The 110,721-nt window shown below is 57.0% G+C and carries 117 protein-coding genes and 2 tRNA genes (1 of these 119 only partly in view); 66 read left to right on the top strand and 53 right to left on the bottom strand.

Annotation, left to right across the window (positions count from 1 at the left end):
• The 11 genes from AC2FH9_RS18265 to AC2FH9_RS18215 all read right to left on the bottom strand — a co-directional run.
• Positions 1-16 carry the start of a tetratricopeptide repeat protein gene (locus AC2FH9_RS18265; RefSeq protein WP_496697991.1) on the bottom strand. Its footprint begins 836 nt before the window's first position, so only the first 16 of its 852 coding nucleotides appear in the window; it begins with the start codon at positions 14-16; its stop codon lies beyond the left edge, outside the window.
• A 29-nt stretch (positions 17-45) separates the two neighbouring features.
• The gene (locus tag AC2FH9_RS18260) at positions 46-627 is read right to left on the bottom strand and encodes a tetratricopeptide repeat protein (protein WP_496872493.1); all 582 of its coding nucleotides are present in this window, start codon (positions 625-627) and stop codon (positions 46-48) included.
• Between the two features lie 6 nt (positions 628-633).
• The gene (locus AC2FH9_RS18255; RefSeq protein ID WP_282022131.1) at positions 634-1,611 is read right to left on the bottom strand and encodes a type II secretion system F family protein; all 978 of its coding nucleotides are present in this window, start codon (positions 1,609-1,611) and stop codon (positions 634-636) included.
• A gap of 10 nt (positions 1,612-1,621) precedes the next feature.
• Positions 1,622-2,590: a type II secretion system F family protein gene (locus AC2FH9_RS18250; RefSeq protein WP_142637962.1), complete on the bottom strand. Its 969-nt coding sequence runs from the start codon at positions 2,588-2,590 to the stop codon at positions 1,622-1,624.
• An 11-nt stretch (positions 2,591-2,601) separates the two neighbouring features.
• A complete protein-coding gene (locus AC2FH9_RS18245; protein WP_142637964.1) occupies positions 2,602-4,044 on the bottom strand; it encodes a TadA family conjugal transfer-associated ATPase in 1,443 nt (480 codons plus the stop codon).
• Positions 4,045-4,068: 24 nt separating this feature from the next.
• On the bottom strand, positions 4,069-5,304 hold the full coding sequence (locus AC2FH9_RS18240; protein WP_281973278.1) for a CpaE/TadZ family protein: 1,236 nt from the start codon (positions 5,302-5,304) through the stop codon (positions 4,069-4,071).
• 194 nt (positions 5,305-5,498) lie between these two features.
• Positions 5,499-6,128 (bottom strand): OmpA family protein, encoded by a 630-nt coding sequence (locus tag AC2FH9_RS18235; RefSeq protein WP_496697995.1) that lies wholly within the window; start codon positions 6,126-6,128, stop codon positions 5,499-5,501.
• 17 nt (positions 6,129-6,145) lie between these two features.
• Entirely contained in the window at positions 6,146-7,552 is a 1,407-nt protein-coding gene (locus tag AC2FH9_RS18230) for a type II and III secretion system protein family protein (protein WP_496697997.1), read from the bottom strand.
• Positions 7,553-7,746: 194 nt separating this feature from the next.
• The gene (gene cpaB / locus AC2FH9_RS18225; RefSeq protein WP_496787749.1) at positions 7,747-8,628 is read right to left on the bottom strand and encodes a Flp pilus assembly protein CpaB; all 882 of its coding nucleotides are present in this window, start codon (positions 8,626-8,628) and stop codon (positions 7,747-7,749) included.
• A 143-nt stretch (positions 8,629-8,771) separates the two neighbouring features.
• Positions 8,772-8,981, bottom strand: a complete 210-nt coding sequence (locus AC2FH9_RS18220; RefSeq protein ID WP_496750772.1) for a hypothetical protein — start codon at positions 8,979-8,981, stop codon at positions 8,772-8,774.
• 80 nt (positions 8,982-9,061) lie between these two features.
• Positions 9,062-9,265, bottom strand: coding sequence for a hypothetical protein (locus tag AC2FH9_RS18215; RefSeq protein ID WP_496697999.1), 204 nt, complete (start codon positions 9,263-9,265; stop codon positions 9,062-9,064).
• A 352-nt stretch (positions 9,266-9,617) separates the two neighbouring features.
• Here AC2FH9_RS18215 and AC2FH9_RS18210 point away from each other — a divergent pair, with 352 nt between their 5' ends.
• Positions 9,618-10,484, top strand: coding sequence for a lytic transglycosylase domain-containing protein (locus tag AC2FH9_RS18210; RefSeq protein WP_496872490.1), 867 nt, complete (start codon positions 9,618-9,620; stop codon positions 10,482-10,484).
• A 43-nt stretch (positions 10,485-10,527) separates the two neighbouring features.
• Here the strand turns inward: AC2FH9_RS18210 and AC2FH9_RS18205 are convergent, their stop codons facing one another.
• The 5 genes from AC2FH9_RS18205 to tldD form a co-directional block, all read right to left on the bottom strand.
• On the bottom strand, positions 10,528-11,154 hold the full coding sequence (locus tag AC2FH9_RS18205; protein WP_142637980.1) for a 3-oxoacid CoA-transferase subunit B: 627 nt from the start codon (positions 11,152-11,154) through the stop codon (positions 10,528-10,530).
• Positions 11,154-11,858 (bottom strand): CoA transferase subunit A, encoded by a 705-nt coding sequence (locus AC2FH9_RS18200; protein WP_496794040.1) that lies wholly within the window; start codon positions 11,856-11,858, stop codon positions 11,154-11,156. Before AC2FH9_RS18200 ends, AC2FH9_RS18205 begins: the two co-directional genes overlap by 1 nt.
• A 91-nt stretch (positions 11,859-11,949) precedes the next feature.
• Positions 11,950-14,583, bottom strand: a complete 2,634-nt coding sequence (topA, locus tag AC2FH9_RS18195; RefSeq protein ID WP_496872489.1) for a type I DNA topoisomerase — start codon at positions 14,581-14,583, stop codon at positions 11,950-11,952.
• A 150-nt stretch (positions 14,584-14,733) separates the two neighbouring features.
• Positions 14,734-15,864 (bottom strand): DNA-processing protein DprA, encoded by a 1,131-nt coding sequence (dprA, locus tag AC2FH9_RS18190; protein ID WP_496872486.1) that lies wholly within the window; start codon positions 15,862-15,864, stop codon positions 14,734-14,736.
• Positions 15,865-16,103: 239 nt separating this feature from the next.
• Positions 16,104-17,525: a metalloprotease TldD gene (gene tldD / locus AC2FH9_RS18185; protein WP_496872485.1), complete on the bottom strand. Its 1,422-nt coding sequence runs from the start codon at positions 17,523-17,525 to the stop codon at positions 16,104-16,106.
• Between the two features lie 176 nt (positions 17,526-17,701).
• Here tldD and coxB point away from each other — a divergent pair, with 176 nt between their 5' ends.
• The 11 genes from coxB to AC2FH9_RS18130 all read left to right on the top strand — a co-directional run bounded on the left by coxB (position 17,702) and on the right by AC2FH9_RS18130 (position 27,666).
• Positions 17,702-18,613, top strand: a complete 912-nt coding sequence (gene coxB, locus AC2FH9_RS18180) for a cytochrome c oxidase subunit II (RefSeq protein ID WP_142637990.1) — start codon at positions 17,702-17,704, stop codon at positions 18,611-18,613.
• An 87-nt stretch (positions 18,614-18,700) separates the two neighbouring features.
• Positions 18,701-19,657, top strand: coding sequence for a heme o synthase (gene cyoE, locus AC2FH9_RS18175; protein WP_496872484.1), 957 nt, complete (start codon positions 18,701-18,703; stop codon positions 19,655-19,657).
• A complete protein-coding gene (locus tag AC2FH9_RS18170) occupies positions 19,654-19,815 on the top strand; it encodes a cytochrome c oxidase system small membrane protein (protein ID WP_185956706.1) in 162 nt (53 codons plus the stop codon). The genes cyoE and AC2FH9_RS18170 overlap by 4 nt, the downstream gene beginning before the upstream one ends.
• On the top strand, positions 19,815-20,390 hold the full coding sequence (locus AC2FH9_RS18165; RefSeq protein WP_496703997.1) for a cytochrome c oxidase assembly protein: 576 nt from the start codon (positions 19,815-19,817) through the stop codon (positions 20,388-20,390). The genes AC2FH9_RS18170 and AC2FH9_RS18165 overlap by 1 nt, the downstream gene beginning before the upstream one ends.
• 22 nt (positions 20,391-20,412) lie before the next feature.
• Positions 20,413-21,228, top strand: a complete 816-nt coding sequence (locus AC2FH9_RS18160; protein ID WP_142637996.1) for a cytochrome c oxidase subunit 3 — start codon at positions 20,413-20,415, stop codon at positions 21,226-21,228.
• 155 nt (positions 21,229-21,383) lie between these two features.
• Positions 21,384-22,061, top strand: a complete 678-nt coding sequence (locus AC2FH9_RS18155) for an SURF1 family protein (protein WP_496872483.1) — start codon at positions 21,384-21,386, stop codon at positions 22,059-22,061.
• A complete protein-coding gene (gene thrC, locus AC2FH9_RS18150; protein WP_496872482.1) occupies positions 22,058-23,446 on the top strand; it encodes a threonine synthase in 1,389 nt (462 codons plus the stop codon). The genes AC2FH9_RS18155 and thrC overlap by 4 nt, the downstream gene beginning before the upstream one ends.
• Positions 23,443-24,705: a M16 family metallopeptidase gene (locus AC2FH9_RS18145; RefSeq protein WP_142638002.1), complete on the top strand. Its 1,263-nt coding sequence runs from the start codon at positions 23,443-23,445 to the stop codon at positions 24,703-24,705. Before thrC ends, AC2FH9_RS18145 begins: the two co-directional genes overlap by 4 nt.
• Positions 24,705-25,289 (top strand): GNAT family N-acetyltransferase, encoded by a 585-nt coding sequence (locus AC2FH9_RS18140; RefSeq protein WP_271950493.1) that lies wholly within the window; start codon positions 24,705-24,707, stop codon positions 25,287-25,289. Before AC2FH9_RS18145 ends, AC2FH9_RS18140 begins: the two co-directional genes overlap by 1 nt.
• A 104-nt stretch (positions 25,290-25,393) precedes the next feature.
• Positions 25,394-26,212 (top strand): MBL fold metallo-hydrolase, encoded by an 819-nt coding sequence (locus AC2FH9_RS18135; protein WP_496708223.1) that lies wholly within the window; start codon positions 25,394-25,396, stop codon positions 26,210-26,212.
• A gap of 38 nt (positions 26,213-26,250) precedes the next feature.
• Positions 26,251-27,666, top strand: coding sequence for an FAD-binding oxidoreductase (locus tag AC2FH9_RS18130; protein ID WP_496750763.1), 1,416 nt, complete (start codon positions 26,251-26,253; stop codon positions 27,664-27,666).
• Between the two features lie 12 nt (positions 27,667-27,678).
• Here the strand turns inward: AC2FH9_RS18130 and AC2FH9_RS18125 are convergent, their stop codons facing one another.
• Positions 27,679-28,218, bottom strand: a complete 540-nt coding sequence (locus AC2FH9_RS18125) for an adenine phosphoribosyltransferase (protein WP_142638010.1) — start codon at positions 28,216-28,218, stop codon at positions 27,679-27,681.
• 313 nt (positions 28,219-28,531) lie between these two features.
• Between AC2FH9_RS18125 and AC2FH9_RS18120 the strand changes: the two genes are divergently transcribed.
• Entirely contained in the window at positions 28,532-28,705 is a 174-nt protein-coding gene (locus tag AC2FH9_RS18120; RefSeq protein WP_281995766.1) for a hypothetical protein, read from the top strand.
• A gap of 4 nt (positions 28,706-28,709) precedes the next feature.
• Here AC2FH9_RS18120 and AC2FH9_RS18115 read toward each other — a convergent pair whose 3' ends face one another.
• The 3 genes from AC2FH9_RS18115 to AC2FH9_RS18105 form a co-directional block, all read right to left on the bottom strand.
• A complete protein-coding gene (locus tag AC2FH9_RS18115; protein ID WP_496750762.1) occupies positions 28,710-29,339 on the bottom strand; it encodes a LysE family translocator in 630 nt (209 codons plus the stop codon).
• A gap of 51 nt (positions 29,340-29,390) precedes the next feature.
• Positions 29,391-30,407 (bottom strand): DUF418 domain-containing protein, encoded by a 1,017-nt coding sequence (locus tag AC2FH9_RS18110; protein ID WP_496872478.1) that lies wholly within the window; start codon positions 30,405-30,407, stop codon positions 29,391-29,393.
• Between the two features lie 100 nt (positions 30,408-30,507).
• Positions 30,508-31,380 (bottom strand): S-methyl-5'-thioadenosine phosphorylase, encoded by an 873-nt coding sequence (locus AC2FH9_RS18105; protein WP_496872477.1) that lies wholly within the window; start codon positions 31,378-31,380, stop codon positions 30,508-30,510.
• A gap of 302 nt (positions 31,381-31,682) precedes the next feature.
• Between AC2FH9_RS18105 and AC2FH9_RS18100 the strand changes: the two genes are divergently transcribed.
• Positions 31,683-33,317 (top strand): SulP family inorganic anion transporter, encoded by a 1,635-nt coding sequence (locus tag AC2FH9_RS18100; protein WP_142638018.1) that lies wholly within the window; start codon positions 31,683-31,685, stop codon positions 33,315-33,317.
• Between the two features lie 32 nt (positions 33,318-33,349).
• Here AC2FH9_RS18100 and AC2FH9_RS18095 read toward each other — a convergent pair whose 3' ends face one another.
• Both AC2FH9_RS18095 and AC2FH9_RS18090 read right to left on the bottom strand, forming a co-directional pair.
• Positions 33,350-33,988: a CatB-related O-acetyltransferase gene (locus AC2FH9_RS18095; protein WP_496794056.1), complete on the bottom strand. Its 639-nt coding sequence runs from the start codon at positions 33,986-33,988 to the stop codon at positions 33,350-33,352.
• The gene (locus AC2FH9_RS18090) at positions 33,988-34,593 is read right to left on the bottom strand and encodes a flavin reductase family protein (protein ID WP_142638022.1); all 606 of its coding nucleotides are present in this window, start codon (positions 34,591-34,593) and stop codon (positions 33,988-33,990) included. Before AC2FH9_RS18090 ends, AC2FH9_RS18095 begins: the two co-directional genes overlap by 1 nt.
• 71 nt (positions 34,594-34,664) lie before the next feature.
• Here AC2FH9_RS18090 and AC2FH9_RS18085 point away from each other — a divergent pair, with 71 nt between their 5' ends.
• The 5 genes from AC2FH9_RS18085 to AC2FH9_RS18065 all read left to right on the top strand — a co-directional run bounded on the left by AC2FH9_RS18085 (position 34,665) and on the right by AC2FH9_RS18065 (position 37,695).
• Positions 34,665-35,159 carry a GNAT family N-acetyltransferase gene (locus AC2FH9_RS18085; RefSeq protein ID WP_496698023.1) on the top strand — a complete coding sequence of 165 codons (495 nt, stop codon included), beginning with the start codon at positions 34,665-34,667 and terminating at the stop codon, positions 35,157-35,159.
• A 53-nt stretch (positions 35,160-35,212) separates the two neighbouring features.
• Complete coding sequence (locus AC2FH9_RS18080) at positions 35,213-35,971, top strand: EcsC family protein (protein ID WP_496872473.1); 759 nt, start codon at positions 35,213-35,215, stop codon at positions 35,969-35,971.
• Between the two features lie 96 nt (positions 35,972-36,067).
• Positions 36,068-36,526: an NUDIX hydrolase gene (locus tag AC2FH9_RS18075; RefSeq protein ID WP_496750756.1), complete on the top strand. Its 459-nt coding sequence runs from the start codon at positions 36,068-36,070 to the stop codon at positions 36,524-36,526.
• 71 nt (positions 36,527-36,597) lie between these two features.
• Positions 36,598-37,053, top strand: coding sequence for a DUF1178 family protein (locus AC2FH9_RS18070; protein ID WP_496872471.1), 456 nt, complete (start codon positions 36,598-36,600; stop codon positions 37,051-37,053).
• Between the two features lie 3 nt (positions 37,054-37,056).
• Positions 37,057-37,695: an SDR family NAD(P)-dependent oxidoreductase gene (locus tag AC2FH9_RS18065; protein ID WP_496750753.1), complete on the top strand. Its 639-nt coding sequence runs from the start codon at positions 37,057-37,059 to the stop codon at positions 37,693-37,695.
• Here AC2FH9_RS18065 and AC2FH9_RS18060 read toward each other — a convergent pair.
• A complete protein-coding gene (locus AC2FH9_RS18060) occupies positions 37,689-38,045 on the bottom strand; it encodes a hypothetical protein (RefSeq protein ID WP_142638033.1) in 357 nt (118 codons plus the stop codon). The genes AC2FH9_RS18065 and AC2FH9_RS18060 overlap by 7 nt on opposite strands.
• A 164-nt stretch (positions 38,046-38,209) precedes the next feature.
• On the opposite strand from AC2FH9_RS18060, the gene AC2FH9_RS18055 reads away from it, so the two are divergent.
• The 6 genes from AC2FH9_RS18055 (at position 38,210) to AC2FH9_RS18030 (ending at position 47,009) form a co-directional block, all read left to right on the top strand.
• Positions 38,210-39,448 carry an aspartate kinase gene (locus tag AC2FH9_RS18055; protein ID WP_496872469.1) on the top strand — a complete coding sequence of 413 codons (1,239 nt, stop codon included), beginning with the start codon at positions 38,210-38,212 and terminating at the stop codon, positions 39,446-39,448.
• 46 nt (positions 39,449-39,494) lie between these two features.
• Positions 39,495-41,738 (top strand): phosphoenolpyruvate--protein phosphotransferase, encoded by a 2,244-nt coding sequence (gene ptsP / locus AC2FH9_RS18050; protein ID WP_142638037.1) that lies wholly within the window; start codon positions 39,495-39,497, stop codon positions 41,736-41,738.
• A gap of 138 nt (positions 41,739-41,876) precedes the next feature.
• Positions 41,877-43,322, top strand: a complete 1,446-nt coding sequence (gene zwf, locus AC2FH9_RS18045; RefSeq protein ID WP_142638040.1) for a glucose-6-phosphate dehydrogenase — start codon at positions 41,877-41,879, stop codon at positions 43,320-43,322.
• A 2-nt stretch (positions 43,323-43,324) separates the two neighbouring features.
• Complete coding sequence (gene edd, locus AC2FH9_RS18040) at positions 43,325-45,130, top strand: phosphogluconate dehydratase (protein ID WP_496872468.1); 1,806 nt, start codon at positions 43,325-43,327, stop codon at positions 45,128-45,130.
• A 5-nt stretch (positions 45,131-45,135) separates the two neighbouring features.
• Positions 45,136-45,768, top strand: coding sequence for a bifunctional 4-hydroxy-2-oxoglutarate aldolase/2-dehydro-3-deoxy-phosphogluconate aldolase (locus AC2FH9_RS18035; RefSeq protein ID WP_142638043.1), 633 nt, complete (start codon positions 45,136-45,138; stop codon positions 45,766-45,768).
• A gap of 50 nt (positions 45,769-45,818) precedes the next feature.
• Positions 45,819-47,009 (top strand): pyridoxal-phosphate-dependent aminotransferase family protein, encoded by a 1,191-nt coding sequence (locus tag AC2FH9_RS18030; RefSeq protein WP_496692873.1) that lies wholly within the window; start codon positions 45,819-45,821, stop codon positions 47,007-47,009.
• 126 nt (positions 47,010-47,135) lie between these two features.
• On the opposite strand, the gene AC2FH9_RS18025 is transcribed toward AC2FH9_RS18030, so the two are convergent.
• A complete protein-coding gene (locus AC2FH9_RS18025; RefSeq protein ID WP_496692872.1) occupies positions 47,136-48,251 on the bottom strand; it encodes a pyridoxal phosphate-dependent aminotransferase in 1,116 nt (371 codons plus the stop codon).
• 93 nt (positions 48,252-48,344) lie between these two features.
• Between AC2FH9_RS18025 and AC2FH9_RS18020 the strand changes: the two genes are divergently transcribed.
• Entirely contained in the window at positions 48,345-49,415 is a 1,071-nt protein-coding gene (locus AC2FH9_RS18020) for an SMP-30/gluconolactonase/LRE family protein (RefSeq protein ID WP_496872466.1), read from the top strand.
• A 66-nt stretch (positions 49,416-49,481) separates the two neighbouring features.
• On the top strand, positions 49,482-50,264 hold the full coding sequence (locus AC2FH9_RS18015) for a crotonase/enoyl-CoA hydratase family protein (protein ID WP_496698039.1): 783 nt from the start codon (positions 49,482-49,484) through the stop codon (positions 50,262-50,264).
• A 205-nt stretch (positions 50,265-50,469) separates the two neighbouring features.
• Here the strand turns inward: AC2FH9_RS18015 and AC2FH9_RS18010 are convergent, their stop codons facing one another.
• On the bottom strand, positions 50,470-51,633 hold the full coding sequence (locus tag AC2FH9_RS18010) for a benzoate/H(+) symporter BenE family transporter (protein WP_496750747.1): 1,164 nt from the start codon (positions 51,631-51,633) through the stop codon (positions 50,470-50,472).
• A gap of 143 nt (positions 51,634-51,776) precedes the next feature.
• Complete coding sequence (locus tag AC2FH9_RS18005) at positions 51,777-54,929, bottom strand: valine--tRNA ligase (RefSeq protein WP_496750746.1); 3,153 nt, start codon at positions 54,927-54,929, stop codon at positions 51,777-51,779.
• A gap of 142 nt (positions 54,930-55,071) precedes the next feature.
• On the opposite strand from AC2FH9_RS18005, the gene AC2FH9_RS18000 reads away from it, so the two are divergent.
• From AC2FH9_RS18000 to AC2FH9_RS17990, 3 genes are all read left to right on the top strand, one after another.
• Positions 55,072-57,363, top strand: a complete 2,292-nt coding sequence (locus tag AC2FH9_RS18000; RefSeq protein ID WP_496872463.1) for a xanthine dehydrogenase family protein molybdopterin-binding subunit — start codon at positions 55,072-55,074, stop codon at positions 57,361-57,363.
• Positions 57,341-58,417 (top strand): T6SS phospholipase effector Tle1-like catalytic domain-containing protein, encoded by a 1,077-nt coding sequence (locus AC2FH9_RS17995; protein ID WP_142638056.1) that lies wholly within the window; start codon positions 57,341-57,343, stop codon positions 58,415-58,417. The genes AC2FH9_RS18000 and AC2FH9_RS17995 overlap by 23 nt, the downstream gene beginning before the upstream one ends.
• A gap of 124 nt (positions 58,418-58,541) precedes the next feature.
• Positions 58,542-59,630, top strand: a complete 1,089-nt coding sequence (locus AC2FH9_RS17990) for a Hint domain-containing protein (RefSeq protein ID WP_496750742.1) — start codon at positions 58,542-58,544, stop codon at positions 59,628-59,630.
• A gap of 101 nt (positions 59,631-59,731) precedes the next feature.
• Here AC2FH9_RS17990 and AC2FH9_RS17985 read toward each other — a convergent pair whose 3' ends face one another.
• Positions 59,732-60,307: a GcrA family cell cycle regulator gene (locus AC2FH9_RS17985; RefSeq protein WP_142638060.1), complete on the bottom strand. Its 576-nt coding sequence runs from the start codon at positions 60,305-60,307 to the stop codon at positions 59,732-59,734.
• A gap of 126 nt (positions 60,308-60,433) precedes the next feature.
• On the opposite strand from AC2FH9_RS17985, the gene AC2FH9_RS17980 reads away from it, so the two are divergent.
• A complete protein-coding gene (locus AC2FH9_RS17980; protein ID WP_142638062.1) occupies positions 60,434-61,237 on the top strand; it encodes an ABC transporter permease in 804 nt (267 codons plus the stop codon).
• Here AC2FH9_RS17980 and AC2FH9_RS17975 read toward each other — a convergent pair.
• A complete protein-coding gene (locus AC2FH9_RS17975; RefSeq protein ID WP_496690153.1) occupies positions 61,219-62,112 on the bottom strand; it encodes a DMT family transporter in 894 nt (297 codons plus the stop codon). The two genes, AC2FH9_RS17980 and AC2FH9_RS17975, sit on opposite strands and share 19 nt — an antisense overlap.
• Before the next feature lie 47 nt (positions 62,113-62,159).
• Positions 62,160-62,537 (bottom strand): MerR family transcriptional regulator, encoded by a 378-nt coding sequence (locus AC2FH9_RS17970; RefSeq protein WP_496703360.1) that lies wholly within the window; start codon positions 62,535-62,537, stop codon positions 62,160-62,162.
• A gap of 58 nt (positions 62,538-62,595) precedes the next feature.
• Here AC2FH9_RS17970 and AC2FH9_RS17965 point away from each other — a divergent pair, with 58 nt between their 5' ends.
• The 6 genes from AC2FH9_RS17965 (at position 62,596) to AC2FH9_RS17940 (ending at position 67,942) form a co-directional block, all read left to right on the top strand.
• Positions 62,596-62,856, top strand: coding sequence for a zinc ribbon domain-containing protein (locus AC2FH9_RS17965; RefSeq protein WP_496872460.1), 261 nt, complete (start codon positions 62,596-62,598; stop codon positions 62,854-62,856).
• Positions 62,857-63,095: 239 nt separating this feature from the next.
• Positions 63,096-64,283: an aspartate aminotransferase family protein gene (locus tag AC2FH9_RS17960; RefSeq protein ID WP_496872458.1), complete on the top strand. Its 1,188-nt coding sequence runs from the start codon at positions 63,096-63,098 to the stop codon at positions 64,281-64,283.
• Between the two features lie 28 nt (positions 64,284-64,311).
• On the top strand, positions 64,312-65,238 hold the full coding sequence (gene argF / locus AC2FH9_RS17955) for an ornithine carbamoyltransferase (RefSeq protein WP_271950442.1): 927 nt from the start codon (positions 64,312-64,314) through the stop codon (positions 65,236-65,238).
• 57 nt (positions 65,239-65,295) lie between these two features.
• Positions 65,296-65,637 (top strand): 5-carboxymethyl-2-hydroxymuconate Delta-isomerase, encoded by a 342-nt coding sequence (locus AC2FH9_RS17950; RefSeq protein WP_496698054.1) that lies wholly within the window; start codon positions 65,296-65,298, stop codon positions 65,635-65,637.
• A gap of 309 nt (positions 65,638-65,946) precedes the next feature.
• On the top strand, positions 65,947-66,909 hold the full coding sequence (locus AC2FH9_RS17945) for a pirin family protein (RefSeq protein ID WP_282027759.1): 963 nt from the start codon (positions 65,947-65,949) through the stop codon (positions 66,907-66,909).
• A 67-nt stretch (positions 66,910-66,976) separates the two neighbouring features.
• Positions 66,977-67,942: a 2-dehydropantoate 2-reductase gene (locus tag AC2FH9_RS17940; protein WP_496872455.1), complete on the top strand. Its 966-nt coding sequence runs from the start codon at positions 66,977-66,979 to the stop codon at positions 67,940-67,942.
• A 4-nt stretch (positions 67,943-67,946) separates the two neighbouring features.
• On the opposite strand, the gene AC2FH9_RS17935 is transcribed toward AC2FH9_RS17940, so the two are convergent.
• From AC2FH9_RS17935 to hrpB, 3 genes are all read right to left on the bottom strand, one after another.
• The gene (locus AC2FH9_RS17935; protein ID WP_496872453.1) at positions 67,947-69,425 is read right to left on the bottom strand and encodes an inorganic phosphate transporter; all 1,479 of its coding nucleotides are present in this window, start codon (positions 69,423-69,425) and stop codon (positions 67,947-67,949) included.
• A gap of 93 nt (positions 69,426-69,518) precedes the next feature.
• The gene (locus AC2FH9_RS17930; protein ID WP_496872450.1) at positions 69,519-69,977 is read right to left on the bottom strand and encodes an NUDIX hydrolase; all 459 of its coding nucleotides are present in this window, start codon (positions 69,975-69,977) and stop codon (positions 69,519-69,521) included.
• Positions 69,978-70,116: 139 nt separating this feature from the next.
• Entirely contained in the window at positions 70,117-72,549 is a 2,433-nt protein-coding gene (gene hrpB / locus AC2FH9_RS17925) for an ATP-dependent helicase HrpB (protein WP_496872447.1), read from the bottom strand.
• Positions 72,550-72,702: 153 nt separating this feature from the next.
• Here hrpB and meaB point away from each other — a divergent pair, with 153 nt between their 5' ends.
• The 5 genes from meaB to AC2FH9_RS17900 all read left to right on the top strand — a co-directional run bounded on the left by meaB (position 72,703) and on the right by AC2FH9_RS17900 (position 76,691).
• Positions 72,703-73,680, top strand: coding sequence for a methylmalonyl Co-A mutase-associated GTPase MeaB (gene meaB, locus AC2FH9_RS17920; protein ID WP_142638208.1), 978 nt, complete (start codon positions 72,703-72,705; stop codon positions 73,678-73,680).
• Between the two features lie 149 nt (positions 73,681-73,829).
• Entirely contained in the window at positions 73,830-74,969 is a 1,140-nt protein-coding gene (locus AC2FH9_RS17915) for a Hint domain-containing protein (protein ID WP_496872446.1), read from the top strand.
• A gap of 169 nt (positions 74,970-75,138) precedes the next feature.
• Positions 75,139-75,426 carry a 50S ribosomal protein L28 gene (gene rpmB, locus AC2FH9_RS17910; RefSeq protein ID WP_142638086.1) on the top strand — a complete coding sequence of 96 codons (288 nt, stop codon included), beginning with the start codon at positions 75,139-75,141 and terminating at the stop codon, positions 75,424-75,426.
• A gap of 407 nt (positions 75,427-75,833) precedes the next feature.
• Positions 75,834-76,184 carry a hypothetical protein gene (locus AC2FH9_RS17905; RefSeq protein ID WP_496750736.1) on the top strand — a complete coding sequence of 117 codons (351 nt, stop codon included), beginning with the start codon at positions 75,834-75,836 and terminating at the stop codon, positions 76,182-76,184.
• A 42-nt stretch (positions 76,185-76,226) separates the two neighbouring features.
• Positions 76,227-76,691, top strand: coding sequence for a copper chaperone PCu(A)C (locus AC2FH9_RS17900; RefSeq protein WP_496872445.1), 465 nt, complete (start codon positions 76,227-76,229; stop codon positions 76,689-76,691).
• An 81-nt stretch (positions 76,692-76,772) separates the two neighbouring features.
• Here AC2FH9_RS17900 and AC2FH9_RS17895 read toward each other — a convergent pair whose 3' ends face one another.
• Both AC2FH9_RS17895 and AC2FH9_RS17890 read right to left on the bottom strand, forming a co-directional pair.
• Positions 76,773-77,381: an HdeD family acid-resistance protein gene (locus tag AC2FH9_RS17895; protein WP_281973240.1), complete on the bottom strand. Its 609-nt coding sequence runs from the start codon at positions 77,379-77,381 to the stop codon at positions 76,773-76,775.
• A gap of 54 nt (positions 77,382-77,435) precedes the next feature.
• Positions 77,436-78,131, bottom strand: coding sequence for an NAD-dependent deacylase (locus AC2FH9_RS17890; RefSeq protein WP_496750734.1), 696 nt, complete (start codon positions 78,129-78,131; stop codon positions 77,436-77,438).
• Positions 78,132-78,159: 28 nt separating this feature from the next.
• Between AC2FH9_RS17890 and AC2FH9_RS17885 the strand changes: the two genes are divergently transcribed.
• Positions 78,160-78,603 (top strand): low molecular weight protein-tyrosine-phosphatase, encoded by a 444-nt coding sequence (locus AC2FH9_RS17885; RefSeq protein WP_496750733.1) that lies wholly within the window; start codon positions 78,160-78,162, stop codon positions 78,601-78,603.
• Positions 78,604-78,670: 67 nt separating this feature from the next.
• Here AC2FH9_RS17885 and AC2FH9_RS17880 read toward each other — a convergent pair whose 3' ends face one another.
• The 3 genes from AC2FH9_RS17880 to AC2FH9_RS17870 form a co-directional block, all read right to left on the bottom strand.
• Complete coding sequence (locus AC2FH9_RS17880) at positions 78,671-79,597, bottom strand: DMT family transporter (protein ID WP_496750731.1); 927 nt, start codon at positions 79,595-79,597, stop codon at positions 78,671-78,673.
• 159 nt (positions 79,598-79,756) lie between these two features.
• On the bottom strand, positions 79,757-80,698 hold the full coding sequence (locus AC2FH9_RS17875; RefSeq protein ID WP_496872500.1) for a LysR family transcriptional regulator: 942 nt from the start codon (positions 80,696-80,698) through the stop codon (positions 79,757-79,759).
• Between the two features lie 66 nt (positions 80,699-80,764).
• Positions 80,765-81,076 carry a hypothetical protein gene (locus AC2FH9_RS17870; protein WP_142638101.1) on the bottom strand — a complete coding sequence of 104 codons (312 nt, stop codon included), beginning with the start codon at positions 81,074-81,076 and terminating at the stop codon, positions 80,765-80,767.
• Between the two features lie 175 nt (positions 81,077-81,251).
• Between AC2FH9_RS17870 and AC2FH9_RS17865 the strand changes: the two genes are divergently transcribed.
• The 5 genes from AC2FH9_RS17865 (at position 81,252) to AC2FH9_RS17845 (ending at position 85,531) form a co-directional block, all read left to right on the top strand.
• Positions 81,252-81,875, top strand: coding sequence for an RNA ligase family protein (locus AC2FH9_RS17865; protein ID WP_496872443.1), 624 nt, complete (start codon positions 81,252-81,254; stop codon positions 81,873-81,875).
• Positions 81,876-81,961: 86 nt separating this feature from the next.
• Positions 81,962-83,761: a translation elongation factor 4 gene (gene lepA, locus AC2FH9_RS17860; protein ID WP_496872442.1), complete on the top strand. Its 1,800-nt coding sequence runs from the start codon at positions 81,962-81,964 to the stop codon at positions 83,759-83,761.
• Positions 83,754-84,653: a DUF2971 domain-containing protein gene (locus tag AC2FH9_RS17855; RefSeq protein WP_496872440.1), complete on the top strand. Its 900-nt coding sequence runs from the start codon at positions 83,754-83,756 to the stop codon at positions 84,651-84,653. The genes lepA and AC2FH9_RS17855 overlap by 8 nt, the downstream gene beginning before the upstream one ends.
• A gap of 287 nt (positions 84,654-84,940) precedes the next feature.
• Positions 84,941-85,120 (top strand): CTP synthetase, encoded by a 180-nt coding sequence (locus AC2FH9_RS17850; protein WP_142638109.1) that lies wholly within the window; start codon positions 84,941-84,943, stop codon positions 85,118-85,120.
• 90 nt (positions 85,121-85,210) lie between these two features.
• Positions 85,211-85,531, top strand: coding sequence for a hypothetical protein (locus tag AC2FH9_RS17845; protein WP_142638110.1), 321 nt, complete (start codon positions 85,211-85,213; stop codon positions 85,529-85,531).
• A 1,294-nt stretch (positions 85,532-86,825) separates the two neighbouring features.
• Here AC2FH9_RS17845 and AC2FH9_RS17840 read toward each other — a convergent pair.
• From AC2FH9_RS17840 to AC2FH9_RS17825, 4 genes are all read right to left on the bottom strand, one after another.
• The gene (locus AC2FH9_RS17840; protein WP_142638111.1) at positions 86,826-86,963 is read right to left on the bottom strand and encodes an entericidin A/B family lipoprotein; all 138 of its coding nucleotides are present in this window, start codon (positions 86,961-86,963) and stop codon (positions 86,826-86,828) included.
• A gap of 76 nt (positions 86,964-87,039) precedes the next feature.
• Positions 87,040-87,834 carry a metal ABC transporter permease gene (locus AC2FH9_RS17835; RefSeq protein ID WP_496704027.1) on the bottom strand — a complete coding sequence of 265 codons (795 nt, stop codon included), beginning with the start codon at positions 87,832-87,834 and terminating at the stop codon, positions 87,040-87,042.
• Positions 87,828-88,583, bottom strand: a complete 756-nt coding sequence (locus AC2FH9_RS17830) for a metal ABC transporter ATP-binding protein (protein ID WP_496704028.1) — start codon at positions 88,581-88,583, stop codon at positions 87,828-87,830. The genes AC2FH9_RS17835 and AC2FH9_RS17830 overlap by 7 nt, the downstream gene beginning before the upstream one ends.
• Positions 88,580-89,059, bottom strand: coding sequence for a Fur family transcriptional regulator (locus tag AC2FH9_RS17825; protein ID WP_142638114.1), 480 nt, complete (start codon positions 89,057-89,059; stop codon positions 88,580-88,582). The genes AC2FH9_RS17830 and AC2FH9_RS17825 overlap by 4 nt, the downstream gene beginning before the upstream one ends.
• A gap of 93 nt (positions 89,060-89,152) precedes the next feature.
• Here AC2FH9_RS17825 and AC2FH9_RS17820 point away from each other — a divergent pair, with 93 nt between their 5' ends.
• The gene (locus AC2FH9_RS17820) at positions 89,153-90,172 is read left to right on the top strand and encodes a zinc ABC transporter substrate-binding protein (RefSeq protein ID WP_496872437.1); all 1,020 of its coding nucleotides are present in this window, start codon (positions 89,153-89,155) and stop codon (positions 90,170-90,172) included.
• 23 nt (positions 90,173-90,195) lie between these two features.
• On the opposite strand, the gene AC2FH9_RS17815 is transcribed toward AC2FH9_RS17820, so the two are convergent.
• Positions 90,196-90,531: an ArsR/SmtB family transcription factor gene (locus AC2FH9_RS17815; RefSeq protein WP_142638116.1), complete on the bottom strand. Its 336-nt coding sequence runs from the start codon at positions 90,529-90,531 to the stop codon at positions 90,196-90,198.
• A gap of 320 nt (positions 90,532-90,851) precedes the next feature.
• Between AC2FH9_RS17815 and AC2FH9_RS17810 the strand changes: the two genes are divergently transcribed.
• The 6 genes from AC2FH9_RS17810 to AC2FH9_RS17785 all read left to right on the top strand — a co-directional run bounded on the left by AC2FH9_RS17810 (position 90,852) and on the right by AC2FH9_RS17785 (position 94,617).
• Entirely contained in the window at positions 90,852-91,484 is a 633-nt protein-coding gene (locus AC2FH9_RS17810; RefSeq protein WP_496698089.1) for an ATP-dependent Clp protease proteolytic subunit, read from the top strand.
• Between the two features lie 132 nt (positions 91,485-91,616).
• Positions 91,617-92,882: an ATP-dependent Clp protease ATP-binding subunit ClpX gene (gene clpX, locus AC2FH9_RS17805; protein WP_142638118.1), complete on the top strand. Its 1,266-nt coding sequence runs from the start codon at positions 91,617-91,619 to the stop codon at positions 92,880-92,882.
• Positions 92,883-92,948: 66 nt separating this feature from the next.
• Entirely contained in the window at positions 92,949-93,323 is a 375-nt protein-coding gene (locus tag AC2FH9_RS17800; protein ID WP_496750724.1) for a Rid family hydrolase, read from the top strand.
• A 79-nt stretch (positions 93,324-93,402) separates the two neighbouring features.
• The gene (locus AC2FH9_RS17795) at positions 93,403-93,786 is read left to right on the top strand and encodes an NADH:ubiquinone oxidoreductase subunit NDUFA12 (RefSeq protein WP_142638122.1); all 384 of its coding nucleotides are present in this window, start codon (positions 93,403-93,405) and stop codon (positions 93,784-93,786) included.
• A gap of 13 nt (positions 93,787-93,799) precedes the next feature.
• Positions 93,800-94,252, top strand: coding sequence for an outer membrane lipid asymmetry maintenance protein MlaD (gene mlaD, locus AC2FH9_RS17790; protein ID WP_496703388.1), 453 nt, complete (start codon positions 93,800-93,802; stop codon positions 94,250-94,252).
• The gene (locus AC2FH9_RS17785; RefSeq protein WP_496750722.1) at positions 94,249-94,617 is read left to right on the top strand and encodes a DUF2155 domain-containing protein; all 369 of its coding nucleotides are present in this window, start codon (positions 94,249-94,251) and stop codon (positions 94,615-94,617) included. Before mlaD ends, AC2FH9_RS17785 begins: the two co-directional genes overlap by 4 nt.
• Here AC2FH9_RS17785 and aat read toward each other — a convergent pair.
• The 4 genes from aat to AC2FH9_RS17765 all read right to left on the bottom strand — a co-directional run bounded on the left by aat (position 94,572) and on the right by AC2FH9_RS17765 (position 97,792).
• Positions 94,572-95,204 (bottom strand): leucyl/phenylalanyl-tRNA--protein transferase, encoded by a 633-nt coding sequence (gene aat, locus AC2FH9_RS17780; protein WP_496703390.1) that lies wholly within the window; start codon positions 95,202-95,204, stop codon positions 94,572-94,574. The genes AC2FH9_RS17785 and aat overlap by 46 nt on opposite strands.
• A gap of 48 nt (positions 95,205-95,252) precedes the next feature.
• A complete protein-coding gene (gene accC / locus AC2FH9_RS17775; protein WP_271950374.1) occupies positions 95,253-96,602 on the bottom strand; it encodes an acetyl-CoA carboxylase biotin carboxylase subunit in 1,350 nt (449 codons plus the stop codon).
• A gap of 9 nt (positions 96,603-96,611) precedes the next feature.
• Complete coding sequence (accB, locus tag AC2FH9_RS17770; RefSeq protein ID WP_281995796.1) at positions 96,612-97,103, bottom strand: acetyl-CoA carboxylase biotin carboxyl carrier protein; 492 nt, start codon at positions 97,101-97,103, stop codon at positions 96,612-96,614.
• 152 nt (positions 97,104-97,255) lie between these two features.
• On the bottom strand, positions 97,256-97,792 hold the full coding sequence (locus AC2FH9_RS17765) for a helix-turn-helix domain-containing protein (RefSeq protein ID WP_142638135.1): 537 nt from the start codon (positions 97,790-97,792) through the stop codon (positions 97,256-97,258).
• Positions 97,793-98,014: 222 nt separating this feature from the next.
• Here AC2FH9_RS17765 and AC2FH9_RS17760 point away from each other — a divergent pair, with 222 nt between their 5' ends.
• From AC2FH9_RS17760 to AC2FH9_RS17740, 5 genes are all read left to right on the top strand, one after another.
• Complete coding sequence (locus AC2FH9_RS17760; protein ID WP_496872498.1) at positions 98,015-99,313, top strand: helix-turn-helix domain-containing protein; 1,299 nt, start codon at positions 98,015-98,017, stop codon at positions 99,311-99,313.
• 78 nt (positions 99,314-99,391) lie between these two features.
• Entirely contained in the window at positions 99,392-99,772 is a 381-nt protein-coding gene (locus AC2FH9_RS17755) for a response regulator transcription factor (RefSeq protein ID WP_496703392.1), read from the top strand.
• Complete coding sequence (locus AC2FH9_RS17750; RefSeq protein ID WP_496690133.1) at positions 99,769-100,071, top strand: hypothetical protein; 303 nt, start codon at positions 99,769-99,771, stop codon at positions 100,069-100,071. The genes AC2FH9_RS17755 and AC2FH9_RS17750 overlap by 4 nt, the downstream gene beginning before the upstream one ends.
• Positions 100,071-102,749: an ATP-binding protein gene (locus AC2FH9_RS17745; RefSeq protein ID WP_496750720.1), complete on the top strand. Its 2,679-nt coding sequence runs from the start codon at positions 100,071-100,073 to the stop codon at positions 102,747-102,749. The genes AC2FH9_RS17750 and AC2FH9_RS17745 overlap by 1 nt, the downstream gene beginning before the upstream one ends.
• 50 nt (positions 102,750-102,799) lie before the next feature.
• The gene (locus AC2FH9_RS17740) at positions 102,800-103,918 is read left to right on the top strand and encodes a FliM/FliN family flagellar motor C-terminal domain-containing protein (RefSeq protein ID WP_496872436.1); all 1,119 of its coding nucleotides are present in this window, start codon (positions 102,800-102,802) and stop codon (positions 103,916-103,918) included.
• Between the two features lie 8 nt (positions 103,919-103,926).
• On the opposite strand, the gene AC2FH9_RS17735 is transcribed toward AC2FH9_RS17740, so the two are convergent.
• The 4 genes from AC2FH9_RS17735 to AC2FH9_RS17720 are packed head-to-tail and all read right to left on the bottom strand — an operon-like array spanning position 103,927 to position 106,120.
• A complete protein-coding gene (locus tag AC2FH9_RS17735) occupies positions 103,927-104,358 on the bottom strand; it encodes a protein tyrosine phosphatase family protein (protein WP_281973226.1) in 432 nt (143 codons plus the stop codon).
• A 9-nt stretch (positions 104,359-104,367) separates the two neighbouring features.
• Positions 104,368-104,799: a DUF6691 family protein gene (locus tag AC2FH9_RS17730; RefSeq protein WP_496692839.1), complete on the bottom strand. Its 432-nt coding sequence runs from the start codon at positions 104,797-104,799 to the stop codon at positions 104,368-104,370.
• Entirely contained in the window at positions 104,799-105,221 is a 423-nt protein-coding gene (locus AC2FH9_RS17725) for a YeeE/YedE family protein (protein WP_496750718.1), read from the bottom strand. Before AC2FH9_RS17725 ends, AC2FH9_RS17730 begins: the two co-directional genes overlap by 1 nt.
• Before the next feature lie 35 nt (positions 105,222-105,256).
• Complete coding sequence (locus tag AC2FH9_RS17720) at positions 105,257-106,120, bottom strand: MBL fold metallo-hydrolase (protein WP_282022110.1); 864 nt, start codon at positions 106,118-106,120, stop codon at positions 105,257-105,259.
• A 246-nt stretch (positions 106,121-106,366) separates the two neighbouring features.
• Here AC2FH9_RS17720 and AC2FH9_RS17715 point away from each other — a divergent pair, with 246 nt between their 5' ends.
• On the top strand, positions 106,367-106,582 hold the full coding sequence (locus tag AC2FH9_RS17715; protein WP_142638155.1) for a hypothetical protein: 216 nt from the start codon (positions 106,367-106,369) through the stop codon (positions 106,580-106,582).
• Between the two features lie 9 nt (positions 106,583-106,591).
• Here AC2FH9_RS17715 and AC2FH9_RS17710 read toward each other — a convergent pair whose 3' ends face one another.
• On the bottom strand, positions 106,592-106,810 hold the full coding sequence (locus AC2FH9_RS17710) for a carboxymuconolactone decarboxylase family protein (protein ID WP_142638212.1): 219 nt from the start codon (positions 106,808-106,810) through the stop codon (positions 106,592-106,594).
• A gap of 162 nt (positions 106,811-106,972) precedes the next feature.
• Here AC2FH9_RS17710 and AC2FH9_RS17705 point away from each other — a divergent pair, with 162 nt between their 5' ends.
• The gene (locus AC2FH9_RS17705) at positions 106,973-107,239 is read left to right on the top strand and encodes a DUF2312 domain-containing protein (protein ID WP_142638157.1); all 267 of its coding nucleotides are present in this window, start codon (positions 106,973-106,975) and stop codon (positions 107,237-107,239) included.
• A gap of 22 nt (positions 107,240-107,261) precedes the next feature.
• Here AC2FH9_RS17705 and AC2FH9_RS17700 read toward each other — a convergent pair whose 3' ends face one another.
• Complete coding sequence (locus AC2FH9_RS17700; protein WP_246097250.1) at positions 107,262-107,819, bottom strand: hypothetical protein; 558 nt, start codon at positions 107,817-107,819, stop codon at positions 107,262-107,264.
• 499 nt (positions 107,820-108,318) lie between these two features.
• Here AC2FH9_RS17700 and AC2FH9_RS17695 point away from each other — a divergent pair.
• From AC2FH9_RS17695 to AC2FH9_RS17685, 3 genes are all read left to right on the top strand, one after another.
• Positions 108,319-108,394 (top strand) — tRNA-Thr (locus AC2FH9_RS17695).
• 239 nt (positions 108,395-108,633) lie between these two features.
• Positions 108,634-108,719, top strand: a tRNA-Leu gene (locus AC2FH9_RS17690).
• 225 nt (positions 108,720-108,944) lie between these two features.
• Positions 108,945-109,316 (top strand): rhodanese-like domain-containing protein, encoded by a 372-nt coding sequence (locus tag AC2FH9_RS17685; RefSeq protein ID WP_496750707.1) that lies wholly within the window; start codon positions 108,945-108,947, stop codon positions 109,314-109,316.
• 48 nt (positions 109,317-109,364) lie between these two features.
• Here the strand turns inward: AC2FH9_RS17685 and AC2FH9_RS17680 are convergent, their stop codons facing one another.
• Positions 109,365-110,165 (bottom strand): alpha/beta fold hydrolase, encoded by an 801-nt coding sequence (locus AC2FH9_RS17680; RefSeq protein WP_496872496.1) that lies wholly within the window; start codon positions 110,163-110,165, stop codon positions 109,365-109,367.
• A gap of 49 nt (positions 110,166-110,214) precedes the next feature.
• Here AC2FH9_RS17680 and AC2FH9_RS17675 point away from each other — a divergent pair, with 49 nt between their 5' ends.
• The gene (locus AC2FH9_RS17675) at positions 110,215-110,589 is read left to right on the top strand and encodes a hypothetical protein (protein ID WP_142638198.1); all 375 of its coding nucleotides are present in this window, start codon (positions 110,215-110,217) and stop codon (positions 110,587-110,589) included.
• The last annotated feature ends 132 nt before the right edge of the window (positions 110,590-110,721 follow it).

The following is a 110,721-nucleotide window of genomic DNA, read 5'->3' as shown; positions in this document are numbered from 1 at the left end:
AGAATTGTTGGCGCATTTTTGCGTCCCTTACTGCACTTGCCTATGTTACGGGAGCTTGCGCAGCATGAATTGCCCGTCGCCTTGCTGCTCCAGTGTGTATTCTTGTTCTTGAGGGGTATTATTATCAGTATTTTCCATTTTTGCGAGAGCTAACCGCAGATTGTCCCGGATTGCGTCACTTTCGCCATTATCGAGAGCATAGGACCGGCGAAAGACCTGAGCGGCCTCGGGGTATTCACCGATTTCCATCAGCAACACACCCAGATTGTTCCAGGCGACAGACCATTCGGGGTCATCTTCAACCGCTCGGCGCAGCAGCGTTTCCGCCTGCCCAAGCCTCCGAAGGCCCAGATTTGCCGTCCCCATCGAGGTCAGGATCTGCGTTGTCATTCCCTGATTGAGCGCTGCGCGGATAAAGGCATCCAACGCAAGCTCGTATTCACCCGAAGCCATCAGCCGGTTGCCGACTGCAATCTGATCCTCGGCCGGGGCTTTACGATCAATGCCAGGTGCATCCAGATCCCCGGAGGACCCCGTTTCCGTGCAAGAAGCCACCGTGGCAAGAACCACGGTGGCCTGTAACACGCGGCGTATCCCCGTTTGGATGCACCTGGGTTTCAATTTCATAGGCTATTAGCCTCCGCCGAATTCAGCGATGCCTTTGGCCGAGGGTCCAACCAGAATGACCAGCAACGGTGGCACCGTCAGCATCATAGTGGCGAGTGTCATTTTGGTTGGCAACTTGTTAGCGGCCTCTTCGGCGCGCATCACGCGCTTATCTCGCATCTCGCCAGCGTAAACCCGCAAAGCTTCGGCGATGGATGTACCGAATGTTGCCGATTGGATCATCACCGTCACAAATGAGTTAACATCCTGAACGCCACAGCGCGTACCAAAATCGCGAAGAACCGTATCCTTGTCCTTACCGGCCTTCAATTCGTGGGCGACGACTTCAAATTCAAGCGAAATCTCAGGGTAGGAGGCTTTCATTTCGCGTGCGACGCGAACGATGGCCTGGTCCAGCGACTGGCCAGCCTCGACACAGACCAGCATCAAGTCAAGAGTATCGGGAAAGCCTGCGGTGATCGCTTCTTGCCGTTCTGCGACCCTTCGGGTGATCCAATAGCGCGGCAGAAAATACCCGGCGGCCGAAGGGACAAGAACTCGTATTATCATCTGCTGCGCGGTAAATTCCTGACCATCGGAAAGGACAGTGACCAGCAAAACACCAATCACAATTCCGATGATGCCCAAGGAAAATTGAGCGAAGTGGAAAAACCGAACTGCGTCCTTTGACTGGTACCCCGCCTGCCGCAGTTTCAGCTGCATGGCAGACAGTTCTTCCTTATTTTGTGGCTCAAGGAAGTTGGCAAATTTCTCAAGCTGCTCGTTTCGCCCGCTGGTTCTGAGCTTGTCCTTTTTGACCTTCTTATCCTGTCGAGGGGCTGCATTAGAACGCTGCAGTTTCTTCAGGGGATCTTCTGGCTGGCTCAGGATCAAGGGGACGGTGATCAAGATCATGAACAGTCCAAGTACACCAACCACGATCAGTGGACCGAAGGGGCCAAGGAGCTCGGTTAGAAAGTCGTTTATTCGGGTCAGGATTTCCATGGTGGTGTCCTCAGACCTTGATGTCGGTTAGAATGCGCATGACGATCAGGTTCAGTGTCAGCATGATGCCGACAAAGAAACAGGCAGGAATGAACCATGGGTGATCCATAACTTCGTCATAGTACCCGGGGTCGTTCACCAAAATGAATCCCAGGCAGAACAGTGGAAATCCAGATAGGAATTTTCCTGACCATTTTGCCTCGGCTGTGATGGCGTTGACGCGCCGGAAAAGTCGAAAACGGGCCCGGATCACCTTGGCCAAACCGGCCAGAATTTCGGCCAGGTTACCACCGGATTGCTGTTGGATGCCGACGGCCACTGCCAAAAACCGTAGATCCTGCATATCCAGTCGTTGTGCCAGATCTTTGAGAGATTCACCGACGTCACGGCCATAGGCACATTCATCGGCGATAACCCCGAATTCAGTGGCGAGTGGATCCTGGACTTCATTTGCGACGATTTGAATGGTGGACACAAAAGGGTTCCCGACGCGAAGCGACCGAACCATCAATTCCACAGCATCTGGCAACTGTTCTTCCAGCATTGCCATACGCTTTTTGGCCTTGTTGTTTACCCACGCATAGACACCGCCAACACCGATTGCGACCGAAATTGCGGCCCGCATTATGGTTTCCGTTCCCGTTGCAATACTGAGCCCCATAAAGGCAAAGCCTGTCACCAACACCATAATCAGGATCAACTGACGGGGTGTGAAGGCGATGGCGGCCTTCTGAGCCTTGTCCGCCAACAGGGAATAGAGCGGAATGCTCTGGGACTTCATATGCTGCTGCATTTCCTTGCGCAGCTGTTCCAGAACTTGTTCGCGCCCGACGCCTTTATCCAGCATGTCCAGACGGCGGTTCACGCGGCTGTTCAGACTGATGGATTTTCCGAAGGCAACCAGATAGATTCCTTCCACCAACGCAAGTACGCCTACGAAGATCGCGACGTAGATCAGTGCCTCCATAGGCAGTTGCATTTCAAGATCTCCTACATAGTCGTTGGTTCGTAAATCGAAGGGGGCAGATCATAGCCCCACAGACGGAAGCGCTCGGAGTAGTGGCTGCGAACGCCGGTCGCGGTAAAATGGCCAATAATCTTGTTGTCGGGCGTTAATCCAACGCGTTGAAAACGAAAGATTTCCTGCATGGAAATCACATCGCCTTCCATACCAGTGATTTCGGTGATCGAAGTCATGCGCCGCGAGCCGTCCTGCAGGCGGCTTGCCTGAACGATCAGGTTCACAGCACTGGAGATCTGGCTACGGACGGCCTTGATCGGCATTTCGATCCCGGCCATCGCGATCATGTTTTCAAGACGCGAAATCCCGTCTCGGGCCGAGTTCGCGTGGATCGTTGTCATCGAGCCATCATGGCCAGTGTTCATGGCCTGTAGCATGTCGATAACTTCCGAGCCCCGTGTCTCACCCACGATGATACGGTCGGGACGCATACGAAGGGCGTTTTTCAGACAGTCGCGGGGGCTGACTTCACCCTTGCCTTCGACGTTAGGCGGGCGGCTTTCCATCCGGCCAACATGAGACTGTTGCAGCTGGAGTTCCGCTGTATCCTCGATGGTCAGAATACGCTCGGCGTCGTCGATAAAGCTGGACAATGCGTTTAGCGTGGTTGTTTTACCGGAACCGGTACCGCCCGAAACGATCACATTCAGGCGTGTAGATACAGCAGCCTGCAGATAGGCGGCCATTTCTTCTGTGAAGGCACCAAAATTCACCAGGTCATCAATGGCCAGCTTATCTTTTTTGAACTTACGAATGGATACCAGCGAGCCGTCAACGGCAATCGGTGGCACCATAGCGTTGAAACGCGAGCCATCCGCCAGACGGGCGTCCACATAGGGGTTGGATTCGTCAACACGGCGGCCCACGGCGGATACGATCTTGTCGATGATCCGCATCAGGTGCTTTTCGTCTTTAAAGGTAACGTCGCTAATTTCTAGCTTACCGAACCGTTCAACGAAAATTTGTTGCGGGCCGTTGACCAGAATATCGCTGACAGAGTCGTCCTGAAGCAAGGTCTCGAGAGGGCCAAGACCGGTTACTTCGTCATACAGTTCCTTGTTCAGCTGTTGCCGGTCGTCGCGGTTCAGAACGATGTTGCGGGATTCCAGAACCTCACTGGCAATCGCACTGATTTCCGAGCGCAGCTCGGATTCTCCAGCTTTCTCAAGGGCCGCAAGGTTCAGGTTTTCAAGAAGCTCACGGTGGAGTTCGATCTTGATTTCGCCCAGACGCTCTTTGCGCTTGCGTTCCTTGTCCGCCCCTACAACCTCGACCGCCTTTTTGGGGGTGGGTCGCCGGGCAACTGCAGTAGCGGTTGATGCTTGCTCCGCTGCAGGTGCAGGTGTGGCCTCGGGCGATTTAGCCGGTGCCTGGACCGGTTGTGCTTCGGGTTTTTTGTATCTTGAAAACACGGCGGCTCTCCCTGTGGGATTGTGTTATGCGGCTTCGGCGCTACTGCTGCCCAGGCTGTGCAGCGACTTCGCAAGCTTTGCGATTTCCTTGCGCAGTGGGTTCTTGGCTGCAGCGTTAGCCAATGGCAGACCGTGATCACCGCTTTGCATCACGGGTTTACCGCCATCCGGCAGTTGAAGATCAATAGAGATGCCCAGGCTTTCACCCATGCGCTTGACCCGGCCCTTACCATTCAGATCGGTAAATTTCGGGGCGCGATTGAGAGCGAAACGCAACTTATTGAAGGGTAGTTCCTCGGCCTGTAAAGCGCGCTTGAGGCGCAATGCGTTCTGAGCCGATCGCATGTCCAGTTCTATCAGGGCAAAGTAAACATGGGCGGCCTGCAGTACAGTTTCCGACCAGTGAACCAATGTCGTTGGCATGTCGACGATCACATAATCGAAGTGTTTTCGCGCCTTTTCGATCACCCGTTCGATATCTTCTTGCGTAATCAGATCCAAAGGCACCATATCCGACGGCGCGGTTAGCACCTGCAGCTTGTCCTCATAGGACTGAAGCGCCTGGTTGAAGACGTCATCATCCATTGCCGCCGTATCAGACAGCATCTCGAATACAGTTTCTCGACGGGGAAGATCCAGATAGGTCGAAACCGTTCCGTATTGCAGGTCCAGGTCAATCAAACAAACCGAAGGGGCCTCTTTGTCAGAGACCGTTGCCAGTTCCCAAGCTAGGTTGACGGCCATAGTCGTCGACCCGACCCCACCGGCAAGTCCCTGAATCACAAACAAAGCACCCTCTTTAGAGTCGCCAGCTGCACGTGCGGCATCTGATCCGGGGGCAACGGCGACGGGTTCGGGTTTGTTCATCCGGTCGATTGCTTCTTGCAATTCACCTTCTGGAAGAGGGTAGGGGACGAATTCGTCCGCGCCCTTGCGCAACAACTGATGCAGCGAAGCCGGGGTCACGTCCTCGGCGATCAGAACTATTTTGATATTTTTGTCTTTGGCCTGTGTGATGATTTCACCCATCAGTGACAGGTTGTCTTCATCCTCGCCATCAATGGCCAACGCGACAAATTGCAGTGAATTGGCCTCGGGTTGGTTGAAAAATGTCAGGGCTTCGGCAAAGCCGAGATCGCCCCAACGCTCACCCAAAGCGCCTTCCATATCTTCTATAAGCAGATCGAAATTCTGGACATCACGACTGATCGTGCAGGCCAGAATTGCGGTCTCTTCGTTTTGCGGCGTGGCGCTTGTCATTAACACAATCCTCGTCGAAGGGTAGGCGAACCATCCTGGCCCAGAGGACAGGATTGGCTTGCTGTCACCCTATTGCGGCCATATTCGGACGCAGGTCACCCAATTGTTGAAAATGTGGCTTGGAACTTAGGCAAGAATTAGGCGCAAAAGAACCAATTGTAGGGAATTGGGCGACGATGTCGCCCAATCACAGTTTATTGTTCGCTTGTATCGCCAATAGCGGTCTCGCGGCGCAGCTGGGTTTCATAAACGGCGCTCTCCACGTACTCACGATTGACGATGGCGGCGTATTTGCCATCGAGTAGCTGGGGTGCACGATCAACGAAGCCTGATACTTCGGTCACGGTGCGCCTGTTGCGACGGTCTCGATCCGGCGTAGCCACAAGAGGTCGTGACTTACCGAATGAAACAACCGCCTCCAACCGCGAGCGAGAGATACCCTGCCGCGTAAGGAACGCAACAGCCGCATTTGCGCGCCGCTGGCCCAGGCTTTGGTTATATGCCGTTGATCCAACAGCATCCGTATGGCCATAGACCCGGAACCGTGCCTCGGGGAACTGTTTGATCCAGTTCGCCTGACGCAAGAGTACTCGCTGAGCTGTTTCGTCCAGTTGAGCGCTGTTGAAATCAAAGTTGATCTGGGTCGGCACTTCGGCTGCGAACCGTTGGCCCAGGATCTGGGCATATGTCAGTTCGCCATTCATTACTTGAATGTTGTTCAGTGTCGCATTCCCGAACGCGCCCTGATCGGCTTCGTATCCGGCCTCACGCGTACATGCGGCGACAGCGACCGAAAGACCCAGTGTGATGATCCACTTCTGCATTGGTCCTATCCTCCTAATCAATCCAGGACGTAGCCGTACGAGCTACCGAAGTCCTGATTCGCGACTTCCGAAGCTGCACCGGCACCCAGACGTTCAGTCCGACCGACTTTGCCATTAACGAACAGATCAAATTCGCTGGGTGGTTTGACCCGATCCGTAGGCAGAGCCAGTGCCTCGCCACGTGTCGGCGACACAAGGTGGGCTGTGATGATGATCACCAGTTCACTTTGCTGACGCTGATATTCCGCGCTGCGGAAGAGGGCGCCAAGAACCGGGACGTCACCCAACCAGGGAATTTGGTTACTCAGGTCTGTGAAGTCATCCTGGATCAGGCCTGCGATTGCAAAGCTCTCACCATCACGCAATTCAACCGTTGTACTGGTTTGGCGCGTGATAAAGGACGGGACATTATCACCCTGAATGGTGAAGTTCGAGGACCCATCGATTGCCGATACAGCTGCAGCCATTTCAAGGTTAATCAGATCACCATCCACAACGCGGGGGATAAAGTCGATTTCGACACCGAAGGCTTTGTATTCAATGGCAATTACGCCATCGTCCTGCGGTACCGGTATAGGAACTTCACCACCTGCGAGGAACGTCGCTTCCTGACCCGAAAGGGCAGACAGGTTAGGCTCAGCGAGGCTGCGTGCCAGCCCTTTTGATTCAAGGGCTTCCAGCAACAAACGCACTTGCGTTGACCCTGCGCCAAAGCCGAACAGGATCGCACCAGTATTCGTCTGTGAAACAGGAATGTTGTTGCCAAGAGCATTCGCCAAAGCAGCAGAGTTGTTCAGAGTGTTGATACCACCGGTAACGTCGCCGCCGCCAAAACCAAGCGATGCGGATAGGCTTTTAGCCACCGACCGATTCATCTCGGCAAAGCGCACTTTCAGCATGACCTGCTGAACGCCGCCAACCGACATGAGGTTCGATACGCGCTCCGGTGCATAGCGCTCTGCCAGCTCCAATGCCCGCGCCAACTTGGCAGCGCTAGAAATTGTGCCAGAAAGAACGATACCGTCATTGGCGGTGCGAACTTCGATAGGCTCGGTTGGCAAAATCTGGCGCAGACGTTCTTTAAACTCGGTAACATCCGGTGCCACACGGACCCGAACATTAGCAAGTAGATTACCTGCGCCGTCGAACAATGTCAGGGTCGTCAGGCCAGGAGCCTTACCCAAAACATAGATAGTACGATCCGAAAGCGACGAAATATCAGCGATGCCTGCATTGGCGATGCTGAGTTCGGCAAACGGTTGCTCACTTTCCACAACTATTGCGCGGTTCATTGGCACATCAAGCGTTTCCGCTGTACCCTTCTTTACCACGCGAAGTGTTTCAGCCCAGGCAGCATTGCCGACTGGGCCAACTACGAGCGCCAAGCCCAAAAGGGCTGCGCTTATCCAGGAACTTCTTTTCATGTGACCTGCCTCTCCGATCACGCCTCGTTTTTTGCGGCTACTGCCTTATGTCTGATAACACTGCGCGAATTGAGAATTTATTGCAATAATCAATGGTTTCTGGAATTTTCCTTATGTGGACAATGCGCAACATGCGAACAAATTAGGGCCGCGCAATTCGCGCGGCCCTGGTCATGTAACGCACTGATTTTCTGTTAATTTGTGCAGGGTGTTACTATTCCCGTGTCGACGATCTCGGCACCGCGGCGCGTCTTGACCGTACAGACCTCTTCCGCGATTTTGGGTGCCACGGGGACGACATCTTTAATGCCCAGAAGTTTTCTTTGGTCAACTTCGACTGCGCTGGCGATTGTGTCGTCTTGCACGCCAACCAGCGCCAATGACAGGCGGCCGGTGTTCTGAGCCTGAGCCAGCGCCGCGATTTGTTCCGGAGTAGCAGCGACCGTAACGGTGCGCGCGATCGTGGCTCCGGTCAGGTCGGACCCGGCGCTCTGGTCAACAGCGATCAACTCAATGCTGGTTTGAATCAGTCGGGTGATTTCGCCGCGCGATCCGTCGATTCCGCCACCATATGAACCGGTCCAATAAACATCGATACTATCACCAGGGCGAAGGAAGCCGGATACGCCCGAGGCAACGTCCACGCTGATTGCAAAGGCGCGCTTACCTTTCGCGATTCGTGATGTCAGACCCGCTGCCTCGCCTGGTTTGGTTACTTTGATCTCCATCAGGGCTTCGTCTTTTTCCATGGTCCTCAGAACGAAGCGGTCGCCACTGGCGTCCTCTGGAAATAGGACGGCCATTTCAAGGAAGCTTCCTTCGGGAATTGCATCCTCAGGCCATTTCACAATCCGCACATCTTCGGCGGCCAGACGCTCACCATATTTAAGAGCACGGTTCGAAACCAGAACGTCCACCGTTGGGACGGATTTAACATTTGCCAATGCTTCCTGAGCCGCCAAACGTTCTCTGGCCAATTCTGCCTGATACTGAGAAATATAGTCCCGCGCCATATAAACGGCTCCTCCTGCCAGAGCCACCCCAACAATCAGGACAAGTCCAAATACTGCACGCATGCGCGTTCCCTCGTTTATTTGTAAGCGATGTCAGTCGTCATAGGGAATACGACTTCAACTGACTATTGATTACAGGAGAATTGTGTCGAAAAGGGGGACAATGAAGTATTTTTTTGACGCCCGTGTCCTTAGTGCCAGATTGATCAATCTGATTCCGATGCCTGTTCCTGAATTGCAGAATAGACCTCTATACCGCGAAGTGCGTTACCCGTCTCGGTATCGACGTGCTGAACCCCGCCCGTCAAGTTGAATACCGTGACTAGTCCAAGGCCGACCAGCGCAGCAGTAAGCACCACCCAATCAACGGTGATCGCGCCATGTTCCCCGGATAAGAATTTTGAAATACCCTTCATCGCAGGACCTCGTCTTTTTCTATAAAAAAGGGGGCCGCGATCTGACGAGCGCAGCCCCCTTCAAAATTCTATCTAAATTATTACGGGGTTGGGCCCGAGTTAGGTGCTGTAACAACAACGCCGGTCAAAGCGACATCAATGTCGCTGGCCAGATCGTCGACACCGTCGCTAACCTGTGTCCAAGCAACGGCGGCCAGACCAACAACGGCTGCGGTCAGAACGACCCAGTCTACTGTTACGGCGCCGTCTTCGTCAGTGGTAAAATTCTTGATGAACTTGATCATGTTACGTCCCTCCTAAAGGATCTAAAAAGTCTAGTGAACCTCGGCGTCTTCCAGAGCTTCGTCTCTCAGTCCGCTCCCGATCGTCTCGGTATGGCATTATGTTTGCCTGTTGGGCGTGGCAGGAATTGGGCCAAACCCCAAATTTTTGTGCCTCAGCTTAACTTTTTGGTAGCTTTCCGTTTAACTAATTGAAATTAAATCAATAAAAATCCTCCCTCCGTGCGGACACCGATAAAACCCGATGCAAAATGGCGCCAAATGAGGCGAAATTGCCCCAATTCACATTGTTTTTCTGGCCTTACAGACAGATTCGGGGTTCAAATCGACGCAAAAGAGAACGTGAGGCAGGCAAATGAATCTCCGGAACGCAATAACTTGCGCCGGCTTGGCGCTGGCAGTGGTATCCGCACCTGTGTCTGTCCCCGCCAACGAGGTCGAACCGCGTGGCGTATATAAACGGATCAAAGCAGCCAAGCCTGGTCAGCGCCCGCGCATTACGGTTCAGATATCGCCTACAGAACATGCCTCAGCACCTTCGGCGCCCAGCACAGGGGCTGAGATCGTAGTTCCTGAGATTATCGCAAGGACACGTGTTACGCCTCCGGGGCTTCCGGGAATTACGCCGCAAAACAAACCTGTCGGGTCTTATAAAGCGTTCTGGGACAGGATCTCACCCGGGATAGATGAGGCCAGTTCGGGTCGTTTGCAGGACTCGATAAATGCGCTTGCCGCCATAAACGTAGCCTCGCCCCGATTGCAGACGCTTCAGAATATTGCTCAACGGCAGGGGATCGACATTTTACGCTCGACCGTAGGGACAAATGTGTCGCCTGCGTTGGTGCTGGCCGTCATCTCGGTTGAATCGGCGGGCCGCGAAACGGTGGAAAGCTCGGCTGGGGCGCAGGGATTGATGCAGCTTATGCCCGCGACCGCGAAACGATTTGGGGTCGAGGACAGCCTTCACCCGGGGCAGAACATCTCGGGCGGAGTAAAATACCTGAACTGGCTGATGGAAGAGTTTGGAAACGACCCGATCCTGGTCCTGGCCGGATATAATGCGGGCGAGGGTGCGGTTCGCAAACATGGTGGTGTACCGCCTTATGCGGAAACACGGGATTATGTGCCCAAGGTTCTCGCGGCTTTTCAGGTGGCGCGAGCGCTGTGTTCGACACCGCCCGAGTTGATTTCTGACGGGTGCGTGTTTCAGGCTCCTAATTGACCAAGGCCCACACTGAAGTGGGCCTTGCCATTAGGTGAATTGATCAGTCGACAATCGTCGCCTGTGTCGCGGCGCGCATCTCATCTTCGCTGACACCATCTGCGAGCTCTACGATCTTCAGGCCGCCATCGACCACATCCAGAACTCCAAAATTGGTGATGATGCGATCCACAACACCCTTGCCGGTCAGGGGCAGAGTGCATTCCTTCAGCACTTTCGATTCACCGTGTTTGTTGGTGTGATCCATAACCACGATCACACGGCCAACGCCGGCCACCAGATCCATGGCGCCGCCCATGCCTTTGACCAGCTTGCCGGGAATCATCCAGTTGGCCAGATCGCCTTTTTCATCCACTTCCATGGCACCCAGGATTGCCGCGGCGATTTTGCCGCCCCGGATCATGGCGAAAGACGTAGCGCTGTCGAAATAAGCAGTCCGAGAAAGTTCGGTGATCGTCTGCTTGCCTGCGTTGATCAGGTCCGGGTCTTCGTCGCCCTCGAAAGGAAAGGGACCCATACCAAGCATTCCGTTTTCGGATTGCAGGGTGATATCCTTGTCGCCAACATAATTTGCCACCAGCGTCGGGATACCGATGCCGAGGTTTACATACATGCCGTCTTCCAGCTCTTGCGCCGCGCGGGCGGCCATCTGATTCCGGTCCCAGGGCATTATGCGTCCTCCTTCTTGCGGGTGGTGCGCTGTTCGATGCGCTTTTCGTGATTGCCCTGAATGATGCGGTGCACATAGATGCCGGGCAGGTGGATTGTGTCCGGATCCAAAGATCCGCGCGGCACGATCTCTTCAACTTCGACCACACAGATCTTACCGCAAGTGGCGGCGGGCACGTTGAAGTTTCGGGCGGTCTTGCGGAACACCAGATTGCCGGTGTCGTCGGCTTTCCACGCCTTGATAATCGCCAGATCTGCAAAAATACCTTCTTCGAGAATATAGGTCTCGCCGTTGAAGTCTTTGTGTTCTTTGCCATCGGCAATAACAGTGCCTACGCCCGTTTTTGTGTAGAAACCCGGGATCCCGGCACCACCTGCGCGCATCCGTTCGGCCAGGGTGCCTTGAGGGTTGAATTCCAGTTCAAGCTCACCGCTGAGGTACTGACGCATGAATTCGGCGTTTTCGCCCACATATGAACTGATCATCTTTTTGACCTGCTTCGTTTGCAGCAGGATACCGATACCGAAATCGTCCACGCCCGCATTGTTCGAGGCAAAGGTCAGGTCTTTGGCACCCGAGGTCTTGATTGCCTCAAGCAGAAGCTCGGGAATCCCGCACAGGCCAAACCCGCCAGCGGCGATCAACATGCCATCCGAAAGCACGCCATCGAGCGCTTCGTTGGCATTGGCATAGATTTTCTTCATGGAAAACTCCCCCAATGAGATGGTGTTGGGCAGGTTGTGCCGTCACGTCACGGGGAAGTCAATGAAACCGGGCGAAGGGTGGTATTTCTACCTAACCGGCCTTCTTGGTTGTCTTCTTGGCGGCTTTTTTCTTGGGCGCCGCCTTTTTCTTGGTCCCTTTCAGGGCCGCGCGCTCATTGACCAGTTCGATGGCCATTTCCTGCGTTACGTCCTCGGGTTTGATGTCTTTGGGAATGGTCGCGTTGACCTTTTCCCACTTCACATATGGACCATAGCGCCCATCCAGAACCTGCATTGCGCCACCATCGGGATGTTCCCCCAGTTCTTTCAGCGCTTTGGCCGCAGCCCGGCGTCCGCGTCCCGGATTGGAGCGCTTTTCAGCAAGCAATTCGACCGCGCGGTTCATGCCGATCTCGAACACGTCATTGGGGTCTTTGAGGTTTGCATAAACCGGTTTGGCCTCGTCCGCCAGCTGGTGCATCAGATATGGTCCGAACCGCCCGAAATTCGAGCTGATCATACCGCCCTCGGGGTGCTCACCAATCTGGCGGGGCAGGGATAGCAATGTCAGCGCCTTGTCCAGATCCATATCATCCTTGCTCCAGCCACGTGGCAGCGAGGTGCGCGGAGGTTTCTTGTTCTCGGGCGTTGGCTCTCCACGTTGAACATAAGGTCCGAACCGACCGGTCTTCAGCCAGATATCATCACCTGAATCTTCACCCAGCAGGCGCTCTTCACCCTCGGCACCTTCACCGGCGATAGGACGGGTATAGGTGCATTCGGGATAGTTGCCGCAGCCGACGAACCCGCCAGTGCGTGAAGTTTTCAGGTGCAACTGGCCTGCGCCGCATTTCGGACAGACACGCGGGTCAGATCCATCCTCGCGTGGCGGATAGAGCTGCGGTGCCAATGCTTCGTCCAGTTTGTCCAGCACTTCGGAAATGCGGAGTTCCGATGTCTCGCCAATCGCGGCCGAGAAGTCGCGCCAGAATTTGCCCAACAGATCCTTATAGTCCCGATCACCTGCACTCACATCGTCCAGCTGTTCTTCCAGATTGGCGGTGAATTCATAACCGACATACTGACGGAAGAAGTTCAGCAGAAAAATCGTGACGATCCGTCCCTTTTCTTCGGGGATCAGCCGGTTCTTGTCCTTGCGTACATATTCCCGGTCCTGAATCGTTGTGACAATCGAGGCATAGGTCGACGGTCGCCCGATCCCCAACTCTTCCATCCGCTTGACCAACGTCGCCTCGGTATAGCGCGGCGGCGGTTGAGTGTGATGTTGCAGTGCCAGAACTGATTCATTGTCTGACAGAATGGCCTCTTTCGCGGCCCGGTCCGTGCCATCGCTTGTCGCTTTGGTGAACTGATCCCGCAACGTGGTTTTAGAGAACCGTGCAGGGTCGCCCTGCATGATCTGGGGCAGGCGTTTGTCATCCTCATCGGCGACATCATCGCGGCCTTCTTCATAGACACGCATGAACCCGTCAAACATCACCACCTGACCGGTCGCGCGCAGGCCAACCTGCCCATCTTCGCTTCCGATTTCGACAGTTGTGCGTTCCAGCCGGGCAGCGGCCATCTGGCAGGCAATGGTGCGTTTCCAGATCAGGTCATAGAGCTTGCGCTGATCGTCGTCCGTTACCTTCAGCGCTTTGGCATCGCGGGTCATATCCGTAGGCCGGATGCATTCGTGGGCTTCCTGCGCGTTCTTTGCCTTGTTCTTATAGATGCGAGGGCTGTCCGGCACATATTCCGCGCCATAGCGGTCGGCGATGGTCTCGCGCGTAGCCGCCACGGCCTCGGGGGCCATGTCGATGCCATCGGTTCGCATATAGGTAATGTAGCCGGCCTCATACAAGCGCTGTGCCACTTGCATCGCGTGACGCGCACCCATGCCGAACTTGCGGCTGGCCTCTTGCTGCAGGGTCGAGGTCATGAAGGGTGCGCTGGGATTTCGAGCGGCGGGTTTCGCCTCGACCGAAGTGACACTGAGCGCGCGGCTGGTGATCGCCTGCACCGCCAGTTCGGCCTGGGTTGAGTTGGACAGATCGTGCTTGTCCAGCTTTTTACCGGCCAGAGTGACCAGGCGCGCCTCATAGGTCTGACCGCGCGGCGTTTCGAACAGGGCACGCACCGACCAGTATTCAACCGGCTTGAACGCCTCGATCTCCATCTCGCGCTCGACGATCAGGCGCAGGCAGACCGATTGCACGCGACCAGCGGATTTCGCGCCGGGCAGCTTGCGCCATAGAACGGGCGACAGGTTGAAGCCCACGAGATAGTCCAATGCACGGCGGGCCAGATAGGCCTCGACCAGCGGCATGTCGACTTGACGTGGGTTCTGCATCGCCTCGGTCACCGCATCTTTGGTGATGGCGTTGAAGGTCACTCGGCTGACCGGCGTATCTTTCTTGATCGAGCGGCGCTTGGTCAGCGCTTCTTGCAGGTGCCAACTGATCGCCTCCCCCTCACGATCGGGGTCGGTGGCGAGGATCAGGGCGTTGTCTTCTTTCAGCGCGTCGGCGATGGCTTTGACATGTTTGCGGCTGTCGTTCCCGACCTCCCATTTCATCGCAAACTCATCCTCGGTATCGACCGAGCCATCTTTGGGCGGCAGATCTCGAACATGGCCGTAAGACGCCAGAACCGTGTAGTCCGGGCCAAGATATTTATTGATTGTTTTGGCCTTGGCAGGGGATTCTACAACAACTACAGGCATTTAAGGGGAAACCTCGCTCGACGGAATTGGCGCCTTCTATGAGTGTGCAAGATGTGTAGGGCAAGAGCGAATTGTCAATGCGTTCCTTTGAAAGCAAGGATTTATACGCGATTTCAATGGGATGCCTGTATAAGATTGGATATTCAACACTCAGGCGGACAATGAAAGAAGACCCCCGGGTTGGCGTTGAATACGTCCGTCCAGTTCCAGATCGACCAAAACCGGGGCAATTTCACCCGCCGTTGCCTCAACATCGCGGATCAACTGGTCTTCGGCGATAGGAGAGGGGCCGAGCCGGGTCAGAATTAGGCGTTCCAGGTCATTGGTTGAGCATGGTGTGCGGGGTAAATTCTTTTGGAGCATTTGCTGGGGTTCGAATAGGTTCGCTTGCTGCGGTAGCGCTTCGATCACATCTTCTGCAGACCTTATCAAAGTAGCACCGTCGCGGATCAGCAGGTTGCAGCCGGCCGCACGCGCGTCAAAGGGGTGCCCGGGTACGACCAGAACATCGCGCCCCTGGTCCAAGGCGTCGCGCGCTGTAATCAGGCTGCCGGATTTGGCGGCGGCTTCGACCACAATAACGGCCTTTGCCAGGCCCGAGATGATCCGGTTGCGACGCGGGAAATGGCGCGCCCGTGGCGTGACGCCCATGGGTTGCTCCGAGACGCGCAGCCCGGAACCTGCGATTTCAGCGGCAAGATCGGTATTTTCAGCAGGGTAAACCACGTCGACCCCCCCCGCCATAACGGCGATGGTGCCTGTTTCAACCGTGGCTAGGTGCGCCGAGGTATCAATCCCGCGGGCCAGGCCAGAAACGATCACATAACCCTGTTTTCCCAGATCGGTCGCCAATCCGCGCGCCATTCGCGCGCCCAGAGATGAGCAGTTGCGGGCACCGACCATAGCGACCGAGGGGCGCTGTAAAAGAGAGGTGTCACCGATTGCCCACAACATTGGCGGAGCATCATTCAGATCATGTAAAGCGGATGGGAAATCGGCGGACCCTAGGCACAAAAGCCGCGCATTGGCAGCTTTTGCGGCCTTGAGTTCCGCCTCAATCACGCCGGGCGGGCAGATTTCATACCCTTCTATTCCGGCGGCGCGTGCCATTTCCGGCAGCGCGGCCAGCGCATTCTGCGCCGAGCCATGTTCGCGAAGCAGCCGCCGAAACGTCGCCGGGCCCACTTTGCGAGAACGCAACAAACGAAGCCAGGAAAACCGATCCTCTTCCGTGGTGGGTGGGAGTGTGGGGTGATTGGAAGAAAGCTGCTCTTCGGTCATCCGTTGCTCCGTCTGATTGCAGAACTGGTTTACGGCTGCCAGGGTTAACAGCGTGTGAATCCTGTCAAATTTTCCGGATATATTTCGAGGCTCGGTTGTCTCAGTTGCGTAGGTTGTTGAAAAACAACGGCAAAAAATACGGCCGAGTCGGAAGTCGGAAAACACCTCTCCGCAAAGTATCAATGCATATCCAAAGCGGAGCGTTAACCCTGCGCTTTGGAAGCAGTGACCGATTCTACTTAGGCCGCCGATCCTCCAATCGTCAGCCCATCCATCAGGACCGTAGGTTGCCCGACGCCCACGGGCACCCATTGGCCATCCTTGCCACACGTGCCCAATCCCGGATCCAAGGCCATGTCGTTGCCCAACCCGCGAACGCGTTTGAGGGCAGAGGGGCCATCGCCAATCAATGTTGCCCCTTTGACCGGCGCGCCGATTTTGCCGTTTTCAACCCGGTATGCCTCGGTGCAGGAAAACACGAACTTGCCATTGGTGATATCCACCTGGCCGCCGCCAAAGCCAACCGCCCAGATGCCATCTTTTATATCGGCTACCAAAGCGGCGGGATCGGCATCGCCACCCAGCATGATTGTATTTGTCATCCGCGGCATTGGTTTATGGGCATAGCTTTGACGCCGCCCATTCCCGGTTGGCGCAACACCCATCAGACGGGCGTTTTGGCGATCCTGCATATATCCGGTCAGGATGCCGTCTTCGATCAGCACAGTGCGCGAACTGGGTGTGCCCTCATCATCGACGCTGATTGACCCGCGCCGGTCTGCGATTGTGCCGTCATCAACGACCGTAACACCTTTGGACGCGATCTGTTGACCCATCAGCCCGGCAAAGGCGGAACTGCCCTTGCGGTTGAAATCCCCTTCAAGGCCGTGGCCGATTGCTTCGTGCAGCAAGATGCCGGGCCAGCCAGGGCCCAGTGCGACCTCCATCACGCCCGCAGGGGCGGGAACAGCCTCGAGGTTGACCATGGCGATGCGAAGGGCCTCGCGGGCTTTATCCTGCCAGTCGGTTGGGTCGATCAGCCCGTCCAGGCCGATCCGGCCACCTCCACCGGTCGAGCCGCTCTCACGACGGCCGTTCTGTTCCACGATGACCGAGATATTCAACCGGGTCATGGGGCGGACATCGCGGACCAGAATGCCGTCAGGGCGTAGAATCTCAACCTCCTGCACCGCAGCAGCAATAGTGGCGCTGACCTGTACTACACGGGGATCAAGATCACGGGCAAAGGCGTCAATCTCGCGCAATGTTTCGATTTTGACGGGGAAACTGGCAGATTCGATCGGGTCTTCGTCTGTATAGAGGCGCTTGTTGGTGGCCCGGGGGGCATCAGCTAGCGTTCCGCCACCATCACCGACCGCCAGCCGCGCGGTCTCGGCGGCCCGTTTCAGGGCAGGAATCGAGACGTCCGTTGAATGCGCATAGCCTGCCACTTCGCCCTGTACGGCGCGCAGGCCGAAACCTTCGGACGCGTCATAAGAAGCGGTCCGCAAGCGCCCGTCATCAAAGACCAGAGACTCGGATTTCCGGCGTTCAACGTACAATTCTCCGTCCTCGGCCCCGGCGGTGGCGGATTGCAGTACCGCTAGCGCTTCGTCATGTGGAAGAGCGCTTTCAAACGGGCGAAACGGGTCGTTGGGCATCTCTTGGGACCTTTCGAGTTTGATCCAGATCAAAAATAGCGTCTGTTTGACGCAAGCATTTTGCTTTATCTACCCGCAGGAATATGGTTTTTAACGCGGCCAAAGACAACGGGTGAGGTGTGGCCGATTCACACCTTTTCGCCAGGGACGCAAAGATCAAACGATCAGGACAGAAAATGAAGAACGCTTTAAAGCTTTCGGGGCTTATGACAGCCCTCTCCAGCCTTCCCGCCATGGCTCAGGAGCTTGAGATTATTGGTCAGCCGGTTGACGGCGGCATAGGATTCCAGCCTGCAGCCACAAGCCTTGCCGAGGGGATTCATCGCCTGGATAATATGATTCTGGTGATTATCACCGCGATCTGCATATTCGTTGCGGGCCTGCTGGTTTACTGCATCATGCGTTATAACCAACGCGTCAACCCGACCCCAGCGCGATTCTCGCACTATACTCCGGTCGAGATCGTCTGGACGTTGGGTCCGATTCTGATTCTAGTATTCATCGGTGCTTTCTCTCTGCCGGTTCTGTTCAAGCAGCAGGAAATTCCCGAAGGTGATGTCGTTATCAAGGTTGTCGGCAACCAGTGGTATTGGACATATGAGTATGTCGATCACGATTTTGCATTCGACAGCTATCTGCTTGGCCATCCGGCCACGTTGGACGAAGGTACCCGCCCCGCCGATGCGGACGTGACGGCGTTTGTCCTGGATGACGCGATGCGGGCCAAGCTGGCAGACGCAGGGTATAGCGACGATGAGTGGCTGCTGGCCACCGACACAGCGGTTGTTGTCCCGGTTGGCAAGGTCATCGTGATGCAAGTGACTGCGTCCGACGTGATCCATTCCTGGACCATTCCGTCCTTCGGTGTGAAGCAGGACGGTGTACCCGGACGCCTGGCTGAGCTGTGGTTTGAGGCCGAAAAGGAAGGCATCTATTTCGGCCAGTGTTCGGAACTGTGCGGCAAAGACCATGCCTATATGCCGATCACTGTCAAAGTTGTCAGCCAAGAGGCGTATGACGCGTGGCTGAAAGGTGCGATCGACGAGTATGCGGGCCTGCCGCAGAATTATCAGGTCGCTTCGAACTGATTTCAGTAAGGGCGGGATGCGTCCCGCCTGCTACAAGATGCAGGCTGTGCGAGAGATCGCACAGCCTTCGCCCCAAAAGGACCCGAGATGAGCGACGCAAGCATCAATGCAAGCCAAACGACCGCCCAAGCGTATGCGAATGAGGCCAGCTTTGGCGATTACTTCGCCCTGCTGAAGCCGCGCGTGATGTCGCTGGTTGTATTCACGGCGCTTGTTGGTCTGCTGGCAGCGCCGGTACCGGTACATCCGTTCGTTGGGTTCTGCGCGATATTGTTCATTGCCATCGGAGGTGGCGCATCCGGCGCGCTGAACATGTGGTGGGATGCAGATATCGACCGCGTTATGAATCGCACCAAAGGTCGCCCAATACCGTCGGGCAAGGTACAAGAGGGCGAAGCGATGGCCTTGGGCCTGGCACTGTCCGGCCTGTCGGTGATCATGTTGGGTCTTGCAACCAACTGGTTCGCCGGAGCCTTTCTGGGCTTCACCATCTTCTTCTATGTCGTTGTCTACACGATGTGGCTCAAGCGCTCGACGCCACAGAACATCGTGATTGGCGGCGCAGCTGGGGCTTTCCCGCCGGTCATCGGCTGGGTCGCTGCAACCGGATCCATGTCCGTCGAACCTTGGCTGATGTTTGCCCTCACCTTCATGTGGACGCCGCCGCATTTCTGGGCGCTGGCCCTGTTTATGCGGTCGGATTACGACGATGCGGGTGTGCCAATGTTGACGGTAACCCATGGTCGGCGGGCGACGCGCTGGCATATTCTGGTCTACACCGTTCTGCTGGCAGCGCTTGCGATTGGAACCGGCTTTTCGGCAATCGGCGGTCCGGTCTATCTGACCGTCGCTATTGTACTGAACGCGTTGTTCCTGCGCGGAGCATGGGCAATCTCGCGTCGGACCGAGGATGACTCCGAGGCTGATAACTTCAAAGTTGAGCGTGGCTTTTTCAAGCTCTCGCTGCTGTATCTTTTCCTGCATTTCGGCGCGATCCTTGCCGAAGCACTGCTGAAGCCTTACGGGCTGGGAGGCTGGGCATGAGCCTGCGCAAAAGCCATGAGTTGCATCAACGTCGGTTCAGCCGAAATCTGGGGGTTGGCCTGACGCTTGCTGCATTCATCGTGCTGATCTTTGGGCTGACGATCGTCAAAGTCTCAGGGACCGATTTTAACAGGGCCATGCAAGAGGTGCAGAACTGATGGCGCTCACGGGGCCGCAAAAAACCGTCGTGCAAACCGTCGGCGTTGTTGTTCTGATGGGCAGCCTCGCCTGGGCTTCGGTACCGTTTTACGACTGGTTTTGCCGGGTCACCGGGTATGGCGGCACAACCGGAGTGGCTGAAGCCGCGCCAGAGGACATCCTTGAGCGCACTGTTACCGTTCGCTTTGACGCCTCAAAGGCGAAAGACATGGCCTGGGAATTTAAGCCGGTCGAGCGCCAGATGGAAATCCGCATCGGTGAAACGGGCTTGGCCTTCTATGAGGCATATAACCCCACGGACCGCCCGATTGCCGGTCAGGCGTCTTACAACGTTGCGCCTTATTCGGCCGGGGGGTATTTCCAGAAGATCGCCTGTTTCTGTTTTGAAGAACAGGTGTTGCAACCCGGAGAACGGGTTCAGATGCCGGTGAGCTTTTTCGTCGATCCCGAAATGGTCGAGGATCTGGAAGCCAAATATGTGCATACGATCACTCTGTCGTATACATTCTACGAAATTGACCTGCCCGAGGGCTATGCCGCCCTTGATGTTCAGGGTGATACAAACAAGAACTAACGCCTGTAGGTGAGGGACGCTGATGGCACACGCAAAAAATCATGATTACCACATTCTGACCCCTTCGATCTGGCCACTGATCGGCGCTGCGGGCGGCTTTGTGATGTTGTTCGGAGCCGTCCTCTGGATGCACGGCGTCACCTCCTACATGTTCTGGGCCGGTCTTGTCGCGGTTCTTTACACCATGTTCGCCTGGTGGTCCGAAGTGGTGGCCGAAAGCCGTGTAGGCGATCACACGCCGGTCGTGCGCATTGGCCTGCGCTATGGGTTCATCCTATTCGTGATGTCCGAGGTGATGTTCTTCTTCGCCTGGTTCTGGTCGTTCTTCAAACACCGCATGTACCCGATGTACGACTATGCGGGCACCGAATACATCCAGCCGGATATCCACGCGGTTGACCCGTTCCACTTGCCGCTGATCAACACGCTGGTCCTGCTGCTTTCGGGCTGTGCCATCACCTGGGCGCACCACGCGCTGGTGCATGACAATGACCGCAAGGCGCTGATCAACGGCCTCGCTATTGGTATCGTTTTGGGCATCGCCTTTACCGCTCTGCAGGGCTTTGAGTACTACGAATTGCTGGCCCATGAGGGCTGGAAATTCGGTGGTGATCAGTTCTATTCGAACTTCTTCATGGCAACCGGCTTTCACGGCTTCCACGTGATTATCGGCACCATCTTCTTGTCGGTCTGTTTGATCCGGGCACTGAAGGGTGATTTCACGCCGGAAAAGCACGTTGGTTTCGAGGCCGCGGCCTGGTACTGGCACTTTGTTGACGTTGTCTGGCTGTTCCTGTTCTTCGCAGTCTATATCTGGGGACAAGCCCCTTTGATCTGACGCCGGACCGGTAACAAAATTGCAAAAGCCGCCCCCAAGGGCGGCTTTTTCTCTATCAGGGTGCAAGATTGCACCCGATACAAATGGGTGGTTGCAATTCAGTTCACACCGCCCTTAACAAGACGCCGGTTTCTGCAACAAGGTTTGACCCCGCCATGCGCCGCATAACTTTCCTGCTGATCTTCGGGCTCGCCGGTCTGGGCGTACTTGTGTCGCTGGGCGTCTGGCAGGTACAGCGGCTTGGGTGGAAACAAGACGTGTTGGCCGAGATTAACGACCGGATCTCCGCCGAACCTGTTACCCTGCCGCAGCAGCCTTCCGAGACACGGGACAAGTACTTACCGGTTTTCGTCCAGGGTGAGATGCAGCCGGGTGAAATCCATGTTCTGGTTTCGGTGAAACAAGTAGGCGCTGGCTATCGAGTTATCCAAGCTTTCGATACTGGCGACCGGACTATTCTGGTCGATCGCGGTTTTATCCCAACCACTGCCAAACAGGTTGAAAGACAAACCGGGCAGATCGAACTGACGGGCAATCTGCACTGGCCGGATGAGATCGACGGCTATACGCCCGAACCCGATTTGTCTGCTAATATCTGGTTTGCCCGCGATGTTCCCGCTCTTGCCGCAGCTCTGGGAACCGACCCGGTTCTGCTGATCGCACGGTCCCAAACCGATCCGAATGTGACCCCTCTGCCAGTGGACACTGCGGGCATCCCGAATGATCATCTGGGATACGCGATCACATGGTTTGGCCTGGCTTTGGTCTGGGCTGCGATGACTGGTTATTTCCTGTGGCGCGGTCGCGCCCCATCAGAAAGTGAAGCGCAATGAAATATGTCTCAACCCGCGGGCAGGCGCCCGAACTGAGTTTTGAAGAGGCGATGCTGACCGGGCTGGCCCGCGACGGCGGCCTGTATCTGCCCGCTGAGATCCCGGTGATGAGCCAGGATGACATCGCTGCTTTGGCCGGCCTGTCCTATGAGGAGATCGCCTTTCGTGTGATGTGGCCCTATGTCAGCGGATCATTTGGGGAAGATGAGTTCAAACAGATCATTGCCCGCGCCTATAAAGGGTTCGGCCATGACGCCCGCGCACCGTTGAAGCAGTTGAACGAGAACCACTTCCTGCTGGAGTTGTTTCACGGCCCGACACTGGCCTTCAAAGACTTCGCCATGCAGCTAATCGGTCAGTTGTTCCAGGTAGCGCTGAAGCGTCGCGGGGATCGGGTGACTATCGTGGGCGCGACCAGCGGTGATACCGGTTCTGCCGCGATTGAGGCGTTCCGGGGGCTGGATGCGGTAGACGTGTTTATCCTGTATCCGCATGGCCGCGTTTCCGAGGTGCAGCGTCGTCAGATGACCACACCTTCGGACAGCAATGTGCATGCTCTGGCCGTCGACGGGGACTTTGACGACTGTCAGGCCGCGCTGAAAGATATGTTCAACGATTTCGACTTCCGTGACGGTGTGAAACTGGCGGGGGTGAACTCGATCAACTTTGCCCGCGTGCTGGCACAGATCGTCTATTACTTCTCGGCCGCCGTCAGCCTTGGCGCACCGCATCGCAAGGTCAGCTTTACCGTGCCGACAGGCAATTTCGGCGACATTTTTGCGGGCTATCTGGCCAAACGCATGGGCTTGCCGATTGACCGGTTGGTAGTGGCGACCAACCAGAATGACATTCTGCATCGGTGCCTGGCAGGCGAAGGGTATTTCAAGGGAAACACGATCCCTTCGATCAGCCCTTCGATGGATATTCAGGTCAGCTCGAACTTTGAACGGGCGCTGTATTATGCCTATGACGAGGATGGCAATTCTGTGGCTCAGCTGATGGACGAGCTGAAGACGGGCGGCTTCAATGTCGACCAAGGCGCGATGGAAGCGTTGCGCGAAAGCTTCGACTCGGGCCGCGTGTCCGAAGAGGAAACACTGGCGACGATCACAGCCACGCTGGCCCACAGCACCGAACTGGTCTGCCCCCATACTGCCGTGGGTATCAAAGTTGCCGAGGAGCACCGCGACGCGAACGTCCCGATGATCACTTTGGCGACCGCACACCCGGCCAAGTTCCCGGCTGCGGTCGAGAAGGCGAGTGGCGTACATCCGCCTCTTCCCTCTCGCATGTCTGATCTGTATGAACGTCCGGAACGGGTGACCCGCATCGCCAATGATCTGGGCGCCCTTGAGGATCATATCAAAGGGCATATCGCCGAGTGACTGTCAGACAAGACCAACTGAAGAACGGATTCCGTATCGTCAGTGAACATATGCCGGGGCTGCAATCTGCGGCCATAGGCATCTGGGTAACCGCCGGTGCGCGCAATGAGCGGATCGAACAAAATGGCATAGCCCATTTCCTTGAGCATATGGCGTTCAAGGGAACCAAACGGCGATCCGCGCTACAAATTGCCGAAGCGATCGAGGATGTGGGCGGGTATATCAACGCCTATACTTCGCGCGAGGTGACGGCCTATTACGCGCGCGTTCTAAAAGACGATGTGGCGCTGGCGATGGATGTCATCGGTGACATCGTCCTGAACCCGATCTTCGATCCGCGCGAGATTGAGGTCGAACGCGGTGTGATCCTACAGGAAATCGGTCAGGCCTATGACACGCCCGACGATGTAATCTTTGACTGGCTGCAAGAGCAGAGCTATCACGACCAGCCCCTGGGCCGGACCATACTTGGCCCCACTGAACGCGTCAGCGCATTCTCGCGCGAGGATCTGTCGGGTTTCGTGGCCGAGCATTATGGCCCTGAACAGATGATCCTATCCGCTGCTGGTGCGGTTGATCATGATGCACTGATGAAAACGGCCGAAGAGATGTTTGGTCACCTGCAACCACGCAAGGGTTTGATCCCTGAAGTGGCCCGATTTACCGGTGGTGAGGCGCGGCAGGAGAAAGAACTGGAGCAAGCTCATTTCGCTTTGGCGCTGGAAAGCCCCGGCTATCGCGACGACGCGATCTATACCGCGCAGATTTATTCGACCGCGCTGGGCGGGGGTATGTCTTCGCGCTTGTTTCAGGAAGTTCGGGAAACACGCGGGCTTTGCTATACGATCTTTGCCCAGGCCGGCGCCTATGCCGACACCGGCACTACCACGATCTACGCGGGCACATCTGCGGATCAGATCGGTGAGTTGGCGACGATCACCATTGACGAAATGAAGCGTGCCGCCGAGGATATGAGCCCCGAAGAGGTCGCCCGTGCTCGTGCGCAAATGAAGGCCGGAATGCTGATGGGGCTGGAAAGCCCCTCGAACCGGGCCGAGCGTCTGGCGCGTCTGGTGCAGATCTGGGGACGGGTGCCGTCGCTTGAGGATACTGTTGCCAAGATTGACGCGGTCAGCACCGAAGATGTCCGCAGCTTTGCCGAGCAGATAGCAGCACAAGCGCCAGCGGCGCTGGCGCTTTATGGTCCGGTATCAGGTGCACCCACACTCGCGGACTTGCAGGAGAGGCGCGCGGCGTGATGCTTCTGGGCAGACGCAAGCTGAAACTTGAAACCGAGCGGCTCAGCTTGCGCCCGCCCGTGCACTCCGATTTTAATGACTGGGCAGCGCTGCGGCGCTCGTCCAGAGATTTTCTGACCCAGTGGGAGCCGATCTGGGCCTCGGACCACTTGAGCCGGAAATCCTTTACTAACCGTGTCTACTGGGCGCAGCGCTCGGTTGCGAGTGGGACGGCGATTCCGTTATTTCTGTTCCGGCGATCTGATGACCTGCTGGTCGGTGCGATCACCCTGGACAATGTGCGCCGTGGCCCAGCACAGGCGGGGACCCTGGGCTATTGGACGGGCCAAGCCTTTGCTCGCAACGGGTATATGCGCGAGGCTATTGGCGCGGTGGTCCATCATGCCTTCACGCGTTTAGACCTGAGCCGGATCGAGGCGGCCTGCCTGCCCGAAAACAAACCCTCGCGCGGATTGCTGGAAAGCTCGGGCTTTAAATACGAAGGCGTGGCGCAGTCCTATCTGCAGATTGACGGGCGCTGGCGAACGCATGTGTTATATGCCTGTCTGCGGTCGGACCGGCGCGGGAAGACAGAAGCGGGGTAGGTGGCCTCGGTGAGGCCATTGGGGCTCTGCCCCAAACCCCGAGGTATTTTTGGCCAGATGAACTAGGGGCATGACTTGGCGAGCTCTTGCGCTACAATCACGTCATGCGCTGGGTGGTTTTTGCATTGATGGTGATCTCGGGCGGGGCTGTGGCGCAGGAGCGTCGGCCAAGCCATTGCATCGCCATTGCGGATGCGGCGCCGGGGATCGAGTACCTGCATAAAGCAGCCTGGCAGGATCCGGTGCCGGAGCATTCGGTTCGGATCAGCTATGTCGCGCATGCGTCTTTCCTGATCCAGACGCAGGGCGGGTTGAACGCCGTGACGGATTTCACCGGGTTCATCGGCGGGGCCAGTCTGATTCCCGATGTGGTGACGATGAACCACGCCCATGGCACCCATTGGACCGAATACCCCGATCCCGCCATTCCGCATGTGCTGGAGGGGTGGGGCGTGTTCGGGGAGGGGATCGAACATCATCTGGATCTGGACGAGATGCTGGTGCGCAATGTCTCGACCGATATCCGTTCTGTTTATGGCGGGGTCGAAGAACGTGGCAATTCGATCTTTGTGTTTGAGGTGGCGGGCTTGTGTATCGGGCATCTGGGTCATCTGCACCACGTCCCATCGGACGCGCAATTTGCGGCCCTTGGGCGGTTAGATGTTGTCATGGCCGCCGTTGATGGCGGGACGACCATGCCGCTGCCCGAGATGATCTCGGTTCTGAAACGATTGAAAAGCTCGGTCATTATTCCGATGCATTGGTTTTCGGACTATTCGCTGGATCGGTTTCTGGCGGATGTCAGGGGCGATTTCCCGGTTGAGCGCGATGGCGTGTCGGAAATCACCGTATCCCTGCGCTCACTTCCGGACCGGCCAACGGTGGTTGTGTTAGAGCCGCAATACCTGATCGAGTTGGAATAGGGCTTGTCGGGACCTGTTGCCTTGGGCAAGGAATGGGCATGACCCTGAATCCCGCAGACGATCAATTCGCCCAATCAATTCGCGCCGCGTTGCCGGATGAAGTGCTGCGACCGGTCACCGCGCGATATCTCGAGGAGCCGCGCCGTCGGATTTCCGGGCAGGCGGGGGTGCTTGCGGTGCCCAGAACGGCCGAAGAGGTAGCGGTTCTGATCCGATTGGCTGCCGAGGCATCGGTCCCGGTGGTGCCATATGGGGGCGGCACCGGTGTTGTTGGCGGTCAGGTGACGTCGGACGGGCCTGCGCCTTTGCTGATCTCGCTAGAGCGGATGACAGCGATCCGGGCTGTCTATCCGACAGAGAATGTGATGATTGCAGAAGGCGGTGTGATCCTTGCAGATGTGCAGGCGGCTGCCGAAGGCGCGAACCGGTTATTTCCACTTTCCCTTGCCTCACAGGGGTCATGTAGGATCGGAGGGAACCTGTCGACAAATGCAGGGGGGGTTAACGTGTTGCGCTATGGAAACGCCCGTGACCTGTGTCTGGGCCTTGAGGCGGTTCTACCAAGCGGCGAAATCTGGCATGGGCTCAGCCGGTTGCGAAAGGACAATACCGGGTATGATCTGCGCAATCTTTTGATCGGAGCCGAAGGGACGCTAGGGATCATCACTGCGGCGGCACTCAAGCTGTTTCCCTGCCCTGAGGCGGTTGGAACGGCCATGGTTCAGGTCACCTCTGCCGAAGCGGCGGTTGATTTGCTGGCGCTGGCGCGGGACCTCATGGGGGACAGCGTCAGCGCATTTGAACTGATTCACCAACAGGGGCTTTTGTTCCTGAGTGAGGTTCTGCCAGACACGCGGCAGGCCTTTGCCGAGCCGCCCGAATGGTCTGTACTGATCGAGATTGGCTTGTCGATGGGCCAATCACCTGAAACCGCGTTTGAGGTGCTGTACGAGGCCGCTGAGGTACGTGGGCTGGTCACCGATGCGGTGATTGCCCAAAGTGAGGCGCAGCGGCAGGACATGTGGGCCGTGCGCGAGCGTATTCCGGATGCAAACCGGCTGATCGGGTCGGTCTCAAGCCACGATATCTCGGTGCCGATCTCGGCCATCCCAGAATTTATCCGGCGTGGTGCAGATGTTGTGGCCGCGCTTGGTCCGTATCGGGTGAACTGTTTCGGGCATCTGGGCGACGGGAACCTACATTACAATGTGTTTCCGCCAAACGGGCATTCCCGGTCAGAGTATGACGCCGAAAGTGCGAAGGTAAAAAGGGCCGTTCATGACCTTGTGCATGAATTCCAGGGATCCGTCAGCGCAGAGCACGGTATCGGGCGATTGAAGACCGAAGATCTGGAGCGATATGGCGATCCGGTCAAATTGAGCGCGATGCGGGCGATCAAATCGGCGTTGGACCCCAAAGGGATCATGAACCCCGGCGCTGTCCTGCGGCTGTAACTGCGGGATCGATCAGAGCCCTTCGAATTCGCACAGGACATGAACATCCATGCCCATCTCTTCCAGAACCTTGCGCCCGCCCAGTTCAGGCAGATCGATGATGAAGGAACATGACACGATCTCGCCGCCCAGCCGTTCGATCAGTTTGATCCCGGCGGCGGCGGTGCCTCCGGTGGCCAGCAGGTCATCCACGACGAGAATTTTCTCACCCGGTTGGATGGCATCATCGTGAATCTCGACGATAGCCTCGCCGTATTCCAGCGTGTAATCCTGGCTGATTGTTGTGCCGGGCAGCTTGCCCTTTTTGCGGATGGGGACGAAACCGACGCTCAGCTGATGAGCGATGGCGCCGCCCAATATGAAACCGCGCGCCTCAAGCCCCACGACTTTGTCGATCTGTTCGCCGGCATAGGGGTGCAACATCTGATCAATCGCCATACGAAACCCGCGCGGGTCTGCAAACAAGGTGGTGACATCCCGAAACATGATCCCTTCGTGCGGAAAATCGACGATGGTTCGGATGTAATCCTTGACCGACTTGTTTCTTGACATGACCAACCCCTTCTGGCGTCAAAACACGCAGGGTTGTTTGGCCCATTGGGGACGGTCATGCAAGAACAGAATGAATGTGCTGGCTTGCAATCTTCCTAGAACGTGCGATTGCCTATCTCACCGAAAAAACCAGATAGGTTTCCCAAGACGTCGTCTTTTTTTAGCCAATGCGTTGGTTCCGAAAAAGAATTACCTGAATTGAACACAGGCTACTTGCAAAGATTCCGCAAGGTTGTTAGCTGCCCATCATATGTTTTCTATATACTTAGTATATACGTTTCATTCCTTCTGAAGTCTTTTGGAGACAAAGTGCATGTCAGGGACAGATCGTAAGGTTTCAGCCAAAAAGGACAGCCAGCTGGTTCTGCGGCTGGATCGTGGCGAGCGCGATGCTTTTGTAGAGCTGTGCAGGGAACTCGACACGTCGGCGGCGCGAGAAATCAGGCGGTTTATTCGCGGATTTATGAATGATCACACTGCAGAATAGGCCCTCAGGCCGGGCGACGCAGGATTGATGTGGCGATCCCCATACCGATCAGGGTCAGTCCCCCGAAACGCGTCAATGCGCGAATGGTGCTTGCGCGGCCGATCATATGGCGCAGCCGATCTGCCAATAGGGCATAGGCCAATGTGTTCAACCAGGCCAGCCCAACGAAAGTGCCTATCAGGATCGCGAATTGAGGGCCCAAAGGTTCGGTAGGGCGCAGGAATTGCGGCACGAAGGCGATAAAGAACGCAATCGATTTGGGGTTCAGGGCGGTTACAGCGGCCGCGTGACCAAAGACGCCTCGCGCAGTGATATCTGCGCCGGGTTCAACCGCTTGCAGCCCCGCCGAAGGGGCGCTGCGGAGTAACTTGATACCCAGCCACACCAGATAGGCCGCGCCAATCCACTTCAATACGGAAAACAACGTAGCTGAGGCCAGAACCAATGCTCCCAATCCCAGCAATGAGGTCGTCATGGCCACCAAATCGCCAACCGCCACCCCGGTGGCCGAGGCTACGGCAACGCTGCGGCCTTTGGACAGCGCATAGCTGAGCACCAGCAGAACAGTGGGGCCGGGGATCAGCAGCAAAGCGGTGGATGCGGCCACAAAGGCCAGCCAGATGTCAAAGGGCATGTGATCTCCGATTAAGATACGCCAGTATCAAGCTTTGGTGACGAGCAAAGGTCAAGCCCCTGAGGGCCGGGTCACGCGGTGCATCAACGCCTCAAGCGGTCCGCGTCTGAAGCGCAGGAACCATAGCAGCGCAAATCCTGAGGACAGCACGCAGAAACCCAAGGCGTAGCCAACGATCTGTGGCGCGCTGAGCGATCCGTCCAGCAGGTCGGCCTCGTCCAGAATGCCCATCCCAATCACGATATGTGCGATATACAGCGTCAGGCTTTGCCGCCCAGGCGCAGTCAGCGCCATCGCGGCGCCCAGCCCTTGAATCCGCGGCCAGAGCTTTAGCGACAGGCCGATCACCACACAGGCGGTTCCAGCCCCGGCCAAAATGTAAAACGGCCCCGGAGGGATGGATTGAGTGCCCAGATAGGCGGCCAGGTCAGGATCGGTTGTCAGCTTTTGCGGAAACAGGGCCAGAACCGCTGCACCAAATCCCCACATGATCAACCGGTGCTGAACACAGACCGTCTGTAGTTGCGATCGCCCAATCGCCATACCGATCAGCAAGAACGCTGCCCAAGGTAGAACGGGGTGCCAACCATTGAACAGCAAGTTTCGTACAAAGCCCGGTATCGTCCACAGGTCGGTATGGGTCAGGGAAACCCAGTCCCATCCCTGATCATAGTCAAAGATAAGATTGGCGAGAACGGCCAGGACAACGACACTGCATGCGCCAAGCCACAAACCAAAGATGGACGAGGACAGAAACGCCGCGCCGACAACAAAATACAATGCATAGAAATGCAGGATATCGGCCTCAAACATGGTCATGTTGATCAGGCCAAGTACGAACAGAAATGCAGCCCGTTGTAACAGAATTCCAGCAGAAGGGCTGGACAGGCCAATACCGATCCCGGCCAGAATGACAAACAATGCAGCAGCACGACCTTCCAGTGCATCGACAAGCGCCGATGCCCAGTCATCTACCGGTTTGACCTGCGCCGCGATGCGAAAGTTCACCAGCACCATGCCGCAAAATGCCAGAAAGCGTGCGGCGTCCAGGGCCTCGAGCCGTTTCATTCCTATCCTCTTCGTTCCCTGCCGCCCGTACCGAACTTAAAAGGCTGCCTTTCGGTTAAGTACTGATGCGGCCGACCGGAAAAGGCGCTGATACCAATCGCTAGAGCACCCGCCCCGCGACTGCGTCCAGTTTCGCCAGCAGCGCCGGATCACGCTTTTCTGGCGCGGTCAGGATCGCGTATTCCAGCGCCCGGTCACACCCGTGCGGGCAGGGCAGGCGCTCTGCCCCTAGCAACTCTGGCAAGCCCTTGACCAGCGCCCGGCCTTTTTCGGCGTTCCCGGTCAGGGTGGCGATAATGGCGGTCACGTCGACCTCGCCATGGTCCGGGTGCCAACTGTCGTAATCGGTGACCATGGCGATCGAAGCATAACAAAGCTCGGCCTCTCGGGCGAGTTTAGCCTCGGGCATGTTAGTCATTCCGATCACATCGCAGCCCCAATGCTCGCGGTACATTTTGGATTCCGCCAGTGTCGAGAACTGCGGCCCCTCCATCGCCAGATAGGTGCCGCCGCGATGAATGGTGATGCCGGCGGCCTTGCCAGCCGTCTCGCAAGCATCTGCCAAACGTGGGCAGGTCGGGTGGGCGACACTGACGTGGGCCACGCAGCCGGAGCTGAAAAAGCTTTTGTCCCGCGCAAAGGTGCGGTCGATGAACTGGTCGACGACAACGAAATCGCCGGGTGCCATATGCTCGCGGAACGATCCGCAGGCCGAGACCGAGATCACATCCGTGATCCCCAGACGTTTCAGCGCGTCGATGTTGGCGCGATAGGGCACGTCCGTCGGCGAATGAATGTGGCCACGCCCGTGGCGAGGCAGGAACGCCATCTCTATCCCGTTCAGCGCGCCGGTCAGTATTTGGTCCGAAGGCTTACCCCAAGGCGTTTCAACCGAGACCCATTGCGCATTCTCCAATCCGTCGATGTCGTAAATGCCTGATCCGCCGATGACGGCAATCTTGGTCTGGGTCACTGGTTTTCTCCGATTTTGGTGCCTGTTCAGCGATTTGTGCGCTGCGCTGCATGGTTTGACAAGGGTGATCGCCCGGTGGATTTATCACTTTTTTCGCAGGGGTTCGGGTCGTTGCTATCCGAGCCAGGCAGAGCGTCAAGCCAAGGTGTGACGGCAACGAACCGACATCAATTCACCTATTCGCGAGATATGTGCTATGCGTGCTGCGCATATCAGCCTCCCGCCTGATGCGGTGGCTCAAAAACCGGTTCACAGATAGAAGTCCCTTTTTCGCGCGAACCCATAAACCAACAGGACGCCCTATGCCCCGAGCTATGCTGGCAAGCTTTGCCAATCGTATCGCCAAACCTGATCTTCGTTGGGTTCCGGACGAGGGGCTGACCGTCTCGCGCCTTCGGATCGAGCTGCTGTCCGGCCTGACGGTTGCACTTGCTTTGGTCCCTGAGGCGGTGGCCTTTGCGTTTGTCGCGGGCGTGCATCCTTTGGTTGGTTTGTATGCTGCGTTCATGGTGGGGCTGATTACTGCACTGATCGGTGGGCGTCCGGGTATGATTTCGGGCGCAACCGGGGCCCTGGCCGTGGTGATGGTTGCCTTGGTGGCAGAACATGGGGTCGAATACCTCTTCGCTACAGTTGTTTTGATGGGAATACTGCAGCTGATCGCAGGGGCGATGCACTGGGGGCGTTTTATCAGGCTGGTACCACATCCAGTGATGCTTGGGTTTGTGAACGGATTGGCCATCGTGATTTTTCTGGCCCAGATGGGCCAATTCAAAGTTCCCGGCAGCATGGAAAACACGGGCCATGGCATGAGCGGTGGCGAATGGCTTTCCGGTATTCAGCTTTTTACTATGTTGGGTCTGGTCGGCCTGACTATGGCAGTGATCCTTATCGTGCCGCGCATTACACGCATTGTCCCGGCGCCTTTGGCAGGGATCATGGTCGTCGCAGCATTGGTGATTGGTTTTGGACTGGACGTCCCACGGGTGGGCGATCTTGCCTCGATCGAAGGTGGCTTGCCGCCGTTCCACATCCCGATGGTGCCGCTGAACTGGGAGACGTTTGAGATCATCCTGCCATACGCCGTCATATTGGCAGCGATTGGCCTGATCGAGTCGCTTCTGACGCTGAACCTTGTTGGCGAAATCACCGGCAAACGTGGTGGTGCCTCGCAAGAATGTATCGCCCAAGGGTTTGCCAATGTGGCCACTGGCTTTTTCGGAGGCATGGGCGGCTGTGCCATGATAGGTCAGTCCATGATCAACGTGAAATCAGGTGGGCGCACGCGCATTGCAGGTATCGCAGCGGCGCTGTTCCTGTTGGTATTCATCCTGTTCGCCTCCCCGCTGATTGAGCAGATTCCATTGGCCGCTTTGGTCGGGGTGATGTTCATGGTGGTGATCGGGACCTTCGCCTGGAACTCGTTCAAGATCATGCGCAAAGTGCCCTTGATGGACGCGTTTGTCATCGTGCTGGTGACTGTCGTGACCGTGATGGAGGACCTGGCGGTAGCGGTTGTTGTTGGTGTGATCGTCTCGGCCCTGGCTTATGCTTGGAATAACGCCAAGCGTATCCATGCAATCACCCGCGATTCACTGACGGAAAAAGGCGCAAAGGTCTACGAGATTCAAGGGCCGCTGTTCTTTGGTTCATCCGAGGGATTTGTTGAGATATTCGACGTTTCAAACGACCCGGAAACCGTGATTGTCGATTTTGCCGAAAGCCGTGTGGTGGATCAGTCGGCATTGCAGGCCATCGAGAACATCGCTTCGAAATATGAAGCCGCAGGAAAGCGCGTCATGCTCCGTCACCTCAGTCGTGACTGTCACAAACTGCTGAACAAGGCAGGCCATTTGATGGTCGACAGCGACGATGACCCCGATTACGCGCTGGCGGTCGATTATTCTGTTCGCACCGGCATTCTGGGTGGGCACTGATTGTGAAAGGCGGCCAAATGGGCCGCCTTTTTTTAGGGGGCTAAACGCTCCAGCATATCGACGTTTCCGGACAGCAGAGCACTTTCGGATTCGGTAATCAGATCAGTTGGCCAATCCCACCACTTCAAAGCAAGCAGCCGGTCGATTGTACCGGCCTCAAACCGATACCGTCGTACTTCTGCAGGATTGCCTGTCACGATTGCATAAGGCGGTACTGTTCCGCGCACGACGGATCCTGCACCGATAATGGCGCCATCTCCGATTTTAGCGCCAGGCATGATCAAGGCACCGTATGCGATCCAAACGTCATTTCCGATCACGGTATCGCGCCTGTCAGGTTGATATTCCAACAGCTTTTCGGGATCGAAAACGGGAAAAGGATAGCATGTCGCCCCGCTCATGGCGTGATTGGCCGATGAAGTGATGAACCGGACGCCGTGGGCGATTTGACAGAATCTACCCAAGACAAGTTTTTCGCGGGAAAACGGGAACAGATAAGGGGCAAGGCGTTGCGCCCAATCCTCTGGTGCGTCGAAATCCGACGCATAGCTATATTCACCGGCTTCTATTCTGGGGTGGTCGATAGCCTGAGACAGAAAGACCGTTCCCGGGTGGTCCGAGCCGTCAGGCAATGTGATTGGGTATCGGCGCGATGCGTCAGGTAAAGGCATTAGTCATCCGGTCTTGAAAGGCTGAACAGCTCGGACGCGACCGAATAATCCCGGTAGCCAAGCCGTGCCAGTGGTTTGAAAGACGTCACATCGAATTTGCCATCCCGCATATGGTCGTCGTGCAGATGCACTCCTGTCACTTCGCCGAACACAACCCGGTTCGCTTGTCCGGGCAGGGTCACGATCTGCGTGAGCTTGCATTCCAATGCGGCTGGGGCACCTTCGACACGGGCGCAGGGGATGGTCTCGCATTCGATTGCGGTAAGGCCGGCGTGTTTGAACTCGTCGACATGTTTGGGCAGCGCGGCTGAACTGGCGTTCATTGCGTCGCGGTGGGCGTGGGCGACAACGTTCACGCAGAATACGCCTGTTGCCTCGATATTGGCGATGCTGTCCTTTCCACCGTCCTGATCGGCCTTGGTTCCGGTCGAGGCAAACATGACCTGCGGGGGTGTGTAGGCCACACCATTAAAGAACGAATAGGGCGCGAGGTTGTTGGTCCCATCCGCGCCACGGGTTGATATCCAGCCGATCGGGCGCGGGGTGATAATGGCGTTGAACGGATTGTGTGGCAGGCCGTGGCCGTCTTCTGGGCGATAGAACATAAGGTCTCCAAGCGTTTGCCCAAGGCGTAACGAAGTGCTAGGGCGAATTCCAGCTAGGAAAAGAGGGCAGGGTGCAGCAATTCGTGATCAGGCCGGAGGAGCCGGACGATTGGTGGGAAGTCGAGGCTTTGTACGATTTGTGCTTCGCGCCCGGGCGCGAAGCGCTGTCTTCGTATCGCCTGCGCGATGATGTCCCGCCAATGTCAGGCTTGTCACAGGTGGTGCGGGACGGGCAGGATATCCTGGCCGGTGCAATAAGATTCTGGCCCGTGCATGTTGGCAATCAGGACGCGCTGCTTTTGGGCCCTGTGGCCGTCCACCCGACCCATCAAGGTGAAGGACTGGGTGGATTTTTGATCCACGAAGGATTGCGGGCCGGGCGAACCAAGGGTTGGGACAGGGTCATGTTGGTCGGGGATGCACCCTATTATGCTCGGTTTGGATTCACCCGTCTGACCGGGGTCGAGATGCCCCCGCCAACCAACCCGGATCGGGTTCTTGGCGTGGACCTGATACCCGGCGGATGGGACGGAATAACTGGTCCGGTAACCCGCTGGAGCCGCTGAGCTATTGAAACCGCTGCGGTAAGTGCCGATGTTCTAGGGGCAGGAGGGTACTTATGCAGGACATGGTTCTTGTCGGAAAACTCAATGCCGAAGCGGAACTGGACCGTTTGGCCGGATATTACCAATCCGCCGGAGGGCCGGGCGTCAAGTTGTTGAACAGTGTCGGTGGCTCGGCAGAGTCGTTGCTTGAACAGCTGCCGCCATCTGTGCGCGAAGCCCTAACCGGGGCGACAGAAAAGGCGCTTTGGATTGCGATGAACGCGGCTGAAGGGTCGCGTAGGGCGGTGCCCGATCAGTTGCCATGGGTCAATACGGCCCTGACGACAGCCATGGGAGCTGCAGGTGGTATCGGTGGTGTTCCGACCGCATTGATGGAGTTACCGGCAACCACGACCATGCTGCTGCGTTCAATTCAGGGCGCTGCGGCGCGCGAAGGGTTTGACCCTTCTGAGGTTGGTGTCAAATTCGACTGTGTCCGGGTATTGTCAGCCGCTGGTCCGATGTCTTTCGATGACGGCGCGGATCTGGGTTTCTTTTCGGCGCGCCTGACCCTGACAGGCCCAGCTTTGCAAAAGCTGATATCTGCCGTTGCCCCGAAACTGGCGGTGGTTTTGGGGCAAAAACTGGCTGCGCAATCTGTGCCTGTGTTGGGCGCCATAGCCGGCGGCGGTACGAATTATGTCTATACACGCTATTACCAACAGATCGCCCGCGTCCATTTTGGCCTGAGGCGGCTGTCAGTAGATGCCGATATTCCGCATGAGGTTCTGATCCGCAAAATTGAGGCGCGGATGCAAGGGATTGAAAAATAACGCTTCATATGGCATTCTTCAGATGCGGGCCCGCTAAATAAGCGCAAAAGCGCATCGGGCGGGCATATCCAACGTTCCCTGAAGAGGCAGCAGGACGTGATCGAGCAAAGGCAACTCAACCTGCATCAAGCGGGCACTGTACGAGTCGTACGGCAATCGGCAGCTCTGTGCTATCGTGTCCAACGCGGTACGCCTCAGGTGTTGCTCATTACAACGCGTGGTTCCGGTCGTTGGATAATACCCAAGGGGAATTTGATCGAAGGCCTCTCACCCTCCGGGACAGCCAGTCAAGAAGCCTGGGAAGAGGCGGGTGTGACCGGTACCTGCACTCCAAATGCCTTTGGGCAGTTCCTGCATTACAAGCGGAGGTACAAGAAAGGATCAGCGGTTTATCTGGTCGATGTCTATCCGCTGGTGGTCAAATCCTTGGCAGTGCGATACCCTGAAAGCCAAGAGCGTAAGCGCAGGTGGTTTCCGCTAGGAGATGCCGCATCTCGGGTTAATTCACCCGATCTTGCATCATTGTTACGCAATGTAGAGCATTTGTACCACTGATGTCCCCCTCGGGGGGCTTGCCATTGCAATAGTGGTTGGTATCTATTTGGCAACCGACCTTTGGACAGAACATGATTCAATATGCGTTGAAATGCAGCAGTGGCCACAGCTTTGACAGCTGGTTTCAGTCAGCCGGTGCTTACGACAAACTTGCCGCCGCAGGCTTGGTGACGTGCGCCGTGTGCGGTGATCCGCAAGTTGAAAAAGCAATCATGACCCCGCGCGTCCGCCCCGCACGTGCGGTCGATTCTCGTACCACGGCTCCGGCATCTCGGGATGAGGTCGTCAACATGGCAACGCCAAGCGTTGATGTCGAGAAAGCCCTTTCCGAGCTGCGGCGCAAAGTCGAGGACAACTCGGATTACGTTGGCAAGGATTTTGCCAAAGAGGCCCGTAAGATACATTTGGGCGATGCACCGGAACGTGCGATCTATGGCGAGGCCAAGCCAGAAGAAGCCAGGGCATTGATCGATGACGGCGTACCTGTTGCTCCGCTGCCTTTCGTACCTTCGCGCAAGACGAACTAGCCCATGCATGTTGTTATCACCGGTGCTGGGCGGGGGATCGGAAAGGTTCTGGCGGACAGGTATCGTGCGCAAGGATGCGACGTAACGGGCACGGCTCGGGATGGCAGCGCAGAGGTGGCGCTGGATGTAACAGACCCGAAACAACATCAAGCGATGGCGGAAAAACTGGCAATGCGCCCTGTTGATCTGCTGGTCTGCAACGCCGGTGTATATCTGGATAAATCCCAAACCATCGATGGCTACCCCGCCGAAATGTGGGCGCAGAGTTTCGCTGCCAATGTGACGGGGGTCTTTCTGACAGTTCAGACCTTGTTGCCCAATCTGCGCGCGGCACAGGGAAAGATTGCGATTTTATCCTCGCAGATGGCCTCGCACACGCGGGCGCCTGGTGGCAGCTATATCTACCGCTCGTCCAAGGCTGCTGTTCTGAATCTGGGGCGCAATCTGGCTGTGGACCTGCGCGGCGACGGCATTTCAGTAGGCATTTACCATCCCGGCTGGGTTCAGACGGATATGGGTGGGACCGGGGCTGATATCACGGTTGATAAGGCTGTTCAGGGCCTGATCAACCGTTTCGATACTCTGTCACTTGAAAGTACCGGGTGCTTTGAAACCTATGAAGGCCAGTCGCACCCTTACTGACGGGCAAGAGCGACTTTAGGGATCTCATATACCTCACCGGGATCAACGAAAATCACCATAACATCGCCTCGGTTTTCATAGGTGATCTTAGCTGCCGAATTTGTCGAATCCGGGATGCCATCGGTGAAATAGATGTTGCGGACTTCGCCATTTCCCATCGCAACCGCAAGCGTAGAGCTGCCGTCGTCACGGCGCCGCATTTCGGCGTTGCAAGTGCGCATCGCCTCGCCTGGGCTGGTCGCACAGGGTACTTTCCCCAAGGCGTTTTGACCGTCGGTGCCGGTCAGCGAGGCGACTTGCGCCGCTGCAGGTGTGGAAAATAGGGCAAGGACAAGGGCAAGACGGTGCATTGAATACCTCGTAGTGAATTTGATGCGTCAGGCTTACACCGTCATACGCGGTTGTAAAGCGATGCTAGGCCCCGACTGATGCGGTATTGCACTCTTGCTCTTGCGGCCCCCCTCGCATAAGACGCACGGGATCTGAATTCCAAGGCGCGGAGACATCAGCCCCCATGCCCGTACTCGTGATGAAATTCGGCGGCACATCCGTCGCAAATCTGGACCGTATCCGCCGTGCTGCAAAGCGCATCGGCGTTGAGGTGGCCAAGGGTTATGAAGTGATCGTCATCGTCTCGGCCATGTCGGGCAAGACCAACGAGCTGGTGGGTTGGGTCAACGAAACCTCGCCACTGTTTGATGCGCGCGAATATGACGCCGTGGTGTCTTCGGGGGAAAACGTCACCGCCGGCCTTATGGCGCTGACATTGCAAGAGATGGACATACCAGCCCGCAGTTGGCAGGGCTGGCAGGTGCCGCTGCTGACCACCAGCGCCCACAGCCAGGCGCGGATCGAGGATATCCCGACCGACAACCTGAACCAGAAATTCGGCGAGGGCATGAAAGTGGCCGTTGTCGCGGGTTTCCAGGGTCTCAGCCCTGAAGGCCGTATCACGACACTTGGCCGTGGCGGGTCGGATACCACTGCGGTGGCCTTTGCTGCCGCATTCGGGGCCGAGCGCTGCGACATCTATACCGATGTAGACGGCGTTTACACGACCGACCCGCGCATCTGCCAAAAAGCGCGTAAGCTGGATCGAATCTCGTTCGAAGAAATGCTGGAACTGGCCTCGCTTGGGGCTAAGGTGCTGCAAACCCGCTCGGTTGAGCTGGCGATGCGATATAAAGTGAAATTGCGCGTTCTCTCAAGTTTTGAAGAACAATCCGACGAGGCCGGTACGCTGGTCTGCGACGAGGAGGATATCATGGAATCCAATGTTGTGGCCGGTGTGGCCTATTCTCGTGACGAGGCCAAGATGACCGTCGTTTCCGTGGCGGACCGCCCCGGTATCGCCTCGATCATCTTCACGGCGCTTAGCGACGCGGGCGTGAATGTGGATATGATCGTTCAGAACATCTCGGACGAAGGGCGCACGGATATGACCTTTTCCTGCCCCACGGATCAGGTGACGCGCGCCGAAAAGGCGCTGTTGGCTTTGAAAGACCGGGGAGAGCTGAACTATGCCGACCTGGTCGCAGATAATGATGTCTGCAAGGTTTCTGTGGTCGGGATTGGAATGCGTTCGCAATCGGGTGTTGCGGCCAAAATGTTCAAGATACTCTCGGATGAGGGTATCAACATCAAGGTCATTACAACCTCTGAGATAAAAATTTCCGTCTTGGTGGACAGGAAATACATGGAACTTGCGGTTCAGGCACTGCATGATGCCTTTGAATTGGACAAGGCGGCCTGAGCAATTCAGCCAAGGGTCACGCCTGAAACCTTAGACTGGTTGGGCTATGGCAGACGGCACTGAAACAGAATCCCGTAAGCTGCTGGGGCGGCTGCGTGAAGAGATGGCGAGCGAAGCTGCCGGTCAGGAACGTCTTGACCGGATCACTCACCTGATCGCAGACAGTATCCGGGCCGAGGTCTGCTCGATCTATCTGTTCCGCGACGAAGAAACCCTGGAACTTTGTGCGACCGAAGGCCTGTCGCCCGAGGCCGTTCATAAGACCCGTATGCGCATGGGCGAAGGACTGGTGGGGCGCGTCGCGAAATCCGGCAAAATCGTGAATACGCCCGATGCGCCGTCAGCCAAGGGCTTTCGCTATATGCCGGAAACGGGTGAGGAGCGTTTCTCGTCTTTTCTGGGTGTGCCGATTCAGCGGCTGGGTGAAAAGCTTGGCGTTCTGGTTGTTCAGTCCCGCAACGCGCGCGAATATTCTGCGGATGAAGTTTATGCGCTGGAAGTGGTTGCAATGGTTCTGGCCGAAATGGCTGAACTGGGAGCATTCGTTGGCGAGGGCGCGGCCCTGTCGCCACGCCACCAGCAACCGGTTCAGTTTACAGGCGGCCCAGCACAAGAGGGCTCGGCCGAAGGCCATGTCTGGCTGCACGAACCGCGCGTTGTTGTTACCAACCCGATTGCCGATGACCCGCACCGCGAACAGGAGCGTCTGACCGAGGCGGTCGAAGAATTGCGCGTCGGTGTCGACAAGATGCTCGAGATATCCAAGAACGGCGACAAGGAACAGCTACAGGTTCTGGAAGCCTATCGCATGTTCGCCAACTCCAAAGGTTGGATGCGCCGAATGGAGGAGGACATTGCACTCGGGCTTAGCGCCGAAGCTGCGGTGGAAAAGGAACAATCCCAGGCGCGCGCGCGCATGAGCCAAGTCTCTGACCCCTATCTGCGCGAGCGATTGGCGGATTTGGACGATCTCAGCAACCGTCTGCTGCGCATTTTGACCGGGCAAGGGCAGACAAACAGTGCCGACCTGCCACCGGACCCAATCCTGGTTGCCCGGAATATCGGTCCAGGTGACCTGCTGGAATATGGCCGGTCCTTGAAAGGCATCGTGCTCGAAGAGGGCTCGGTCGGAAGCCATGCCACCATTGTTGCCCGTGCTTTGGCCATACCACTGGTGGTCCATGTTGGGCGCATTACGACCGAGGCCCTGAACGGAGACCATATCCTGGTTGATGGCGATCAGGGCACTGTGCAGCTCAGACCAGAAGATACCGTGGTCAGCGCGTTCCGTGATAAGGTCGCGATGCAGGCCAAGGCGCAGGAACGCTATGCCTCGATCCGCGAAACGCCAACGGTGACGCGGGATGGAGAGCGGATCAATCTGGTGATGAACGCGGGTCTGATGGCGGACCTGCCTTCGCTGAACAATTCCGGTGCCGAAGGCGTGGGCCTGTTTCGTACCGAGCTCCAGTTCCTGATCCGCAATAAGATGCCCAAGCGTTCCGAGCTTGTGACGCAATATCAGCGGGTTCTGGATGCGGCCGATAAAAAGCGCGTGGTATTTCGCACGCTGGATATCGGGTCCGACAAAGTTCTGCCCTACATGAAACATATCGAGGAGCCGAACCCGGCCTTAGGCTGGCGCGCAATTCGGGTTGGCCTGGATAAGCGCGGCGTGATGCGGATGCAGCTGCAGGCTCTGATCCGGGCCGCCAATGGTCGTCCGTTGACGGTCATGTTCCCATTCGTGGCACAAGCGGAAGAGTATTATGAAGCGCGATGGGAAGTGAATAAGACCATCGACCGCGAGAAACGTCTGGGCCATGCCCTGCCTGAAAGTATTGAAGTCGGAGCGATGTTGGAAACACCCTCACTCGCTTTTGCACCGCAGAAGTTTTTTGACGAAGTCGATTTCATTTCGATTGGTGGCAATGATCTGAAACAGTTCTTCTTTGCTGCCGACCGTGAAAACGAGTTGGTCCGCCGCCGCTATGACTCGCTGAATGTCAGTTTCCTGACTTTTATCGAACGGATCGTAGAACGCTGCAACATCTCGGATACGCCGCTCAGCTTCTGCGGTGAAGACGCAGGACGCCCGGTCGAGGCACTGTGTCTGGCCGCGATGGGAATCCGGACGTTGTCGATGCGCCCGGCGTCGATTGGGCCGGTCAAAAGCGTATTGTTGCGGGCAGATCTGCAAGCAGTGCGCAAGATCATATCGGACGCTCGTCATCGCGGAGAGCAATCCGTGCGACCGGCTGTGATGGAATGGTTGCGCAGCCAGGGGTAGTGCGTCAAATCCACCCTTGCTTTCTTTTCTCGCTTTGCCTAAGGAAATAGTGAATGTTAGCGATAACATTTTCTATTCACCGGCGCTGTTAGCTTTAAGTGCTATTGTGGTTCAGCAGAGGATTGAAGGAGCCCGACGATGGTTTCACGCGTAATTCCCGTTAACCCGTTCGATCTGGTGCTGTTTGGCGCGACCGGTGATCTGGCGCAGCGAAAAATCCTGCCGGGTTTGTGTCATCGTTTCGAAGTCGGCCAGATGCCAGACGAAGCCCGGATTATCGGGTCTGCCCGATCCGCCATTGATAGCGACGCGTTTCGGGATCAGATACGCGCCTCGATGAAAGAGTTCGCGCCGGAATTCAAAAAAGACGTTCTGGACCGCTTTCTGTCACGCGTGGAATATGTACAGGTTGATGCCTTGGGTGATGCGGGCTGGGACAATCTGGCCAAGTCATTGCGCCCAGACGTTGTGCGAGCGTTTTACCTTTCTGTCGGCCCAAGCTTGTTCTCGGGCATTGCGAAACGGCTGAACGATCACGATCTTGCAACGCCTGACAGTCGTATCGTTGTGGAAAAGCCGTTTGGTCATGATTTGGCCTCGGCCAAAGCGCTGAACGAAGGGCTGCGCGCCTGTTTCGAAGAACATCAGATCTATAGGATCGACCACTATTTGGGCAAAGAGACCGTGCAGAACCTGATGGCCCTGCGCTTTGCCAATTCCCTGTTCGAGCCGTTGTGGAACGCAACACATGTCGACCACGTCCAGATCACCGTGGCTGAAACCGTCGGCGTCGAGGGGCGCGGGGCCTATTACGATCAGTCGGGTGCAATGCGGGATATGATCCAGAACCACTTGGTACAGCTGCTGTGCCTGACAGCGATGGAGCCGCCGTCCAAGTTCTCTCCCAACGCGGTTCGCGATGAAAAGGTCAAAGTGATCGAGGCGCTTGAGCCGGTGATGCCTGCGGATATCGCCCGCGGTCAATACCGCACGGGTGAGGGCGGTGACGGGTATCTGGACCATGTCGGCAACCCTGCAAGCCGGACAGAAAGCTATATTGCGCTAAAGGTTCATTTGGGTAACTGGCGTTGGGCTGGGGTGCCTTTTTATCTGCGCACCGGGAAACGTTTGCGTGCGCGCGAGTCGGAAATCGCCGTCTACTTCAAGGATCCTCCACACACTATCTTCCCCAATGTAGGGCCATTGCATGGAAATGTGCTGGTGATCCGTCTGCAACCGGACGAAGGGATCACCCTGCGCACCACCATCAAAGATCCCGGTCCGGGCGGGTTCCGCCTGTCGGATGTGTCGCTGGATATGAGTTTTGCCGAGGCGCTGGGCGCAGATGCGCGGGCTCAGGACGCTTATGAACGGCTGGTGATGGATGTGATCCGCGGTGACCAGACCCTGTTCATGCGTGGCGACGAGGCCGAAGCCGCCTGGGCTTGGGTTGACCCTATTATTCAGGGTTGGGAAAACCGGGGTGACCGGCCATCGAAATATGATCAAGGCAGTTCCGGGCCTGAAGAAGCTCTGATGCTGATGCATCGCGACGGGCGCCGCTGGCGTCAGATCGGAGGTTAGACATGGTTAATTCAGTTATCACCGACGTCACGCAACGGATTATAGCGCGCAGCGCCGATTTGCGTGGTCCGCATCTTGAGCGGATGGAACAGGCCCGGTCCAAAGGCCCGGCGCGGGCGCATCTGTCCTGCAGCGGTCAGGCCCACGCCTATGCCGGCGCAGGCGATGACCAACAATCGATGGCCACTGGTACGGCGGGCAATCTGGGCATAGTCACCGCCTATAACGACATGCTGTCAGCCCATCAGCCGTTCGAGCGCTATCCCGGTCTGATCCGCGATGCGATCCGCGCCGCAGGTGGAACCGCACAGGTGGCAGGTGGCGTACCGGCAATGTGTGACGGCGTCACGCAGGGCGAGGCGGGGATGGAATTGTCGCTGTTCTCGCGTGATGTGATCGCGCTGGCCACTGGGGTGGCGCTGAGCCACAACACTTATGACGCTGCCGTGTTTCTGGGGGTCTGCGACAAGATCGTGCCCGGCCTTGTGATCGGCGCGCAGGCGTTCGGCCATCTGCCAGCTGTATTCCTGCCCGCAGGCCCGATGACCAGCGGTTTGCCAAATGACGAAAAGGCCAAGATCCGTCAGAAATTCGCCGCCGGAGAGATCAACCGCGCCGAGCTCATGGCCGCCGAGATGGCCGCCTATCATGGCCCCGGCACCTGCACCTTTTATGGCACCGCCAATACCAACCAGATGCTGATGGAGTTCATGGGCCTGCACCTTCCGGGATCCAGCTTTGTCAATCCAAACACACCGCTGCGCGATGCGCTGACAGAAGAAGGTGCGCGCCGTGCTCTGTCGCTCGGTGCGCTGGGCAACAACTATGCGCCGGTCTGCCAGATACTTGACGAACGTGCCTTTGTGAACGGCATCGTCGGTCTGATGGCCACGGGCGGGTCTACAAACCTGCTGATCCACCTGATCGCGATGGCGCGCGCGGGCGGTATCGTGCTGGATTGGCAGGATTTTTCCGAAATCTCCGCCGTGGTGCCTTTGGTCGCGCGAGTCTATCCCAACGGACTGGCCGATGTGAACCATTTCCACGCCGCGGGCGGGCTGGGCTATTGCATTGGCACGCTACTCGAAGACGGGTTGCTGCACCCCGACACGCTGACCGTCGCGGGGCAGGGGCTGCACAATTATACCAAAGAACCCAAGCTGAAAGACGGCGACCTGACCTGGGAGGACGGCGCAGGCCAAAGCCTGAATGACAAGATATTGCGCCCCGCCAAAGACCCGTTCCAACCTACAGGAGGTCTCTCGCGGCTCAGCGGCAATCTGGGTACCGGAGTGATGAAGGTTTCGGCGGTTGCCCCCGAGCATCAGGTGGTCGAGGCCCCGGTACGGGTGTTCCAAACTCAGGATGCGGTCAAGGCGGCGTTCAAAGCCGGAGAGTTCACGGATGACGTCATCGTCGTTGTGCGATTTCAGGGACCCAAGGCGAATGGCATGCCCGAATTGCATTCATTGACGCCGATGCTGTCGATCCTTCAGGGCCGGGGGCAAAAGGTGGCGCTGGTGACCGATGGCCGTATGTCCGGCGCATCTGGCAAGGTTCCTGCTGCCATTCATATCTGCCCCGAGGCTCTGGATGGCGGCGCGATCGCCTATTTGCAGGATGGCGACATTCTGCGCGTGGATGCCGTAAACGGCGCGCTCGAAATCCTCACCCCAGGTGTGCTTGACCGCACTCCGGCCACGGCTGACCTTTCTGCCAACCAACATGGTGTCGGGCGCGATCTGTTCGGCGCGTTTCGCAACGCTGTCGGCACCGCGGATACCGGCGCCAGCATCTTCGGAGTGTAAGACCTATGTCCAAAACACAACGCACCCGTGAAATCTGTGCCCTTGCCCCGATTGTCCCGGTTCTTGTAATTGACGACGCCGCCAGCGCACGACCTCTGGCCGAAGCTCTGGTCGCGGGCGGTCTTCCTGCGCTCGAAGTCACCTTGCGCACCCCGGCTGCGCTCGATGCGATCCGGGCGATGGCGCAGGTTCCCGGTGGCGTCGTCGGGGCGGGTACATTGATCACGCCTGATGACGTGCGCGCCGCGAAAGAGGCTGGCGCGCAGTTTGGCGTCTCGCCCGGTGCCACTGACGCCCTGATCGCCGCATGCGAAGCCCAAGACCTGCCCCTGCTGCCCGGCGCCGCAACCGCCACCGAGGCGATGGCCCTGCTGGAAAAAGGCTATGACATGCTGAAGTTCTTCCCGGCCGAGGCCTCGGGCGGGGCGCCTGCGCTCAAGGCTATCGGCGCGCCCTTGCCGCAAATCACCTTCTGCCCAACGGGCGGTGTATCGCCTTCAAATGCCCGAGATTACCTGTCTTTGTCCAACGTGATCTGTGCGGGTGGCAGCTGGGTAGCACCCAAACAGATGGTCGCAGAAGGCAACTGGTCCGGGATCGAAACGCTTGCCCGGGATGCCGCCAAGCTGATGGATTGACGCCGAAATTGGCCACGTTAGGGTAGGGCCAATTCAAACAGGTTGATCCCATGACACATCCAATCTCCCTCGCGCGTGGGCGCGAGTATCTGGCTATTCCAGGCCCCTCGGTCATGCCTGACGCAGTGCTGCAGGCGATGCACCGACCGTCACCTAATATCTACGACGGCGAATTGATCGAGATGATGCCCGATCTGATCCGCGATCTGCGTCGCGTTGCCCGCACGGCCCATAACGTGGCCATCTACATTGCCAACGGCCATGGCACGTGGGAGGCGGCACTGTCGAACACCATCGCGCCAGGTGAGACAGTGCTTGCACCCGCATCGGGGCGGTTTACCCATGGATGGGCCGAAATGGCCGAAGGGATCGGCGCCAAGGTGGATGTGATTGATTTCGGAACCAGCACGGTCTGGGATTTCGATCGCATTGCCGAGGTGCTACGTGCTGATTCGTCGCATGATATCAAGGCTATACTTGCAGTTCACGTGGATACCTCGAGCTCAATTCGCAACAACCTCCCGGCGCTGCGCGCGTTGTTGGATGATTTGGGTCACCCGGGGCTGGTGATGGCGGACTGCATCGCCTCGCTGGGATGTGAGCAATTCGAGATGGATGCCTGGGGTGTCGACGTGACTGTTACCGCCTGTCAAAAAGGGCTGATGACCCCACCGGGCATGGGGTTTGTATTCTTCAACGACAAGGCGCAGGCAAAACGGGCAGCAATGCCGCGTGTTTCCCGGTATTGGGACTGGCAACCACGAGCCAATCCCGAGCTATTCTACCAATACTTCGATGGTACCGCACCGACCCATCATCTCTATGGGCTGCGGGCCGCGCTCGACCTGATCCACGCGGAAGGGATTGAAAATGTCTGGGCGCGCCATCAACGCCTCGCTCAGGCAATTTGGACCGCCTGCGAAATCTGGGCACAGGGCGGTGCGCTGTCGTTGAACGTAGCTGACCGCGCCGACCGAAGTCATGCGGTCACCGCGCTGCGCCTGAGTGGAGGGCTCGGAACACCATTGCGATCCTATACCGAACAATCGCTGGGCCTGACTTTGGGAATAGGCCTCGGGATGGAAGATTGGGACGGCTGTTTTCGCCTGGGCCATATGGGACACATCAATGCACAGATGGTCATGGCGATGCTTGGCGGCGTGGAAACTGCCATGGCCGCCCTTGATATTCCGCGCGGCACGGGTGCGTTAGAAGCCGCCGCCACCGCGCTTGTGACCTGAGACCAGCCCCCGATCTCAGTGCTAATCTGTATCTTCATCTGACTCAAAATACTTTCGGGGGGAATCGCGCAAACGGCGCGATGGGGGCAGACAGCCCCCCCGTCCCGATGGCCATAAGCGAGAGCTTCAGACGTTCAGCGCCCGGGCGTCAGCAAGCGCTTTTGGCAAAGAGGCGGCAAAAGCCCCTAGATTGGAGGCATCGCCGCAGCTCACTCGAATGCACCTGTTCTGAGGCGCGGCAAAGGGCATCCGAACGAAAACCCCCTGCGCCACCAGCGACTCCAGAACAGCCTTGGCAAACACCCCATCCTGACCGCAATCAATGGCCACGAAATTGGTGGCTGAGGGTAAAGGGTGCAGCCCGTTCTCCAACGCTATCGCGTTGATCCTCTCGCGCGCATCTGAGATGCGGGCACGGATTTGTAACAGCCAAACTTCATCCTGCAGCGCAGCCAACGCGCCTGCTTGTGCAGCCTTGTTCATACCGAAATGGTTGCGCACCTTGTTGAACGCCGAGATCAGGCCTGGCGCCCCAATGGCATAGCCGACACGCGCGCCGGCCATTCCGTACACTTTGGAAAACGTGCGCATCCGGATCACACGCGGGTCATCTGCGGCAACCGGCGCTGCAGTCCCGTCGGGGGCGCATTCCACATATGCCTCGTCCAGAACCAGCAAACAGCCATCGGGCAGCGCATCCAATACAGCCACGATATCAGTGCCCGAATGCCAGCTGCCCATAGGGTTGTCAGGATTGGCCAGATAGACCAGCTTAGCCTCGACCTCTGCGGCCTTGGTAAAGAGTGCCTGAGGGTCTTCGTGATCGTCGCGATAAGGAACCGTGTGTATCACCCCGCCAAACCCGGCGACGTGATAGTTGAAGGTCGGATAGGCCCCGTCCGAGGTCACAACCGTATCTCCTTGCCCAACCAGCAGGCGCACCAGATAGCCCAGCAACCCATCAATGCCTTCGCCAACCACGATATTTTCGGGTGAGACGGAGTGGTACTCAGCCAGGGCGTGGCGCAGGTTGTGGTTTTCTGGATCAGCATACATCCAGATATCGCCAGTTGCCTGCCGCATGGCCTCAATAGCGCGCGGCGAAGGGCCAAAGACATTCTCATTCGCACCCAGACGGGCCACAAATGGTGCACCGCGCTGTCGTTCCTGTGTTTCAGGGCCGACAAAAGGCACAGAAGCAGGAAGAGATTGGGCAAGCGGGGTATAGCGTGGATTGGTCATGCAGACAGATAAACGCAAGGTCATCCGACAGGCAACCTTGCTTTGCCTGCACAGTGCCCACAGTCTGGCATCAACAAAAACAAAGGAGTGTCCATGCGCATCGCGATTGGTTTGGCTTTAGTGGGGCTTGCCTATTTGATATTTTGGCCTGTTGGCGTGGACCCAGTGGCCTGGGAGCCGCCCGAAGCTCCGGGCTTTACCGGCGTGTTTGCCGAGAACAACGCTTTGGACAGCCTCGAACTGATCTCTTTGCCGGATGGGGAGGAAGGCCCGGAAGACATCGCGATCATGCCGGATGGCACGATCTACACGACATCCATGTCCGGCGCGCTTTATCGGATCGACGGCGACAGCCCGGTCAAGATCGACGACCTGGGTGGGCGCCCTTTGGGTCTGCAAGCTGGGCCGGACGGCGCGCTATATATCGCAGATAGCTACCGGGGGCTGATGCGCTGGACCGGGCCCGGCACGCTGGTATCCCTTGTGTCCGAGATTGGCGGGTCTCCGGTGGTCTATGCCAATCAGTTGGACGTGGCTCCGGACGGTACGGTCTATTTCTCGAACTCGTCTGATCGGTTCGATCCCGAAACCATGGGCGGTACCAAAGCCACCTCGGTCCTGACCATCTGGGAGCAGTCGGATACGGGATACGTGGCCCGCTATTCCCCTGATGGCACAACAAAAAAGGTGGCCGAGGGCTTTGTCTATACCAATGGTGTAGCGCTTTCCCCGCAGACGGATTTTCTGCTGATCGCCGAAACTGGTCGTGCGCGGGTGCACAAGCTCTGGCTAACTGGGCCGAGTGCTGGGCAGCGCGAGGTGTTGATGGAAAACCTGCCGGGATACCCCGATAACCTCACGGCGCAGGGCGACGGCACTTATTGGATGGCCTTCGCCAGCCCACGGGTGCCGAGTGAAGCTTTGATGCCCTATCCCTTTTTGCGCAAGGTGATCTGGCGGCTGGGTCCCTTGGTGCGACCGACGCCGATTCATCGCGGCATGATCGTCCAATTCGACGGGGATGGCACAATCCTGCAAACCTTGCAGGACCCCGGCGGGCGGCTGGGCATCACCACGGCGGGTCAGGTCGTTGGTGACCTGTTCTATGTCATGACGCTGGATTCGCCGTGGTATGGCCGGATGCCCGTCGCTGATTTGCCCTGACGTCGTGGTGGCACTGTCCTCATCTTGCTGGCATGGTTGACGCAACACTGATTTCCGGAGGGACCAATGTCTCGCGTTTCCATCGAATACAAAGACCATATCGCCCATGTCACGCTAACCCGTGGCGACAAGATGAACGCGCTGGACGAAGCCATGATCAAGGCGATCCTGTCTGCCGGGCAAGAGGTGGCGGTCTCCGACGCCCGCGCCGTGGTGCTGTCGGGTGAGGGTAAAAGCTTCTGCGCCGGTCTCGACATGGCCAGTTTCGCCAGCATGGCCCACAAGGACCCAACCGAATGGCTGATGAACCGCAGCCATGACGACGCCAACGAAATGCAGGAGCTTGCCTTGATCTGGCGCCGTGTCCCCGTTCCAGTCATCTGTGCCATTCAGGGTGTGGCCTATGGTGGCGGACTGCAAATCGCACTGGGCGCGGATATCCGCATTGCCCACCCCGAGGCGAAATTGGCGGTGATGGAGATGAAATGGGGTATCATTCCCGACATGGGCGGCATGGTTCTGCTGCCCGAGCTTGTGCGCTCGGACGTGCTGCGCTTGCTGACGTATACTGCACGTCCAATAGGCGCGCCGCAGGCGGCTGATTGGGGGCTGGTCACGAAACTCTCGGACGATCCTTTGACCGAGGCGCTGGCTCTGGCTGAAGACATCGCAGGCCAAAGCCCTTCAGCCATCCGTGCCGCCAAGCGCCTGATCGACGTGGCCGAAACCCGTTCGCGAGCCGACGTTCTGCTGGCCGAATCTGCCGAACAGGTGGAGCTGATCGGCAAACCCGATCAGATGGAGGTTGTCATGGCGCAGATGCAGGGTCGTAAGCCGAAGTTCAAGTAGTCACCACATGAATCCCGATGCGCATCGCGGACCTGCGTGTCAGGCAGTGGGGTGTAGGCTTTGCGCATCTTTTCCAGCGTTACATGAAACGAATTCTCTGGGTTGGACTTTGGTCTGTGCTTTCTTGATCCGGCGTTCCACCAGAATTCCCAATGATCCAAATTTAAGCTGGTTTTGCTTTGGCTGTGGCCTCAAGGCTAAGCGGCTATCGCAGCCGGTTAGTCACCAGATAGGCAATGCCACCAGCCAGCAAACCCCAGACCGCGGCCCCCAGCCCGAAGACTGTGATACCGGACGCAGTGATAGCAAAAGTCAGGATCGCCGCCTCACGCTCGGCCACAACCTCCAGCGCAGCGTGGATCGCATTTGCCAGCACACCGATCAGCGCGACCCCGGCCAGCGTCCCCATCAGCAACGGATCGGCATGGGCGGCAAATCCGGTGATGGCCACGGCAAAAATACCAAACAGGCAATAGAATACGCCACCCATGATGGCCGACCAATAACGCAGCGCAGGATCGGGATGACTATCCTGATTTGAACACATCGCGGCTGTGATGGCGGCTAGGCAGGTGGCGGGGGCTCCGAACGGGGCGGACAACAGGCTGGCCCCTCCGACGGCCGAGAACAATTTGCCCGGCACGGGCGCAAAGCCAAAGCTGCGCATCACCGCGATGCCGGGGATGTTCTGTGTCGCCATAGTGACGATGAACAGCGGCACTCCGATCCCTATGGCCGAGGCCAGGGAGAATGTAGGTATGGCCCAGATCGGTGCTGCAATCAGACGCTCGGGCATGATCGTTGTATCTCCGGCGTTCAGGATGACTATAATGGCTGCTGCGATCACTGCCGCGGGAACAGCAAAAAGCCGGTTGAACCGCCCCGCGATGAACCATGTCAGGATTACGGGTAGCGCCTGCCACGGAATCTCGACGGCCGCTTTGAACGGGAGGATACATAGCGGCATCAGAACCCCGGCAAGCATTGCCTGCGCTAACGTGGTCGGGATTGCAGCTGCCAACCTTCCCAGCGGCTTCCACAACCCAGCCACAACCGTCAAAGCGCCAGCGCACAGGAACGCACCGATAGCTCCTGAGAATCCCTCGACAGGTGTGGCGGATACAGCCAACAGCGCGACACCCGGCGTGGACCAGGCGACACTGATCGGCAACTTGTAGCGCAAGCTCAGCACGATGGCGGCCAGCCCCATGGCGATGGCGGCGGTCATCAGGCCCGATGCGGCCTCCTCCGGTGACGCACCCATCGCATCCAGCCCCTGCAGTACGATGGGGAATGAGCTGAAAAAGCCGACGATGGCCACAACCAATCCGGTTGAGATGGTCTGCATTGGTGGAAATGCGCGTGTCATCCTGCCCTCAGCGTTATCAACCCGCACTTGCTAGCAATCGTAAGCGGAGGTGAACAGGGCGAAATCTGGGCCGGGGAACGAAAACCCCGCCAACGCGGGCGTGGCGGGGTCTGGTATCTAGAACGGCTTGGAGTAGACGAAGATCAGGCGATTTCGGCCAGACGGGCTAGCGCTTCGTTCAGTTTCACCTCTTCCTCTTCACGGGCGGCGAGGTTGGCTTTGGCTTCGGCGACAACCTCTTCCGGGGCCGAGGCCACAAATTTCGGATTGTTCAGACGACCGCGCAAACCACCCAATTCCTTGGCAAGTTTGCCCTTGGCCTTCTCAAGTCGTTCCTTTTCGGCGCCGATATCGATGATATCCGCCAGCGGCAAACCGAACGTCGCACCCGGCGCGGCAATCGAGATCGTCCCCTTGGGAAATGCGTCCACTTTGGTCAAGCTGTCGATCCGCGCCAGCCGCTTGATCAGCGCCTCGTTACGGTCCCATGCAGCTTGGCCATGCGCGTCAATCTCTGTCACCAGCATCGGCACATACAGCCCCGCTGGCACCCGCATCTGCGAACGCGCCGAGCGGGTGTTCTCGATCACCGAGATCACCCAGTTCATTTCGCGATCCGCCTCTGGGTCGACCAGTTCGGTGCCGTAAGTCGGCCAGTCGGCGTGTACGACCATCTTGGCGCGCGTGCCTGTCAGCCCCCACAGTTCCTCGGTAACGAAGGGCATGATCGGGTGCAGCAAGACCATGCACTGGTCCAGAACCCAGCGCATGGTAGCGCGGGTCTCGGCCTGTGCTTCGGCATCGTCACCCTGCAGCAGCGGTTTGGAGAGTTCAACGTACCAGTCGCAGACCTTACCCCAGACAAAGGCGTAAAGCCCGTTGGCCGCATCGTTGAAACGATAGCTTTCCAGTGCGGCGTCGACCTCGGCCCGTACGCGGGCAGTTTCGCCTATGATCCAACGGTTTACGGCGGCCTTGGGTTTCAGATCGGCGACGTTTAGTTGCGGTACGGCGTCGGTGAAGACTTCGTTCATCTCGGCAAAGCGAACAGCGTTCCAAAGTTTTGTACCAAAGTTGCGATAGCCGGTGATGCGTTCGCGAGACAGTTTCAACACGCCGCCAATCGCCGCCATCGAGGCATTGGTAAAGCGCAGCGCGTCGGCGCCGAATTCGTCCACGATCTCCAGCGGGTCGATGACGTTGCCGGTGGTCTTTGACATCTTCTTGCCCTTCTCGTCGCGGACGAGCTGGTGCAGGTAGACGGTGTGGAACGGGATCTGATCGACCACCGCCAGTTGCATCATCATCATCCGGGCGACCCAGAAGAACAGGATGTCAAAGCCAGTGATCAGAACGTCCGTGGGGAAGTAGCGTTCCAGCTCCTCGGTCTGCTCGGGCCAGCCCAGCGTGCCGATGGGCCAGAGGCCGGAGGAGAACCAGGTGTCGAGAACGTCGGGGTCACGCCAAACCGGATAAACCAGCTTCGTCGGGTCTTGTTCAACTGCATACTGAGCAAGGCTTTCGGCGAATTGATGGATCGCTTCTTGCTTATCGGCAACTTCGATTACAGTTGCGTGGCTTAGCGGACTGGGAATGTTTGCATTATCGTCCAGGAATTTTTCAGTCACTGCTTCCAGACTCGACGCGCATTCCATGACATTGCCACGGTGCAACATACCACCTTCGTTCAGCAAACGACCCAATTCGACCAGATCAAGGTTGCCGTCGTTCTCGTCATCCTTGAAGTTTTCGGCCGACAGGTCGAGGCCATACCAAACCGGAATCTGATGCCCCCACCACAACTGGCGCGAGATGCACCAGGGCTCGATGTTTTCCAGCCAGTGGTAATAGGTCTTCTCGCCCGATTCCGGGATGATCTTGACCGTACCGTCCTTGACCGCGTCCAGCGCGGGGCCGACGACTTTTTCGGCATCCACGAACCACTGGTCGGTGAACATCGGTTCGATCACGACCTTCGAGCGGTCGCCAAAGGGCTGCATGATCGGTTTGCTCTCGACCAGCGGGACGAGTGCAGCCGGGTCGTCGTTCTCACCCAGCTTTGTGCCCAGAACCGGATTGTCGGCGCGGGTCATGACGGCCAGACCGTCGGCGGTGATCTCTTCGACAACCTTGGCGCGCGCCTCGAACCGGTCGAGCCCGCGCAGGTGGTCGGGGATCAGGTTGATCGCGTCGATCTCATTCTCGGTGAATGCTTTGCCGCGTGCGTATTCCTGCGCTTTGCCCGCCTCCTCGGCGTAAGGCACTCCATCGGCCCGCATTGCGCCACGCGTGTCCATCAGACGGTACATCGGAATACCGCCACGCTTGGCGACCATGTTGTCGTTGAAATCATGCGCGCCGGTGATCTTCACCGCGCCCGAGCCGAAATCGGGATCGGGATAGTCATCAGTAATGATCGGAATCTGGCGACGATGCTCTTTCGGTCCAACAGGAATTTCACAGAGTTTGCCGATGATTGGCGCGTAGCGCTCATCTGACGGATGAACCGCAACCGCGCCGTCGCCCAGCATTGTTTCGGGCCGTGTCGTGGCGATTGAGATATAGTCGCGCTGTTCCTCAAGCACGATATTCCCGTCCTCATCCTTTTCGACATACGTATAGGTCTCACCACCCGCCAGCGGGTACTTGAAGTGCCACATATGGCCCGCGACTTCGATATTCTCGACCTCAAGATCCGAGATTGCGGTCTCAAAATGCGGGTCCCAGTTGACCAGACGCTTGCCGCGATAGATCAGGCCCTTTTCGTACATTTCTACGAAGACCTTGATGACGGCATCGTGGAAATTTGCAGAATTCTCATGCCCTGTGCGCGGGTCACCCGGTGCACCTGCCATGGTAAACGCGTTGCGCGACCAATCGCAGCTGGCGCCAAGACGCTTGAGCTGTTCAATGATCGTGCCACCGTATTCACCCTTCCATTCCCAGACTTTCTCAAGGAACTTCTCGCGCCCGAGTTCACGCCGCCCTTCGTTGCCCTGCGCCGCCAGCATCTTTTCAACCTGCATCTGCGTGGCGATGCCCGCGTGGTCCTGACCGGGTTGCCAAAGCGTGTCGAAGCCGCGCATCCGGTGCCAGCGGGTCAGGATATCCTGCAGCGTGTTATTGAATGCGTGTCCCACATGCAGCGCCCCCGTCACGTTGGGCGGCGGGATCATGATGGTAAAGCTTTCATCGCGCGATCTGTTCGCGCCCGCCTTGAAGGCTCCGACCTGTTCCCAAGCCTCGTAAATGCGGGCCTCGGCCTCGGCCGCGTTGAATGTCTTTTCCATCGCCATTGGATGCGTCCTGCGTCAACAAATTCGGGTTAGCGCTTGCAATATCGAAAGGATAGCAAAAGGGAAAGGGCCAAGCGCCGGGGCTATGGACAATGATGCATCGCAGCCTAATGTCGCCTAGAGGCAGAGACAGGAGCGCGCGGTGGAAAAGTTTGGCAAAAGCCAGCCCGTCAAACGGACCGAGGACCAGCGGTTTCTGACCGGGCAGGGGCAATATATGGACGATGTCCTGCCGCACGGGGCTTTGCATGCAGTATTCGTGCGATCCCAGGTGGCGCATGGGGTGATTGGGGCGCTGGATCTGGATGACGCGCGCGCGGCCGAAGGGGTGCGGCTCATCATGACGCTGGACGACCTGAAGGCCGCCGGGATCGACACGCGTATGAATGCGGCCATCCTGAATAACCGAGACGGTTCGAAAGCCGCTGCGCCGGACCGGCATATGCTGGCCGCGGATCGCATACGGTTTGTCGGAGAACCCGTCGCTGTAGTCATTGCCGACACCGCCTTACAGGCCCGCGATGCGGCCGAGCTGATCTGGGTCGAAACCTCAGACTTGCCCGTAAAACTGGACGTGTGTGCGGGCGGAGAAACGCTGCACGCGGAAACTCCGGATAATCGGGCATTTGACTGGGCGCTGGGCGATGAGGCGGCAACTATTGCTGCGTTTCAGCAGGCGGCTCATACCGTTGCACTGAATGTGGAAGACAATCGAGTGATCATCACGTCGATTGAACCGCGGGGCTGTCAGGCGCATTGGGTTGATGGGCGGTTGCACTTTTCCTATGGCGGGCAGGGGGTTTGGGCCATGCGTGGTCAGCTGGCGCAAAAGTTGCGACTCAACCCCGAAGATATCCGCGTCACGACCCCGGATGTCGGCGGCGGGTTTGGCATGAAGGTCATGCCCTATCCCGAATATTTCTGCGTGGCCGTTGCTGCGATGAAACTGGGCCAGCCTGTTCACTGGATGTCTGACCGGTCGGAGGCGATGTTGTCCGATCACCATGGCCGCGATCTGTCGTCGCTGGCCGAGCTGGCCTTTGACAGCGATCACCGGATCATCGCCTATCGGGTGCACAGCAAGGTGAATCTCGGCGCCTATAACAGCCATTTCGGGCAGGCGATACAGACCAACCTTTTCAGCAAAGTGCTGACGGGCGCCTATGATGTGCAAACCACCTATCTGCGGGTCGAAGGGTTCTTTACCAATACCACGCAAGTTGACGCCTATCGCGGGGCAGGACGGCCCGAGGCGATATATGTCCTGGAACGCGCCATCGACCGCGCGGCCCGAGAGCTGGGCGTCGATCCCTGGGATCTGAGGCGCAAGAACTTCATCCGGCCTGAGGCATTTCCTTACAAGACCGCGACCGGCGAAACGTATGATGTCGGCGATTTCGACATGGTTCTGTCCCAAAGCCAAATACAGTCCAGCGGATTTGCCGCCCGCAAGATCGCCGATGCTGAACGCGGTTTGTTCCGGGGGCAGGGGATTTGTTACTATATCGAAAGTATTTTGGGCGACCCTTCCGAGAACGCAAAGATCGAGTTCGTTGAGGATGGCACCTTGAAACTTTTTGTCGGAACCCAATCCAACGGGCAGGGGCACGAAACGGTCTATGCTCAGTTCCTGTCTGACCAAACCGGGGTTCCCCTGGATTGTATCATCGTAGTTCAAGGTGACAGCGACCAGCTTCCGAATGGTGGGGGAACCGGGGGATCGCGATCAGTTACGGTGCAAAGTACAGCGACGCTTGCCACCATCGACGTCATGGTTGCCGCATTCACGCCCTATCTCGCAGATAAGATGGGGGTGGAGGAAAGCGACGTGCGCTTTGATTTTGAAACCTTCCGCGCGCCGGGATCAAACCTGACGCCCACTTTGACCGAGGCCGCGGATATGGCCCGTGCCGACGGGCGCGTTGATTTGTTGCAGCATCAGGCAAGCATCACGCTGGACGACCGTAGCTATCCCAACGGGGCACATGTTGTCGAAATCGTGATTGACCCTTGTACCGGCGAAACATGGGTAGACCGCTATACTGTGGTCGATGATTTCGGTAATCTTATCAATCCGATGCTGGCCGAGGGGCAAGTTCATGGTGGTGTCGCACAAGGCATCGGTCAGGCGCTGTCCGAACATGTTGTCCATGATGCGCAGGGGCAACTGCTCACGGCATCGTTGATGGATTACGCCTTGCCCCGCGCAGCCGAGATACCCATGATTAAGTTTACCTCGGCGCCGGTACCGTCAACCTCTAACCCGTTGGGAATGAAAGGATGCGGAGAGGCCGGCACCGTGGGCGCGCTGGCTGCAGTGGCAAATGCGGTTCAGGATGCGCTCTGGGATCACGAGGTGCGGCAGGCCGATATGCCTTTTACGCCGCACAAAGTATGGGAACTGCTGAACGATGCAACTGTCGCGGCTGAGTAGAAAGGTACTGGGGTGGCTTGGACGGCCGCTGCGTTCCGAGCATTCGGCCGAAACGCGCCATCGTGAACCTGTCAGCCATGTCATCATTCTAGACGGCACCATGTCGACGCTTGAGCCCGGATATGAAACTCATGCGGGGCAGGCGCTGCGGCTGTGCTGCGAGATGGGAAGCAAGGTATCCGTCTTCTATGAGGCCGGCGTGCAATGGGAAAGCTGGAAGTCCTCGTTGGATGTGATGATGGGGCGGGGGATCAATCGCCAGATACGCCGGGCCTATGGCTATCTGGCCTCGCGGTATAAGCCCGGCGACCGTATCTATTTCATCGGCTACTCACGTGGGGCCTACGGTGTGCGCAGCCTTGCGGGTGTGATCGACATGATTGGCCTGCTCAAGGCAGAGCACGCGACCGTAAGGAATATCAAACAGGCCTACCGCCACTATGAATGCAATGCCAATGGTAGCGCCGCCGCTGCGTTTCGCCGGCAGTTCTGCCATGAAGATGTTGCAATCGAAATGATCGGCGTGTGGGATACAGTAAAAGCGCTGGGCTTGCGTCTACCGCTGCTTTGGCGTTGGGCCGAGGATCGCCACGCCTTCCACAACCATCAGCTTGGTCCCGCTACACGCCACGGCTACCACGCGATGGCGCTGGATGAAACGCGCGAGGTATTCGAGCCGGTCCTGTGGAAATGTACCCCCGATTTTAAAGGCCATATCGAGCAAGTCTGGTTCCGAGGCACCCATGGCGATGTGGGTGGCCAGTTGAACGGGTTTGAAGAAGCCCGCCCCCTTAGCAACATCTCGCTGGTTTGGATGCTGGACAAGGCAGAGCTGCACGGCCTGCCATTGCCGGAGGGATGGAGAGACCGCTTTGTGATCGACCCTCATGCGCGTTCGGTCGGCACATGGCGCGGTTGGGGTAAGATTTTCCTACTGCGCAAGCACCGCAAAGTAGGCCGCGACCGATCCGAGCGGCTGCATGTCTCGGTTTCGCCAAACGAACTGCCCGGTTGGGTGCCGATGTTGGATTTGCCATCGCATCCAGCGCAGTAATTCGGTTCCAGCTGCGAACAAAAATCACTGGGAACATTTACTGGTTAGTGAGACCCTAGTACTCATATATTGAAACAAGTATCGGATCATCATACTCACGCCGAACACAAAGGCGAATTGACATATGGCAGACCCATATTTTTCCGAACTCAAGTACCTTGGAGGCCCACCACAGGACTTTATCGAGGTCGCTGTTGACGCGGGTGCGGATGTTTCTGGGCTTGTTGTTACGATCTACAACTCTGACGGATCCATCCGCAGCACTAACACGCTTGATGGGATCACCCCGACGACAGTCGCAGGCCGGGACGTCTATGTAATTGACTCAGCCAGTTCCGCCACCTTTACCGGGCTCGGTAAAACCAATGGTATCTCTTTATCCGACGGGTCAACGGTTTATCAGTTCAGCTCTTTCAGCGATCCCCCCAGCCCCGGCCCGATAACGGCGACAGCTGGCCCCGCCAATGGGATGAGCTCGACGGTTATCGGCGAGGCCGGGGCGGGAGATTCACTTATTTCCACCGACGATGGTGGAACCTATTCGGTGAACACCACTCCGACACCGGGCACCATACCGTGCCTTACGGCAGGAACGTTGATTGCGACCGATCAGGGCCCTGTCCTGATCGAGAGTTTGAAGCAAGGTGATCGTGTCTTGACGGATCATGGTTGCACGCAGCCTTTGTCACAAATCATTCGGCGACATGTCAGCGCGCGGGATTTGCGCCGCCATCCCAAGCTTTACCCAGTACGCATTTGCGCTGGCGCGCTAGGGCAGGGCCTGCCCAGACGCGACCTGCTCGTGTCCCGTCAGCACCGGATGCTGATATCCTCGGCGATCGTTAAGCGCATGTTTGAGTGCCCCGAGGTTCTGGTCTCAGCTATAAAGTTGGTCGAGCTTCCGGGGATATACGTCGACGACAGAATTACAGAAGTTACTTATTTCCACCTGGTGTTTTCTGAACATGAGGTAATTTATGCAGATGGTGCCCCGACCGAGAGCCTTTTGCTTGGCGATGAAGCACTGAAATCTCTACCGGCAGCAGCCATGGAAGAGCTTTTTACGCTGTTCCCCGATCTTGTCGAAACCCCGATGCAAAAGACCAACTACAAAATCCCAGAGGGGGGGCGGCAAAAGCGATTGATCGCTCGGCATGCACGGAACCGGCGGCCGCTTTTGGCAGATTACGACTCTTCTTCGATTCCAGTGTGATCGCTCTTAGATGACGCAGAGCCAAAACAGGTGTATTACCTACATTCCGGCCTGCTGCGGGCACCGCGCTCTTTTGCTAGGTGCCTGCCTTCGTCAAAGCCTTACCGCCGCCGGTCGCGACGTGAGCTCATAGGCTGGAACGCCACACCCACATGCGCTTCGCAATAAGGTTTGCCTGCCTCAACGGGCAGACCGCAAAACCAGAAATCCTCGGTCGCGGGGTCGCCGACGGGCCATTTGCAGGTCTTCTCGGTCAGTTCCATCAGCGTCAGCTTTTTGGCTTTCTTCTCAACCTCGTTGACCTTGGCCAGCGCCTCGGGGCTGATCTCGTTCGCTGAAGGTTGCGGCGGCAGCGGTTGACCGGCCGGGATGATCTGACGGCGGGCCGGAACAGCGGGCTTGGCCTCGGCTGCCGGCGCTGCGGCTGGACGTGCCGGTTCCGTCTTGGGCGTGGGTTTGGGCTTGGCCTCGGCCTTGGGCGCGGGCGCTGGTTTTTCCTTTGGCTCAGCCTTGGCGGGGGTCGCGCCGGTTGCGCGATTCGACAGGCCCAGCCGGTGGACTTTGCCGATAACCGCATTGCGGGTCACACCGCCCAGTTCCTTGGCGATCTGGCTGGCCGACTGGCCCTCGCCCCACATCTTTTTAAGCAGCTCTACACGCTCGTCAGTCCAGGACATCATTTGCCTTTCAAAAGCGGAAAGCGGCCCCGGATTCGGGCCGCCTTGGGAATTCGTCTCAGCCCCCTATTTTAAACACTGCGGTCCGAGTTACAAGCGGTCTTCGAATCAGGTAGAGGGCAGATCATGCAGAATCTCATGGATCAGGAGGCACGCCGCTTTGGTGCGGTGAACTGGATGGGTCTCTATACGCTGGCCCGGCGGGAAACTTTGCGGTTTATGGCGGTGTGGACGCAGACACTTTTGGCACCGCTGGTGACTGCGGGGCTGTTTCTGCTGATCTTCAACATCGCTATCGGGCCCAGCCGGTCTGATGTGATGGGCGTGCCATTTTTGACCTTTCTGGCGCCGGGCATCATGATGATGACGGTGATCCAGAATGCGTTTGCCAATACGTCGTCCTCGATGGTGATCTCGAAAGTACAGGGCAACATCGTCGATACCCTTATGCCGCCGCTTTCGCCGTTGGAGATTCTGCTGGGATACCTTGCGGGCGGCATTGCCCGCGGCTTTCTGATCGCTGTTGTCGTTGCAACCGCGCTGGCGCTGGTGCTGGGTATTGTCCCGCAGAACCCACTGATCGCCATGATCTTTGTAGTGCTGGGAGGGGCCTTTATGGGCGCGCTGGGCCTTTTTGCCGGGATATTCGCCAATAAGTTCGACCAGATGGCTGCAATTACCAACTTCATCGTCACGCCTTTGGCGTTTCTTTCTGGCACCTTTTACTCGGTCGAGGCCTTGCCGCCGGTTTTGTACCGGCTAAGCCACGCCAACCCGGTTTTCTATCTGATCGACGGGCTGCGGTATGGTATGATTGGGGTTTCAGACAGCTCGCCCTACCTTGGGATGTTGATCTGCACGGCTGCAACACTGGTGGTCGGTGCACTGACCTGGCAGATGCTGCGAACGGGCTATCGGCTCAAGGCCTGACGGTGCCGCGCCTCGCGCCACACAAGAATCAGCCCTCCGGCCAAGATGATGGCAGATCCAATCAGGCTGACCGCGTCGGGGACCACATCGAATATCGCAAAATCATATAGCGCAGCGAACAGCAGTGTCGCATAGCTTATCGGCGCTACGAAAGACGCATCTGCCCGCGCCATGCCGTTAACGAAACAGGCCTGTGCGCAAGCCATCAATGCGCCGATCCCCGCAAGGGCCGCCCATTGCGCCGGGTTGGGCATCTGAAACACGAAACTCACCGCGACTGATGCGATGGTCAGGCCCATCGCGTTGTTCACCAATAGAATTTGGATCGGGCTCTCTCGCCCTGACAGCTTTTTGATAAAGATCAGCTCCATCCCGATGACGACCGCCGCCGCCAGCGCCAGTAACGCCGCAGGTTGGAAGCTCGCAGGTGTCGGGCGCAGCAGAACCATTGCCCCGATCAGGGCCACCGCCGCCGCCAGCCAGCGCCAGGGGCCGACGCCTTCTTTCAGCAAGGGAATGGCCAGAACCATCGCAAAGACCGGGTTCAAGAACGAAATCGCCGTCGCATCCGCCATCGGTATGAACGCGACCGATGCAAACATCAGCGTGATTCCCAGCCAGCCAAAGCTTGTCCTACCGATATGCAGCCCCCAATGGGGCCGCCGCAGTTTAGGGCGCATGATGCCCACTGCCGAAACGATGACCAGGAAGGCGAATAGAAACCGCCCGTGGCTGATCTGCATTGGATGCAAAGGAGCACCTAGCGTATCTGTCCCCAAAGCTTTGGCCAGCAGGGTAGTTGCTGCAAGGAATGCACTGGCGACAAAAATCAACAGTGCCGCTAGGGGCGGGTTATGCGCTTTGGGAACGAACATGCGTAAGCGGTGCTGTACGGGTGGACGAAAGGCAAGGGGTAAAACGGTCAGGGCTGGCCCGACGGTGTAGCAAGAGCCTGTTTGGCCTGTCGCAAGCTGTCCAGAAAACGATTTGCGCGCTCGATCCGCGCCTCAACCTCTTCGATCCGTTCCTGAAGAAATGCTACGCCGTCAAAGGTTTCGGGATCAGCCGCACCAAGTTGCCCCAGCAGGGTTGCAAGTTGGGCGATACTGATCCCCGCCGCCTGTGCATCGCCGATCTGTTCCAGCGTGATCAGCGTGTCATCCGGGTAGTCGCGATAGCTGTTTGTCGCTTCTGGCCCGGGGCGCGAGGCAATCAATCCGTGCCGCTCGTAAAACCGCAATGTGTCGCGGGGCAGCCCGCTTCGGCGGGACAGTTCTCCGATACGCATATGTAAAACCATTGACTATACTCTATGGTTTTGATCTTATGGCTCGTGGTCAAAGCCTGCAAGGGGAAAGATGATGGGATTCAAATGTCAAAGCTGCGGCATGCCTCTTAGCAAGGATACCGAAGGGGGCGGCAGCGAAGCGGACGGAACCCGCAGCACACGGTATTGTTCACTCTGTTACGCGGACGGTGCGTTTCGACATCCCGGTGCCTCGTTCGAGGAATTTCAGTCCCATTGTCTGGATGCGCTGGTGAACAAGGGCATGCCCCGCATTCTGGCCTGGGCTTTTACGCGCGGTATGGGTCGATTAGACCGCTGGAGCGAAGGCTGATACGGGGGATGCAGCGTTGAAGCAACAAAGCCCTTTTCATCGCAAAACTTCGGCGCTATACGGCACCCATGATCAAACACGCTGATATCCTGCGACTTCGACGCCGACGCTTTGCCGCGTAACCGGCCCGTTTGATCCTTTTGCGCTGTCCAAATCGGCGCATCTCCCGCCAAATCAGTTGACGAACATGGCCCTCGTGTATCACTCACGGGGCTCAACATATCGAAAAGGATGATCCGATGATCCCGTCCGTTCTGCCGACCTATAATCGTGCGCCCCTGACCTTTGTGAAGGGCGAAGGCGCTTGGCTGACCGAGGCGGATGGCCGACATTTTCTGGATATGGGCGCGGGGATTGCGGTGAATGCACTGGGCCATGCGCATCCGGCGCTGGTGAACGCGCTGACGGAACAGGCCCACGCGCTGTGGCATGTGTCGAACCTTTATAACATCCCTCAGCAGCAGGCGCTGGCTGATAAGCTGGTTGAACATACCTTTGCCGACACAGTGTTCTTTACCAATTCAGGCACGGAAGCCTGCGAGCTGGCTGTGAAAATGGCACGCAAATATTTCTACGATAAAGATCAGCCCGAACGGGTCGACATCATCACCTTTGACGGTTCGTTTCACGGTCGGTCTTCGGCAGGTATCGCCGCTGCGGGGTCCGAGAAGATGACCAAAGGCTTTGGCCCGCTGCTGCCCGGCTTTGTACACCTGACATTTGGTGATCTTGACGGCGTCACCAATGCGATCTCGGACAAGACCGCGGCGATCTTGATCGAACCCATTCAGGGCGAGGGCGGTATTCGCCCCGTCCCTGATGCCGAGCTCAAAGCGCTGCGTCAAATCTGCGACGACAATGGTCTGTTGCTGATCCTCGACGAGGTCCAATGCGGCGTTGGGCGTACCGGTAAACTTTTTGCCCATGAATGGGCAGGCATCACGCCTGACATCATGATGGTCGCCAAGGGCATCGGTGGAGGGTTCCCTCTGGGTGCGGTGCTGGCCACCGAAGACGCGGCCAGCGGCATGACGGCAGGTACGCACGGGTCGACTTATGGCGGAAACCCTCTCGGTTGCGCGGTGGGCTGCGCGGTGATCGACCAGGTTGCAACCCCCGCCTTTCTGGACGGGGTCAATCGCAAGGCGGGCATGTTGCGCCAGAAGCTCGAAGGATTGATTGCAAATCATCCGGACGTGTTCGAAGAGGTGCGCGGCGCAGGGCTCATGCTGGGTCTGAAATGCAAGGCGACCAACTTGGACGTGGTGAATGCGGGATATGATAACGGCCTCATCACCGTTCCCGCCGCTGACAATGTGATCCGCCTATTGCCGCCTTTGACCCTGACAGAGGACGACATTGCACAGGCGGTTATTCGTCTGGAGAAAACGGCTGCGCAGGTCGAAAGCAATCTGGCGTCTGCCTGAGCCCACCCGATTAGAAAAGCGAAACGACATGAAGCACTTCCTCGACATTCACAAAACCAATGCCGCCGCTTTGCGGGGCATGATCGACCAGGCTGCTGCCATGAAGCAGGCGCGTCTGGGGCAGCCAAAGGCGGCACCGGATGACGAATTGGCACTCAAAGACCGCATGGTCGCCCTGATCTTTGAAAAACCGTCAACCCGGACGCGCGTGTCCTTTGATGTGGGCGTGCGCCAGATGGGTGGTCAGACGATGGTCCTTTCGGGCAAGGATATGCAGTTGGGCCACGGCGAAACCATCGCTGACACTGCCCGCGTGCTGTCGCGCTATGTCGATATGATCATGATCCGGACTTTTGACGAAACCATCCTGACCGAGATGGCGGAATATTCCGATGTGCCGGTGATCAACGGCCTGACCGACCGCACCCACCCCTGCCAGATCATGGCTGATGTGCTGACGTTCGAGGAACACCGCGGACCGATCGCTGGCAAGAAAGTCGTTTGGACTGGCGATGGCAATAATGTGTGTGCCTCGTTCCTTCACGCGGCGGGCCAGTTCGGGTTTGATCTGACTTTTACGGGCCCGGCGCAATTCGACCCCGAAGAGGATTTCATGGGTTTTGCCCGTCAAAAAGGGTCCAAGATTGTTGTGGAACGGGACCCCTACAAGGCTGTAGATGGGGCCGATCTGGTTGTCGCCGATACCTGGGTTTCGATGCACGACTCTCAATCCGCGAAAGAACGGCGCCACAACCTGCTGCGTCCTTATCAGGTAAACGCCGAATTGATGGCCCATGCCAAACCCGATGCGCTGTTCATGCATTGCCTTCCCGCGCACCGCGAAGAAGAAGCGACATCCGATGTCATGGATGGGCCGAACTCGGTCATTTTTGACGAGGCCGAAAACCGACTGCACGCCCAGAAGGCCGTTATGCGTTGGTGTCTGGGCGTCTGAACACATGAAAATGGCAAGAGAGAGCCGTGTGCTCTCTCATGATTTCCGGAGTGCACAATGCCCCATATAGTCCTCGAATTCTCTCAGGGCCTTGAAGAGAAACATGATTTCCATGCGGTCTGCGAGAAGTTGTTTGCGGTGCTTTCTGAACATGCTGAGTTTGATGCACCGGCCCTTAAGATCCGGGCCAACCCGGTCACCTATTTTCGGATCGGGACCGAACCGCAGACCTTTGTCCATGCGACGCTTTTATTGATGCAGGGCCGGGATGGGGCTACGCGAGCTGAACTGAACGCTACCGTTTTGGATGTTCTGACTGTTGCCATGCCCGAGGTTGGCAGCATCACGGTGCAAGAGGTCGAACTGAACCGTGCGTCTTATGCCAAACGCCTGGCGTGATTGTGTTTGGCAATTTGTCTATCTGAAGCACGGCGACTGACACCTTCTTTGGTCGTAAGCAACATTCCTTTGCAGGGCAGCAAAAATACCCTGCATTCCCCGTCAAACAGGTGATCGGATAGCGAGCTGTTTGGATGGTTCTTTTCTCAGGTGGAACTTCTGTTAGAATTGTTATGTAATAACATTAATGATATGTCATAACGGACAAAAATCCACCGGAGTTGTGCAATTATTGAGGTTTCTTTCAGGTGCAGCGGCCTGCATCTTGCAGGGGCGAACCGTTACCTGCCGAAAAAGGGAGAAACTGGAATGAGCTGGAACCCGTCTCACAACCCCGATCGTTTGACTGAGAACCCGTCTTTAGAGGCACTGATCATTCCTCGTGCACGTGATCTGGGTGGGTTCGAGGTGCGCCGCGCGCTACCCTCGGTCAAACGACAGCTTGTTGGCCCGTTCATTTTCTTTGACCAGGTCGGCCCTGCAGAATTCATCACAGAAGGCGGTATAGACGTCCGGCCTCACCCTCATATCGGGTTGGGCACGGTCACCTACCTGTATAAAGGGGAATTTGAGCATCGTGATAGCTTGGGCACCCATCAGATGATCTATCCCGGTGAGGTCAACTGGATGATTGCAGGACGTGGCGTGACCCATTCTGAACGCACCAGCAAGGAAACGCGCAGCAAAAGACACAGTCTTTTTGGCATTCAGACCTGGATCGCGCTGCCAGAGGACCAGGAAGATATTGCACCGGACTTCGAACATCATAAACAATCTGCGCTGCCCCATATTCAGGATGCTGGGGTCAGCGCTCGTCTCATCCTCGGCTCGGCTTATGGTGAAAGCAGCCCGGTCACGACACTGTCTGAAACCTTCTATCTGGACGTGCAGCTTGCCCCCGGGGCCTCTTTTCCTTTGCCTGATGATCAAGAAGACCGCGGTGTTTATGTGACGGAAGGAACGGTTGAGATCGCCGGGGATCAGTTCACCCAAGGTCGTATGATGGTGTTTCGGCCAAGGGATCGCCTTTCCGTTCAGGCAGGGCCGCAGGGTGCGCGGCTAATGTTGCTTGGAGGTGCGACGTTGAACGAGGATCGTTATATCTGGTGGAACTTCGTGTCGTCCTCAAAGGAAAAGATAGAAGCAGCCACCCGCGAATGGAAAACGGCGGACTGGGCCAAAGGGGCTTTTCAACTGCCTCCGGGGGACGATCAAGACTTCATCCCGATTTCAGAAGACCTTGAACGCACCCGTCCGAGGCGCGCGCGCTGACCGGGCGTCAGTTGGCCTTGTCTGACAGGCGGATCGCGGCAATCTTTGACCGAAGGGGAGGGGCGTCATGAGGATCGCAATCGCGGGGGCGGGCAGCATTGGATGTTACTGCGGGGCTTTGCTGGCCCGATCCGGTCACGATGTCACCCTGTTGGGGCGGGTACGAATCCTCGACCCGATCCGGGATAAGGGGCTGATGGTCACAGATTTTTCAGGCCTGCGGTGTCATGTGACCAACCTGTCCCTGACCGAAGATCCGGCGGAACTGAGTGATGCTGAAATAGTCATTGTCACGGTAAAGACCGGCGCGACGGAAGAGATGGCGAAGGATATTGGGAAACACGCTCCAGACGCTGTGATCCTCTCCTGGCAAAATGGACTGGAAAACGCAGGCACCTTACGTACGATGCTTCCGCGCCACGATGTCCGCGCCGGTATGGTGCCCTTCAACGTCGTCCCGACAGATACTGGCGGATTTCATCGCGCGACTTCTGGTGAAATCGTTATCCAATCCGGCCTCGGCGATTTGGGCGCAAAGCTGACTGGCCCCGACCTACCGGTGTCAGAGAGTGACCAGATCGAAGCCGTCCAATGGGGCAAGCTGGTGATCAATCTCAATAACGCGCTGAATGCGTTGTCCGGGTTGACGTTGAAACAGCAGTTGCTGGACCGCAACTGGCGCCAACTGATGGCGGATCAGATGTCCGAGGCTCTGACCGTGCTGCACTCCGCCGGCCAACCGATTGTGTCAATGACGCCGCTGCCCGCATGGATCACACCGTATATCCTGCGCCTGCCGACGCCCTTGTTTTCGCGGGTTGCCTCCCGGATGCTGATCATTGACCCTTCGGCGCGCACCTCTATGGCCTATGACCTGATGGCAGGGCGCCCAACGGAAATCGACAGTCTGCAAGGCGAGATCATCCGTTTGGGCGAGCGGCAAGGCATTGCGACCCCAATCTGCGCGCAGGTTCGCGAAAAGATTGCACAGAACCCAAAATCCCCGCTTACTCCCGAGCAAATCCGAATCTGATGGGCTAGAGAAAAGCCGTCAGTGTCCAGAAGATAGCGGCTGATAACACTGCGGTAGCGGGGACCGTTATGATCCAGGCAGCCACGATCGTCATGAAATGCGAGCGACGGACGAGTTTCCGGCGTTTTTTCTCTTCCTGTGCCTGGCGCCGCTCGGGCAGGCGTTGATGGTTCGCGTTCTTTCTGCGCCGCTCGGCATGCCATTCGCGATAGAAGCCCACTCCGAAGACCGCGCCCACTGCGATATGGGTGGAACTGACGGGCAGGCCCAGCCAACTGGCCAGGATCACAGTGATCGCCGCAGAAAGGGCGACACAGAATGCACGCATTGGGTTGAGCTTGGTGATCTGGCTGCCGACCATCCTGATCAATTTTGGGCCAAACAGGAACAGCCCAAAGGAAATTCCCAGCGCTCCGATCACCATAACCCAGGTTGGAATTGCGACTTGTGCAGCGGAATCCCCGAATTGCGCCGTATGCACGATTGCCGCCAACGGACCAACCGCATTTGCCACGTCATTGGCGCCGTGGGCAAAGCTAAGAAATGTTGCTGAGATAATAAGTGGTAGCCCAAACAGCGTTTTCAGAGACTTCGTTCTGTTTTCAAGTCCTTCTGATCTGCGATGCACCCAAGGGACTGTCACCAGCCATGTCAGAAATCCTGTGGCCAGACCGAACAGCAAAGCGACTTCAAGCTCAACTTTGACCAGCTTGTTCAGGCCTTTGACGGCCAAATAGGTGGTAAAGGCACCAGCCATGACAGCAACGAGTATCGGCACCCAACGGCGGGCAGCGGCGATCTTGTCGTCCTGATACTGAATTTTGGCATTGATCAAAGCCAGAAAGCCAGCGGCAATAGTTCCACCTAACACAGGAGAGATGATCCAACTGGCGGCAATGGCGCTCATCGTGGTCCAACTGACCGCGCTTAGGCCAGCTGCCGCGATGCCCGCCCCCATGACGCCCCCTACCACCGAATGTGTGGTCGAAACAGGCGCGCCGACCCAGGTGGCCAAGTTGACCCACATGGCTGAAGAAATCAGAGCCGCCATCATCGCCCAGATAAAGACGGTGCTGTCGTGAACTGATGCCGGGTCTATAATCCCTTTCGAAATCGTCGACACGACATCCCCACCTGCCAGCAAGGCCCCCGCGCTTTCTGCGATGGCGGCGATGACGATTGCGCCGGTCATGGTCAGCGCGTTGGCCCCGACAGCGGGGCCCATGTTATTGGCAACGTCATTTGCGCCGATATTGATGGCCATATAGGCCCCAAAACCCGCTGCCGCGACAACGATCAACCCGCCATCAGCCCGCCCAAAAACCACTGCGGCCGTCAGCCCGGCCAGCGCAATAAAGGCGAAGGCGATACCCGGCGCCAGCATGGGGCGTGCCACATGGGCATTGGCATACTCAACGCGCGAGATGCGCGCCAGATCGCTGTCCAGCGATTGCCAACGGAGTTTGGAGCTTGGGTTCGACATCAGGCTATTGCGGGCGGTTTCCAAAAGAACACCCGCGGCTATACGGTTTCGCTCAGACGAGCAACCGTGGCGTCATCACTTTTTGTGGCGGTGTCACAGCTGCAGCAGCAAAGCGCGCAGTTCGGGTTCCTGAACACGTTCGGCCGCTATCACGGGCGAAACCCACTCGCGGGTCCTTTCCTCGGCCTCGGGGTAGATATCGGCCAGTTCCTGCACTTCGATCCGATAGACATTGGTCACCACAGTCTGGCTGGCCCCGTCTTTCAGGATCTTGTCATAAGTATATTGCCCAACTGGGTCTTTGGATAGGGATTGGGCGCGCACGCCGGCTTCTTCCCAGGCCTCTTGCCGGGCAGCCCCGGCGCCATCCAGGCCATCAATCGGCCAACCTTTGGGGATGATCCAGCGTCCGGTGTCCCGGCTGGTGATCAAAAGAACCTGCAGCCCGTCCTGCGTTTCGCGGGTGCACAAGGCGCCAAACTGCACCCGATGGGGGCGCAGGAACAGAGGCCGGGCGACCTCTTCCCAAATATTTCGCAGCCATTTTGTCATGTTTGTCGTTCGCGTACCCGGGTTTTACCTGAGCAGCCCACATAGCAATGAAACAGATAATCTTCAATGAACGCCCGGAATCGCCGTGCTTTCCGCATCTTCATGCCAAGAATTTTCGACGAAAATTCCCGACGGCCGCCTAATTTCGACGTTTTGCGCGCAGGGTGGGGTCGGCCTTGGTCGGATCTTCGGGCCAAGGGTGTCTGGGATATTGCGCGCGCATATCCTTGCGCACATCCGCGTATGACCCAGCCCAGAAACCGGGCAGGTCGCGCGTGATCTGGATGGGTCGTTGGGCCGGTGAAAGAAGCGTGATCTTGAGGGCCTCACCGCCAATGACCGGATGGCGCGTTACGCCAAACAGTTCCTGCAGCCGCACCGAGATTTCCGGTACTGCACCGCCATAATCTATCGGCACCTTTCGCCCCAGAGGAGTTTCAAACGACCCTGGAGCGCGCCGGTCCAGTTCCTGCGTCTGGGCCCAGTCCAGTCGGGCGCGCAACGCTGGCAACAGGTCGAACCGTTTCCAGTCTTCAGCATTGCGGACGCCGGAAAGCATCGGCAACAGCCAGTCTTGCAGCGTGTCGGTCAACCCCTCGATCGAGAAATCAGGCAGCTCTGCACCTTCGGTCCGGACCAGTTCCACCCGTGCCGCCAATCGCGCAGCGGCCCCGTTCAGTCGCAGGCCAAGATCACGGACGCCATCCAGCATCGCCAATGCAACTGCTTCGTCCGGAACCTCTTTCCAAACACGATCACTCAACGTGATTGCGCCTAGCCGTTCTTGTTTGCGCGCAACGACACGGCGGTCACGTTTTGACCAGTCGCAGACCTCGATCCAGGTGATCTGATCCTCGAACAGGTCACGAATTTCCTTTTCCGAGATCTGTGCGGCCATGCGCACCTTTGCTTCGCGGGGGTTGCCATCGGTATCGGTCACAACCAGATAAGGCGCGGCAGCCAGCGTATCGCTGCCATCCAGCACAACACCCTTCCCTCCTGACAACACATAACGCGGCTCATCCCCTTTGCGCCGTTGTCCAATGCGATCGGGATAGGCGAGTGCAGCTGTTGCCGCTGGGCTGAAGTCGGACAGGTTGCCTTTGGTTTGCAGCCGCTTGGTCTCGGTTTTTATCCGTTCTAACGCACCAATGTTGACCTGCCAGACACGGTTACGCTGAAAGGCGCGCACATCCCGCATGGCTTCGAGCCGGAGCAGCATATCCACCGGCGCACCGCGCATGGGGTCGCGTTCGGCCATCAGGGCGGCCAAGGGCGCAGCGCCGGGGCCGACCTGTTCCAGCATATGTCCCAATCGCGGGTGCAGAGGTAGCGCCGCTAGTGACCGCCCGTGGTCGGTGATCCGTCCCTTCCCATCCAGCGCGCCCAGCATTGTCAGCAACGTGCGGGCCTCTGCCATCGTGCCCTCGGGTGGAGGGGTCAGAAAGGACAGGTCGTCAGGTTCAGCCCCCCAAAGGGCCAGTTCCAGCGCCAACCCGGTCAGGTCAGCGGCCTCGATCTCGGCCGGGGGGTAGGCCGCCAGCGCGCCTTCTTCGCCCTTGGACCACAAGCGATAGCACGTGCCGTCGGCGACACGACCAGCGCGGCCAGCGCGCTGCGTTGCCTCGGCGCGCGTCACCCGCTCGGTCACTAGTCTGGACATACCCGAACCCGGATCGAAACGCGCCCGCCGAGCCTGTCCCATGTCCAAGACCACGCGAATGTCTGGAATGGTCAACGAGGTCTCGGCAATGGACGTAGCCAAAACCACTTTGCGACCGGTTTCGACCGGTGCAATCGCTTGGCGCTGGGCAGCAAAAGGCATCGCGCCGAATAGTGGTCGCACCGTAGCTTTGCTGGATAGCCGGCCAGCCAAGGCGGCCTCTGCCCGGCGGATTTCGCCTTCTCCGGGCAGGAACACCAACATCCCACCTTCTGTTTCGCGCTCGGCCTGAACCACAAGATCGACCAATGCGTCCAGCTTTCGCGCCTGTTGTCCTAGCGGTCGGTCCAGCCAACGTGTTTCGACCGGGTAACTGCGCCCTTGGGACGTAACAACGGGGGCCTCCATCAACCGTCCCACAGGCTCAGCGTCTAGCGTTGCCGACATTGCCAGCAGGATCAGATCGTCCCGCAATGCCCCGGCGACCTCAAGGCACAAGGCCAGGCCGAGATCCGCGTTCAGGGACCGTTCATGGAATTCATCGAAAATCACCGCACTAATGCCGGGCAGATCGGGTTTGACTTGCAGCATCCGGGTCAGGATACCTTCGGTGACGACCTCGATCCGGGTCGATTTCGATACCTTCGCCTCACCCCGCATGCGATAACCAACTGTGTCGCCCACGCGCTGTCCCAGCGTATCGGCCATGTGCTCAGCAGCAGCCCGGGCCGCCAAGCGGCGGGGTTCCAGCATCACGATCTTGCCATCGCATAGCCCCGCCTCGAATATCGCCAGCGGCACTCGTGTTGTTTTCCCCGCGCCCGGAGGTGCCTGCAGCACTGCGCGGCCCGAAGCCTTTAGGGCGGCAAGAAGGTCAGGAATGGCGTCGTCGATGGGCAGGCGTATCATGCGGGCTTTATCCGCCAACGGTACGACAAGGTCCAGTTCCGTCTCTTATGCCCGGAGAGCGCATATCCCAGAGGTAAATTCTTGTGCGCTCTGGTCTGGACAAACCCCTCGTTGGGACGGCAACTAGAACTGCCGCAACTGATTGGGGGCGAAATGGAACTGGACAGCCTGAGTGACAGGATTTTGAACGGAGACCGGCGCGCGCTGGCCCGTGGTATCACGCTGGTGGAAAGCGGTCGCGCCGATCATCGTGCGCAGGCGACGGAACTGCTGACCAGATTGACCAAAGAGGGCCGCCAGGCCCTGCGGATCGGATTGTCAGGAACGCCCGGCGTTGGCAAGTCCACGTTCATCGAAAGCTTTGGTATGATGCTGACAGGGCAGGGGCTGCGTGTTGCAGTTCTTGCAGTAGATCCCAGCTCAACTCGGTCGGGCGGGTCCATTCTGGGGGACAAGACCCGGATGGAACGCCTGAGCCGCGAGAAAAACGCCTTTATCCGTCCATCACCCAGCCAGTCGCACCTGGGCGGCGTTGCCCGCCGCACACGTGAGGCCATCGCTTTATGTGAGGCCGCTGGGTTCGATGTTGTTTTGATCGAAACGGTTGGTGTCGGGCAATCGGAGACGGTTGTCTCCGAGTTGTCGGATCTGTTTATGCTGTTGCTTGCCCCGGCGGGCGGTGACGAACTGCAGGGCGTCAAGCGCGGTATCATGGAAATGGCCGACATGATCTTGGTCAACAAGGCGGATGGTGACTTGAAATCTGCCGCCACTCGCACCTGCGCCGACTATTCCGGGGCGCTGCGTCTTTTGCGTAAACGACCCCAGGACCCGGAAGGATTTCCCAAGGCTATGACTGTCTCAGCGGTCGAGGAACATGGGCTGGCTCAAGCCTGGGAGGAGATGCAGTCCCTCAGTAAATGGCGCCGTGAAAACGGCCACTGGGAGGTCAACCGCGCCACGCAAGCACAATATTGGTTCGAACAAGAGGTTCGGTCTGCCCTTCTGGCACGCCTGGCGACTCCACAAGCGCGTTCGGAAATGGAGCGTCTGGGCTCGCAGGTCAGCACTGGTCAGCTCAGTCCGTCGGTTGCGGCGGAACATATGTTGTCTGCTTTAGTCGCTGGCTAAGGCCTTATTCAAGCCTTTGATCTCATTCTCTTTCTGATTTCGGATCGGTGGGTTATCGCCCATAGGTTGCAAGTTGACCCAAACTTGATGCAAACTCAGGTTAAGGCCGCGCATCTGTCGCCAGGCCGGATATGCGGGAACCGTCAGCTATGCCCGATATTACTGGGACCAACGGCAACGACGATATCGACGTTAACAATGACACGGGGACCCTGAACGGTTCACCGGCTGGAACTCCGATTGATAATATCCGCGGCCGGGGTGGCGATGACGACGTCGACATCAATAACAGCACGATTACCGGGAATGTCATCGGCAATGCCGGCTCCGACACGATCACCGTCACCAGTAGCACCATTGGTGGCAGGATTGCCAGCGGGTCGGATGACGACACTGTCGATATCAGTGGCTCGAGTGTTGGAAACATCCGGCTAGGGAGCGGCAACGATACCCTGAATTTCACCAGCACCAGCGTCAGTGGCGATTTGCGTGGCGGCGGCGGGACCGACACGTTGAACTTGCCGGTGGGTACCGTCATCACCGATACCAATTTTGGCGTCATTAACGTCGTAGATGGCGTAGGCTATACCCTGTCCAGCGGGACATTCACCCTACCATCCGGTATCACGGTCACATATTCTGCCTTTGAGAACGGAAGTGGCGTTCCTTGTTTTACCCGTGACACGCACATCCTGACGCAGGACGGCATGAAAGCAATCCAAGCGCTGCGGATCGGGGACATGGTCCCGACCATGGGGTGCGACCCTCAGCCTATACGCTGGATCGGTCGTCGACAGTTTGACCGCACCGCCTTGCTGGAAAATCCCCGGCTCTTGCCGGTACGAATCCTTGCAGGTGCGCTGGGCGAGGGTTTGCCGCATCGCGATCTTCTGGTCTCACGCCAGCACAGGATGCTGGTGCAGTCCAGAATCGCGGAACGCATGTTCGGCACCACCGAAGTTTTGATTCCGGCGATCAAACTGACCGCACTGCCGGGAATCTATATCGATGAGGCCGTGCAATCGGTTGAGTATTTTCACCTGCTATTTGATCGCCATCATGTCATCTTTGCCGAAGATGCCCCAACCGAAAGCCTGTTCACCGGAGTCGAGGCCCTGAAATCCCTCGGGTCGGAGGAGCGGCGAGAAATTTTCGAAATCTTTCCGGAACTGATCGAAAATCATGGTGAAAACCCGGCCCGGTTCATTCCATGTGGACGCCAACAGTCCCATCTGATCCAGCGGCATTTGAAGAACAACAAACCCTTGCTTCAACGCAATGGCGCCTAGGTCTTATAGAGTTTAAGATGGGTGCAAAGATTTCGCACGGCCCGTCTTGACCCTTCCTGTGATTCCCACTAAACGCATCCAACCAGTTTTCGGGCGCGACTTCGGGTTGCGCCCCTTGTGATTTGGCCACGGGTCCTGTACCCAGCCCGCAGATACAAAGGAAGAAACCATGTCGCGCCGTTGCGAACTGACCGGAAAAGGCCCGATGACTGGCAACAATGTCAGCCACGCCAAAAACAGAACTCGTCGTCGTTTTCTGCCCAACCTGAACGACGTAACCCTGCAGTCGGAAACCCTGGGTCGTGGCGTCAAGCTGCGTATCTCGGCCGCTGCCCTGCGTTCAGTTGACCACCGTGGTGGTCTGGATGCGTTCCTGGCCAAAGCCAAGGATGACGAGCTGTCCACCAACGCACTGAAAGTGAAAAAAGAAATCGCCAAGGCTCAAGCTGCGGTCTAAGCGTTCTTTTTCACCAAAGATTTCGACCCTGTACCCGAACGGTGCAGGGTCTTTTCTTTTGTCTGATTGAGTTTAGACGATTTCGCCGTCAGAGCGTGATCTTGTTCACATACAGTGTTCTGATGTTTGAATATGTTTGTTCATATTCTATTGGCGGAGTTCGATCTCATGTCTTTCAAATCCTTTGATTCCCTCTCCCTGTTGGCGGCCTTTTTTGGCAAGACGTTTGGGACATGTGTGCGGATGCAGCGTCAGGTGAACAGGTTGCATACCAGCCTGACCAAAGGGTCTGTCAAACGTCCCGGATTGGACAACTGACCTCGTACTGACCAAAATGACCCGAGGGCTTCTGGCGCATTCGATTGTGCTTGAAGCCCTTTTTGTCTCGGGCGTATACCGAAGGCAGGATGAAACACTTTCGGAACAGATTTCTATCATTTGCCCTGTCGCTGCTGGTCAGTCTGACTGGTCAGGGGGTGGCTGCGTCGCGTGGCGTTGATACCGCAGTCGGGCAGATGGTGCTGTGTACTGGTGTTGGTCCTGTTGTGATCTATATGGATGCGGAGGGGCAACCGGCGAAGCCCCCGCATTTCTGCCCCGACTATGCGCTGACGTTGCTGGGTGCTATCGCTGTCGTTTCACATGTGCTGCCCGATGCACCAAGTTATGCCGGGCCATTTTTAGAGCGCGGCGACAGGAGCCTAATAGCAGCGCCCGTTCCGTTTCAGCCCGCCCGCGCGCCACCTGCAAGAGCCTGATTAAATTTAACTTTTTCAGACACTTGACATAGGAGAGGCGCGATGTCCCTCACTTCCAAACTTTTGGCAACCCTGGCTGTGGCCGCATTTGCCACCACTGCAATGGCGCAGGAAACCATCACACTAGAAGATGCCTATGCGCGCTCCGCCGGCAAAACGGCGAAAGCGGGCGCGGCCTTTATGGTGATTCAGAACACGGGCGAGGCGGATGACCGTCTTGTTCGCGCGGAATCGGAGGCGGCTGCACGGGTTGAGCTGCACACGCATCTGATCGATGCCAACGGCGTGGCGCAGATGACCCATGTCGAAGAGGGATTCGTCATCCCTGCCGGTGGTGCGCATGCGCTCAAGCGCGGGGGCGATCACGTGATGTTCATGGGATTGGTTGCTCCGTTTGAACATGGTGCAACTGTGCCTGTAACGCTGGTTTTTGAAAAAGCCGGTGAGGTTGAGATCGACGTGCCGGTTGATCTGGAACGAAAAGACATGGGCGCCCACTCGAACTAAGGTCACGTCAACCTTCAAGCCGCTATGCGGCCGTCATCCACGCGTCAGGCCGGGCTTTGCCCGGCCTGTTTGCCTATCGCTTCAACGGTTAACAACCCGCATCGAAACGCGGTCATGTGCCCGTTTGAAGCGCACTGCCAGAAAGAACATCACGGCGGCGAAAGCCAGCGCGGAAAAGGCAATGGCCCACCCCAGTGCGACCATGCCACTGCCGGGCCAGAACAACAGCACCAACCCAATGATCAGCGCAATGATCCCCGAGTTTCGCACCATCACGGCATCCGGGTTGTTGCTGGGTATCTGCCGCCATGCCAGCAACGAACCGATGCCGACGATCAGCGCCCAAGCACCCAGCAGGAAAAACGTCAGCCGCGCAACACCCTCGGGCCAGATCAACAGGACAAGCCCAATCAATAGAGCCCCGATGCCGACGCCGCCGATCAATCCGCGCCGTCCAAAGCCCAGTAGGGTCAGGCCGCCATCTAGAACCAAAAGCAGGCCGACCAGTCGCAACAGCAAAGAGATACTGCCCGTTGGCCAAAACAGCGCGGCGATCCCCAATGCTCCGGCCAGACACCCGCGTAACAGGAAGGTCCACCACAGATTTGCCAGTTGGTCGCCAAATGTATCGCGGCCCTCCATACTGGAATCGTCCAGGATTTCTTCGCGCGTGTGGTGGGGGTCGGTCATGGGAGCCTCTTATTTCGATTGTCGTATCAATAATTTTGGTGCCGGTCTGGCGGGCTAAGATTCGCGCAGCAGCTTTTGAACCCAGCGTGGCACGGTTTCGGATGCAGGGCCAAGTATCACCTGATCGAAACTCGAGGCGCCGGATGACGGATCTAGGTTCAACTCGACGGTTCGTGCGCCTGACATTGTCGCCTCGTGCACAAATGCTGCGGCGGGGTAGACCTGACCCGAGGTGCCGATTGAAGCGAAGATAGCAGCATTGGCCAAGTGATCGTAGATCAGGTCCATAAAATAGGGCATCTCACCGAACCATACAATATCGGGTCGGGCGGTTGGGCCACCGCAGGCGGGGCAGGGTTCACCCACCGACATCTTGGGCGGGGCGGCCCAGCGGTGATCGCAGGTGGTGCATAAGGCCCCAGCGAGTGTGCCGTGCATATGGATCACATTCTCGGATCCTGCGGCTTCGTGGAGGCCGTCGACATTCTGGGTCACGATGATAACCTCGCCGAGCCAGTTGCGTTGCAGATGGGTCAGCGCGGTATGGGCCGGATTGGGTTGCGCCTGTGCAGCCTGCACACGGCGCGCGTTGTAGAACTTGTGCACCACCGCCGGATTGCGGGCAAAGCCTTCGGGCGTGGCGACATCCTCGATCCTGTGCTGCGCCCACAGACCTCCTTCGTCGCGGAATGTGCCCAGCCCGCTTTCGGCGGAAATCCCGGCACCGGTCAGAATGACGATCTTTTGCATTTCCGCCTCACGCGTTACACCCGGTTGTATGACACACCGTATCCTTTTCGTCTGTTTGGGCAATATCTGCCGGTCTCCGGCCGCCGAAGGTGCTTTTCGCGCCCGTGCGCCGCATCATGCCACTGACAGCGCCGGAACCTCTGGCTGGCACATCGGAGACCCGCCTTATGGCCCAATGCAGCAGGCTGCTCATGCCCGTAGTATCGACATCAGCGATCTGCGCGCGCGCAAATTCGTGGCCGAAGATTTTGACCGCTTTGACCTGATCATCGGAATGGATGCAGAGAACCTTACCAATATCGAAAACTTGCGTCCCCGTGGCAACGAAACTCCGGTTCGCTCGCTGACTGATTTCGCTACTGAGACAGGCGCGGATCATGTGCCCGATCCGTATTACACCCGTGATTTCGAGGGCACGCTGGATTTGATCGAAAAGGCCGTCGCAGGTCTTGACGCACATCTGAGGGCTTAGTTGTAAAAGCTCTGATGTCTTCGACATTCAGATGTAAAATCAATCGACGCCTGCATCGGGGCCAAGCTCACCTGTTTGGTTCTTTCGCAATCACAGTGGATAAGGTGCGTGTCGTCCGGCTTCTGGTGATCGCAATCGCACCCAAAACCAAAGCGCAGGCTACGGCCTGTGGCGTTGTGATTGCTTCGCCAAAGGCAAGAAAGCCCACAGCAAACATTGTCGGCAATTCAATGCTGCCGACGACCGCAGTTTGAGAAGCGCCGATCAACGGTGAGCAGATCGTATAAATGAGCTGTGGCACAAGCGCTGTGACCAGGCCAATTCCGACGATCAAAATCCAGTCGGATTGCCCTTGCGGGAGCAACTTGGCAACATCGGCGTTCAACATCAGCGGCAACAGCCCGAGAACCGATCCCAAGGAAACCGAAGCAATGCGCGCAAGCGGTGCGATGCGGGACAACCTGTGAACCAAGACACATATCCCGAAGCCGAACCCGATTGGCGCTGCTAGCGACATCAGAAGCGTTGGTATGTGCTGTATCGGAACGGATGCGGGCGATCCTGCAATGAGTGCCGCCAACGTAATGAGGCCCGAGGCGAACAATGCGCGCCTTGTGGGTGTATCGGCGAACAAAGCCCAGGCAATGATCAGCGTGAAAACCGGATAGGTCATATAGAGAACGCCCACAGTCGATGCGGGTAATGTCTCTAGCGCCGTCACATATCCAATCCATCCAAGGCCCATTACCGCGCCTGCCGAAAGCCCCCAAGCAATCTCGCGCCAAGCGTTTCGGTGTATTATAAGAACAGGCAGCAGCAGAATTGCCGTAACGATGTAGCGATAGAACGCGACGGCATAAGGCGCGACGCCTTGCTCGGTCAGCCCTCGGCTAAAATAAGGAACCAGCCCGAAACAAATTGAGGCGAAAAGAACGCCGGCAACCGCAATCGGATAGGGAAAAGTTGGTCTGGTCTGTGTTGATATCGTTGCCATTCCAATTTGCTATCACAGGTTTGCGACTGCTGTAGCAGAGATTCGTCGAGCGGTTGCTTCGGTTCGCACAGCTAACCCTGGTTCAGTTCTGTATGAAGATGGTGGCAGAAACACACGGCACGTTGATAATTATGCTTCCAATATCTGCGGTGCCCTACACTAACTAATCACCTTCAACTGCCCGCCCAGCCACGGCACCTGCGCGACTGCCGGATCAACAATCTGGGTCCGCATCAGCCGTCGGATCATGTCTGCAACCTCTTTGGGTACTTGGTCCGACCAGTCAGAGCGGGTGAACAGCGAAATTGTGCGGGCGAAGTCACCGAACGGGACCGGATGCGCCTCCATCCCGTCATGAAACCGCGTCGCACGCATATATCCCAGTGGTGTTGTGATCGCCCAGCCAAGCCCCTGTGCGACCATTGCCATCAGCGCCAGGTGCGAGCCGATTTCAAACCGTTCCTCGAACTCCATTTGCTGGCGCGCCAGATGCGCCTCGATCTGGCGACTGATCAGCTGATCTCGGGCGTATCGCAGAAAGGGCAGGTCCTGTATTGAATTCCCCATACCCTTTGGGGTCACCAGAATGAAAGGGTCCTGAACCAGAGGGTATTCAATCACACCCTTCAGGACCTCTCCGGAATGCGCGGATACAGCCATATGCAGCCTCTGCGCCTCCAGCTCGGCGAATAGGTTTAGACTGGGCAACGTGATCAGTTTGAATTTCGACCGGGTCAGGCTGTCGGCCAGCAAAGTCGCCAGCCGCGGGGTCAGATCGTTGTCGAAGTCGTCAATCAAACCGATGGAGAGGGTGGTCAGATGCCCCAGATCCATCACGGTCAGTTCGCTTTGGGCCATTTGCAGTTCGGCCAGCACGACCTCGACCCGCGCCAGAAAACTGCGGCCGGCTTGCGTTAAACGCATTGGTCGTCGCCCGTGATCGACCAGATCAGTGCCCAATGCCTTTTCCAGATTGCGCAACTGCTGAGAAACCGAAGGCTGGCTGAGCCCCGTAATCTCGGCGGCCTGTGCCACCGATCCTGTCCGCGCCAAAGCCTCGAACACCTCAAGGCCCCGCAGGGTCAGCCCTTTCATTACCATCTGATACACCTTTCGCTGCGCCATTTCTGAGGTGCAGTGCGCATCAGGTCAAGCAGCGTGACCGGCTTAGTTGCAGATTGCCTGCGCCATCTGGCCAAAGTTCTTATACCGGTCCCACAGCGCATCATCGCGCGAAGTCTGCGACATCTTCAACTCCTGCGCCTGATGGGGGTCGGTGAACCACTTGGCGACGGTCTTCTGATCGCCCCGCGTCAACGCCTGATCTGCGACGCGCTGAATGCAGCTGCACCGCGCCCGCGTCGCCGCCGACCGGTCCGACGCCAGACACGCCCGTTTGATCTGCGCAGCCTCGCTGGGTGCCGGAGCCATCGCCGTCAGCGATGCCGCACAAAATGCGATTAGGAGGAACTGTTTCATGCTCTTGCCTCGTTTTTGCCTGCCCGGACGGGTCTGATGCCCCTCTCGGTCTGTGGCGGAGTATGAATCAAAGTGGATTTCGGATCAATCATGTGCTGCGAAAAAGTGATTGCGCACATAATTGATGTCGCGTTTTCTGGCCTGACTTCGCTTAGAACTCTAGCGTGAGACCAAAATGCTAAAGAAATACGGGCGTACATTCCACTTGCCGCAATCTCCCGGTGCTACGAGCGATGACAAGATCATGTCGAGTGTTGATGAGTTGGCATCAGCGGACGAAGCCGTCTTTACCGAAAAGATGAACAGTGAGAATACGACCATCCACAGTCAAGGCTGTCACCCTCGCAGTATCGACGCCAGATATCACCCGTCGCGAGACTGGATGAAGGCTTTCGCAGCTGGTATCGCACCGCAACTTACAAAGGATGAGCGCATTGTTGGCGAATATCTATTCGCACGTCATTCCATCGTGTATTTGGAATTGCCGACTTATTTTTTGGGATTCGCGTGGATCAAAGCTGGCGTCGTTCAGCCATGGGATGCGACGCTGTCACGCTTTACAAAACTTGGAATCAGCCCTGTTTCCGAACTGTATCGGGGACGGTTCTCAGCTCAGGTCGTCGCTGATGTAATTGCAGCCCTAGATCTAGACACACAAGAGGGGTTTGTCGTTCGCACAACAGCAGCATTCGAGGAAGAAAACATGCCCACTCATCTCGCGAAGTACGCACGTGAAGTTCATGTGCAAAGTGAGACGCATTGGATGAATGCTGAACTGGTTAGAAATGGGCTGGTCTGATCGGATCGAAGCCTAGCAACTAAAGGGTTTCGTCGGGTCTCGTCCTACCTTGACCGCAGCCCATTTCCGACGCATATCCCCAACCCATGACAGACCTCGCTCACATCCGCAATTTCTCCATCGTCGCGCATATCGACCATGGCAAATCCACCCTTGCTGACCGGCTCATCCAAGAGACCGGGACAGTCAAGGATCGTGACATGAAGGAACAGCTGCTCGACAGCATGGATATCGAGCGGGAGCGTGGCATCACCATCAAGGCCAACACGGTCCGCATCGACTATACCGCCGACAATGGCGAGAAATACGTGCTGAACCTGATCGACACTCCCGGCCACGTGGATTTCGCCTATGAGGTCAGCCGCTCGATGCGTGCGGTCGAAGGCTCACTGCTGGTTGTGGACTCGACCCAAGGGGTCGAGGCGCAGACGCTGGCCAACGTGTACCAAGCCATCGACGCCGATCATGACATCGTGCCGGTGCTCAACAAGATCGACCTGCCTGCGTCCGATTGCGACCGCGTGGCCGAACAGATCGAGGATGTGATCGGCATCGACGCGTCCGAGGCGATTCAGGTCAGCGCCAAGACCGGGCAGGGCATCCATGAGACGTTGGAGGCCATTGTCACCCATCTGCCGGCCCCCAAGGGTAATCTGGATGCACCGCTCAAGGCGATGCTGGTCGATAGCTGGTACGACGCCTATCTCGGCGTCATCGTTCTGGTCCGCATCATGGACGGCACCCTGAAAAAGGGCATGCGGGTCAAGTTCATGTCGAACAACACCCTGCACCATGTCGACCGCGTCGGCGTTTTCCGGCCTGAGATGGAGATGGTCGACAGCCTCGGCCCCGGTGAGATCGGCTTTCTCACCGCCTCGATCAAACAGGTCCGTGACACCCGCGTCGGTGACACGATCACCAATGACCGCAATGGCGCAGAAATCGCGCTGGACGGCTTTAAACCCGCGCAGCCGGTGGTGTTCTGTGGCCTCTTCCCCGTCGACAGTTCCGAATTCGAAGACCTGCGCGATGCGATTGACAAACTGGCGCTGAACGACGCCAGCTTCAGCTTTGAGATGGAAACCTCGGCCGCTTTGGGCTTTGGCTTCCGTTGCGGCTTCCTTGGCCTGCTGCACCTTGAGGTCATTCGCGACCGGATTGAGCGCGAGTATGATATCGAGCTGATCACCACCGCGCCTTCGGTGATCTATCACGTCTTCATGAAAGACGGCGAGATGATCGAGCTGCACAACCCCGCCGACATGCCCGACCCCTCAAAGGTCGACCATATTGAAGAGCCGCGCATCAAGGCGACCATCCTTGTGCCGGATGAATTCCTGGGCGACGTACTGAAACTGTGCCAGGACCGCCGCGGCATCCAGATGGACCTGACCTATGCGGGCAGCCGCGCCATGGTCGTCTATGACCTGCCGCTGAATGAGGTCGTTTTTGACTTTTACGACCGCCTGAAATCGGTGACCAAGGGCTATGCCTCGTTTGACTATCAGATGACCGGCTATACCGAGGACGCGCTGGTCAAGATGTCGGTGCTGGTGAATGACGAGCCCGTTGATGCGCTGTCGACCATGGTTCACCGCGACCGGGCCGAGATGCGGGGCCGGGCGATGTGCGAAAAGCTCAAGGACCTGATCCCGCGCCACATGTTCAAAATCCCGATCCAGGCCGCCATCGGAGGCAAGGTCATCGCCCGCGAGACCCTCTCGGCCCTGCGCAAGGACGTGACCGCGAAGTGCTACGGAGGCGACGCCACGCGGAAACGCAAACTGCTGGACAAGCAGAAGGCGGGTAAGAAAAAGATGCGTCAGTTCGGGAAGGTCGATATCCCGCAGGAGGCATTCATCTCCGCGTTGAAGATGGATGGCTGAATCTGGTTATCCACCAGGTCTGATTTATAGGCATCGCGGTTACACCGATTGCGATTTAGAAGACGAGGATATGTGTTCTCGGTTGGAGAATGAGGTCGAGGCCGCGCAAAAAGGGTGCGTTTGGTTTTCGCCCTTGAGCAGCCAAAACGATCCTTTCGACACATTGCCAGTACTAATCGATTCTGAACGAACGGAAATACAAAAGTTAATCAAAGCATTTCAACGCGAATACGGTAACAATAGGATGATTTCTGGAAGAAATCTCGCCGATGAAGCTAGAAACCTTAAGATACCTATACGTGAATTTAGAGATAGATATTTCAGTTTTGAGCATCTCAAAACTGGAATTCCTAAGCATTTAGTAGCGGCGCGGGAATGGCAAACGATCTGTTGCTTTACGGCAAATCCTTTTAGTTCTCTGATGTGGGCTTACTATTCTGCATCTCATCAGTCCTTTTGTTACGAGTTTTCTTGCGAAAAAGAGGATTTGGCTGCGGCTAGGAAAGTCGTTTCCAAAGTAAAATACTTGGAAAGCCGCCCAGCCTTGACGACAGTTCAAACTATCCGTTGGTTGATCAATAGTAGTCGCCGAGCGAATCCACCAAAGCATCGATCTCTAGTTGTTTCGGGTGAAGAAGCTACTAGAGTGAACGATGCTCTGGTGCTGTCAAAATCCAAAGAGTGGGATCGTGAATGCGAGTGGAGAGCTCTGAAAACACAAGGTGATTCCGCGGGATACAATTCGATTGCACCTTATCGACTATCGTCCATTGTGCTTGGTGCCAATGCCAGCGATCGACTCAAAGGGTTTTTGACGTCTCGCATAGGCTCAGATGTTGAAGTCAGGAAACTAGCGCTATCTGAGCATTCGTATGGTCTGGAGTTTGCTTGACCTAGTTTCGTGAAACAAGCCGATGCGGCGGTCCAAACGATACAGTCACCAGTGATTGAGGTCACGCCCGGCGGCACCGGCGGGCCGCGCCGACCCGCCTCCGTTAAACCGAAGTTTGCCTCCGGCAAAACGGGCGGCGCGTTTTCGTTTCGGGGCTCCGCCCGTTCGCGGCTGAATTCGTCCACTGGACGAATTCCAAGACGCCGCTCACTCTGACCCAGATCAAAGACCGCATGCGCTCTCAATCCTAGGATCCGCGGAAGTTGAATCCCTGATATGAGGCCCCCATGCTTCCCCTGATGCTGATCGTACATATCTTCCTTGGCTCCACCTTTGCCGGGTCCGCTGTCATTGCGGTTCTGTCGATGGGGTATACGACGCTATACCCGATCCTGATCGCTGCCGGAGCTGGCTTTATTGCGGCGTTTCCGGTTTCGTATCTGGTGACCCGAAAGATCGCGGGATAAGGCCTGTTCGGCCCATTGTGACCAACCTCACAGCCGCATCCCAGCTGGCCTGCTAGAGTTTACGTTGCGAAACCCTAGCAGGAGGCGCAGATGTCCACATCCATGATCCCCTTCATTGCCCTCGGGTCAGCGGGTCTCTATTCCGTTGCCATGGTCGCGATGAAGTTCTGGTGGAAAATCCCCGGCCTGGGGCTTGGCCTGCTGATCGTCGCGACCCTGCTGGCCGGGGCGACGCTCGAACTCGCCGCGCTGCGCGACGAACGGTTGGGCATAATCTATACTGGCATTCTGGGGGCCGAGGTCGTTCTGATCGCCATCGCCTCATTCTTTCTGTTTGGCGAAAACTTCTCGCATCGCGAAGTGTTTGGCATTTCCCTGGTCGTGATCGGCACCGCGCTGGCCTGGGCCTAAGCGCGACAAACTGGTTAGGCTTTTTTAAAGCCTTCATGAAGCTTCCTTCAGGTAAGTTGCAACCGGCCCTCAGCCACCCAATCTGTGTAAAAGGCCAGCGAAAGGCCCAGTACAGGAGGTGAGCCAGTGACAGCAAATTCAACTATCGAAGCGGTAAATGCCCCTTCAATTAGGTTGGCTGCGTGGGCTGGCGCAAGATCCTTGGGCTGTATGTAATTTCGAATTTGCGTAGCCTGCGCGATCGAACGAGTTCCGGGCTCGTCTCTGGTCTCCAGGTGAACTGAAGCGTCTCTGGTCCGGTTGGAATTTAGGGGGTACTGGCTGCGAATTGCCGCAGCGCTTAGTAGGTAACCCAACCGGGTCGGAGCGCTTCTCAAATTCAGAACAGGCTTTCAGCGCAAAATGCGGGCAGGTGGCCCTGATTGGTCAGAAAATGCCTCGGTCCTCGGAGGCCGTGGCCAAAGAGCGACCCGTTCACGGCGGGTTTGATTCGAAATATCAGGGATCGGATCGGCGCAATCGCTCACCAAAACCCCCAGAAGGGTCGTGCAGCCCGTTTGCGCCTGCAGAAAGAGTCCAAAATCCCGGGCCGAGCACGTAATTTCACTTGTCCAATGGCAACTCTGCGCAGGAACGTAAAATCTAGAGTTATCCACATCACTCTCCAGCGAGATATCAACAGTTTATCCCCGACTATTTTTTATGCTGCAGTGCTATTTTCTTGCCCAATTATGACCGCGATGTAACAGTCAGGTTACCGCAGAGGTTCTTAGGATCCTGGGTGGGACGCAAAGGCCAAGGGGGTCGCTGCGGTGAAGGAAAATCTTAGGATTTTGTTCTACTGCAAAGACTTACCGGTGCGTGATCCGCTGATTTGGGCGTCAAGTTTGAAACAGGTGATCAAGCTCTCAGAAGGTTAATGCGTGCTGTGCGGGGCCCTCGGGCTCTGTTCAGCGGCTGTGGCCCCTTAGGGGGACAAAGCAACTGGATCGGGACGTCCCTCGGGCGTGTCGAACCGGTAAGGCGTCAGGGGTGTCCTTTGGGCACGTGCAAAGACCGCGTCTGCGCACCTGACGCCTTTTCCTTTTTCCGGGCCCCGGATTCATACAGGCAGCAATTTAATTCCCCCTAAAACGGGAACGGGGTTCTTGCGTTTAAGCAAGAACCCCGTGATCGTGTCAGAAATGCAATGCCGCGTCTATGCACCTGTGTCCGCAAGGATAGCGGGTGCGGGTGCAGAGGGCAACTATATCTTGTATGTCGCCCGATTTTAATCGCTACATTCCGAAAGGAATCAGATGTTTTCCTGAACCTCGGTGGCTGCGCCCTGAATTGCGTCACCTGCTTTTTCAATATCTTTACCGGCGCCTTTAGCGGTTTCACATGCGGCGAGTGTGCAAAGGGCCAGTCCAATAAGTGCGGCTCGGATCATAGGTCTCTCCTTTTGTATAAGTCCCGATTTTCGTAGCAGTTTTGCTAATGGTGAACCAGAGTTTTGAACCGGCAATCTATTCTTTACGAAAAAGCGGCCCGATGGCGGCGGTTACCAGAAAGATCACAGCTGCGGCGCAGACGATGCTGGGCCCGGCCGGAGTGTCGGCAAGATACGCACCGCACAGCCCGGCAAGGGCGGCAGCTGATCCGATGATGGCGGCCCCGAACGCCATATTTTCAGGTGTTTTCACCAAAGACCGCGCGCCGGCTGCCGGGATGACGAGCAGGGCGGCAATCAACAGAACCCCTACCACTTTGATTGCCACGGCAACGGCCAGCGCCATGGTCAGCGTCAACCACACCTCCTCGCGCTTTGGGTCAATGCCGGATGCATAGGCCATGTCCGGGTTCAGCGTGGCGACAAGTAGGGCTGACCAGCGCCAGATCATGACTGCCAGGATCAACGCGCCGCCACCCCAAATGGTTGCCAAATCGCCTTTGGTGACAGCCAGGATATCACCAAACAGAAAGGCATTTAAATCCAGCCGGACGTCGGACAGCAAGGCGACGGTGACTAGCCCTGCGGCCAGGGCTGTATGCGCTATTACGCCTAGTAATGTATCCATCGCCAACCCCTTGCCACGCAAAAGCGTGACGGTAAGCCCCATGGCAAGCGCTGACGCCACAATCGACGGCAGCATCGGAAGCGAAAATGCCAGAGACAGTGCCACACCCAGAACAGCCGCGTGCGCTGTGGCTTCGCCCAGATAGGCCATCCTGCGCCATACCACAAAGCACCCCAAAGGGGCCGCCGCGAGTGCAACACCAATACCCGCCAGCGCCGCACGAACCATAAAATCGTCTAACATGAGTTGGTTGTTTCCTGGTCGTGGTGGTGGTCATGGTCGTGCGAATGGCTGTGTTGATGTTGGTAAAGGGCCATCATGCCCTTGGTTCCGCTGCCAAATAGGGCCCGGTATTCGGGTGCGTCCGCGACGGTATGAGGCGACCCCTCGCAGCATATATGTCCGTTCAGACATAGCACACGGTCTGAGGCCGCCATGACAACGTGCAGATCGTGACTGACCATCACGATCGCGCAACCAAGGTCGCGTCTGACCTGCTCAATGCGTTGATAGAAGGCAGCTGCACCCGGTTGGTCCAGGCCTTGCGTCGCTTCATCCAAAAGCAAGACCTGAGGATCATCAAGGAGTGCGCGCGCCAGCAGAACTCGTTGAAATTGACCGCCCGAAAGCTGGGTCATTTGCCGGTTGCGCAGATCCGGGACGCCCGCTCGTTCTAGTGCATCCAGCGCTTTGCGGGCCGAGATCCGTTTGGGTAAGCCCAGGAAACGTTGCACGGTCATCGGTAAAGCGGCGTCCAAAGCCAGTTTTTGCGGGACATAACCGATGCGCAGGCCGGGTGCGCGGCTTACCTGGCCTTCTGATGGGGTAATGGCCCCAATGATCGCCCGTAAAAGAGTCGACTTACCAGATCCGTTGGGCCCCACAATGGTCACGATCTCTGCTTCGGAAACTGCCGCATTCACATGTTCAAGGATCGTGCGGCCGTCGATCCGAATGGACATGTTTTTCAATGAAATAAGGGGGGTATTCATGCCGCCGACCCTACACATTCGGGACATAGGCCCTCGGCCTCGACCACTACTCGTTCGATTTGAAACCCCGAGGTGTTCGCCGCAGCGCCCAATCGGCCCTGTGTCAGCTCGGTTTCCGTTTCAGCCACCGCTTTGCAGGACCTGCAGATCAGAAACGCGGGGACATGGTCATGGGTCGGGTGGGCGCAGGCTGTATAGGCATTCAGTTGCTCGATACGATGCACAAACCCGTTTTGCACAAGGAAATCCAGTGCACGATACGCGACCGGAGGTTGCGACCCGAGCCCTTCTGCAGCTAGCACAGCCAGAATGTCATATGCGCCCATTGCCCGGTGCTTTTCCAACAGGATCTCAAGAACACGGCGTCGGACAGTGGTGAATTGCAGGCGCTTTGTTCTGCACTTGTTTTCAGCCTGAGACAGCGCAGTGTGAACGCAGTGGGCGTGATCGTGTTGTCTGAATCCAACGGTGCTCATGGCGGGACTCCAATGATTTTGAACTTGATATGTAATAACGTCCGGATTAACAAGCGCTCAACGAATGTAATAACATATCATCTCGGAGGGAATATGTTCCGACCCACACTGTATTTGTTCTCAATCGCGTTTGCAGGCCAAGCCATTGCCGAGGCGCCAAGCGTGGCCGTCGATATTGCGCCTGTCCATTCGCTGGTCGCCCGGGTGATGGACGGCGTGGGTGAGCCCAGCTTGATCATTCCACCCGGCGCGTCACCTCATGATCACGCTATGCGGCCTTCTGAGGCGCGGTCTTTGCAATCCGCCGAGATCGTTTTCTGGACCGGAGAAGAGCTGACCCCTTGGCTGGTTAAACCCTTGGGCGCGCTGTCGCCGGATGCGCTGCATGTCTCTTTGTTGGATGCGGATGGAACAATTCTCTATGAATTCCGGGATGCGACCGATCATGATGACCATGATGACCGTGCGGATCATGATGGCCACGACGATCACGCGGATCACGACGATCATGCGGGTCACGACGATCATGCGGGTCATGACGATCACGACGACCATGCGGGCCATGCAGACGACCATGGCCATGATCACGAAGGGGTAGACCCCCACGCCTGGCTGGATCCCGAAAATGCACGTATCTGGGTTCAGGTAATTGCCGCAACGCTCTCAGAGGCGGACCCTGAAAACGCCGATGTTTATCAGCAGAACGCTGCAACCGCAGATCGGGAGCTGGTTGAACTGAAAGAAAAAATTATGACAGATCTGACAGATATGCAGACGCTGTCATTCATAACGTTTCATGATGCCTATCAGTATTTCGAAAAGCGATTTGGGCTCGAGTCATCCGGCGCAGTCAGTCTTGGCGATGCTTCCTCTCCCGGGCCGGCGCGATTGGCGGCTTTGCGTGAAAAGGTTGAGCATGAAGGAATTGTTTGTGCCTTTTCCGAGCCACAATTTGACACAAGGCTGGTACGGACAGCGATCGAAGGAACCGGGGCCACGATCTTTGAATTGGATCCCGTAGGCGTGAGTTTTGACACGGGAATTTCGCACTATGACAGTTTGCTAATGGCCATGTCCGCCGGCTATCAAGACTGTTCCAAAAGTAAGTCGTAAGTAGCTGGGATAGCGGATTGCTCTTATTCTTCGTTGCAAAAGAGTTCGTAGACAACCTCTAACATCCGGCGTGGCCGTTCATCGGCCAGTCTATAAAAGATCGCCTTGCCTTCGCGGCGAGGCGTCACCAACCCTTCAAGTCGCAATCGCGACAGTTGTTGCGAAACAGCGGCTTGCCGCGCCGAAAGCAGCTCTTCCAGTTCTGTTACTGACTTTTCTCCCGATACCAGGTGGCACAGGATCATGAGACGCCCTTCGTGGCTGATGGCCTTGAGAAAATTTGCAGCATGCGTTGCGTTCTCAACCATTTTGTCGAAATTTTCCGGAGATGTTTCCTGTGAAAGTTGTGGAAGGGCCATCCTCTGTTTCCTTACCAGCCCACACTTTGGGCGCCTGTTTGGGTTGCTGCCTGGAGAAGGTCGCAAGTCAGCTAATTATGAACATTTACTCTCATATGCATGAATCAAAATGAGGTGAAGGGAAAAGGGGAACTTGTGAGAGTTCGACGCAGATTTCGACTTTGAAGAGCGTATCGCTTTAGTCACCGCTGAATATCAATTTGCATTTGCAGGGCATGAAGTTTCCTGCACCCCTTGCAGCCCCACTGTGGCGATACTAAGACTCAGGTAACAGATTTTCGGGTAGTGTCCCGATCCATAGCAAAGCAGGCAGGTTTCTTATGTTCGATCCCGTTGACACATACATGAACACGCTTGTCCCAATGGTCGTTGAGCAGACCAGCAGGGGTGAGCGCGCATATGATATCTTCTCGCGCCTTCTGAAAGAGCGGATCATCTTTATCAACGGCCCGATCCACGACGGGATGAGCCATCTTGTGGTTGCTCAGCTGCTGCACCTTGAGGCGGAAAACCCGAACAAGGAAATCTCGATCTACATCAACTCGCCGGGTGGCGTGGTCACCAGCGGTTTGTCGATTTACGACACAATGCAGTATATCAAACCGAAATGTTCAACATTGGTGATCGGTCAAGCGGCCTCGATGGGGTCGGTTCTGCTGGCCGGTGGCGCGAACGGGATGCGCTTTTCCCTGCCGAACAGCCGCATCATGGTGCACCAGCCCAGTGGCGGATACCAGGGTCAGGCAAGTGATATCATGATCCACGCAGCTGAGACGCAAAAGCTGAAGGATCGCCTGTATGATATCTATGTACGCCATACTGGACAGACCAAAAAGGCCGTTGAAAAGGCGCTGGACCGTGACAACTTCATGAGCCCGGAAGAGGCTAAGGAATGGGGTCACATCGACGAGATCGTTGAAAACCGCGCCAAGATGAGCGGCGAAGAGAGCTAAGCCCAGACCCCTCGTGTCGCCGATACGGGGGGTATTTTGAGATTGTAGCCGCCACAGTGCTGGCCTAAGCTGCACGAACAGGCGCAAGCGCGGCCCCGCAAGGGGCATAGGATGGAGCCCGAAAGGTAGATCATGGCGACGAATTCAGGCGGTGACGGCAAAAACACGCTCTACTGCAGCTTCTGTGGCAAAAGCCAGCATGAGGTGCGTAAGCTGATTGCAGGTCCGACCGTGTTCATCTGTGATGAATGCGTCGAGCTGTGTATGGACATCATCCGCGAAGAGACGAAAGCCAACGGGCTGAAATCTTCTGACGGAGTGCCGACGCCGAAAGACATCTGCGAAGTTCTGGACGATTATGTGATCGGTCAGGCTACGGCCAAGCGGGTTCTGTCAGTAGCGGTTCACAACCACTATAAACGATTGAATCACGCTCAGAAGGCCGGCAGCGATATCGAGCTGGCCAAATCCAACATCCTGTTGATCGGCCCGACAGGCTGCGGCAAGACGTTGTTGGCGCAAACTCTGGCGCGCATTCTGGATGTGCCCTTTACCATGGCCGATGCGACCACGCTGACCGAAGCCGGTTATGTGGGCGAGGATGTCGAAAATATCATTCTCAAACTGTTGCAGGCCAGCGAATACAATGTCGAACGCGCGCAGCGCGGCATCGTTTACATCGATGAGGTCGACAAGATCACGCGCAAATCTGAGAATCCCTCGATCACGCGCGACGTGTCGGGCGAGGGCGTGCAGCAGGCGCTGCTGAAGCTGATGGAAGGCACCGTCGCCAGTGTTCCGCCGCAAGGTGGACGCAAGCATCCGCAGCAGGAATTCCTGCAAGTGGACACGACGAATATCCTGTTCATCTGCGGTGGTGCCTTTGCGGGTCTGGATAGAATTATCGCACAGCGCGGCAAAGGCTCGGCCATGGGCTTTGGTGCCGATGTGCGGGACAATGATGACCGCGGCGTGGGTGAGATTTTCAAAGAGCTGGAGCCTGAAGACCTGCTGAAATTCGGTCTGATCCCGGAATTTGTCGGACGTCTGCCAGTTCTGGCCACGCTTGAGGATCTTGACGAGGATGCGCTGGTCACCATTCTGACAAAACCCAAGAACGCGCTGGTCAAACAGTATCAGCGTCTGTTCGAACTGGAAGATGCCGAGCTGGGCTTTACCGACGATGCGCTCAAGGCTATCGCCAAACGCGCCATTGAACGGAAGACCGGTGCACGCGGGCTGCGCTCGATCCTTGAAGACATCCTTCTGGACACGATGTTCGAATTGCCTGGCATGAAGAACGTGACCGAAGTTGTCGTCAATGAAGAGGCTGTATCCTCGGACAAGCAGCCGCTGATCATCTATGCGGATGCGGCGGAATCGGCTTCGGCCGGGTAATCACTGAATTTGAATTGCAACAGATGGCGCGGTGATCCCGCGCCATTTTGTGTTTGGGAGGGCAGGATGACGATAAGGCGAATTTCCTCGGGCGGCCAATATGAGGCCAAAGTCGGCTATTGCCGGGCAGTGGTTGCAAACGGTTTTGTCTTTGTTGCCGGAACCTGCGCACAAGGCGAAGTCATTCCCAAAGATATCGTCGGACAGTGCAAATCCGCGCTGCAGGCGATTGAAAAGGCCTTGGATGAGGCTGGATCAAATTTGGCGCATGTGGTTCGGGTAAACTACTACCTTCCGGACATGTCGGAATTTGAACTGTGCTGGCCCTTGCTGGTTGAGGCATTTGGTGAAAACCCGCCGGCGGCGACAGTGACCGAATGCAACCTGATCACGCCAGAGGACCGCATCGAGATTGAAGTGACCGCAGTTTTGCCGGATTGATGCGCAACGTTACCCTAGCACTGGACCTTGGCGGACCTTTGGTCCATATCTGCAGAGACAAAAATGCCGGAGGCAGCCGATGGGAATCCTGAACAGTCTTTTGCGCGCCGTGACCTGGTGGAACGGGGCCACCCTGAACACCCAGATTTACACCGCGCGCAAAGGCGTGAAAGTCGGTGAAGATAATGAAGGCAATATATTTTATCGTACCGCGGATGACAGCAGGCGTTGGGTGATCTTCAACGGCGAGGCCGAGGCCAGCAGGGTTGATCCCGATTGGCACGGTTGGTTGCACCGCACCTGGGACGAACCGCCAACCGACAAACCTCTGGCACATAAATCCTGGGAAAAACCGCATCAGGAAAACCTGACAGGAACCGCGCTTGCTTATGCACCGGCGGGGTCTTTGCGCCGCCCGGATCCGGTCGAGCGTTCGGATTATGAGGCCTGGAACCCGGAATAAGACGAGGCGAGCAATGTCATCTTACAAAGTTTCAGAAGTTTTGGTCGGAGGCGCTGTTCTGGCCGGGGCAATAGCGTTTGGCGTCTATGCGAGCCAGTCGACAGGCCTGTCCCAGGGCGGTTCTGGTTATGAGCTTAACGCCTCTTTCCGCTCGCTCGAAGGCGTCGGCGTCGGAACGGACGTGCGGCTTGCCGGGGTCAAAATCGGCACCGTGACAGGAGTGGCCCTGAACCCGGAAACCTACCGGGCGGACACGACTTTTGCGATTTCTGATGGAATTTTGGTCCCCGATGACAGTGCTATCGTGATCTCATCCGAAGGGTTGCTGGGTGGTAACTTTGTAGAAGTCATGCCAGGCGGATCGCTCTTTAACTTTGAACCGGGCGATCAGGTCGAGGATACACAGGGCGCAGTCAGCCTGATTTCGCTTTTGGTTAAGTTCGTCGCCGGAGATGGCGGCGAATGAGGCGATATGCTCTGATCGCGGCAATACTGGCAGCCTCTGGGGTAGCGGCACAGCAAAAGGTTCAATCCGGACCGGGTGCAATGCTCAGAGGGCTGGATAAGGTCAATGGCCAGACCGTTGATGTCGAACTGCAAAACGGCCAATCCAAGACAGTCTTTGGGCTGGATGTCGCGCTGGGTGATTGCCGCTATCCTGCAGATAACCCAACAGGGGACGCGTTTGCCTACCTGACCATTTGGGAACAAGGCGGAACGGATCAGCTGTTTGACGGGTGGATGATTGCCACCTCGCCAGCCCTGAATGCGCTTGATCATTCGCGCTATGACGTCTGGGTGATCCGCTGTATCACGCCATCCGGCGATTGATCGAGATCAGCAGAGAAATCTGCTGCAATAGTCACTGCCTCTTCCAGCGCGTTCCGATACTGTGCCCGCGGCACCTCAATCGCGCCGAGCGAGGCGAGATGCGCGGTTAAAAACTGTGTATCGAACAGTTTGAACCCGCAGGACCGCAACCGGTCGACCAGATAAGCAAGCGCAATTTTTGAGGCATCCTTGCGTCGGGAAAACATGCTTTCACCAAAGAAGGCAGCGCCAAGAGTAACGCCATAAACGCCCCCAACCAAATTCGGGCCGTCCCAGATTTCCAGTGAATGGGCGTGACCGGATTGGTTCAGCTTTTGGTAAAGGGTGCGAAGTTCCTGATTGATCCAGGTATCCGTGCGATCAGCGCAGCCATCAACAACGCCGGCAAAATCCCTGTTGATTGACACCGTGTACCCACAGTTCCGAATCCTGCGGGCCAAGCTGCGTGAGATGTGAAATCCGTCCAGAGGGAAGATGCCGCGAAACTTAGGATCAACCCAAAACAGGTCCGGATCATCGCGATGTTCAGCCATCGGGAAGATACCGATGGAATATCCATGGAGCAGTAATTCCGGGGAAAGGCTCATGCCAGGCGCCTCAGGGTCGGAAAGCGGTAACCTTCCGACCCAGCAGAGTTAGTCGGCCATATTCTCCGCAAGCCAGTGCTCCAGCCAGTGGATGTTATAATCACCGCTTTGGACGTCACTTTCTTGCAGCAGCGCGTGGAACAAGGGAACCGTCGTGTCGATTCCGTCCACGATCAACTCTCCCAATGCGCGTTCCAGACGGGCCAGTGCTTCGGGCCGGTCGCGGCCCTGCACGATCAGTTTGGCGATCAGTGAGTCGTAGTAGGGCGGGATCGTGTACCCGTCATACAACGCTGAATCCATCCGCACGCCCAGACCGCCCGGCGCATGGTAGGCCGAGATTTTTCCAGGGCAGGGCGAGAAGTTTGGCAATTTCTCGGCGTTGATCCGAACCTCGATGGCGTGACCATTGATTTTCAGATCATCCTGACCGAATGACATTGGCTGACCAGCGGCAACGCGGATTTGTTCGCGCACCAGATCTACGCCAAAGATGCCCTCAGTGACCGGGTGTTCGACCTGTAGGCGGGTGTTCATCTCGATGAAATAGAAGTCGCCATTTTCGTACAGAAATTCGATCGTACCTGCACCGATATAGTTGATCTTGGCAACCGCATCGGCACAGACCTTACCGATCCTTGCGCGTTCTTCTGGGGTGATGCAGGGGCCGGGTGCCTCTTCGAATACCTTTTGGTGGCGGCGCTGCAGGGAACAGTCGCGCTCGCCCAGATGAACCGCTTGGCCCTTGCCATCGCCAAAGACCTGAATCTCGATGTGGCGCGGTGTGGTCAGGTATTTCTCAATATAGACCTCGTCATTACCAAATGCGGCTTTGCCTTCGGCGCGCGCGGTCATAAAGGCGCTTTCCATCTCATCCGCACTCATCGCGACTTTCATGCCGCGTCCGCCGCCACCGGCGGTGGCCTTGATGATTACAGGATAGCCGAATTCTTCACCGATCCGCTTGGCTGCGGCCAGATCCGGCACGCCACCATCTGAACCAGGCACACAGGGAACGCCCAAGGCCTTCATCGTGTCCTTGGCGGTGATCTTGTCCCCCATCACGCGGATATGCTCAGCGGTGGGGCCAATGAAGGTGATGTCGTGATCTTCGACGATCTGCACAAACTCGGCATTTTCAGACAAAAAGCCGTAGCCCGGGTGGATCGCCTGAGCGCCAGTGATCTCGCAGGCTGAGATGATCGCAGGCACCGACAGATAGCTTTGTGGGCTGGGCGGGGGGCCGATGCAGACCGATTCGTCCGCCATGCGTACATGCATCGCGTCACTGTCTGCGGTTGAATGGACGGCGACTGTCTTAATCCCCATCTCGCGTGCGGCGCGGATGACGCGCAGGGCGATCTCGCCTCGGTTGGCAATCAGGATCTTGTCGAACATGGGGCCGCCTTACTCAACAATGACCAGAGGAGTGCCGAATTCCACAGCATCGCCATCACCCACCAAAATACGCTTGATAGTGCCGGATTTAGGCGCGTGGATGTGGTTCATGGTTTTCATCGCTTCGACGATCAGCAGCGTGTCGCCTTCGGAAACACTGGCACCGACGGAGATGAAGGACGGCGCACCCGGCTCGGGCTGCATGTACACGGTGCCGACCATGGGCGAAGTCACAGCGCCCGGATGGCTGGCTGGATCGTCACTTGCTGCGGGTGCTTCAGCTGCTGCAGGTGCGGCTGCCGGGGCTGCGGCTGGCGCGGCCGCCGGGACCGCAACCTGGACCGGAGCGGCGACGGGTGACATGCGGCTAACGCGTACGTTTAGGCTGTCATCTTCGCCATAATCACGCTTTACCTGCAACTCGGTCAGGTCGTTTTCCCGCAGCAGTTCGGCCAGTGCCTTGATAAACGCCACATCCGCTTCGTGTTTGGTATCTGTCATGAGTGTCCTCGACGGTTCCCCTTTGGCCCGTCTGTTTCGCGCGGGCTTTGGTCTGATTACGCAGCGTTATAAGCTAAGCGTACGGCCATGAAAAGCACAGTCTCGGCCTGTCAGATGGGGGTTTTGCTGAAGATTACCAGTGGTAAACAGCGTTACAGCGGCATTCCGGAGAGTTTCGCAACCAGTTCAGGCAGTTTACGTGCCCCGAATTTTTCAAGCAGCCGCGCACGGTAGGCTTCGATTGTACGATAGCTCAGGTTTAGTTCCGCACCGATTTCCTTGGCCGACAAGCCCTTGCAGGACAGAATGGCAACCTCGCGCTCACGGCTGGTTAGCTCGACCAAAGGGCGTTCCTCGGAAATATCCGAAAAACTCCAGATGCCATGGCGGAATGGATCTTCAGGCGTTAGCGAACGTCCACGCGCGCGGCACCAGAATAAGTCGCTATCGCGGCGACGCATGACCCTCTCATCCGTATAATATCCGGTGTCGCGCATGATTTGCAGGCTCCGTGCGCCGATACGTTCCCAATCTGCGACAGAAGGGTAGAGGTGTAGCAGGGGCATGTTGCGGTAATCGGCCTCTTCACCGCCGAAAGTGCGTGCGAACTGCAGATTACACCGGCGGATCACGCGGTTCTCCAACTCGACCAATCCGATCGGCGCATATTCAAAGGCTGGGTCGCTCATATGTCCATGGTGCAGGTGTTTTTCCGAAAATAGAAGGGGAAGGCCCTTGATTTTCGAAATATGCAAATGGGTTACACCGTGGACTAGGTGTTTGGAATTGCGGGATGCGTTTGTGAAGAAAGTAAATTGCTCGAGATAATTAATTGCTAAAGACTTATATTTAAATAATAGTTTTGAAAATGCTTCTGAGGTTGACCAAAGGAGCCAGCGGAAAAAGAGGAAATTTTGCGGGACACGTTAACAGGCAGCCGTATTCGCGAAAGGCGGCAGATCGCAGGATTGCGTCAGGCCCAGCTTGCACGGCAGGTTGGAATCTCGGCATCCTATCTGAACCTGATCGAGCATAACCGCCGCAGGATCGGAGGAAAGCTGCTGGTGGATATCGCTGCGGCTCTGACCGTTGAGCCTTCGGTGCTAACCCAGGGGATCGAGGCGACGCTGATTTCTGCGCTGCGCGAGGCTGCGGCAGATGCAGTTGGCCAGAAAGCCGAAGTGGACGGGCTTGAGGAATTCGCAAGTAGGTTTCCAGGGTGGGCGGGCGTTTTGGCGCAAATGCACAGCCGAGTGGTGTCGTTAGAGCGAACGATTGAAACCCTGTCGGATCGTTTGACCCACGATCCGCATCTGGCGGCATCCATGCACGAGGTCCTTTCGACAGCCGCCGCGATTCGTTCCACCGCTGCCATTCTTGCTGAAACGCAAGAGATTGAACCCGAGTGGCAAGACCGATTCCACCGGAACCTGCACCAGGATGCCGAACGCCTGGCCGATAGCTCCAAATCGCTGGTGGCCTATCTGGATGATTCCGAGGGGGCCGAGGATCGTCGCGGGGTCCCTCTGGAAGATGTCGAAGCATTTTTTGACAGGCATGATCACCATTTCCCGGAAATCGAATCCGGAGGCGGAAGCGCAGATGTTAATCTGAATGAGATTGATTCCTCTGCCGCGCGAAAAGTGGCGCGGGATATTCTGGACGTCTACGAATCCGACGCTCGGCTTTTGCCTCTGGATGCGCTCAAAGGGGCTTTGGATCGGGGAGTTACAGATCCTTTGCTTTTGGCAGCAGAGTATTCAGTCGACGTTGCCAGCGTACTGAGGCGGCTGGCCGCCTTGCCTAAAGGGTATTTGTCGCGCCCGACCGGGCTGGTGATTTGTGATGCCTCGGGCAGCATTTTGTTCAGCAAATCGGTGCCCGGTTTTGCCATGCCCAGATTCGGCGAGGCGTGTCCTCTGTGGCCGCTGTTTCAGGCGCTGAACCGGCCGCTGGTTCCGATCCGAAAACGGATCGTCCAGTTGGGGCGAACGGCTGCGGAATTCGATTGTTATGCCTATGCCTGGCCGCAATCCATTTCCGGCTATGACGATGCGCCGGTTTATCGTTCGGTCATGCTGGTTCGATCCGTCGAAGAAAGCCCTCTGGGCAGTCAGGCGGTTGCCCATGTTGGCCCAAGTTGCCGTGTATGTCCCAATAAGGACTGTGAATCGCGCCGAGAGCCATCGATTCTGAGCGAAGGTTTTTGACAGTTTCGTGACACTGCGCATAAGCTGTTTCGGACAGGTTGACAGTGGTGCAGCCCGTCTCGGGGAGGAATGAAATATATGAGCCGAAAGGTTCTGTTGATCGAGGATGAGCCGAACATTGCTGAAGCCATTCGGTTTTTGCTGACCCGCGAGGGATGGCAGGTTGAAACGCATGCTGAAGGGACGGATGCGCTGCTGGTGATTCTGGGAGCAAAGCCCGATCTTGTGATTCTGGATGTGATGCTGCCGGGCAAAAGCGGGATGGAGATTTTGCGCGACTTGCGCGAACTCGAAGAGCTGCGAAATCTTCCGGTTCTGATGCTAACGGCTCGTGGCCAATCGAAAGATCGTGAGATGGCCGAGAATGCAGGGGTCAGCCGGTTCATGACAAAGCCGTTTTCCAATGCCGAAGTTCTGACCGCCGTCCGCGATTTGCACGCGCAGGCCTCGCGGTCATGAGCATGCAGGACGACCGCCAACCATCTGGTGCGCGGCCGTCGCTGTTTCTTGAACGTCAAAGTTACCGCCGACGCAGGCTGACCGACGCCGCCCGATTGCTGCCCATTCTGGGGGGCGCGCTGATTGCGATTCCGTTGCTGTGGCCGCGTGGGGGCGATGCAGCGGACGGGGTGCCGCTGTCTTCTGCGATTCTCTATATCTTCACATGCTGGGCGGTTTTGATCGTTGCCAGCGTTCTCTTTGGGTTCGCCGCAAGACGCATATCAACCGGCGATGATTCCGAGCCAGGTCAAGACTGATGGCAACGCTGAACGTGCTGATCCTGGTTTGTTTGGGCTATGTGGTGCTGTTGTTCAGCGTCGCATTTGCCGCCGACAGAATGGCCGCGGCGGGCAGGGGGGCGTGGCTGCGATCTCCGTTGATCTACACGCTGTCGCTGTCGATCTATTGTACCGCCTGGACCTTTTATGGCGCGGTAGGGAACGCCGCCCGGTCGGGGCTGGAGTTCGTAACGATCTATCTGGGCCCCACGCTGGTCATGATCTGTTGGTGGTGGGGATTGCGCAAGCTGGTTCGGGTTGGCCGCAGCCAGAGGGTGACCTCAATCGCTGACCTGATTTCGTCTCGCTATGGCAAGTCGAACACTCTGGCGATTTGCGTCACAATTCTGGCCGTGTTGGGCGGGACGCCCTATATTGCGCTGCAACTTCAATCCATTACGCTGTCATTCTCAATCTTTGCCGAGGCTGACCCAAGCGGTCTTTACCGCGAAGGGTCCAGTGTGTTCTGGGTTGCGGCGGGGCTGGCGGTGTTCGCCATTCTGTTCGGTACCCGCAATCTGGATGCCAACGAACGCCATCATGGTGTTGTCACAGCCATCGCATTGGAATCTGTCGTTAAACTCTTTGCGCTGCTGGCCGTGGGCATTTTCGTTGTCTGGGGTATAGCCGGAGGAGTCGGTCCGATGATGGACCGCATCGATGCCTCTGAGATCGGGCAGTGGAATGTGAATGCCGGACGCTGGACCACGTTTATATTTCTATCGGCTGCGGCCTTTGTGTGTCTGCCGAGGATGTTTCAGGTGATGGTGGTCGAGAACGCCGATGAAGGGCATCTGAGGACAGCCGCATGGGCCTTCCCCCTGTATCTGCTGTTGATGAGCCTCTTTGTGGTGCCAATCGCGGTCGTAGGATTGGACCTTTTGCCCGAAGGATCGAATCCGGATCTGTTCGTGCTGACGGTGCCCCTGTCGCAGGGCAATGAATGGCTGGCGATGCTGTCCTTTATTGGCGGCTTTTCATCCGCCACATCGATGGTGATTGTCACGGCAATGGCCCTATCGACCATGGTGTCAAATCACGTCGTGATGCCGATCTGGTTTAGCCGGCAGGAGGGCACTGGCGCCGTATCCGGTGATGTCCGCAATGTGGTTTTGCTGTCCCGGCGGATTTCAATCGCCGTGATCATGGTGCTTGGGTTCTCGTATTACCGCATTTCCGGCGGCGGGGCCGCGCTGGCCTCGATTGGTCTGGTGGCCTTTGCCGGGATTTCCCAGATTTTGCCTTCGCTGGTTGGCGGGCTGTTCTGGCGCGGGGCGACGCGAACAGGGGCTTTGATCGGACTGACTGTGGGATTCTTGTTGTGGATCTACACGCTTTTGTTGCCAGGAATGGGCAGCGCGATTATGTCGGATAGCGTCCTGCAGAACGGGCCGTTCGGATGGGGCTGGTTGCGCCCGCAGGCCCTGTTCGGAATCGACGGAATGGACCCGATGGTACACGCGGTGTTGTGGTCGCTTTCTCTGAACACATTGGCATTTTGCGCGGCCTCTTTGCTGAGTTTTCCAAGCCCGCTCGAACGTTTGCAGGGGGCGCAATTCGTCAACGTATTCGACCATTCGGTCGCGCTGCGCGGTTGGACCGGATCGGTAGCGCAAAGCGAGGACCTGATGATCATGACCCAGCGCATTTTGGGCGCAGGTCCGGCGCAAGAGTTCTTTCAGGCGCAGGCGGAACAGCAGGGTGGGCGTTCCAGCCTGCCCGAACCTACGCCTGGGTTTTTGGAGCGGTTGGAACGTGAACTCAGCGGCTCGGTCGGGGCGGCGACAGCGCATGCGATGATCGGGCAGATTGTTGGTGGTTCCTCCGTTTCGGTCGAGGATTTGCTCGCTGTGGCCGACGAATCCGCGCAGATGTTGGAATACTCCAGCCAACTGGAAGCGAAATCCGCTGAACTCAGCCGTACGGCGCGCCAACTGCGCGAGGCAAACACCAAACTGACCCAGATTTCCGAACAGAAGGACGGGTTCCTTAGCCAGGTCAGCCACGAATTGCGAACCCCCATGACCTCGATCCGGGCATTTTCCGAGATCATGCGGGATACAGAAGGCCTGACCGGCGAAGAGAGAACGCGTTACGCTGCCATCATCCATGACGAGGCGCTTCGGTTGACACGGCTGCTGGATGACTTGCTGGACCTGAGTGTTCTGGAAAGTGGACGAGTCAATTTGAACAAGAGCGGTGACACCCTGCGGTCGGTCTTGGACCGTGCCGTGTCCAGCGCCTTGGCTGGAAACAGCCAAAGACTGACCGTTCGGCGGTCTAAAACCTCCGAACGCGTTGTCCTGCATACGGATTTGGACCGTCTGGGGCAGGTGTTTATCAACCTGATTTCGAACGCTCAGAAATATTGTGATGCCAAAGAACCGGTTCTGACCATTTCCGCGCATGATGTCGGGGGGCAGGTCGTCATTGATTTTGCTGATAACGGCACTGGCATTCCTCCAGATGCCCGGCAGATGGTTTTTGAGAAATTTGCCCGCGTCGGAGGCGACAAGGCAGGTGGTGCGGGGCTGGGATTAGCGATCTGCCGTGAGATTATGCAAAGACTGGGGGGCGATATCAGCTACTTGCCCGGCCATGGTGGGGCTGCGTTCCGGGTCAGGCTGCCACAGGCCTACCGACAGGCTGCGCAGTGACGGCTGTATAAACAGGTTGGTAACTATCGCCGGGTTAGACCTGAAAGAGAATGCAGGAACAATCAGCGGTTTTAGGCATGACGCAATCTGTCAGCGCGGCTCTGGCGCGCAAGCTTTCGATCAGTCAGGAGGAAAAGGGTGACAAGCCTCGCTCGATCCTACGTGCGCTGCGTCTGGCTTTTGCTCGCGCGGCAGAAGATCGTTTGCAGATGCCGTTGTCGGTTATCGGCGCCAAACAATCCTGTCGGCCACCAGGTGGGCTGACACAATCTTTGGATGAGGAATGGATATTGCTGCTCTTTTCAGGCTCTGACAGCAGCTTGGCTGCGATCTGTATGGATATAGGGTTAGTGTCGGCTGTCGTGCAGGCTCAGACAATAGGCGAGGTGATGCCGGGAGCGCCTTCTGCGCGGGGGTTCACCGATACGGACGCGGCCATGGTGTCCCCTTGGATCGAAGAGGGGCTGTCTCGCGCGGCATCACTTGTCGAAACGGCGAGTGACCGCATGTGCCTGATCGGTTTTGAATATGCTTCGCGCCTTGCGGATCTGCGGACTTTGAACCTGGCGATGGTGGAAGAGGAATACCGAGTTTTTGAACTGACAGTCGAACTTGGCGGTGGGCTGAGACAAGGTCAGCTTTCAGTACTGTTGCCCATCCGACCGGCTGAGACGGCCGAGACGGAGGTGATTCATGATGAGCCAGAGGGCAGGCTTGATCAGGCATCGGGCGTGTTGAGGGCAGATTTGAATACGGTGGTCTGCCGGATGCCCTTGTCCCTGGCGACGCTGACAGAACTGGCGGTGGGGGATGTGTTGCCATTGATCGGGGCGCGGCTGGATCGTACCGAGATTGTGGCGATCGACCGCAGCCGGGCCGCGATCGGACGGCTCGGCCAATGCGGAGGGCTGCGTGCGGTGCGCCTGAACGAAACCTACCAAACACAGACACTTTCCCAGCCCGAAGCGAATGAGTTCCTTGAGGCGAGTTCAGCCAGTATACACGAAGAGGGGCCAACCGAACACGGGCAGGAAATAATGCCATTTTCCCCCGGCGCGCTGGGCCAAGAGGGGACAGAATTGAACCTCGAGAATTCGGAACACATGGTTGCCGAGATATCTCAACTGGCTGGTTTATCTGGGGATGAAAGCGCGCTGAAAGGCAGTTAGCAGACGGCTCAAGTCACTGATCTGCGTATTTCTTCCAAGGTTGGACGCAGGTTGTCCAACGCATAGCCTGCCTTGGTCGTCGCCTGAAGGATGTCTTCGGTGCTCATGCTTTCGCACTGCCCCAATGCCCAGATCACAGAACAACGCGTGCCCGATGCACAATATGCGAGAACCGGACCGGCACAGGATTCTGCCAGGTCACGTTGCAAGGAGACGTTTTCGGGCGTCATGGTCTGATGCGTCAGCTCTAACACTTCGTATTCCAACCCGGCAGCACGCACGGCCTGTCCGATAGCATCTGACTGGAGATCCTTGGGAACTTCGCTGTTCGGCCGGTTGCAGATCACTTTGACAAAGCCTGCCTCGACAATAGTGGGAACATCCTCGACCGAAATTTGCGGCGAGACGGCATAGCGGGGGGTTATCGGTCGAATCTCCATGGCTACTGCTTAGGTCGCGTTTACGGTTCTGTCCAGTTTTGCACCTAGGGCAGGAGCGGCATACATCCCTGCGAGCATGGAAACCAGAAAAACAACGCCTCCGGTTCCGCCATACGTAAGAGACGCGATGGCTGGACCGGGACACAGTCCCGCTAATCCCCATCCCATGCCAAACATGACCGATCCGATGATAAGGCGGCGATCCAGTTCATGCTGAACCATCGTCGGGAATTTCCCACCCGACAGCGGTTTGCGATCTGGAACCAGCCTCCATGCGATCATCATGGGCACAATGGCTCCCCCCATCACAAATGCGAGTGTCGGATCCCAGTTGCCGAAAATATCCAGCCACCCCTGAACCTTGGTTGTGTCAGTCATGCCGGAAATCAATAGGCCTGCTCCGAACAAGGAGCCCGAAAGAAGCGATATCAGATTGCGCATCAGATCAACCCCCAGACATGGCGAAATAAGGCCAGCGTCACTGCCCCGGCCGCAATGTAAAGGATCGTTGCCACGATCCCGCGCACCGAAAACCGGGAAATGCCGCACACCCCATGTCCAGAGGTGCACCCGTTGGCAATTCGTGTCCCGATACCGACAAGCAGCCCAGCCCCGATCACAACCGTCAAATTCGAGGTCAGGTTTGTCTGCGGCCCCGGCGACAAAAACAGGCTTAGCATCAACGGCGTCCCAATCATCCCAGCGAGGAGATACAGCCGCTCGGCCGAGCGGTCAGAGCGATCGACAAGCCCTCCCAAGATACCGCTCGCCCCCATTACACGACCGTTTCCAAGCAGGTAAACTGCTGCGCCAAGACCAATCAACAGGCCGCCTACCAGTCCCCATATCCATTCTGAATACACTGATTTGTTCCCCCAAGAAGTTCGGCACTAGCCGTCTAAAGTTTGTTCACTGGTAGTTTCAGGAACACGTCGCCATTCTCATCCTCAGGCGGCATCTGACCCGCCCGCATATTGACTTGTAAAGAGGGCAGGATCAGCCGCGGCATGGCCAAAGTGGCATCGCGGGCGTCGCGCATTTCAACGAATTCCTCGATAGGTCGACCTTGCCCGATATGCACGTTCAAGGCCTTTTGCTCTTCAACAGTTGTTTCCCACGCAAACTCGTCCCGCCCAGGAGCTTTGTAGTCATGCCCGACAAAGATGCGTGTCGCATCCGGCAGTGAAAGGATCCTCTGGATCGAGTTGTACAAATCTCCGGACGATCCGCCGGGAAAGTCGCATCGCGCGGTGCCAAAATCCGGCATGAACAGCGTGTCTCCGACAAATGCCGCGTCGCCGATGACATAGGTCATGCAGGCGGGCGTATGCCCGGGGGTGTGCAAGACGTCCCCTCTCATTTGGCCGACATGAAATCCGTCGCCGTCGCGGAACAAGGCGTCGAACTGGCTACCATCGCGCTGAAACTCGGTACCCTCGTTGAAAATTTTCCCGAAAGTTTCCTGGATGGCGACGATTTGATCACCGATGCCAATCTTGCCTCCGAGTTTCTGCTGCAAATAGGGGGCTGCTGAAAGGTGGTCGGCATGGACATGGCTTTCCAGAATCCATTCGGTTCGCAACGAATTGGATTGGACATATCCGATGATCTCATCCGCAGATCGCGTATTGGTCCGGCCGGATGCGTGATCGAAATCCAGAACACTATCTATGATCGCGCAGGCATCGCCTTCAGGATCCTGAACCAGATAAGACACCGTGAATGTCTCGGCGTCAAAAAATGCTTTCACTTTGGGCGTCATGGTTTCCTCCGCCGGTTAGGTCTTAGTCATATATTAATAACGGAATGTGAAGCAATCAACATTTGGTGATTTGATGCCGGTCAAGGCAGAAGCGGCAAAGTTGGGCTAAAATTCTGGCATCCTGCGAAAGCGCGCCGATATTAGGGGGCGGTCGGGCGAATATTCGCGCGATAGAATAACAGAGTGATGTAAGTCTTAAAACCGTTACTAAATTATAGGTAACTGATGACATTTGGGAGGATGGATATGCCGAGAATCGATTTGTATTCCGAAGCCGAACAACTTGAGAAAAAACTGAAGGGCGCCAGTGTTGATACCCGCCTTGCCCTTCAGCCCAGTGTCACAAAGGTCATCGAGAAGATGCGTCTGCAGGGTGTTGAGGTTCCTGCGCGCCTGCGCCGTCTGGATGCGGCCCTGTGCGAGGACGTTATGGAAGCGCGTTTCGACAATCTGCCGGTTTGATAGCCGCAGTCAACCGAACGAGATTCCAAGTATAACCAGCATAAGACCTATCACCGACAAAAAGAGCGCGCCCATGTTCCAGGGCAGCACCCGTTGAACAACGGCGCGCAGTTCATCGTCAGACAGGCCGGATTTGCGCGCTTTCATTACGTGCAGAATGCACCAAACCAGCCCAGCCAGGCCGATAAGTGACAGGGCGGCACCGCCCCAGGTGATGAATTCGAACATCGTTTTCCATCTTTCAACGTCTGACCTGAGCGCTTAACTGATCGCGCTGGCCCGCACAAGCGAGACTGGTTTTTTGCATGCTTGCGGCTTGGCTCGCCCCGATGTATCCCGCTTGTTGCCCACCTTTTCAGCATGACAAACCAGCCTTTGGGAGAGACTTAGATGGAAGAGAATACCGAAGATCAGGCCGCCGCGAATTACCGTGTAACCGCGGGTGAGCTGCGCCAGTTCATCGAACGGATCGAGCGTCTGGATGCGGAAAAGAAAGATTTGGCGGAGCAACAAAAAGAAGTGATGGCCGAGGCAAAAGCGCGGGGCTACGACACCAAGGTCATGCGGAAAGTGATCGCATTGCGCAAACGTGACAAAGACGACATTGCCGAGGAAGAGGCGGTGTTGGAAATGTACAAAGAAGCGCTGGGAATGTAACGGCTGCTTTCCCGCTATAGACTCAAGGTTTTAGAACCTGCACTCCGGGCATGGACTCAAGCCGGTCCATGTCCTGCGCATATAATTCTGCAAACGCGTCGACGATTTCCATGCTCCAATCTGGCAGATCAAGCTCTTCTGTTGTGAGCTCGGTTTTGGCGTGTTCCTCCAAAACCGTGGCAAGGTCGTCACGCAAATGTTCGTCCTGTTCCAGGCTTTGATCAATCAATGCCAGACCTTTGGATTTGCCTGAATCGTCTAGAAGTGACAGCAGTAAATCAAACTCATCAACCAGCGTGTTGTCCGAGGGAAGGGCCGCGATTGCACGGACTATATCTCCCCAGATCAGTGGTGCGTCCTCGTTGCTCCAGAGTGTGATTTTGACATTGGGCGCAAGATCTCTGATGTCCTCGACCATGCTGATCCAGCTGAGGCAGCTGATATCGGTACTTCGCATTTTGTCGAGGCGACTCTGTTCAGGTAGCGACATCAAAGCTTTGGGAATAAATCTGCCAGGGCTTAAAAAACCCATACAAAGCTCAATTTCGTGGTCAGGAAAGGACTTTTCAAGCAACTCCATTCGGCGTCCCGCATTTGGGTATAGCTGCCCGTCGTCCAGTGCATTTCCAACATCACCTGCAAAGCTGGCGCATGAGTAAATCAAACGATCGACCTTCGGAGCTGATCGCAACCCATCCCGGAGCATTTCCATTGCGGCACCGATTTCATCCTGGTTTTCAATGGCAGCAAAGGCGGGTTCGAAAATTTGTCGATATCGGCGCGGGCCAAATACGGATGCACCATTTTGATGCAACGCGCCGGTGTTGCGTTGAAGGGACCGCAATACGAGACCTTCATCGGTGAACGCAGCACCTGCGTGGATTGCAACCTGCATATTCGGTTTTTACCCTCGCGTTCGTGCACATTATCTGCTGGGTTACAGGCTGTACTCCGCACAGTCAAACCAGGCGGAGTAAAATCTCTGGGCCAGACCCAGTGCCATGAATACAGAAAATCGTTAAGCGGCGGCAAAATTCTGTCTTGAAGTCCGTAACGAGAGGCATTAATCGACACCAAGTGCCCCTATAGCTCAGCTGGTAGAGCAACTGATTTGTAATCAGTAGGTCCGCGGTTCGAGTCCGTGTGGGGGCACCATTTCACTCTAAGATTCCTTCTGTTCCTTGATTTTGCTAAAGTCACAATGTTTGGGACAGCGCAGGCGCTTTGCGCAACGAAGAGTTTCTCCGAGGACTTTTTCTGATGGCCTGCGTAAATGGGGTGGTGGTCAAAGGCGGCGATTGAATTTCCGCAGGTTGCATCGGCGAAACGCATTGTGTTCATAGCCTTATGGCCTTACTGGTGCTTTCAGCCTAAAAACTGGCCCAACGCGCTGTGCGGGCGTGATGGAATGGTAGACATATCAGACTTAAAATCTGAAGGGCGTATGCCCGTGTGGGTTCGAGTCCCACCGCCCGCACCACCTCTGACACCCTGATTGATTTTCAAGTCTCGATGCAGCGGAACCTCTCCCGATTTGCTTTGGTTCGGGTTCGGCGGGAATTGAATACCGGGATTGGTCCAGCGCAAAAATCGGTGTCGTGCATTAAATGTCCAATATCTATCCAGCCTAAGGTGAGGGCCTGTCAGGCTACACCTTCCAGTTCCTGCATGTTAGCATCCCGTAAATTTCTTCAGGAGACACCATATGCCGTTGACCGTGAAACAAATGATGGAAGCTGCGAACTCCACCGTCGAGCGAATCCAGAGAGCCAAAGCGGTCGAGATCTTGGAGCGAGGTGGCCTGCTTCTGGACATCCGCGATGCAGCGGAATTGCAGCAGACAGGGCGTGCTTCGGGGTCTCATCATATCCCGCGCGGTATGTTGGAGTTTCGGGCCGATGACACTCTGCAATCACATGATCCAGAGCTTCGCAAAGATCGCCCAGTTGTCTTGTATTGTGCCTCGGGTGGCCGCGCCGCCCTTGCGGGAAAGCTGTTGCAGGACATGGGGTATGAGCAGGTCTATAACCTGGGTGGCTTGGTCGATTGGGTGAATGGCGGGGGCGAAGTCGCCTAGCCAATAGGAAACGCCAGAACCCGAGCTGTGATCGGTCGAAAGGTCAGGTCAGGCGTTGAGGAATGTCCTGACGGCGGCCTCGAACTCACGCGGTTTTTCCGCATGCAACCAATGTCCTGCACCAGGTATTTTTGCAAAACGTGCCGAAGGGAACATTTCGCGGATCACTGAGCGATGTTCAGGCAGCACATAGTCGGACTCCCCCCCGGACAAAAACAGTGTTTGACCACCCCAGGATGCGTCTATTTCAGGAAAGCCCATGATCTTGGGCATTTCAGAGGCCAAAGTATCCAGGTTCAAAAGCCAACGCTGTCCGTTGATGTCGAGTGACTGCGTGAAAAAGCTCTGAAGGGATTTTTCGACTCCGTTGTCGGCCAGTTGTTGTTCAGCGTCCGAGCGACGCTCGACCCGGGAAAGGTCCACCGCGCGCATCGCTTCAATAAACTGAATCTGACTGTGGCTATAGGCCACCGGGGCGATGTCTGCCACCACCAGTTTGCGCAGCTTTGCGCTGTGCAGCAGGGCTAAAGTCATGGATGCCTTGCCGCCCATCGAATGTCCGACGACATCTGCCTGTCCGCCGAACTGGTCGATAACTTCGGTCAGATCATTTGCTAGATCGGAATACCCATGGTCATGCGTCCACATGCTGTTTGCGTGGTTGCGCATATCAACCGCCACAACTTGCCGCTCGTCAGATAGCCGGCGGGCGATGACCCCCCAGTTCCGGGCCGAGCCAAATAGGCCATGGGCGATCAGCAAAGGGGGCTTGTCGGTTGGTTCACCATGTATGATCGTGTTCAGCATATAGCCGTGATACCCGCCGCAATCTGAAACGGCCAGCCCCATTGTGGCCCCTGTTCCACATGGGTAAACTGTCAGCTCAGGAGGCCGCAGCATGCCGCAAGACACAGATATACAAACCCAAATTGCGCAGACCATACAGCTGTTGCGTGACAAGTTGGGTGTGCGCGACAAAACGCTGACCGCCTCGGTCAAAAAGGCCAAAAGGCAACTGCCGCGCCGGATATACAAACAGGCAATGGTTCTGGCACAAGCAGAGCAGATGGCGGCCCATCCAAAACTGCGACTTGTGCTGGACAATCCAAAACTGATCCAGGCCTCGGAAGAGGTTCAAAAACATCTGGGGGGTATCAATTTGGCGGATCGGAGGATGGGATGGTTTCTGGGAATGCTGGGCGGGCTGACTTTTAACCTGTTGGCCTTTTCTGCTTTGTTGCTGATCTTCATGTTGTGGCAGGGGCTTATCTGACCACAAAAAAAACGGCGCCGGATTGGCGCCGTTTTGTTCTTGGATGACTGAATTCTTACAGGTTTGGATAGATAGGGAATCTGGCGCAGAGGTTTGCGACTTCGGCTTTGACTTTGGCCTCGACCTCACCGT

Source organism: Ruegeria sp. CDSC081 (assembly GCF_059610485.1).
The sequence above is the reverse complement of the archived record's forward strand: the minus strand, read 5'-3'. Positions and strand labels throughout refer to the sequence as shown.

Excerpts from the sequence above, each read along its gene's own strand:
- AC2FH9_RS17870 (WP_142638101.1), bottom strand. The coding sequence starts at position 81,076 with ATGAAACAGTTCCTCCTAATCGCATTTTGTGCGGCATCGCTGACGGCG.
- thrC (WP_496872482.1), top strand. The coding sequence starts at position 22,058 with ATGAAATATGTCTCAACCCGCGGGCAGGCGCCCGAACTGAGTTTTGAA.
- AC2FH9_RS17705 (WP_142638157.1), top strand. The coding sequence starts at position 106,973 with ATGGAAGAGAATACCGAAGATCAGGCCGCCGCGAATTACCGTGTAACC.
- AC2FH9_RS17750 (WP_496690133.1), top strand. The coding sequence starts at position 99,769 with ATGAGCATGCAGGACGACCGCCAACCATCTGGTGCGCGGCCGTCGCTG.
- AC2FH9_RS17710 (WP_142638212.1), bottom strand. The coding sequence starts at position 106,810 with ATGTTCGAATTCATCACCTGGGGCGGTGCCGCCCTGTCACTTATCGGC.
- AC2FH9_RS17990 (WP_496750742.1), top strand. The coding sequence starts at position 58,542 with ATGGCAGACCCATATTTTTCCGAACTCAAGTACCTTGGAGGCCCACCA.
- AC2FH9_RS17785 (WP_496750722.1), top strand. The coding sequence starts at position 94,249 with ATGAGGCGATATGCTCTGATCGCGGCAATACTGGCAGCCTCTGGGGTA.
- AC2FH9_RS18140 (WP_271950493.1), top strand. The coding sequence starts at position 24,705 with ATGCTTCTGGGCAGACGCAAGCTGAAACTTGAAACCGAGCGGCTCAGC.
- AC2FH9_RS18255 (WP_282022131.1), bottom strand. The coding sequence starts at position 1,611 with ATGGAAATCCTGACCCGAATAAACGACTTTCTAACCGAGCTCCTTGGC.
- AC2FH9_RS18170 (WP_185956706.1), top strand. The coding sequence starts at position 19,654 with ATGAGCCTGCGCAAAAGCCATGAGTTGCATCAACGTCGGTTCAGCCGA.
- AC2FH9_RS18065 (WP_496750753.1), top strand. The coding sequence starts at position 37,057 with ATGCATGTTGTTATCACCGGTGCTGGGCGGGGGATCGGAAAGGTTCTG.
- AC2FH9_RS17940 (WP_496872455.1), top strand. The coding sequence starts at position 66,977 with ATGAGGATCGCAATCGCGGGGGCGGGCAGCATTGGATGTTACTGCGGG.
- accC (WP_271950374.1), bottom strand. The coding sequence starts at position 96,602 with ATGTTCGACAAGATCCTGATTGCCAACCGAGGCGAGATCGCCCTGCGC.
- AC2FH9_RS18020 (WP_496872466.1), top strand. The coding sequence starts at position 48,345 with ATGCGCATCGCGATTGGTTTGGCTTTAGTGGGGCTTGCCTATTTGATA.
- AC2FH9_RS18090 (WP_142638022.1), bottom strand. The coding sequence starts at position 34,593 with ATGTTCTATCGCCCAGAAGACGGCCACGGCCTGCCACACAATCCGTTC.
- AC2FH9_RS17895 (WP_281973240.1), bottom strand. The coding sequence starts at position 77,381 with ATGACCGACCCCCACCACACGCGCGAAGAAATCCTGGACGATTCCAGT.
- AC2FH9_RS17765 (WP_142638135.1), bottom strand. The coding sequence starts at position 97,792 with ATGAGCGACCCAGCCTTTGAATATGCGCCGATCGGATTGGTCGAGTTG.
- AC2FH9_RS17715 (WP_142638155.1), top strand. The coding sequence starts at position 106,367 with ATGCCGAGAATCGATTTGTATTCCGAAGCCGAACAACTTGAGAAAAAA.
- argF (WP_271950442.1), top strand. The coding sequence starts at position 64,312 with ATGAAGCACTTCCTCGACATTCACAAAACCAATGCCGCCGCTTTGCGG.
- AC2FH9_RS18125 (WP_142638010.1), bottom strand. The coding sequence starts at position 28,218 with ATGTCAAGAAACAAGTCGGTCAAGGATTACATCCGAACCATCGTCGAT.
- AC2FH9_RS17745 (WP_496750720.1), top strand. The coding sequence starts at position 100,071 with ATGGCAACGCTGAACGTGCTGATCCTGGTTTGTTTGGGCTATGTGGTG.
- aat (WP_496703390.1), bottom strand. The coding sequence starts at position 95,204 with ATGAGCCTTTCCCCGGAATTACTGCTCCATGGATATTCCATCGGTATC.
- AC2FH9_RS17685 (WP_496750707.1), top strand. The coding sequence starts at position 108,945 with ATGCCGTTGACCGTGAAACAAATGATGGAAGCTGCGAACTCCACCGTC.
- AC2FH9_RS17680 (WP_496872496.1), bottom strand. The coding sequence starts at position 110,165 with ATGGGGCTGGCCGTTTCAGATTGCGGCGGGTATCACGGCTATATGCTG.
- AC2FH9_RS17840 (WP_142638111.1), bottom strand. The coding sequence starts at position 86,963 with ATGATCCGAGCCGCACTTATTGGACTGGCCCTTTGCACACTCGCCGCA.
- AC2FH9_RS17890 (WP_496750734.1), bottom strand. The coding sequence starts at position 78,131 with ATGCAAAAGATCGTCATTCTGACCGGTGCCGGGATTTCCGCCGAAAGC.
- ptsP (WP_142638037.1), top strand. The coding sequence starts at position 39,495 with ATGGCAGACGGCACTGAAACAGAATCCCGTAAGCTGCTGGGGCGGCTG.
- AC2FH9_RS18215 (WP_496697999.1), bottom strand. The coding sequence starts at position 9,265 with ATGATCAAGTTCATCAAGAATTTTACCACTGACGAAGACGGCGCCGTA.
- hrpB (WP_496872447.1), bottom strand. The coding sequence starts at position 72,549 with ATGATACGCCTGCCCATCGACGACGCCATTCCTGACCTTCTTGCCGCC.
- AC2FH9_RS18060 (WP_142638033.1), bottom strand. The coding sequence starts at position 38,045 with ATGCACCGTCTTGCCCTTGTCCTTGCCCTATTTTCCACACCTGCAGCG.
- AC2FH9_RS18235 (WP_496697995.1), bottom strand. The coding sequence starts at position 6,128 with ATGCAGAAGTGGATCATCACACTGGGTCTTTCGGTCGCTGTCGCCGCA.
- AC2FH9_RS17700 (WP_246097250.1), bottom strand. The coding sequence starts at position 107,819 with ATGGAGTTGCTTGAAAAGTCCTTTCCTGACCACGAAATTGAGCTTTGT.
- AC2FH9_RS17830 (WP_496704028.1), bottom strand. The coding sequence starts at position 88,583 with ATGAATACCCCCCTTATTTCATTGAAAAACATGTCCATTCGGATCGAC.
- AC2FH9_RS17930 (WP_496872450.1), bottom strand. The coding sequence starts at position 69,977 with ATGACAAAATGGCTGCGAAATATTTGGGAAGAGGTCGCCCGGCCTCTG.
- AC2FH9_RS18135 (WP_496708223.1), top strand. The coding sequence starts at position 25,394 with ATGCGCTGGGTGGTTTTTGCATTGATGGTGATCTCGGGCGGGGCTGTG.
- zwf (WP_142638040.1), top strand. The coding sequence starts at position 41,877 with ATGGTTTCACGCGTAATTCCCGTTAACCCGTTCGATCTGGTGCTGTTT.
- AC2FH9_RS17970 (WP_496703360.1), bottom strand. The coding sequence starts at position 62,537 with ATGGTTTTACATATGCGTATCGGAGAACTGTCCCGCCGAAGCGGGCTG.
- AC2FH9_RS18220 (WP_496750772.1), bottom strand. The coding sequence starts at position 8,981 with ATGAAGGGTATTTCAAAATTCTTATCCGGGGAACATGGCGCGATCACC.
- AC2FH9_RS18110 (WP_496872478.1), bottom strand. The coding sequence starts at position 30,407 with ATGAAACGGCTCGAGGCCCTGGACGCCGCACGCTTTCTGGCATTTTGC.
- AC2FH9_RS17875 (WP_496872500.1), bottom strand. The coding sequence starts at position 80,698 with ATGGTAATGAAAGGGCTGACCCTGCGGGGCCTTGAGGTGTTCGAGGCT.
- AC2FH9_RS17800 (WP_496750724.1), top strand. The coding sequence starts at position 92,949 with ATGACGATAAGGCGAATTTCCTCGGGCGGCCAATATGAGGCCAAAGTC.
- AC2FH9_RS17675 (WP_142638198.1), top strand. The coding sequence starts at position 110,215 with ATGCCGCAAGACACAGATATACAAACCCAAATTGCGCAGACCATACAG.
- AC2FH9_RS17845 (WP_142638110.1), top strand. The coding sequence starts at position 85,211 with ATGTCCACATCCATGATCCCCTTCATTGCCCTCGGGTCAGCGGGTCTC.
- AC2FH9_RS17740 (WP_496872436.1), top strand. The coding sequence starts at position 102,800 with ATGCAGGAACAATCAGCGGTTTTAGGCATGACGCAATCTGTCAGCGCG.
- AC2FH9_RS18160 (WP_142637996.1), top strand. The coding sequence starts at position 20,413 with ATGGCACACGCAAAAAATCATGATTACCACATTCTGACCCCTTCGATC.
- AC2FH9_RS18025 (WP_496692872.1), bottom strand. The coding sequence starts at position 48,251 with ATGACCAATCCACGCTATACCCCGCTTGCCCAATCTCTTCCTGCTTCT.
- mlaD (WP_496703388.1), top strand. The coding sequence starts at position 93,800 with ATGTCATCTTACAAAGTTTCAGAAGTTTTGGTCGGAGGCGCTGTTCTG.
- AC2FH9_RS18005 (WP_496750746.1), bottom strand. The coding sequence starts at position 54,929 with ATGGCGATGGAAAAGACATTCAACGCGGCCGAGGCCGAGGCCCGCATT.
- AC2FH9_RS18035 (WP_142638043.1), top strand. The coding sequence starts at position 45,136 with ATGTCCAAAACACAACGCACCCGTGAAATCTGTGCCCTTGCCCCGATT.
- AC2FH9_RS18210 (WP_496872490.1), top strand. The coding sequence starts at position 9,618 with ATGAATCTCCGGAACGCAATAACTTGCGCCGGCTTGGCGCTGGCAGTG.
- AC2FH9_RS17905 (WP_496750736.1), top strand. The coding sequence starts at position 75,834 with ATGAAACACTTTCGGAACAGATTTCTATCATTTGCCCTGTCGCTGCTG.
- AC2FH9_RS18010 (WP_496750747.1), bottom strand. The coding sequence starts at position 51,633 with ATGACACGCGCATTTCCACCAATGCAGACCATCTCAACCGGATTGGTT.
- AC2FH9_RS18155 (WP_496872483.1), top strand. The coding sequence starts at position 21,384 with ATGCGCCGCATAACTTTCCTGCTGATCTTCGGGCTCGCCGGTCTGGGC.
- AC2FH9_RS18115 (WP_496750762.1), bottom strand. The coding sequence starts at position 29,339 with ATGCCCTTTGACATCTGGCTGGCCTTTGTGGCCGCATCCACCGCTTTG.
- AC2FH9_RS18230 (WP_496697997.1), bottom strand. The coding sequence starts at position 7,552 with ATGAAAAGAAGTTCCTGGATAAGCGCAGCCCTTTTGGGCTTGGCGCTC.
- clpX (WP_142638118.1), top strand. The coding sequence starts at position 91,617 with ATGGCGACGAATTCAGGCGGTGACGGCAAAAACACGCTCTACTGCAGC.
- AC2FH9_RS17810 (WP_496698089.1), top strand. The coding sequence starts at position 90,852 with ATGTTCGATCCCGTTGACACATACATGAACACGCTTGTCCCAATGGTC.
- AC2FH9_RS18165 (WP_496703997.1), top strand. The coding sequence starts at position 19,815 with ATGGCGCTCACGGGGCCGCAAAAAACCGTCGTGCAAACCGTCGGCGTT.
- topA (WP_496872489.1), bottom strand. The coding sequence starts at position 14,583 with ATGCCTGTAGTTGTTGTAGAATCCCCTGCCAAGGCCAAAACAATCAAT.
- rpmB (WP_142638086.1), top strand. The coding sequence starts at position 75,139 with ATGTCGCGCCGTTGCGAACTGACCGGAAAAGGCCCGATGACTGGCAAC.
- cpaB (WP_496787749.1), bottom strand. The coding sequence starts at position 8,628 with ATGCGTGCAGTATTTGGACTTGTCCTGATTGTTGGGGTGGCTCTGGCA.
- AC2FH9_RS17815 (WP_142638116.1), bottom strand. The coding sequence starts at position 90,531 with ATGGCCCTTCCACAACTTTCACAGGAAACATCTCCGGAAAATTTCGAC.
- lepA (WP_496872442.1), top strand. The coding sequence starts at position 81,962 with ATGACAGACCTCGCTCACATCCGCAATTTCTCCATCGTCGCGCATATC.
- AC2FH9_RS18130 (WP_496750763.1), top strand. The coding sequence starts at position 26,251 with ATGACCCTGAATCCCGCAGACGATCAATTCGCCCAATCAATTCGCGCC.
- AC2FH9_RS17835 (WP_496704027.1), bottom strand. The coding sequence starts at position 87,834 with ATGTTAGACGATTTTATGGTTCGTGCGGCGCTGGCGGGTATTGGTGTT.
- AC2FH9_RS17950 (WP_496698054.1), top strand. The coding sequence starts at position 65,296 with ATGCCCCATATAGTCCTCGAATTCTCTCAGGGCCTTGAAGAGAAACAT.
- AC2FH9_RS18100 (WP_142638018.1), top strand. The coding sequence starts at position 31,683 with ATGCCCCGAGCTATGCTGGCAAGCTTTGCCAATCGTATCGCCAAACCT.
- AC2FH9_RS18030 (WP_496692873.1), top strand. The coding sequence starts at position 45,819 with ATGACACATCCAATCTCCCTCGCGCGTGGGCGCGAGTATCTGGCTATT.
- AC2FH9_RS17960 (WP_496872458.1), top strand. The coding sequence starts at position 63,096 with ATGATCCCGTCCGTTCTGCCGACCTATAATCGTGCGCCCCTGACCTTT.
- AC2FH9_RS18200 (WP_496794040.1), bottom strand. The coding sequence starts at position 11,858 with ATGAAGAAAATCTATGCCAATGCCAACGAAGCGCTCGATGGCGTGCTT.
- AC2FH9_RS17795 (WP_142638122.1), top strand. The coding sequence starts at position 93,403 with ATGGGAATCCTGAACAGTCTTTTGCGCGCCGTGACCTGGTGGAACGGG.
- accB (WP_281995796.1), bottom strand. The coding sequence starts at position 97,103 with ATGACAGATACCAAACACGAAGCGGATGTGGCGTTTATCAAGGCACTG.
- AC2FH9_RS17965 (WP_496872460.1), top strand. The coding sequence starts at position 62,596 with ATGATGGGATTCAAATGTCAAAGCTGCGGCATGCCTCTTAGCAAGGAT.
- AC2FH9_RS18095 (WP_496794056.1), bottom strand. The coding sequence starts at position 33,988 with ATGCCTTTACCTGACGCATCGCGCCGATACCCAATCACATTGCCTGAC.
- AC2FH9_RS17995 (WP_142638056.1), top strand. The coding sequence starts at position 57,341 with ATGCAACTGTCGCGGCTGAGTAGAAAGGTACTGGGGTGGCTTGGACGG.
- dprA (WP_496872486.1), bottom strand. The coding sequence starts at position 15,864 with ATGACCGAAGAGCAGCTTTCTTCCAATCACCCCACACTCCCACCCACC.
- AC2FH9_RS17915 (WP_496872446.1), top strand. The coding sequence starts at position 73,830 with ATGCCCGATATTACTGGGACCAACGGCAACGACGATATCGACGTTAAC.
- AC2FH9_RS17865 (WP_496872443.1), top strand. The coding sequence starts at position 81,252 with ATGCTAAAGAAATACGGGCGTACATTCCACTTGCCGCAATCTCCCGGT.
- AC2FH9_RS17855 (WP_496872440.1), top strand. The coding sequence starts at position 83,754 with ATGGCTGAATCTGGTTATCCACCAGGTCTGATTTATAGGCATCGCGGT.
- AC2FH9_RS17945 (WP_282027759.1), top strand. The coding sequence starts at position 65,947 with ATGAGCTGGAACCCGTCTCACAACCCCGATCGTTTGACTGAGAACCCG.
- AC2FH9_RS17720 (WP_282022110.1), bottom strand. The coding sequence starts at position 106,120 with ATGACGCCCAAAGTGAAAGCATTTTTTGACGCCGAGACATTCACGGTG.
- AC2FH9_RS17935 (WP_496872453.1), bottom strand. The coding sequence starts at position 69,425 with ATGTCGAACCCAAGCTCCAAACTCCGTTGGCAATCGCTGGACAGCGAT.
- AC2FH9_RS18015 (WP_496698039.1), top strand. The coding sequence starts at position 49,482 with ATGTCTCGCGTTTCCATCGAATACAAAGACCATATCGCCCATGTCACG.
- meaB (WP_142638208.1), top strand. The coding sequence starts at position 72,703 with ATGGAACTGGACAGCCTGAGTGACAGGATTTTGAACGGAGACCGGCGC.
- AC2FH9_RS18070 (WP_496872471.1), top strand. The coding sequence starts at position 36,598 with ATGATTCAATATGCGTTGAAATGCAGCAGTGGCCACAGCTTTGACAGC.
- AC2FH9_RS17755 (WP_496703392.1), top strand. The coding sequence starts at position 99,392 with ATGAGCCGAAAGGTTCTGTTGATCGAGGATGAGCCGAACATTGCTGAA.
- AC2FH9_RS18080 (WP_496872473.1), top strand. The coding sequence starts at position 35,213 with ATGCAGGACATGGTTCTTGTCGGAAAACTCAATGCCGAAGCGGAACTG.
- AC2FH9_RS17730 (WP_496692839.1), bottom strand. The coding sequence starts at position 104,799 with ATGCGCAATCTGATATCGCTTCTTTCGGGCTCCTTGTTCGGAGCAGGC.
- AC2FH9_RS17975 (WP_496690153.1), bottom strand. The coding sequence starts at position 62,112 with ATGTTCGTTCCCAAAGCGCATAACCCGCCCCTAGCGGCACTGTTGATT.
- AC2FH9_RS18250 (WP_142637962.1), bottom strand. The coding sequence starts at position 2,590 with ATGCAACTGCCTATGGAGGCACTGATCTACGTCGCGATCTTCGTAGGC.
- AC2FH9_RS17985 (WP_142638060.1), bottom strand. The coding sequence starts at position 60,307 with ATGTCCTGGACTGACGAGCGTGTAGAGCTGCTTAAAAAGATGTGGGGC.
- edd (WP_496872468.1), top strand. The coding sequence starts at position 43,325 with ATGGTTAATTCAGTTATCACCGACGTCACGCAACGGATTATAGCGCGC.
- AC2FH9_RS17820 (WP_496872437.1), top strand. The coding sequence starts at position 89,153 with ATGTTCCGACCCACACTGTATTTGTTCTCAATCGCGTTTGCAGGCCAA.
- AC2FH9_RS17850 (WP_142638109.1), top strand. The coding sequence starts at position 84,941 with ATGCTTCCCCTGATGCTGATCGTACATATCTTCCTTGGCTCCACCTTT.
- AC2FH9_RS18055 (WP_496872469.1), top strand. The coding sequence starts at position 38,210 with ATGCCCGTACTCGTGATGAAATTCGGCGGCACATCCGTCGCAAATCTG.
- coxB (WP_142637990.1), top strand. The coding sequence starts at position 17,702 with ATGAAGAACGCTTTAAAGCTTTCGGGGCTTATGACAGCCCTCTCCAGC.
- AC2FH9_RS17980 (WP_142638062.1), top strand. The coding sequence starts at position 60,434 with ATGCAGAATCTCATGGATCAGGAGGCACGCCGCTTTGGTGCGGTGAAC.
- cyoE (WP_496872484.1), top strand. The coding sequence starts at position 18,701 with ATGAGCGACGCAAGCATCAATGCAAGCCAAACGACCGCCCAAGCGTAT.
- AC2FH9_RS18120 (WP_281995766.1), top strand. The coding sequence starts at position 28,532 with ATGTCAGGGACAGATCGTAAGGTTTCAGCCAAAAAGGACAGCCAGCTG.
- tldD (WP_496872485.1), bottom strand. The coding sequence starts at position 17,525 with ATGCCCAACGACCCGTTTCGCCCGTTTGAAAGCGCTCTTCCACATGAC.
- AC2FH9_RS17825 (WP_142638114.1), bottom strand. The coding sequence starts at position 89,059 with ATGAGCACCGTTGGATTCAGACAACACGATCACGCCCACTGCGTTCAC.
- AC2FH9_RS17880 (WP_496750731.1), bottom strand. The coding sequence starts at position 79,597 with ATGGCAACGATATCAACACAGACCAGACCAACTTTTCCCTATCCGATT.
- AC2FH9_RS17885 (WP_496750733.1), top strand. The coding sequence starts at position 78,160 with ATGACACACCGTATCCTTTTCGTCTGTTTGGGCAATATCTGCCGGTCT.
- AC2FH9_RS18240 (WP_281973278.1), bottom strand. The coding sequence starts at position 5,304 with ATGACAAGCGCCACGCCGCAAAACGAAGAGACCGCAATTCTGGCCTGC.
- AC2FH9_RS17735 (WP_281973226.1), bottom strand. The coding sequence starts at position 104,358 with ATGGAGATTCGACCGATAACCCCCCGCTATGCCGTCTCGCCGCAAATT.
- AC2FH9_RS18205 (WP_142637980.1), bottom strand. The coding sequence starts at position 11,154 with ATGCCCTGGGACCGGAATCAGATGGCCGCCCGCGCGGCGCAAGAGCTG.
- AC2FH9_RS17900 (WP_496872445.1), top strand. The coding sequence starts at position 76,227 with ATGTCCCTCACTTCCAAACTTTTGGCAACCCTGGCTGTGGCCGCATTT.
- AC2FH9_RS18260 (WP_496872493.1), bottom strand. The coding sequence starts at position 627 with ATGAAATTGAAACCCAGGTGCATCCAAACGGGGATACGCCGCGTGTTA.